Here is a 111,833-nt window from a genome sequence, read left to right on the forward strand (position 1 = left end):
AGGCGAGGAGGTCGCGTCGACCTTAATCAAGACGCTTCGGTGCGAGTGGATCCACGGCTTCATCGCCGACTTCTTCAACACTATCTAACCAAGCCTGACAAAGATGGCGGCTAGCAAAGACGTGGCCTGTCCAATCTCCAAGTTAATGTGTGCCATCGCGCTCGGCAGAAATTTCAAGAATTTCCAAACACCAGCGAGACATTGCCGCCAGCATGGCGCTCGAGCCGTCCGGCTAGGTCGAGCTCCAGCAGCACCATGAACACCTGGGCGGGATGCAGGCCGGTGTGGCGGATGATCTCGTCGACTGCTACCGGCGTCGGGCCGAGCGCCTCGACGACGCGGTCGCGGTCGTCCTCGCGCGGCGGCGGCGTTGCCGAAAAGTCGGGCGGCTCCTCAAGCGGCGATGTCCTTGGGGCCCAGGCGCCGACCAGCGGGACGATCGCACTGGTGATATCGGCGGCCTCGGTGACAAGGCTTGCGCCGTCCTTGAGCAGGCCATTGGCGCCGGCGGCGCGTGGATCGAGCGGCGAACCGGGAACGGCAAAGACCAGCCGGCCCATCTCGCCGGCAAGCCGGGCGCTGATCAGCGAGCCGGAGCGCTGTGCGGCCTCGACCACCACCAATCCCAATGCAGCACCGGCGACGAGCCGGTTGCGGCGCGGAAAATCCTGTGCGCGCGGCTGCCAGCCAAACGGCATTTCGGAAATGATGGCGCCGCCGCGCTCGGCGATCTCGTCGCACAGGCCGGCATTTTCGGGCGGGTAGGGCAAATCGAGGCCGCCGGCGAGCACGCCGATTGTGCCAGTCGCAAGGCTGCCATGGTGCGCGGCCGTATCGATGCCGCGCGCCAGGCCGGAGACGATGCCATAACCGTCGCGGCCGAGATCCGCCGCCAGCATCCGCGCCATCTTGATGCCGGCCAGCGATGCGTTGCGAGCGCCGACGATGGCGACCGCTGGCAAGCGGAACACCGCGCTATTGCCCCTGACCGCGAGCAGCGGCGGCGGATGATCCATGCTTTTCATCAGCGGCGGATAATCCGCTTCGCCGATGCCGACGAAGCGGGCGCCAGCCCGCCGGGCGGTCTCCAGCTCCGCCTCGGTCTCGGCAATGGACGGGATGCGGACGATTTTTTTGGCGCCACCCGAAATCATCAGCTCGGGCAGCATCGATAGCGCTGCTTCGGCCGAACCGAACCGGTTGATCAGGTCGCGAAAGGAAGCCGGGCCGACATTCGGCGTGCGGATCAGACGAAGCCAGCTCAGCCGCTGCCGGTCGCTGAGGCGCGGCCCGGCGTCGGGCTCGCTCACTCCTTGGCCCCGATCTTACCCTCGGTGCCGGCAAGCAGCCGCGCAATGTTGCCGCGGTGCTTTACGATGACGATTAGGCTCATCGCCGCGAAAAGCCCGGCAATCTGCGGCGTGCTCAGGAAATACAGTGCCATGGGCACCACAACTGCTGCCGTCAGCGCCGCGAGCGAGGAGTAGCGGAACAGGAAAGCCACCGCCAGCCAGACGACGGCGAAGATCAGCGCCGCCTGCCAGGCAAGGCCGATCAGCACGCCAAGGTAAGTGGCGACACCCTTGCCCCCCTTGAAGCCGAGCCAGACCGGAAAGAGATGACCTAAAAACGCGCCGAAGCCGGCCCAAAGTCCGAGCTCGGGCGCAAAGCGGCCTGCGATCAGCACCGCCGCGGTGCCTTTAAGGGCGTCGAGCAGAAGCGTGGCCGCGGCCAAGCTCTTGTTGCCGGTGCGTAGCACATTGGTGGCGCCGATGTTGCCGGAGCCGATGTTGCGCACGTCGCCGAGGCCGGCGGCACGGGTGATCAGCAGGCCAAACGGGATCGAGCCGAGAAGATAGCCGAACACCAATGCCAAGACGGGACTGTAAGCCATTGTTCCCCCGAACTTTCCTTGGCTGAGCGGATTTTAAGCCGTGACGCCTGTTTTCGTCCTAGGCCGAAAACACTGTGCGGCCCGCCACCATCGTTTGCAAGACCTTGCCTTGCAGTCGAGCGCCTTCGAAACAGGTGTTTTTCGAGCGTGAGCGGATGCCGCTCTCGCTGACGACCCATGGCTCGTCCAGATCGACGAGCGAAAGGTCGGCCAATGCCCCCGGTTTCAGCGTGCCGCCGGGCAGGCCGAACAATCTTGCCGGCGCGGTCGACAGTGTCTCGACCAGCCGGAGCAGCGTCACGTCGCCATTGTGATAGAGCCGCAGCGCTGCGCCTAGCAGCGTTTCCAGGCCGATGGCGCCGGCCGCGGCATCGGCAAAGGGAAGGCGCTTGGTGTCGACGTCCTGCGGGTCGTGCGAGGAGACGATGAGATCGATGGTGCCGTCCTTGATCGCTTCGATCATCGCCAGCCGGTCTTCCTCCGCGCGCAGCGGCGGCGTCAGCCGGAAGAAGGTGCGGTACTCGCCTACATCATTCTCGTTGAGCGACAGATTGTGGATCGACACGCCTGATGTGACATTGGCGCCATCGGCTTTCGCGCGTGCTACCGCGCTTGCCGCCATAGCCGTCGAAATCTTGGCAGCGTGATAGGCGCCGCCGGTCAGCCGAGCCAACGCGAGATCGCGCTCCAGGGGGATCGATTCGGCTTCGCGCGGAATGCCGGCAAGGCCAAGCCAGCTTGCGTAAAGGCCTTCGTTCATCACGCCGGCCGAAGCGAGGTCGGCGTCTTGGGTTTCATGCGCGATGACGCCACCGAAATCGCGCGCATAGGTCAGCGCGCGGCGCATCACCAGCGCGCTGGCAATCGAATGCCGGCCATCGGTGAAGGCGACCGCGCCGGCCTCGCGCAGCAGGCCGAATTCGGTCATCTCGCGGCCTTCCAGCCCCTTGGTGATCGCTGCTGCCGGCAAGATGTTGACGATTGCGGTGTCCTTGGCGGTGCGCAGCACGAACTCGACCAGTGCGACATTGTCGATCACCGGGTCGGTATCGGGCATCATGACGATTGAGGTGACGCCGCCGGCCGCCGCAGCGATGCTCGCCGAAGCAATGGTCTCCCGGTGTTCGCCGCCGGGTTCGCCGATGAAGACGCGCGCGTCGATCAATCCAGGGATGATAGTCTTGCCGGCGCAGTCGATGATGGTGGCGCCTTCGGGCGCGCCCTGGTTCAAAGCCGCCTTGCCGGCGGCAACGATTTTGCGGCCTTCGACGATGACGGTGCCGACCTCATCGATGCCGCGCGACGGGTCGACGATGTGGGCCCGGCTGAAGACCGTTATGCTCATCAGGCGCGGCCCTCGTGGTTTCGACGGGGGTCGAGCAGCGCTTCCATTACCGCCATGCGCACGGCGACGCCCATCTCAACCTGTTCCTGGATAACGCTTTGCGGGCCGTCGGCGATCTCGGAGGCGATCTCGACGCCGCGGTTCATCGGGCCGGGATGCATGACCAGCGCACCGTCCTTGGCCGCCTTCAGCTTCTCCGCGTCGAGGCCGAAATAGCGGAAATATTCGCGCACCGACGGTACGAAAGCGCCTTCCATGCGTTCGCGCTGCAGGCGCAGCATCATCACCACGTCGGCGTCCTTCAGACCCTCGGCCATGGAACGGGTGACGACGACGCCCATTTTCTCGATGCCGGCGGGCAAAAGCGTCGAAGGGGCGACGACCCTGACCTGGGCACCAAGCGCGTTGAGCAGGATGATGTTGGAGCGGGCCACGCGCGAATGCAGGATGTCGCCGCAGATCGCCACGATCAGCTTCGACAACGGACCCTTGACGCGGCGGATGGTCAGTGCGTCGAGCAGCGCCTGGGTAGGGTGCTCATGGGCGCCGTCGCCGGCATTGACCACCGAACAGCCGACTTTTTGGGCAAGAAGTGCTGCCGCGCCGGCCGATTGATGGCGGATGATCAATATGTCGGGACGCATGGCATTCAGCGTCATCGCCGTATCGATCAGCGTCTCGCCCTTTTTCACCGACGAACTCGCTACGGACATGTTCATGACGTCGGCGCCGAGCCGTTTGCCGGCCAGCTCGAATGACGATTGCGTACGGGTCGAGGCTTCGTAGAAGAGATTGATCTGGGTGCGGCCGCGCAGCGTCGATGTCTTCTTGTCCGACTGCCGCGAGATGGCAACGGCCCTGTCCGCCCGGTCGAGCAGAAGCTCGATGTCGGCAGGGGAAAGATCGCGGATGCCCAGAAGATGGCGGTGGGGATAAAGCGGCAGGGACGATACGTCGGTCATCTCAAGTCGCTGCTATAGGGGGGAGGCTCCGCGGCTGCAAGCACCGGCTTGGGATTGGATTGGTTCTCCCCGGTATTTTCGTCGCGCGCCGCTGGCCATAGGCTATAAACCGCCTTGGCTTTGGATTCGCAGCCTTCAGGTGATAAGGACGAAGCGTGACTGACGACGTGACCAACCAGCCGCCGCCGCTGGCCGGCGGTAACGCCTGGCGGGGCGATCCGTTGCTGATCCAGCTTGCCGAGCGCTTTTCCGATCCGGTGCGCAAGGACCTCGACGGGCTTGGCCGTTTCGTTCTGACCCATGAGGCGCAGGAACTGGCCCGTCTTGCCAATGTCGAGATGCCGAAGCTCAGGACCCATGACCGCCAGGGCCGGCGCATCGACCAGGTCGAGTTCCATCCCGCCTATCACGCGCTCATGCGCCGCTCTGTTGCCAACGGGCTGCATTCGTCGGTCTGGGAGAATGGCGACGCCGAGATCGGCCGCCGCCACCAGGTGCGCGCTGCACGCTTTTACCTCACGGCTGAGCTCGAGACCGGGCATCTCTGCCCGATCACCATGACCAGCGCTTCGCTGGCAGCGCTGATGGCCAGCCCGAAGCTGTTTCGCGAATGGGCGCCTCGGGTGACGACGCGCAAATACGATCAAAGCCAAAAGCCTCCGGTCGAAAAAGCCGGGCTGACGCTCGGCATGGGCATGACCGAGAAGCAAGGCGGCACTGATGTCCGTGCCAACGTCACCAGGGCCGAGCGCGCGGGCAGCGGGTTTTATCGCCTGACCGGCCACAAATGGTTCATGTCGGCGCCGATGTCGGATGCCTTCCTGGTGCTCGGACAGGTGCCGGAGGGACTGTCGTGCTTTCTCGTTCCCCGCCTGCTCGGCGACGGATCCGGCAACGGCTTCCGTTTTCAACGGCTGAAGGACAAGCTCGGCAACCGATCCAATGCCTCGTCGGAGGTGGAATTCGTCAATACCATCGGCGAGATGGTCGGCGAGCCCGGCGCGGGCGTGAAGACGATCATGGACATGGTGACCCTGACGCGGCTCGACTGTGCCGTCGCCTCATCGGCGATCATGCGGGCCGGACTGGCCGAGGCCGTCCACCACACGCGCCACCGCAAGGTGTTTGGAACCAATCTGATCGAGCAGCCGCTGATGCAGCGTGTGCTGGCCGATATGGCGCTCGACGTTGCCGCCGCTACCGCGCTGTCGTTCCGGCTGGCGCGCTCCTTCGACGAGGCGGCCGGCGACCGCGGCGAGGCGGCCTTCGCCCGCGCCATGACGCCGGTCGTCAAATACTGGGTCTGCAAGATTGCGCCGCCGCTGCTCTATGAAGCGATGGAGTGCCTCGGCGGCAATGGCTATGTCGAGGAGGGGCCGCTCGCCCGCTACTATCGCGAAGCTCCGGTCAACGCGATCTGGGAGGGATCCGGCAACGTCATGGCGCTCGACGTGCTACGTGTGCTGGGGCGTGCACCCGGCCTGTTCGATGACGTGCTGGCCGGCATCGACCGCGATCTCGGCGCCGGCGGACGCGGCACCGTCGGCGTGCTCAAGGCGGCAATGCAGGTCGCTGCAACCGACGAGGGCTCGGCGCGGCTCTTGACCGAGCAATTGGCATTGTCGGCAGCGGCAGCAGAGCTTCGCAGGCTGGGGGCAGGGCGGATCGCCGACGCCTTCGTCGAAACGCGCCTCGCCGGCCAGTGGCGCAATACCTATGGCATGATCGATTCCCGCCATGATGCGCGCATGATCATCGATACGCTCTACCCGCCGATCAACTAAGGGCCGTCGCCCAATTCGCTGCCGCTCTCGCGACCCTGTGGATGGCCGTTAACCTTAACGAATGGTTTCCATTGCGGCGGCCGGTGGCAAAGCCCAGTGTTATGGTTAAGGCAAGGATTGTTCAGCTTGAGCGGCTTTGCCCTGCGAAGCAGGAGCGTCATGCGGCATATTCTGAGCTCTTTTCTGGCATTGCATTGGGCGGCCGTTTTCGCCCTGCTGGCGTTCATTTGCATCGACGGGAATCGAGGCGTGGCGACGGCCCTTGGCGTACTGGGCGTTCCCGTCCAGAACACTCGATTTGCCGATCTCGAAAACGCCGTCGTCGTGGCGCCGCTCGCCGTGGCACTGCTTGTCGTCGCGGTGCTGTTCTGCTGGGCCTTTGTTGAAGCACTGACCAGCGACACGACCAACCCGGATCCCGCCGACAGCGTCATGCGAATCGCCTTCATTTCCGCCTTGGGCGTGCTGTCGCTGATCGTCATCGGCGGCGCCGCGCAAGGCATCAATGGGCTGTTCATGATTGTCGCGGTGCAATTGGCGGCACTTCTGGCGTCCTATGTCGCGATGCTCGCGGAGCGGCGGTCGACCGTTGCCGCGGCAGTTCCAGGGACCGGCGAAATCCGAGCGGCCGCGCATGTCATGGCCAAGGCAGCGGCGCATAATTCCTCGCTTGCCCGCATTTCCGGCCGGCTGGATTCGAGGGATGACCGCTGATGCGCACCTTGTTCGCGCTGTGGGCGGCTCCGCTCCTCTTGTTTTGGGGCTGGTTCTTTCTGTCGCTCAACGACATCAATTTCGGCTATGTCATCCTGAGCCGCCAATTACACGATCTCGTCTTCCAGCTCTATGGACAGATGCTCGGCGTTGATCCGGCGCTTATTCCGGGCATGGTGGCGAAAGCTTGCGTGTTCGATGGGCTGCTGCTGGTGGCGTTCTGGGCATTTCGCCGCCGCAAGGCGATTGGTGGCTGGATCACGGCGATGCGCAACCGCTATTTCGACCAGGCATCGACGCCGAGCGCCTGAAGCCGGTCGAGAACACCTTGGAGGATAAAAGCGGCCGCCGCAGAATCGATCTTGCCGGCGCGTTTCTTGCGGGAAAAATCCATCTCGATCAGCGTCCGCTCGGCCGCCACCGTCGACAGCCGTTCGTCCCAAAAGAGGAAGGGCAGATCGGTCAATCCAGCCATGTTGCGCACGAAAGCGCGGGATTTTTGGGCGCGCGGGCCTTCGGAGCCGTCCATGTTGATGGGGAGGCCGATCACCACGGCGCCGGCATTTTCCTTCTGTAGCAGAGCGAGCAGCACTGCGGCATCGAGCGAGAATTTCCTGCGCATGATGACAGGGCGCGGGTGGGCGAACGACAAGCCGCGGTCGGAAACCGCCATGCCGATTGTCTTGTCGCCGAGGTCGAGACCGGCCAGGGTCTTGCCGCCGCCGAGCCGGGCCGGCAACTCCTCGATGGTGATGATGCCCAACGGCTTTTCCTTTGACCGCGACGCCGCACGTCCTATACGCGCAAAGCGTGCGTGGCACTTTAATTTCGCCGTCGGCGTTCTATCCTCTACCGAAGCAAAAATCGAGGAAAGCATTGATGAAACTGACCTGGTACGGACATTCGGCATTCCGAATTGAAATCGAAGGCGCGAAAATCCTCATCGACCCCTATCTGGTCGGCAATCCATCATGGACGGGCGGCTGGGAAGGGCCGGCCGAAGGGATCACGCACGTGTTGCTCACCCATGGCCACAGCGACCACATCAGCGGCGCCATCGAAGTGCTCAAGAAGAGCGGCGCGATGCTGGTCGCCAATTTCGAGATTTGCATGTACCTGGTCGGCAAGGGCGTCGGTGACAAGCAGATCAATCCCGGCAATATCGGCGGCACCGTCGATTGCGGCGGCTTCACCACCACCTTCGTTCAGGCTCTGCATTCATCGTCCTTTCCGGGCGAGGGTGGCCAGAATACCTATCTCGGCAATCCGGGTGGGCTCGTCCTGCACTTTCCCGAGGACAAGACGCTTTATCATATGGGCGACACCGACATTTTTTCCGACATGGCGCTGATCAACGAGTTGCACGAACCGAAGATCGGCATCGTGCCGATCGGCGACCGCTTCACCATGGGTGGCGCGGTAGCAGCCCTTGCCTGCCAGCGTTTCTTCAAGTTCGAGACGGTCGTTCCCGCTCACTTCGGCACATTTCCGATGATCGATCAGACCGCCGACAAATTCGTGGCCGGGCTGGATGAATCGGGTGTGAAAGTTGCGTTGCCGAAGATCGGCGAGACGATTACGCTGTAAAGAAAGCCGGTCCGGAACGATACGATGCGCTTGAGAAATTCTCTTTGCATTTCCATGCTGGTTGCCGCGTCGCCGACGCTGGCCGCGGAAAATTTCATCGAGGGCGTCTATCTGCAATCGGAGGACCTCTGCGCGCAGGCCAAAAAGGATACGCTGCAGATGGTGATCGAGGGCGGCAATATCGTGCTGTCGGCAAATGGCCTGGAAAGCATCGAATATAATTGTGAATTCCTGCAGATCACCAAAGCGACACGCTCACCAAGCTGGGCGGTGACCGCCATATGCCAGGAGCCGGGCTACGTCTTTCCCGATGTTCTCTCACTGACACAGATGAGCCCGAAGCAGATCGACCTGGTATCGGTTCGGCCTGCCGCCGACGAAGGCGAGCAGAGCGGCAACGGCGGCAGTTATTTCCTCTGCGACGGCGTGGCGATGCCATAGGGCAGTTGAAGGCACGATGCATGTTGCGCGGCACGCGCCGCGCCGCTATAGCGCTGGTTTTCCCCGAGGCACAAACATGTCCGTTGATATAAAAACCGTGAAGCGCGTCGCGCATCTTGCCCGTATTGCGGTGAGCGAGGAGGATGCAGAGCGCATGACCGGCGAATTGAACGCCATTTTGGGCTTTGTCGAGCAGTTGAACGAGGTCGATGTTTCCGGCGTCGAGCCGATGACCTCAGTCACGCCGATGGCAATGAAAAAGCGCCAGGACGTCGTCACCGACGGCGGCAAGGCAGCCGACATCGTCGCCAATGCACCGGCGACCGAAGAGAATTTCTTCCTTGTGCCGAAGGTCGTGGAGTAGCAGGCCGATGGCAATCGACATCGCGGCTGAGACGCCGCTGCAGGACGATGTGCGTGGGCTGGTCGAGGAGCTCAACGCCACATTGCTGGAGCTGACGCCGCCGGAGCATTGCTACCATTTGACGGTCGAGCAGATGGCGGACCGCGACACGACCGTCTTCATCGCCCGCGACAACGGCCTTGCCATCGGTTGCGGCGCACTGAAGCGCCACGATGCTGTCGTCGGCGAGATCAAGCGCATGTATACGCGACCTTCGCATCGCGGCCACAAGATCGGCGCGAAGATTGTCGAGCGTATCGAGGCGCTGGCGCGCCAAGAAGGGCTTAAGCGTCTGGTGCTGGAGACGGGCGCCCGTCATCCCGCCGCCTGGACCGTCTACGAACGCGCCGGTTTTTCGCGTTGCGGGCCGGTGCTGAATTATCCCGATTCCGAGTGGTCGGTGTTTTACGAAAAGAGCCTTGCCTGATGAGCGACCTTACCCAGCTGACGATTTCGCAGGCCCGCGCCAAATTGCGCTCCAGGGAGATCACCGCCACCGAAATCACCGAGGCTTATCTATCGGCGGTCGAGCGAGCCAATCCGGCGCTCAATGCCTACGTGGTGGTCACCGACGACAAGGCGCGCGACATGGCCAAGACCTCCGACGCGAAACTGGCCAAGGGCGAGGGCGGGTCGCTCGAGGGTATCCCGCTCGGCATCAAGGATTTGTTCGGCACCGAAGGCGTCCACACCCAGGCCTGCAGCCATGTGCTGGACGGCTTCAAGCCGCGCTACGAATCGACGGTCACCGCCAATCTGTGGGCGGATGGTGCCGTCATGCTCGGCAAGCTCAACATGGACGAGTTCGCCATGGGCTCGTCCAACGAGACCTCGTATTATGGGCCGGTCATCAACCCGTGGCGGCGTTCGCGCCTCGACACGGTGGTGATGCCGACGACACATCAGGGCGAGGGCGGCTTCGTTTCGGCGGGCGGCACCAGGACCGCGCGCACGTTGGACAATGCCCAACTGGTGCCGGGCGGTTCGTCCGGAGGCTCGGCATCAGCGGTCTCGGCCTTCCTGTGCGCTGGCGCCACCGCCACCGACACCGGCGGCTCGATCCGCCAGCCCGCCGCCTTCACTGGCACAGTCGGCATCAAGCCGACCTATGGCCGCTGCTCGCGCTGGGGGATCGTAGCCTTCGCCTCGTCGCTCGACCAGGCCGGGCCGATCGCGCGCGACGTGCGCGATGCCGCGATCCTGTTGAAGTCGATGGCTTCGGTCGACCCGAAGGACACGACGTCCGTCGACCTGCCGGTGCCGGACTACGAGGCGGCGATCGGCCGCCCGATCAGGGGCATGAAGGTCGGCATTCCCAAGGAATATCGTGTCGACGACATGCCCGCGGAGATTGAGGCGCTGTGGCAGAAAGGCATTGCCTGGCTGCGGGATGCTGGTGCCGAGATCGTCGATATCTCGCTGCCGCACACCAAATATGCGCTGCCGGCCTATTACATCGTGGCGCCGGCCGAAGCCTCGTCCAACCTCGCCCGTTACGACGGCGTCCGCTATGGCTTGCGCGTGCCCGGCAAGGACATTGTCGATATGTATGAAAAGACCCGCGCCGCCGGCTTCGGGCGGGAGGTCAAGCGCCGTATCATGATCGGCACCTATGTGCTTTCCGCCGGCTACTACGATGCCTACTATCTACAGGCGCAGAAGGTTCGAACCCTGATCAAGCGTGACTTCGAAAATGTGTTTGCCGCAGGCGTCGACGTCATCCTGACGCCGGCAACGCCTTCCGCCGCCTTCGGCATCGCCGACGAGGAAATGGCCGCCGACCCGGTCAAGATGTATCTCAACGACATCTTTACGGTGACGGTGAACATGGCCGGCCTGCCCGGCATAGCGGTTCCGGCCGGGCTCGACGCCAAGGGGCTGCCGCTCGGCCTGCAGCTGATCGGCCGGCCCTTCGACGAGGAAACGCTGTTCCAGACCGCCCATGTCATCGAAAAGGCGGCCGGCACATTTCAGCCGGAAAAATGGTGGTAAGATCGTTTCTCATCTGAGGGGGGTGAGGGATGTTCTTCTATGTCTCCAAGGTTCTCGGGTTCTTCGTCGAGCCGTTGAATCTCGCGATCTTCCTGCTGCTGGCGGGGCTGGTCGCGGCGATGTTCGGGCGGCGACGGTTGGCGACCGCCGGCAGCGCTCTTGCCTTCCTCATTCTGGCGGTTTCGACATGGAGCCCGCTCGGCCCCATGATGCTCAATCGGCTGGAGGAACGCTTCCCCAGGCCGCCGCTGCCGGAAAAGGTTGACGGTATCATAGTGCTTGGCGGCAGTCTGGATGGCGCCGTCAATCTGGTGCGTGGCGGCTATGAAATGAACTCCAGCGGCGACCGGATGGTCGAGGCGGTCGTGCTGGCGCGGCGCTTTCCGACAGCGAAAGTCGTTATCTCCGGTGGCAGCATCGAAACGTTCCGCGGCGGCGAAGGCGATGCAGATACCGCGCCGCGTCTTTTTGCCGCTTTCGGCGTGGCGGCCGATCGGCTGATCCTCGAGAACAAATCCCGCAGCACCTACGAGAACGCTGTCTTTACCAGGGAACTGGTGACGCCGAAACCGGGCGAAACCTGGTTGCTGGTGACCTCGGCCTTCCATATGCCACGCGCCAAGGCGCTGTTCGACAAAGCCGGCTTTTCGACCGTTCCGTGGCCGGTCGACTATCGCACTTCCGGCAAGGAAAGCATCGGCACCTTGCCTTATCCCGGCGACTGGCTGGAGGTCACCACTGTTGCGATCCGCGAATGGATAGGGCTCACCGCCTATTGGCTGTCGGGCCGCATCGATCGGCCTTTCCCCGGACCGGGCGGCTGACCGAGCACCGCCTGCCGCGCCGCCGAGAAAAACTGGCGGCGCACCAGTACCGCCAGAAGCAGCAGCGTCGATAGCACGAAGACGGTGGGATCGACGAACCAACCGAGATAGCCGATCGAGAAGAACACGCCGCGCAGGCCCGAATTGAAATGCTTTCCGGCCAGCATGTTCATGCGCGCGGCACGCCACACCGCCGTTTCGGTGACCGGATTGCGCGACGCCTCGCCATGTGGAATCGGCACGGCGCCGATCAGGATCGAGCAATAGTTGAACAGCCGGTAAGCCCAGCCGAACTTGAAGAAGGAAAAGGCCAGGATCAGCACCAGCCCGAACACCTTCGTCTGGAAGGCCGCGCGTGAGGACGTGGCGCCAAACGGCAGGTCGCTGAGCACGGTCAGAACCTGATCGGAGGCGCCGAGCAGGGCAAAACAGCCGCCGATCGCAATCAGCGAACTGGAGGCAAAGAAGGCGGTCCCCTGTTGTAGCCCGCTCATGATAGCGGTGTCGACGATGCGGATCTCGCGTTCGGCCATGGTCCGCATCCAGGCCTCGCGCTGCGCGTTCATAGCCCTCGTCAGCGACATGCGGCTGACCAGCATTCCGTCGGCGGCGAGCGTATGCAGCACCCACGCGGCAAGGAAGAACCCCAGCGCCGCAAGGTCGGCCATCGATAGATGAAAGGAATCGCTCATGCGTTGCTTTTACCACAGGCGGAGGGGACGCTTCGATGGCCGAAGCTGGAATGTCGCTGCCGGAGCAAACGAGGTCGGCAGGCGCAGCGCGGCGGTCCTTAAAACAGCGGAAAACATCATGGGAATTCCTATATGTAGATCTCAACAGGGTCCCAGGAGAAAACGCCCACGTGTTCCTTTCGGTTTTCGACTTGTTCAAGATCGGCATCGGCCCATCGAGTTCGCACACGATGGGGCCGATGACGGCCGCGCGGCGGTTTCTCGACGAGATTGCGGGAGACGACTGGCCGCGCCCGGCCGGCGCCAAGGTCGACCGGATCGCGGCCAGCCTGCATGGCTCGCTCGCCTATACCGGCATCGGCCATGGCTCCGATCGTGCCGTGGTGCTCGGCCTCGCCGGCCAGACGCCGCAGACTGTGGATCCCGACCTAGCAGACGGCATCGTCGCTCGCATCGCCGCCGAGAAGCGGATTTCGCCGCCCGGCCATCCGTCCTACCGTTTCGACCCGGCAACGGATCTTGTGCTGGATCGCAGGACGCCGCTGCCGGGTCACGCCAACGGCATGGCCTTCTCTGCCCATGATGCCGGCGACCGGTTGCTGCTGAGGCGCGTCTATTATTCGATCGGCGGCGGCTTCGTAGTGTCCGAGGAAGAACTGCAGCGGATGAAAGCAAGGGGCTCGGCGACAACCGAACGCAAGAAGGTTCCGTATCCGTTCAAGAACGCCGTCGAAATGCTGTCCATGGCAGCGAAAAGCGGGCTTTCCATTGCCGAGATGAAGCGCGTCAACGAGGAGACACAGATGTCGCGCGGGGAGCTCGACGCCGGCCTCGACGGCATCTGGAGCGCCATGAAGGGCTGCATCGAGCGCGGCCTGTCGCAAGACGGCATCATGCCGGGCGGACTCAAGGTGCGCCGCCGTGCCCGGATGCTGCACGACAAGCTGCAGGAGCAATGGCAGCAGAACCGGCCTAACCCGCTGCTCGCCAACGACTGGCTGTCGATCTATGCGATGGCGGTCAATGAGGAGAACGCTGCCGGCGGCCGTGTCGTCACCGCGCCAACCAATGGGGCGGCCGGCACTCTGCCCGCAGTGCTGCGCTACTGGTTGCATTTCCATCCCGAAGCCGACCAGCCCAGCATCCGCGATTTCCTGCTGACGGCGGCGGCCGTCGGCGGCATCATCAAAACCAATGCTTCGATCTCGGGGGCGGAAGTCGGCTGCCAAGGCGAGGTCGGTTCGGCTTCGGCAATGGCTGCGGCGGGATTGTGCGCCGTCATGGGCGGCACGCCCGAGCAGGTCGAGAATGCTGCCGAGATCGCGCTGGAACATCATCTCGGCATGACCTGCGATCCGGTCGGCGGCCTGGTGCAGGTGCCGTGTATCGAGCGCAACGCGCTTGGTGCCGTCAAGGCGGTGACCGCCGCTTCGCTGGCCATCAAGGGCGACGGCGTTCATTTCGTGCCGCTCGATGCCGCGATCGAGACGATGCGCCAGACCGGCCTCGACATGAACGAAAAGTACAAGGAAACCAGCCTTGGCGGATTGGCCGTCAATGTCGTGGAGTGCTGAGCGCCAATCTGGCGGCATGGACCACCACTGTGGAGAAGTCGATCAGGCCGTTGACGCGTTCGCGTGCTGGACTAAAACCTTAAACGATGTCTCTCAATCTCATAAAGCTTTGCGTCGGCTGTGACAGCGTCGAGGATCTGGAAGAGTGGATTGCCTTCCGTCTCGACGAGCGGCGCCGCGCCGGCGAACCGGCCGAGCACTACCACACCACCCGCATGGTGCCGACGCGTGGCGCCGAGATTGCCGACGGCGGCTCGCTCTACTGGGTGATCAAGGGCAATGTCCAATGCCGCCAGTTGATCACCGAAATCCGGCCCTTCACCGATGACGAGGGCATCGGCCGTTGCCATCTGATCCTCGATCCCGAGGTCGTGCGCACTGACTGGCAACCGCGCCGTGCATTCCAGGGGTGGCGCTACCTGAAGCAGGCGGACGCGCCGGCCGATCTCGGCAAGGGCAAAGCCGGGCTGATCGAGATGCCGCCGAAGCTCAGGCGTGAGCTTGCCGATCTCGGCCTGCTCTGACGCCAAGAAACGCAACGCCAGGACCACCAGCCGAAGCGTCGTCCGCAGGTGCCATCATCACAGGTCCTCCAGGTCGCCTCATCTGGGCTTGCAAGCCGGGGAACAACGCCACATCTTGAATGTCATGAGCGACAAGAAGCAGCCCGTGTCTGCAAAGGCCAATCCTGCGCCGGTCGAGTCTCAATCGAGCACCGGCGAGATCGACGCGTTTCTCCGTCAGGCAAGGACGCTCGCTGCATCCGCTACCGGTTCAGGTAGGCTGATCCTGTCCCTCGACGCGACGATGAGCCGCCAGCCGACCTGGGATCTCGCCTGTGCGCTGCAGGCCGAGATGTTCGACGCCGTCGGCAAGGCCGGGGCGCTCAAGGTTCAACTTGTCTATTTTCGCGGCCTTGGCGAGTGCCGCTCGTCCGCATTCGTCACCGATACCGAAGCTCTGAAACAGCTGATGACGCGCATCGACTGCCGCAGCGGCCATACCCAAATCGGCAAGGTGCTCGCCCATGCGCTGAAACAGACGGCGGCGGCCAAGGTCAACGCGCTGGTCTATATCGGCGACGCGATGGAAGAAAACATTGATGATCTGGCCGAAAAGGCCGGCAGCCTCGGTCTGCACGGCGTTCCTGTCTTCGTCTTTCAGGAGGGCCATGATGCCGCCGCGGAAAAGGCGTTCAAGGAAATTGCGCGGCTGTCGAAAGGGGCCTGGTTCCGGTTCGATCGGCGGGCCGCCGCGACGTTGGCCGGCCTGCTTTCGTCCGTCGCCGTGTTTGCGACCGGCGGGCTGAAGGCACTGGAGGCCCGGGGCAGGCCGGAGGACCGGCTGATGATCGAGCATCTGCGGGGCGGCGGAAACTGATGGGCGCGATTATCGCTTTTGTAGCATTGCTTCTGGTGTTTCTCGGTATGCTCACCATCTTCCTGCGCGCCGATCCGGCGAAGCTTGCAGGCGGCATGAGGACGCTTGGACCTGTGCTGCTCGGGCTGGTCGGCGTCGCCGTGCTGCTGGTCGGGCGCGAGGGCATCGGGGGCTTGATTCTGTCGGCTGCGCTCGCCTGGTACGGCTCCATGCGCATGAATCGGCCGGCAGCCAAACTGGCGGCAGGCAAGCGTTCGACAGTTCGTACGGCGGCGCTTGAGATGGAACTCGATCACGATACCGGCGGCCTCGAAGGCCTTGTGCTGGCTGGGCGCCATGAAGGCAAGATGCTTGGCTCGATGGGGCTTGCCGAATTGCAGCAACTCTATCGCGAACTCTCCGGCGATCCGGAGAGCCGCCAATTGCTAGAGACGTATCTTGACGGCAGATTTCCCATCTGGCGCAAAGACGCTGATGCGAATGGTGGCGAAGGGCTGGGTGTTGCGCCAGGTTCTGGCGCCATGACTAAGGAGGAGGCCTACAAGATCCTTGGTCTTGAAGCGGGGGCTGCCGCGGCGGATGTCCGCAAGGCGCACCGCCGCCTGATGCAGCGCCTGCACCCCGATATCGGTGGCACGTCTTTCCTGGCGGCGCGGATCAATGAAGCCAAGGACGTCTTGCTCTCCAATCACAACTAGTCTCCTTCGACGCAGAACTTCGGGAAAGATATCGTTTCGCGCGCCGCTTACTGCTGGACGGCGTAGCACTCGATCTTCTTCTTTTTCAAAGCGTTGCAGGCTTTCCAGGCAGCCGTCTTCGAACCGAAACCACCGAACCGGGCGCGGTAGTAGGTGACACCGTCCTTGTCGAAGGCGACGGTGAAACCGGAGGCATCGGTCAGAACGGAGGGCGCCTGCTTCGTCGCCTTGTCGAGGAAAGCCTTCGCTTCGGCCTGTTTTGGCGAAGAGGCGACCTGTATTGCCCAGCCGGATGGCACCGACGCCGTGCTGACAGGATCGACCTCTGCCGCCGGTTCGGCATAGGCTGCGGCGACCCGGGCTGTCGCCACGTCGTCCACCGTCGACACAGCCGTCGTCTTGACCCTCTTGGCCTGAACGACCGGAGCGGTCTCTTCAACGACGGGCGCATTTTCCTCGACAAGAGAGGCAACGGCATCGTCGTCCGGCTTTCTGTCCGGTGTCGGCGCGTCATGCTTCGGCAGAAGCACCTTGGCCAAGGCTGAAATCGGATTGCCGCCGCCGGCCTTGGCAATCAGCACGCCGCCGCCGCGCGACGACGCCTGCGGCATGTAGGCATTGATCAACCCGGCCATCTGGCTGTCGCGGCTGCCGCCGGACCTGCCGCCCATGACCACCGCTACGATGCGCCGATCGCCATCCGAGACCGAGGAGACCAGATTGTAACCGGAGGCGCGGGTGTAACCGGTCTTGATGCCGTCGACGCCCTTGATGCGTCCGAGCAGACGATTGTGGCCGTTGATGCGCTGCCGCCCGTAAAGAAAGGAGCGCTGCGAGAAATAGCCGTAGTATTGCGGGAAATGCTCTCTCAGGGCGATGCCGAGCATCGCCATGTCGCGCGCGGTCGTGAACTGGCCGGGATCAGGCAAGCCGTTGGCGTTGCGGAAAACGGTTCCCCTCATGCCCAGCGCCCGCGCCTTGGCGGTCATCATGCGGGCGAAATTGGCTTCGTTGCCGCCGAGCATCTCGCCAAGCGCTGTTGCGGAATCGTTTGCCGATTTGGTCACCATCGACAGGATCGCGGTCTCGACCGTGACCGAGCCGCCCCGCTTGACGCCGAGCTTCGTCGGCGGTTCGGCAGCGGCATTGGCCGAGAACACGACCGGGGAATTCTTGCTGATCCTGCCCTTCGCCAACGCCTCGAACGTCAGATAGAGCGTCATCATCTTGGTAAGCGAAGCCGGATAGCGCCGGCCATCGGCATCCGACGAATAAAGCACCTTGCCGGTCTTGGCATCGATGACGATGGCCGCCGACTTGGCCGCCATGGATGAGGCCGCGTCCGCGACGACGAAGCTCATCGCCATAGCGAGGATCATGATCGTTTTGAGGGGGGACGCGGATTTGGAAACGAAGCCCGACAACGCCTTACGCACTGATAGTTCCTTTGAATTTCCGTTGCCTTGGAGGCGGCAAAGGGTCCTGCCTCACCTCCGGCCACGCTAACGCGGGCAGCGTTACCAATCCGTTTATGGTAACCGCCGCGTTCACCATTTTCTGTGGGATTGAGCTTCTCTTTATTCGAATCTTAGCGATTGCCGGCAGCTCACGATCCGCATTGCCGCGGGAATCTTGACTTTTGTGCACTGCACAATATATTTACACGCATTGCACAACGCGGCCCGGACAAGCCGCGTCTATCGTCCAAGGCAACCGTTCAAGGGAATGCGTGAAATGACCCAGACCTATGAAGATTTCAGCAAATACGGCAAGGAATTTGCGGACACCGGATTGAAGAGCTTCGCCTCGCTGTCCAAGGGTGCGCAGGCTATCGCCGCCGAGGCGGGCGAGTACACCAAGAAAAGCTTCGAAGCCGGGAGCGCCGCTGTCGAGAAGCTCTTTTCCGCCAAGTCGCTGGACAAGGCGATCGATATCCAGTCCGACTATGCCAAGCAGTCCTATGAGAGCTTCGTCACCGAAGCCACCAAGCTTGGCGATCTCTATGCCGAACTCGCCAAGGAAGCCTACAAGCCGTTCGAATCGATCGTCGCCAAGGCGAAGTAAATTCGACGAACATTCCGAGCCGGCCCCTGGGCTCGCAAAGACAGACCCGGTCGCGAACGCGCGGCCGGGTTTTTTCACGCCAGCTCGAAATCGGGGGCCTGCGGTCTTCACGATTTGAAAAATCGGTCAAGTTTGGCCACCTAGCCATATTGTCAGCTAAACAGAAGGGCTTAAAATCGTCCATCGAACACCTACATGTCGAGCATGCATGAGGATTCGAAAGAGGCAGGACTACGTGACTACAGGTTTGACTGCCACGAGCTACGTGGTGCGAATGCAGAACGGCAGCAACGGCAATGAGGCCGGTCGCGGCACGGCCGTCATCACGCGCACAAAAACCAAAACCAAGAAGCCCAGTCTGTATCGGGTCCTCATTCTTAACGACGACTACACACCCATGGAATTCGTGGTCCACGTGCTGGAGCGCTTTTTCCAGAAGGACCGCGAAGCCGCCACACGCATAATGCTTCATGTTCACAATCATGGGGTGGGCGAGTGCGGGGTCTATACATTCGAGGTGGCCGAGACCAAAGTGGCTCAGGTCATGGATTTCGCCCGACAGAATCAGCATCCGCTGCAATGCGTGATGGAGAAGAAGTGAGGTAACATGCCGGCTTTCTCCCAAGGCCTGGAAAAGGCGCTTCACCAAGCGCTGACGCTCGCCAATGAGCGGCACCATGAATATGCAACCCTTGAACATTTGCTGCTCGCCCTGATCGACGACACCGAGGCGGCGGCCGTCATGCGTGCCTGCAACGTCGATCTCGACGAGTTGAAGCATACGGTCCTCACCTATATCGACACCGAGCTCGACAACCTCGTCACCGGCTACGATGAAGATTCCAAGCCGACTGCCGGTTTCCAGCGCGTCATCCAGCGCGCGGTGATCCATGTGCAGTCGTCAGGCCGCGAGGAGGTGTCCGGCGCCAACGTGCTCGTTGCCATCTTCGCTGAGCGCGAGAGCCACGCCGCTTACTTCCTGCAGGAACAGCAGATGACCCGCTACGACGCGGTCAACTACATCTCGCATGGCATCGCCAAGCGCCCCGGCGCTTCCGAGACGCGGACGCCGCGCGGCGCCGACGACGAGCAAGGCAGCCAGAGCGGGGCCGAGCCGCAAGAGGAAGGCGGCAAGAAGAAGCAGCAGCAGGACGCGCTGACTGCCTATTGCGTCAACCTGAACAACAAGGCCAAGGCCGGCAAGATCGATCCATTGATCGGTCGCGAGAGCGAGATCAACCGGACCATCCAGGTGCTGTGCCGCCGCTCCAAGAACAACCCGCTCTATGTCGGTGATCCCGGCGTCGGCAAGACGGCGATCGCCGAAGGCCTCGCCAAGCGCATCGTCGAGGGCGACGTTCCCGAAGTGCTGCACAATGCCACCATCTTCGCGCTCGACATGGGCACGCTGCTGGCCGGCACCCGTTATCGCGGCGATTTCGAGGAGCGACTGAAGCAGGTCGTCAAGGAGCTCGAGGACTATCCCGGCGCCGTGCTGTTCATTGATGAGATCCACACCGTGATCGGGGCAGGGGCCACCTCCGGCGGCGCCATGGATGCGTCGAACCTGTTGAAGCCGGCGCTGTCTTCGGGCGCCATCCGCTGCATCGGCTCGACCACCTACAAGGAGTTCCGTCAGTTCTTCGAGAAGGACCGCGCGCTGGTGCGGCGCTTCCAGAAGATCGACGTCAACGAGCCGACCGTCGAGGACGCCATCGAGATCATGAAGGGCCTCAAGCCCTATTTCGAGGAGTTCCACAAGGTCCGCTACACGAGCGAGGCGATCAAGGCTTCGGTCGAACTCTCGGCGCGTTACATCAACGACCGCAAGCTGCCGGACAAGGCGATCGACGTGATCGACGAGACCGGCGCCTCGCAGATGCTGGTGCCGGAAGCCAAGCGCAAGAAGACCATCGGCATCAAGGAGATCGAAGCGACGATCGCCACGATGGCGCGCATCCCGCCGAAGACAGTTTCCGCCGACGACGAGAAGGTACTGCAAGGCCTCGACATCGAGTTGAAGCGCGTCGTTTACGGCCAGGACACCGCGATCACCGCGCTGACCTCGGCCATCAAGCTGGCGCGGGCCGGCCTGCGCGAACCGGAAAAGCCGATCGGCTCGTACCTGTTCTCGGGTCCGACCGGTGTCGGCAAGACGGAAGTGGCCAAGCAGCTCGCCGCCTCGCTCGGCGTGGAGCTGATCCGCTTCGACATGTCGGAATATATGGAACGCCACACCGTTTCACGGCTGATCGGTGCCCCTCCCGGCTATGTCGGCTTCGACCAGGGCGGCCTTCTGACCGACGGCGTCGACCAGCATCCGCATTGCGTGCTGTTGCTGGACGAAGTCGAGAAGGCGCATCCGGATCTGTTCAACATCCTGTTGCAGGTCATGGATCACGGCAAGCTGACCGACCACAACGGCAAGCAGATCGACTTCCGCAATGTCATCCTGATCATGACCACCAATGCGGGCGCGTCCGACGCGCAGCGCGCGGCCATCGGTTTCGGTTCGACCAAGCGCGAAGGCGACGATGTCGAGGCGATCAACCGGCTGTTCACGCCGGAGTTCCGCAACCGTCTCGATGCGATCATTCCGTTCGGCTCGCTGCCGGTGCCGGTCATCCATCAGGTGGTGCAGAAGTTCGTCATGCAGCTGGAAGCACAGCTTTCCGAGCGTGGCGTGACCTTCGACTTGTCGCAGGATGCAATCGCATGGCTTGCCGATAAGGGCTACGACGAGCGCATGGGCGCCCGGCCGCTTGGCCGTGTCATCCAGGAGCACATCAAGAAGCCGCTGGCCGACGAGGTGCTGTTCGGCAAGCTCAAGAAGGGCGGCACGGTGCGTGTCACCGTCGAGAAGAAGGAAACCGGCGAGACCGGCCTGAAGCTCGAATCGCTCGCCGACGAGGCGCCGGTGAAGCCGAAGAAGGAAGAGCCGGACGACGTGCCGAAGGCCAAGAAGGCGGTGGCGAAGAAGCCCGCCGCGAAAAAGGCGGTGGCGCAGAAGCCGGAGCCCAAAGGTAAGGACGGCGGCAAGCGCAGCCTTGTGCCGCAACTGCCGCGTAAGAACTGACGAACCAGCCAGTAAAAAAGCCCCGGAAACGGGGCTTTTTTTGTGACACCTTCCGGTTAAGCACCCGGCGCCCGCCGGAGCGGTTTGCACCGGTTCAGCTTGCCAGCGCCATCCGTATCTTGCCGGCGTTTTCGGCCAGGACTTCAGGCTTTTCCATCTGTCCGCTGTGCGGTTTCAGGGGAATGCCCTCGAAGCGCGGAATGACATGGACGTGAAGGTGAAAGATAGTCTGCCCCGAAGCTGGTTCGTTGAACTGCATAACCGTGACGCCATCGGCATCGAAGGCCTTCTTTACGGCCCGCGCAACTTTCTGGACGTGAGCGAAGAGCGGGCCAAGCACCGCCGGATCCGCGTCAAGCAGGTTGCGCGACGGCGCTTTCGGCACCACCAGCGTGTGACCCTGTCCTTGCGGCATCACATCCATGAAGACAATGACCGCGTCATCCTCGTAGACGCGGTGCGAAGGGATTTCTCCGCGCAGGATTTTGGCGAAGATGTTGCTGCTGTCATAGGTTGCTTCGGCCATGGCGCGCGCTCCGGTTCTTGGCTCGCTGTCTCGTGTAGCGAAGCTGTTCCGGGCGGGCAAGACGATCGGTCGACATCGGCCGTGCCGGCCCGCTCGGCTGAGCGATTGGGGCTCGCTACTCTACTCCGCCATGTCCTTGCGGAACGGGGTGTGCTCTTCCAGATATTCGCTCATCCGCTCGACTTCGCGCCGCTCGCGTTGGAGGTAGTCGGCCACTGCATTGCGCAGACCTGGATGGGCGATGTAGTGCGCCGAATGCATCGTCACGGGCCGGTAGCCGCGCGCCAGCTTGTGCTCGCCCTGCGCACCGGCTTCAACCACCTTCAGCTTGCGCGAGATGGCGAAATCGATCGCCTGATGGTAGCAGACCTCGAAATGCAGGAACGGGTGGTCCTCGATGCAGCCCCAATTGCGGCCGTAGAGCGCGTCTGAACCGATGAAGTTGATGGCACCTGCAATGTAGCGCCCGTTGCGTTTGGCCATGACCAGCAGGATGTCGTCGGCCATGCGTTCGCCGATCAGCGAGAAGAAATCGCGGTTGAGGTAGGGCCGGCCCCATTTCCTGCTGCCGGTATCCATGTAGAACGCGAAAAAGTCGTCCCAGGCCTTTTCGGTCAGATCCTTGCCGGTCAGCCAGTCGATCGAGATACCGTCGGCGAGGGCCTCGCGCCGCTCTTTCTTCATTGCCTTGCGCTTGCGCGAGGCTAACGTTGCGAGAAAATCGTCGTAGCTCGAAAAGCCTTCGTTGAAGAAGTGAAACTGCTGGTCGGTGCGATGAAGGAAGCCGGCCGCCGCCAATATCTGGACGTCATCCTCCGGCGCGAAAGTAACATGCGCGGAAGACACGCCGAGCTTATCCGTCACCGCCTTCAGGCCGGCCGCAAGACCGGCCTTGACGGTGGGGCTGTCCTCGCCCCTGCCGACCAGCAGGCGAGGGCCGGTGACGGGTGTGAACGGCACCGCGCATTGCAGCTTCGGATAGTAGCGCCCGCCGGCGCGTTCGAACGCGTCCGACCAGCCATGGTCGAAGACATATTCGCCCTGGCTGTGCGACTTCAGATAGCAGGGGACCGCCCCGAGCAGCTTGCCTCGCGCGGTTTCCAGCCTGAGGTGATGGCCCTGCCAGCCGGTGCGCCGAACAGCGCAGCCGGAATCTTCCAGCGCGCTCAAAAAAGCGAATGAAACAAGCGGGTTGTAGCCGTATTCTGCATCGCCGCGTGTAGTGCCGCCGAGGCTGTCCCATTCAGCGCTGGTAAAGGCGCCGATGCCCGCGGCGATGCGGATCGACAGCTCCGCATTCGCCGTTTGTCTTTCGCAGTCGTCCCCTTGATCCATGAGGCTTACTTAAGCTCGCTGCGGACCCATACAAGCCCGCTCAGGCGAGCCGTACCAGATCGGGCTCGAATCCTTCGAACGTCATCTGGTCGGCATATTTGAAGGTCAGGTCGACGGCAGGCTGGTCGTGCACGGTCCAGGTGATCACCGGCATGCCGAGTCTCTCTCGCACGAAGGAGACGAACCGGTTCGGCAGGTCGCCGGCAGCGTAGGAGGTGAAGGCGATGTCATGCGCCAGCATCGCGAAATGCGCCTCGATCAGGTGGTTGTCGTTGCCGTAGGCGGTCAACCCGCCGGGTATGCCGGGTGCATATTTCGGGAACTCGCGGATCAGCCAATGGTCGAACGACATGATCGCGGTCTTGCCCTTGTAATGCTTGAGCATCTTGCCGACGCTTTCGACCAGGCCTTCGTCGTGCCCGGCAGCACCTTTCAGCTCTACAACCATCGGCACACGGCCGTCGACCAGATCAAGCGCCTGCTGCAGCGTCGGCAAATGGTCGGCGGTGCCGCCGACCTTCAGCGCCGTGATCTCGGCAGCCGTACGCTGCCAGACGAAGCCGTCCTCGCCGGTCAGCCGCAGCAGATCGCCATCGTGGATGATGACGGGGACGCCGTCGGATGATAGGTGCACATCGCATTCGATCGCGTAGCCGCGCTCGGTCGCCGCAGCGAAGGCGGAAAGGGTGTTCTCCCAGCGCGTCTTGTTCATGTCGTGGAGGCCGCGATGGGCGACGGGCCGGGCGGTCAGCCAGGAAAGATCGGTCATGGTTGCAGTCCCGGTCATTCGACTTCGAAGATCGCTTCGATTTCCACTGCGGCATTAAGCGGCAGGGAGGCGGTGCCGACGGCGGAGCGAGCGTGCTTGCCACGATCGCCGAGCACGGCGGCGAGAAAATCCGAGGCGCCGTTGGCAACCAGATGCTGTTCGACAAAATCCGGTGCCGAGGCGACGAAGACGGTGATCTTCACCAAGCGACGGATTTTCTCGAGATCGCCAAGTGCCGCCTGAGCCTGGGCCAATATGTTGATCGCACAGTATTTTGCGGCTTCCTTGCCGGTCGCGGTGTCGACATCGCGGCCAAGCAGTCCGCTCGCCTGGAGCTTGCCCTCCTTGAGCGGCAACTGCCCGGCGGTGAACAGCAGATTGCCGGTCCGGCAATAGGGCACGTAATTGGCGGCGGGCGCGGCGGCGGCCGGCAGCGTCACGCCGAGATCGCTTAGCCGCTTTTCGATTGTTTCGCTCATGCTATTTCCCTATTGCTTGAAGGTGCCGCGCAGGCCGGGCCGAAATTGCTATTTTTGCCTCGCTTCCGCCACGACTTTTTTTAAGCTGGACCATCTTTCCATGCGGCTTGCCATTAGCCGCGATGATCGGAGCACCCCATGCGCGCAACGCGCCTCGCATTCAACGCCGTTCTCTTGACAGCGGCTTCCTGGGCGGCTCCCGCTTTTGCGGTGCCTGCGCTGCAGGCGCATCGTGCTGTTTACGACATTTCACTCGACAAGGCTTCAGACCGCTCCGGCATTACCGGCATCACCGGCCGCATGGTCTACGAGTTCAACGGCTCGCCTTGCGAGGGCTATACGGTAAAGTTCCGTTTGGTGACCCAGATCGTAACCAGCGACAACACCAGGCTGACCGACCAGCAGATGACCACCTTCGAGGATGCCGAGGGCAAGACCTTCTCCTTCGTGAACAAATCCTTTGTCGACCAGAGCCTCGACAAGGAGGTCAAGGGTACCGCAACGAAGGAAGCCAACGGTCTCAAGGTCGATATCGACAAGCCCGAGAAGAACAGCCTGGAACTCGCGCCAACGCAGTTCCCGACCCAGCAAATGGTCGAAATGATCGGCAAGGCGGAAAAGGGCGAGCGTTTCTACGAAACCAACCTGTTCGACGGCTCTGAGGATGCCAACAAGGTGGTGACCACCACCGTCGTCGTCGGCAAGCAAGCCGATGCCGACAATGCCGATCCGGAAGCGCCGGCGCTGGCCAAGCTCGCCACCGACAAATACTGGCCGGTCGACATCGCCTATTTCGATGATGCCGACAAAGGCGGCGAGGAGGTGCCGGAATACCGGATCAGCTTCAAGCTGCACAAGAACGGCATCACGCGCGATCTCGTCATGGACTATGGCGAGTTCTCGATGACCGGCAAACTGGTCAATCTGTCGCTGTTCGATCAGCCAAAGACCTGCCCGTCTAAATAAGCTCGAGTGAACGGCAAGCCGCCGGCGCTATCCGGGATAGTAGCGCTTAATCTTGCGTGGCAGGTCGCATCGACTTGAGCATGCCGCAATTGCCTATCAACGTCTTATGACGGTATGCGCCGCGGGGGAGCAGGTTGAGCAGGATCGACGTTTTTGTGGCGCCGCGGCCCAATGCAACGCTGATCAACGCTATGACATTCGTCAACCGGATTGTCATGCTGCACGGCATTCCAGGCTTTCGCGACCTGTTGCCATTCAACCGTCTGGCCGGTTTGCGCGGCGTCGCCAATGTCCGCCACATCGATTTTCCGGAGGATGACCGGCAAAGGCTGAAGGCTTGTTGCGGCGCGGGCAAGGCGACGTTCATCACGCCCAACCATCCCGAATTCTTTACCGACTGGATGATCGACAAGGAGGTCGTCTCGCGGGTAAGCCCGCTGGCGGCATCCTGGGCCACGCACGGCGTCGTCAACGGGCTTGGCAGGCTGATGCAGAAATTCTGGTTGGCCAACAATCTGATCGCGCAAATCCCGGGCAACAGCGCGGCCGCCAAGGAACATTCGGTGGCCTGGGCGCTGAAGGGGCATGGCGTGCTCCTGCATCCCGAAGGCGGTGTCGGCTGGCATGCCAACATCATTGCCCCGCTGCTGCCGGGCGCGGTCGAAATGGGGTTCGAGGCGCTGAAGCGCGGCCGCCTGACGGATCCGGATTTCAAGGTTTGGATCGCGCCCGTGATCTGGAAGCTTGCTTTCACGGGGAATGTCGAGGCAGCGCTGGCAAGGGAATGCGCCTATGTCGAGCACAGCCTGAAGATCGAACGCCGTGCCGCCGATTCGCTGCCGGAGCGCATCCATCATATCTATGCGACGTTGCTGTCGCGCGATGAGGCTGCATATGGCCTGCGGTCCGATGAGCGGGCTTTGTATGACGCACGTCAAAAGGACCTGCTGACCGAACTCGGCCGTCGCCTTGCCGAACTTGTCTCGGTCGACGCCGGCACGCTCGACAATGCGGACCTTTTGCGCCGTTCGCGGCGCTGGCTGCGGGAAGACACGGATGGCAGTGGAAGCCAGAAGCAGGTCCGAATGCTGGCGGATACAATCCAGCGCGTGCAGCGTGTCGGGCCGTGGGCTTCAGCCAACCCGGGCATCACGCAGGAGGAGATCGCCGAACATTTGAAGCGGATCCGCAACGATTATTGCAAGGGTACGCTGCGCGATACGATCAACCGTTTCGTGCCGCAGCCGGCAGGCCCACGCCGCGCCTATGTCCGGGTACCGGAGCCGCTAGGCTTGCACGCCTATCAAGGCTCCGTCGAGGAGGCACTCGCCGAACTGCACGGCCGGATGCAGGAGACCGTCACCAGGACGATGACGCAACTCGAGGCCGGCGGCGGCTTCATTTTCTATGCCAATCCCTTCTATCATCGTTAGCGATGTGTTGGTCGGCGCAAGATGAAGGAGTGCGGCAAGCCTCATGGCGGTCTATGTCGATGCGGCGATCTGGAAATGGGTCGGCCACCGCTGGTGTCATCTGCTGGCAGACGACACCGACGAGCTGCATCGCTTTGCCGGGCAGCTCGGCATCAAGCGCGCGTCCTACCAAGGACCGCCGAAGACATCGGCACCGCATTATGACATAACCGGGTTCGAGCGCGACCGCGCAGTGCGGTTAGGCGCCATCGAATGCACCCGCGAGGAGATCGTCGCTGTTTTCCGGCGTGTGCGGGTGCCGAAGGGGAAGATGCGGCGATGACACCGGTGCGCTGATCGCCGCACGCTGAAACACAGACGCCACAACGCTTGCGTTTGTCGCGCTTCCCCTCTATATGCGCGCTCATTCCACACACGGACTTTGGTGTCTGCCCGGGAGAAATCCGGCTGAAACCTCCGGTGGCGTTCGAGGACAAAGTCCAAAAATGCCTGTGTCCGTGGAGGCTAACCGGAAAGGAAATAAGAATGGCTCTGCCTGATTTCAGCATGCGCCAGCTATTGGAAGCTGGCATTCACTTCGGCCACCAGACCCACCGCTGGAACCCGAAAATGGCGCCCTATATCTACGGCGCCCGCAACAACATACACATCATCGACCTCTCGCAGACGGTGCCTTTGCTGCACCAGGCGCTGAAGCAGGTTTCCGACACTGTTGCCAAGGGCGGCCGCGTGCTGTTCGTCGGCACCAAGCGCCAGGCCTCCGACATCGTCGCCGATGCCGCGCAGCGCTCGGCCCAGTACTATGTCAACTCGCGCTGGCTCGGCGGCATGCTGACCAACTGGAAGACGATCTCGAATTCCATCCAGCGCCTGCGCAAGCTCGACGAAATGCTGGCCGGCGAGGCTCAGGGCCTGACCAAGAAGGAGCGCCTCAACCTCGACCGCGAGCGTGAGAAGCTCGACAAGGCGCTGGGCGGCATCAAGGATATGGGTTCGACGCCCGATTTGATGTTCGTGATCGACACCAACAAGGAAGCGATCGCCATTCTCGAAGCCAAGCGTCTCGGCATCCCGGTCGTTGCCATCATCGATTCCAACTGCGACCCGGACAAGATCGACTTCCCGATCCCCGGCAATGACGACGCGGCCCGCGCCATCCAGCTGTATTGCGATTTGATCGCCAAGGCAGCTATCGACGGCATCGCCCGTCAGCAGGGCGCGCTCGGTGTCGATATCGGCGCATCGGTCGAGGCTCCGGTCGAGCCGGCGCTCGATCAGACCCCGGCCGCCGAGAGCCCGGCAGCCCAGACCCCGGAAGCATAATAGCGAAGGGCGGCCGCGGCCTTCATCTTTCCAATATGTTGGCGCGGTAAGCGCTACCGGCACCAGGCGCATCATCGAAAATCGATGGTGCGTCAGTGCATTTAGACAAAGAGGCGACAATGAGCATTTCGGCTGCACAGGTCAAAGAACTCCGCGACTTGACCGGCGCGGGCATGATGGACTGCAAGGCGGCGTTGAACGAGACCAACGGCAATATGGAAGAAGCCATCGACTGGCTGCGCAAGAAGGGCATTTCCAAGGCCGACAAGAAGGCTGGCCGTACCGCTGCCGAAGGCCTGATCGGCGTAGATTCCGGCGTCCGCGAGGCAGCGATCGTCGAGGTCAATTCCGAGACGGACTTCGTTGCCCGCAATGCTGCGTTCCAGGAGATCGTCGCCAATGTCGCGAAGGTCGCGCTTGCCTATGGCGGCAAGACCGAGGCCGTTGCCGCCGCTCCCTATCCGGGCTCGGGCAAGTCGGTCGCCGAGACCATCAAGGACGCTGTCGGCACCATCGGCGAGAATCTGGGCTTCCGCCGCTCGGCCAAGCTCACCGTCGAGCACGGCGCTGTCGCAACCTACGTTCACAATGCGGTCGCCGACGGCCTTGGCAAGCTCGGCGTGCTGGTGGCCATCGAGACGACAGGCAACGCGCATGCCGCCAACGCCTTCGCCCGTCAGGTTGCCATGCATGTCGCTGCCACCAATCCGATGGCCCTGACCACCGAAGAGCTCGATCCGGCCGCAGTGGAACGCGAGAAGGCGATCTTCGCCGACCAGGCGCGCCAGTCCGGCAAGCCGGAAGCGATAATCGAGAAGATGGTCGAAGGCCGTTTGCGCAAGTTCTATGAAGAGGTCGTGCTGCTCAAGCAGGCTTTCGTGCTCAATCCCGACATTACCGTCGAGAAGGCGCTGAAGGATGCCGAAAGCGAAATCGGCGCGCCAGCCAAAATCGCTGCCTATCTGCGCTTCGCGCTCGGTGAGGGCATCGAGAAGGACGAGACCGATTTCGCGGCGGAAGTCGCGGCAGCGGTCAAGAAGTAACTATTCGTTTGAAAGGCTTTTTCGGCCGGGTATCCGCGAGGATGCCCGGCCGATTTCTTGCGCGGTGTCGATGAAGGCGCGGAGCTTCGGGGCCATCGAGGCGCGGCGCGGGAAATAGAGGAACAGTCCCGGTTCCTCGATCGATACCTCGCCAAGGACTTCGACCAACCGGCCTGCCTCGATGTCGGGCTTGACAAGCGGCTCGAACAGATAGGCGAGGCCGATACCGGCAAGCGCCATTTCCCTTGCCGACAGCGGATCGCTGACGACCACGCTGCCGCGTGTCTCGACGCTGATATCCTTGCCCTGATCGGACAGATCCCAGCGATAGAGCGCACGTGATCGCAGCAGCCGATAGCCGATGCAGTTGTGCGCGGCGAGATCGGCCAACGCCCATGGCCGCCCGCGCCGGGCGACATAGGCCGGCGAGGCAACGATGATGCTGCGGAAAGGCCCTGTCAGTCGCACCGTCACCATATCCTCGGCGATCATCTCGCCCAGCCGGATGCCGGCGTCAAAACCCTCGCCGACGATATCGCTCAGACGTTCGTCGGTGACGATCTCCACCGTCACGTCAGGGTAACGTTCCGCCATCGCCGTCAGGATGGGCATCAGCGCCAGAGGCAGCGCCAAACGCGGCGCGTTGATCCTGAGCAGTCCGCTTGCCCGGCCTTTGACAGAGCGGATACGTTCGATCCGGTCGGCAATGTCTTCCAGCGCCGGCTCCGCCGCAGCGACAAGCGCGGTGCCAGCCTCGGTCAGCGAGACGCTGCGCGTGGTGCGGGCAAACAACGGCTGGCCGATTCGCTCCTCTACCAGCCGAACCGCATGGCTGACCGCTGACGGGCTCATGCCGAGCTCGGCGGCTGCCGGCGCGAAGCCGCCACGCCGCGCGACGGCAACGATTATAGGTAGGTGGCTAAGCAGATCGCGGTCCATTCATGCATGATATCGCATAGTCCATTCGGATAATGCAAATCTTATCGGTGGGGAAAGGAGGGCGCATCTTTGGCTGCATCACACGGCAATCGCCGAGCAGCTAAGGAGACGTCTAATGACCGACCTCGATTCCGAACGAACCCGTAATCTCGAGACCGTGCGTAAATTCTTTGATCTGATGCACCGCAACGACATTGAGTCATGGGGCGACCTTTGGGCTGAAGATGGCCGTATACTTGTCTTCTACCCACCGGCAGGATTTGGAAACAGCATCGATGGTAAGGCCGCGATCCTGGCGGCCTTCCGAGGCCTCTTCGGTAATTTCGAATCCTTCGATTCGCAGCTGACAGCCATCTATCCGGCAGCGGATTCGGACGCGATCGTCGTTGAGTACAAGAACCGCGCGGTGCTGATCGGCGGCACTGAATACACCAACAGCAATATCGCGGTTTTCCACTTCAAGAGCGGTCTGATCAGGGCCTACCACGATTATTTCGATCCGCGCCGCTTCCAGGTGGTGGTCGATGCGCTGGCCAAGGCCTGACTGCGTATCCCAGGCAAGACCTCAATCCCGCTTTTCAAACTTCAGGAGAAATCCATGACCATGTCCTACTACACGCTCGGCAACAGCGGGCTGCGTGTCACCCGCCTGGCGCTCGGCACCATGACGTTCGGCACGGAATGGGGCTGGGGCGCGGAGAAGGAGACCGCGCGCGCCTTGGTTGATGCCTATGTCGAAGCCGGTGGCAATTTCTTCGATACCGCCGATCTCTATACCGGTGGCACGGCCGAAACCTGGCTCGGCGAATTCATCGCCGAGCGTGGGCTGCGCGACAAGGCGGTGATCAGTACCAAATTCACCTACAACGCCGAACCGGGCAACCCGAACGCCGGGGGCAACGGCCGCAAGAACATCCTGCGGGCGATAGACGGTTCGCTGAAGCGGCTCGGCACCGACTACATCGACCTCTACATCCTCCATACCTGGGACAGGCTGACGCCGCCGGAGGAGGTGATGCGGACGCTGGACGATCTGGTGCGCGCCGGAAAGATCCGGCATGTCGGTCTGTCCGACGTGCCGGCCTGGTACGCAAGCCGGGCGCAGGCCGTCGCCGAGCATCGCGGCTATGAACCGGTTTCGGCGCTTCAGCTCGAATATTCGCTGGCCGAGCGCAACATCGAGCACGAGTTCGTGCCGTTCGGCACGCGCTATGGCGCCGGAATCATGGTCTGGAGTCCATTGGCCAGCGGCCTGCTCAGCGGAAAATACCGTTTCGATACAATCGTCGAGGATGGTGGCCGGCTGGAGACAATGCGTGGTTCGACCAATCCCGGTTTCCAGAAATTCACCGATCGCAACTGGCAAATCGTCGCCGAACTGGAGAGGGTTGCCGGCCAGCTCGGCCGCAGCATGGCCCAGGTCGCCCTGAACTGGACGGCAAACAGGCCAGGCATTGCGTCCGTCATCGTCGGCGCCACCAGGCTTGACCAGCTCAAGGACAATCTCGGCGCGCTTGATTTCGACATTCCCGAAGATCTTCGGGCACGGCTCGATGCGGTGAGCCGGCCGGTCACGCCCTTTCCGTATTCGTTCTTCGGCCCTGAAATACAAGCCGGCCTGACCGGTGGGCAGGCGGTTGGCGGTAAGCCGGCAAGCTATCTGCCGGATCTGCTCATGCGAGGCACTTTTGCCGGCGTGAGCTGACGGCTATCCCGGTCCACGATCTCAACTTTCCGGCTCGAGCGCCGCGTGACATCGCGGCGCCCTTCGTGTATCGGAACGCCCAGTGTTTCGGGGCGCACCGAAACGCGTCACACGCACGATGACGAGGACCAGATGACGGTGAAGCCCCTCTACCGACGTGTCTTGCTGAAAGCGTCGGGCGAAGCGTTGATGGGCGAGCAGCATTTCGGCATCGACGTATCGGTGGTCGACCGCATCGCCGCCGACATCGCCGAGGCCCGCGCATTGGGCATCGAAGTCGGTGTCGTCATAGGCGGCGGCAACATCTTCCGTGGCGTCGCGGTTGCGTCAAAAGGCGGAGACCGCGTCACCGGCGACCATATGGGCATGCTTGCCACGGTTATCAATTCGCTGGCGCTGCGCACCTCGCTCAACAAGATCGGCGTCGACGCCGTGGTGCTGTCGGCGATCGCCATGCCCGAGCTTTGCGAAAGTTTTTCGCAGCGTCAGGCGACCGCCTACATGAACCAGGGCAAGGTCGTCATCTTCGCCGGCGGCACCGGCAATCCGTTCTTCACCACCGATTCGGCTGCAGCCCTTCGCGCCGCCGAGATCGGCGCCGATGCTCTGTTCAAGGGCACCCAGGTCGATGGTGTCTATTCGGCTGATCCCAAGAAGGACCCGCATGCGACACGTTTCGAGCGGATCAGCCATGACGAAGTCATCAAACGCGGGCTTTCGATCATGGATACGGCGGCGATTGCACTTGCGCGCGAAAACAACATTCCGATAATCGTCTATTCGATCCACGAGAAGGGTGGCTTCGGCGATATCCTGAGGGGCGGCGGCCGTTGCACGGTTGTCGCAGACGATTGACCGGACCATGAACCCGAAAGGGACCGGTTGCGGATGAGGCTCGAACAGGGCCTAAGCAGTGAACCCGGGTTAACGGGTCGAGGAGACGATGATGAGTGGCGAGTACGACGATCTCAAACGGCGCATGGACGGGGCGATCGCCGCGTTCAAGCATGATCTGGCTTCGCTGCGCACCGGCCGCGCGTCGAGCAACCTGCTCGATGCCGTCCAGGTGCAGGCCTATGGCACCACCATGCCGATCAACCAGGTGGCAACAGTGTCGGTGCCGGAACCGCGCATGATTTCGGTTTCGGTCTGGGACAAGTCGATGGTCAGCGCAGTCGACCGCGCCATCCGTGAAGCCAATCTCGGCTTCAATCCTATCGTCGACGGTACCAATCTCAGGATTCCGCTGCCCGAGCTCAACGAACAGCGCCGCAAGGAGCTGGTCAAGATCTCGCACGGTTATGCCGAGAATGCCCGCGTCGCCGCACGCCACGTTCGCCGGGACGGCATGGACTTTCTGAAAAAGGCGGAAAAGGACGGCGACATCAGTGAGGACGACCATCGCAAACGGGCCGACCAGGTTCAGAAACTGACCGACGAGACAATCAGCACCATCGACCACCTGCTTTCCGACAAGGAAGCGGAAATCATGCAGGTCTAGGGTCTGGCCACGCCTGGCCCGGAAGCGAGAATATGGCAACGCCCGCGCATGTCGCGATCATCATGGACGGAAACGGACGCTGGGCCAAGGCGCGCGGCTTGCCGCGGCTGGCCGGTCACCGCGCCGGCGTCGAGGCGCTGCGCAAGACAGTGCGCGCCGCCCCCGGCCTCGGCATCTCCTTCCTGACCGTCTACGCTTTTTCGTCGGAAAACTGGTCACGGCCGAAATCCGAAGTCAGCGACCTCATGGGCCTGCTGAAGCTTTTCATCCGACGTGACCTCGCCGAGCTGCACCAGAGTGGGGTGCGGATCAGGGTCATCGGTGACAGGGCAGGGCTGCAGCCCGACATAAGGGGGCTGCTCGAGGAAGCCGAAACGCTCACTCTCGGCAACGAGGCGCTGACACTGGTCATTGCCTTCAATTACGGCGGGCGCGACGAGATCGTGCGCACCGCGCGCAAGCTCGCAGCGGCGGTGGCGCGCGGTGAGATTGAGAGCGAGGCGATCACGGCCGATTCCTTTGCCAGCTCGCTCGATACAGAGGGCATTCCGGACCCGGAACTGGTCATCCGCACCAGCGGCGAGCTTCGGCTGTCCAACTTCCTGTTATGGCAGGCCGCCTATAGCGAACTCGTTTTCCTGCCTTGCTACTGGCCCGACTTCAGTCGCGAGCACCTGTCCGATGCACTGCGCGATTTCGCCGGCCGTGAGCGCCGCTTCGGCGGACTTGCCGCCCAAGATGTCGCCTCAGGCTGAGGAATGAGCAACCTCCAACTCCGGGTCATTTCGGCCGTCGTGCTTGCCATCGTCACGCTTGCCCTGACCTGGCTCGGCGGACTGTCCTTCCGGTTGCTTTGCGCCGCCATGGCGGCGGTGATCTTCTACGAGTGGACGCGGATGAGCCGCCCCGTTGCCCCGGCAGGTGCTGGTGCTACGGCAGGTCTCGGCTTTCTGCCCGAGGCGCTGATCGTGGTCTTTATTGGTGCCCTCGTCGCCGGCCTGCCTGCGTCTTTGCTGCTGCCGCTCGTCGCGGCTCTGGTTGCTGTCACTGCCGTCGCTTCTTCCATGCGCAGGGCAGGACCGTGGGAAGCATCCGGCCTTGCCTATGCGGCCGTGTCCGGCTTGTCGCTGGCCTTCTTGCGTGACGGCGACCATTCAGGGCTGCTGGCCATTCTGTTCCTATTCGCCGTGGTTTGGGCGACCGATATCTTTGCCTATTTCGTCGGCCGCTCCATCGGTGGTCCAAGGCTGGCGCCGTCGATCTCGCCGGGCAAGACGCGGAGCGGGGCGCTCGGTGGGTTGGTCGGCGGCGTAGTGGCCGGGCTGCTTCTGGCCGCCGTAGCCGGAACGGGCAACCTCGTCGTGCTTGGCGTGGTCGCACTGGTGCTTTCGATTGTCGCGCAGGCCGGCGACCTGTTCGAATCATGGGTCAAGCGACGCCACGGCCGTAAAGATTCCGGCACGCTGATACCCGGCCATGGCGGCATCATGGATCGGGTAGATGGGCTTGTCGCGGCGGCTTTCGCCCTATACGTCATCGGCTGGATTTCCGCAACCGCCGACCATCCGGCACAGGGGCTGTTTCCGGTTTGAACGGCATCGTCGGTGGGCCGACGCGGGGCTGCGTCATGGATTCGCCTGGATTGATGTCACAGTCGCGGCGTGATCTGTGCCGTGGATGAATTTGAGGGCATGAATTGAACGAGATTTTTCACGCGGTTTTCAGCACAGAGGGCTTTGTCCTCGGCACGCTGGTGCCTTTCCTGTTCGTGCTGACCGTGGTCGTTTTTGTCCACGAAATGGGCCATTACCTCGTCGGGCGTTGGTGCGGTATCGGCGCAAAAGCCTTTTCCATCGGTTTCGGCCCAGAGATCATCGGCTTCAACGATAGCCGCGGCACGCGCTGGAAGCTTTGCGCCATACCGCTCGGCGGCTACGTCAAGTTCGTCGGCGACATGAACGCGACGTCGAGCCAGCCCAGCTCGGAGGAGATCGAGGCACTGAGCGACGAAGAACGCAAGGTGGCCTTCCACACGCAGCCGATCTGGAAGCGCGCGGCGACCGTCGTGGCGGGGCCGCTGTTCAACTTCCTGCTGACGATCGCCGTCTTTGCCGTGCTGTTTTCCGTCCATGGCCGGCCCGTGCTGGAGCCGATGGTGGCTGAGGTCACCGTCGGCAGTCCGGCCGCCGCGGCCGGCATCATGCCCGGCGACCGATTCGTCAGCGTCGACGGCAGCAAGGTCGAGACCTTTGCCGACGTCCAGCGTCTGGTCTCTGGCCGCGCCGGCGACAGCATCACCTTCGTCATGCTACGCGGCGGCAAGGAAATCACCGTCACGGCGACGCCGCGCTTGATGGAACAACAAGACGCACTAGGCAACAAGGTCCAGGTGGCCGTGATCGGCGTCGTCAACAACAAGGAACTCGGCCAGCCGCGGCTGATCACCTATAGTCCGGCCGGGGCGGTCGGGGCAGCGGTCCAGGAAACCGGACACGTCATCCAGCGTACCGGCCAGTTCCTGCAACGTTTCGTTGTCGGTCGCGAGGACAAGTGCCAGCTGGGCGGGCCCATCAAGATCGCCAAGATGTCGGGTCAGGCGGCAAAGCTCGGCTTTGAATGGCTCGTGCAGCTTGTTGCATTCCTGTCAGTCGGGATAGGGATTCTCAACCTTTTGCCGATTCCCCCCCTCGACGGAGGGCATCTTCTGTTCTACGGCGTGGAGGCTGTCATCCGGCGGCCGGTGTCCGAACGCATGATGGAAATGGCTTACCGAAGCGGACTCATATTGGTGCTCGGGTTCATGGGCTTTGTTTTCTGGAACGATCTGTTTGGGTGCTGAAATCATGAAGGAATTTGGCTTCGGCACGAGCAATGTTGAGACGCCGTTTACCATGCGTGGGGATATGCGTGACGCGAAAGCCACGCCGCAGGGTTAAGTAAATACAAATTAACCAGAAGCCTTGCGTGTAGGGAAAATCCGGTTAATACGGTAGGGGAAATTACCGCACGTCCGGTTTTCTCGCCGTGGGGACTTCGAGAAAAGGTACAAAAGCCCGATGAAGGCAGCATCCAAGTTTCTGAGCGCCGCGTCCGCGGTGGCTATGTCCGCCGCTCTGGTTGTACCAGGCGCGCTCGCAGTGCAGTTCGTTGCCACATCGGCCGCCGAGGCGGCTGTCGTCTCCAGAGTCGAAGTCACCGGCAATCAGCGTGTCGACGCGGACACCATCCGCAATTACGTGACGATCAAGCCCGGCAAGGCGTTTTCCAGTTCGGATATCGACGATGCGGTCAAGGCGCTGTTTGGCACCGGGCTGTTTTCGGATGTGCAGATCAACCAGGTCGGATCGACGCTGGTCATCAAGGTGTCGGAATACCAAGTCGTCAACCAGGTGCTGTTCCAGGGCAACAAGAAGCTCAAGGACAACGCGCTTGAGGCCGCGGTGCAATTGAAGCCGCGCGGCACCTTCTCGCAACAGCAACTCGATGCCGATGTCGAGGCGGTCAAGGCCGCATACCGGCGTATCGGCCGCGACGATGCCGCCGTGACCACCCAGATCATGGATCTCGGCGACAACCGGGTAAACGTGGTCTTCAACATCAACGAAGGCGGCCGCACCCAGATTGCCGCGATCAATTTCGTCGGCAACAGCGCCTATTCGAGCCGCCGGCTGTCGGACATCATCTCCACCAAGCGCTCGTCCTTCCTGTCGTTCGTGCTGCGCGACGATGTTTATGACGAGGACAAGCTGCGCGCCGACCAGGAGCTGCTGCGCCGCTTCTATTATAATCACGGCTATGCCGACTTCCAGGTCGTCTCGGCTGTCGGCGAACTCGACGACACAACCAACAAATACACCGTCACCATCACGGTGCAGGAGGGCGAGCGTTATACGTTCGGGGATGTCAGCGTCGAAAGCACGATCCCCGAGGTCGACGCCAAGTCGCTTGAATCGGTGGTCGAGACCCACAAGGGCGATGTCTACAACGCCAAGAACGTCGAGGACACGATCATCGCCTTGACCGAAAAGGTCGCTGGATCCGGCTATGCCTTCGCCCAGGTGACGCCGCGCGGCGACCGCAACTTCGAGAACCACACGATCTCGGTCGTCTATACGGTCGACCAGGGTACCAAGGCCTATATCGAGCGCATCGAGATTCGCGGCAACGATCGGACGCGCGACTACGTCATTCGCCGCGAGTTCGATGTCAGCGAAGGCGACGCTTTCAATCAGGTCCTCATCCAGCGCGCGAAGAGGCGGCTGGAAGCACTCGATTATTTTGAAAAAGTCGAAATTTCCACCGTTCCGGGTTCTGAGCCGGACCAGGTTGTGCTGGTGGTGGATGTGGTCGAGAAATCGACCGGTGAGTTCACGGTCGGCGCCGGTTATTCGAGCGGCGGTGAAACGTCAGGTCCGTCCGTCGAAGGCTCCATCAGTGAGCGCAACTTCCTCGGTCGCGGCCAATTCATCAAGGTGGCGGCGGGCGGTGGCAAGAACTCGCGCGACTACAGCTTCTCTTTCACCGAACCCTATTTCCTCGGCCGCCGCATCGCGGCCGGCTTCGACATCTACAAGCAGAGCCGAAACTACGACCATTACGACAGCGACACGACAGGCGCGACCGTTCGCTTCGGCCTGCCGATCACAGACAATATCTCGACGCAACTCGCTTATAATATTGCGCAAGAGAAGTACGAGTTCGATGAGGGCTGCGACCCAGCGGCCGGTTGCGACGTGTCCCAGGCGATCCAAAACGGCGTTAACGAGAGCCCATGGCTCAAGTCTTCGGTCAGTCTCGGCCTGATCTACAATACCATCGACGACATGAAGAACCCGCATGACGGTATTTATGCCAATGTCGGCACGGAAGTGGCCGGCCTCGGCGGCGACGCCAAGTTCATCAAGGTCACGGCGCGCGGCAGCATTTATCAGACGCTGTCCGAACAATTGGACCTGGTGGGCCTCATTTCGGGCGGCGCCGGCCATGTCCAAGGCTATGGCAACGGCGATCTGCGCGTCTTCGACCATTTCCAGAGCAGCGACCGTATGATCCGCGGTTTCGAATATGGCGGCATCGGCCCGGTTGCTTCGGACAACAGCAATGACCATCTCGGCGGCACCACCTACTTCAATGCCTCGGCGGAAGCGCAGTTCCCGCTGCCGGTCATCCCCGAAAGCTTCGGTTTGCGTGGCGCTGTGTTCGCCGATGCGGCAACGCTCTACGGCAGCAAAATCGCAAGTGGCCTTGTCAATTCTTCGACAACCGGCATGGAATGGCGCGCTTCCGTCGGTGTCGGTTTGATGTGGGCATCGCCTTTCGGCCCGATCCGCATTGACTATGCGATCCCGGTCAAGAAGGAAAAGACCGACGACGTGCAGGAATTCAACTTCGGCATATCGACCCGCTTCTGATGTGCGGGCAATGATGCTTCCGGCTCGTTTGGGTCCGGATGGCAGTGATCCGACACTACAGCGCAGCGCGTCCTATCGGACGCGCAAAGGACGTTGTAGCACTTTGATTTGCGCATGATCCTTTCCGAGGGTCGATTTCCGATTTTCGGGGTCATGCGCTAGCTGGATATTGCTTCTGGAATGACCGATCCGGTGTTCTTCGCGCCCTCACGCCGGTATACGGCCGGCGAAGTCGCGAATCTGACCGGCTCGACGCTTGTTGATTCCGGTCTCTCCGACGTATCGATCGAGGCTCTGGCGCCCGCCAACGAAGGCGGCGAGAACGCCCTTGTCTTCGTCGATGGCAGGCGCAATTTCGCCCTGATGCAGTCACTGCGGGCGGCGGCGGTTCTCTGCCCTGCCGAATTTGCCGGCAAGGCGCCGGCGGGCATCGCGGTGCTGGTGCATCCGCGCCCGCAGCAGGCCTTCGCAATGGTCGGGCGTCTGCTTTTTCCGGCGGCTGCAACGCCTGGACCGATGACCGGCGAAACCGGTATCTCGCCGCACGCCCATATCGATGCGACCGCCCATGTCGAGGCTGGCGCGATCATCGAAGCGGGTGCGATCATCGGGCCTCGCGCTGCCATCGGCAGCGGGACCGTCATTGCCCCGCATGCGGTCATCGGTCCGTCTTCGCAGATTGGCCGCGACGGCTATGTCGGTCCAGGTGCCAGCGTGCAATATGCGTTGATTGGCAATCGCGTCATCATCCATGGCGGTGCCAGGATCGGCCAGGATGGCTTCGGTTTCGTGGCCGGCGCCAAGGGTCCGGAGCGGGTTCCGCAGATCGGCCGCGTCATCATCCAGGACGACGTCGAGATCGGGTCGAATACGACCGTCGATCGCGGCGCCATGTCCGACACGATCATCGGCCAGGGCACCAAGATCGACAATCTGGTGCAGATCGCGCACAACGTTCGCATCGGCCGCAATTGCATAATAGCCGGGCTTTCGGGTATTTCCGGTTCCGTGACGGTAGGCGACAACGTCACCATGGGTGGCGGTGTCGGCCTTGCGGATCATTTGACCATCGGGTCCGGGGCCAAGCTTGCGGCAAGAAGCGGGTTTATGAGCAATGTGCCTGCCGGTGAGATTTGGGGAGGATATCCGGCGCAGCCGATGGCGGAAGCCATGCGCGAGATAGCGGCCTTGCGCAGACTTGCACGGACGCGCAAACAGGGTGAGGGGGGAAATGGCTGACATCGCAGCGGCGACGCTCGAAGCGGTTGACATAATGCGGCTGATGAAGCTCCTGCCGCACCGCTATCCGTTCTTGATGATCGACCGTATTGTCGACATAGATGGCGACGAATCCGCCATCGGCATCAAGAACGTCACCATAAACGAGCCGCATTTCCAAGGTCATTTCCCCGACCAGCCGGTCATGCCCGGCGTGCTGATCATCGAGGCGATGGCGCAGACGGCCGGCGCCATCTGCATCCGCAGCCTTGGTACGGAAAAGCCGTCGCTGGTTTATTTCCTGACCATCGACAATGCCAAGTTCCGCAAGCCGGTCGTTCCAGGCGACCAGCTGAAAATTCATGTGAAGAAAATCAAGAAACGCGGCAATCTTCTCAAATTCGCTTGCGAGGCCCTCGTCGATGGCGCCAAGGCGGCGGAAGCCGAGATCTCGGCGATGATGGTCGCAAGCGGCTGACAAACGATTGCTAATGAAAATCCAGACAGTCATCCATCCATCGTCGGTCATCGAGGCAGGCGCCCAAATCGGCGAAGGCGCCCGCATCGGGCCCTTCTGTCACGTCGGCCCCGACGCCGTGATCGGCGACCGCGTCGAACTGGTCAGCCATGTCTCGGTGATTGGCGCGACCACCATCGGTGCATCGACCAAGGTCTATCCGATGGCGATACTGGGCGGGCCGCCGCAGAACACCAAGCACAAGGGCGGCCGTACCACGCTGGTGATCGGCGAGAACTGCACGATCCGCGAAGGTGTCACCATGCATGTCGGCACCGATTCCAGCCGCGGCGAGACGACGATCGGCGACAACGGCAATTTCCTTGCCTATGCCCATATTGCCCATGACTGCGTGGTCGGCAAGAACGCCACCTTCGCCAATCAAGCGACGTTAGGCGGGCATTGCGAAGTCGGTGACAATGTCTACATCGGCGGCCTTACCGCGGTTCATCAGTTTGTCCGCATCGGCGATAACGCCTTTCTCGGCGGTTGCTCGGCGATCGTCGGCGACGTCATTCCTTACGCCATCGCCGTTGGCAACCGTGCCAGCCTTCGCGGCCTCAACATCATTGGCCTGAAGCGCGCCGGCCTGCCGCGTTCGGAGATCCACTTGCTGCGCAAAGCCTACAAGACGATCTTCGATCGCTCCCGGACTGTCGGCGAAAACATCGAATTCGCCAAGGCGGAATTCGCCTCGTCACCGACTGCCATGAAGATCGTCGACTTCATCGCCGGTCGCGGCAAGCGGCACTACGCCGTGCCGTCGCTCAAGGGTAGCGACGGCGACGATACCGATGATGAAGACTGAGGGCAGATGACGAAAATTGAGGCTGCCGGAAAGGGCCTTGATCTCGCGCCAGATGCCAAGGTCGGCATCATCGCCGGCGGCGGCAGTCTCCCGGTCGAAATTGCCCGAGCGCTCGCCCGGCAAGGCAAATTGCCCTTCGTCGTGATGGCGGCCGGCGAGGTCGATCGCATAGCCGATTTCGAGCCCTATGAGCAGGCAACCTTGAGGCTGGAAGACGTCGGCTCGCTGCTGCCGATCCTTAAGCGGCATCACGTTACGCATCTCGTAACCGCGGGTCATATCACGCGACGCCCCAGGCTGAGCGCCATGCGCCTCAATTTGGGCCTGCTCGCGTGGCTACCCAGCCTCTTCGTCGGTGTAACGCGGGGGGACGATACGGTGCTGAAACTGTTCGTGCGCAGGATCGAGCGCAGCGGCATCAAGGTCGTCGGCGCTCACGAGATCGTGCCGGAGCTGGTCGCCGCCGAAGGCCTGCTGACCAAGGCGGCGCCACGCAAATCCGACTGGCGCGACATCGAGGCGGCGCACGCGGCGGCAAAAGCCATCGGCGCGCTGGATATCGGCCAAGCGGCTGTTGCGGTCGGCGGCCGCGCCATTGCGTTGGAAGGCGTCGAAGGCACCGACGGGCTGCTCGAGCGGACAAGGGAGTTGCGCGGGCACGGCAGGCTGGCCGGCGGGAGCCGCGGTGTTCTGGTCAAATGCGCCAAGCCCGGTCAGGAACTGCGTGCCGATCTGCCCTCCATCGGCCCGCTGACCGTCGAGGCGGCGCATGCCGCCGGACTGGCCGGCATTGCCGTCGAAGCCGGTCGCTCGCTAGTGCTCGAAGGTCCCGCCACCATCGGACGTGCCAATGCGCTCGGCCTGTTCGTAATCGGCCTGCCTGCTGCGGAGCCGGCGCATGGCGAATGAGCGGCCGTTGAAGATAGCCGTCGTCGCCGGCGAGGAGTCCGGCGACCTGCTTGGCGCCGACCTTGTGCAGGCGCTCAAGCGCATGACCGGGCGCGAAGTTCGGCTTGTCGGCATCGGCGGCCGCCATTTGCAGGCGCTCGGCCTGGCGCCATTGTTCGACGGCAGCGAGATCGCACTGATGGGGCTTAGCGCCATCCTGCACGACCTGCCGCGCCTGATGCGGCGGATCGGCCAGACGGCAAAAGCGATTGCCGGTGAAAAGCCAGATTGCCTTATCACCATCGACAGTCCGGATTTCTCGCTGCGCGTCGCCAAGAAGGTGCGTGCCGCCGATCCGACTATCCCGATCGTCCACTATGTCTGCCCGAGCGTGTGGGCTTGGCGGCCGGGCAGGGCGGCAGCGATGAAGCCATATGTCGATCACATTCTTTGCATCCTGCCGTTCGAGGTGAAGGAACTCGCTCGCCTGGGCGGGCCGCCCGGCACCTATGTGGGGCATCGCCTTGCACACGATCCGGGCATAATCAGTGCCGCCAGGGCGCAGGCGCAGCCGCGTGACCTGTCCGCAGATCACGTCAAAACGTTGCTTGTACTGCCTGGTTCGCGTCGTGGTGAGGTGCGACGCATGGTCGGGCCGTTCGGCGAGACGGTGTCGATCCTGCGGGCGCGCGGGCACCGCTTGCGCCTGCTGTTGCCGACGGTGCCGCACGTCGCCGATCTGGTCAGGACCTCGGTCGCGAGCTGGGACGAGAAGCCGGAGATCATACTCGATGCCGAACGCAAATGGCAGGCCTTCGGCAAGGCCGATGCGGCGCTGATCGCATCGGGGACAGTATCGCTGGAACTGGCACTGGCGAGTGTGCCGATGATCTCCTGCTACCGGCTCGATCCGGTCATGCGCATGGCGCAGCCGCTGATCAAAGTATGGAGCGCAGCCTTGCCCAATCTCATTGCCGACCGGCCCGTTGTGCCGGAACACTACAATCAATATGTGCGGCCGCATTATCTGGCGCGGCAGTTGGAAGCGCTGTTCTCCGATACCGCCTACCGCACCTGGCAGAAGCACGGTTTTGCCGACATTGCCGGGCGTATGGCAACCGCCAAGCCGTCAGGCGAGATTGCCGCGGGTGTGGTGATGGGGATGGGGAGGAAGTGAGTGAATTGTGAATAGTGAATTGTGAATAGTGGTTTCTATGGACAGGGAGCGACGCTTCGCTACTCCCATTCACCATTCACCATTCACCATTCACCATTCACCATTCACCACCTTCACCGCTTCGCGATTGGCACGTAGTCCCGTTCCGGCGCGCCGGTATAGAGCTGGCGCGGGCGACCGATCTTCTGGTGCGGGTCCTCGATCATCTCCTTCCACTGCGCGATCCAGCCGACGGTGCGGGCGACCGCGAACAGCACGGTGAACATGGTGGTGGGAAAGCCCAGCGCCTTCAGCGTGATGCCGGAATAGAAATCGACGTTCGGATAGAGCTTCTTCTCGATGAAATAGGAATCGGTCAGTGCGATCCTTTCCAGCTCCATGGCGATGTCGAGCAGTGGATCGTCCTTGATGCCGAGCTCGCCCAGGACCTCGTGCGCGGTCTTCTGCATGATCTTGGCGCGCGGATCGTAATTCTTGTAAACGCGGTGGCCAAATCCCATCAATCGGAACGGATCGTTCTTATCCTTGGCGCGCGCAATGAATTCCGGGATGTGATCGACATGACCGATCTCGCCCAGCATGTTCAGGGCTGCCTCGTTGGCGCCGCCATGTGCGGGACCCCACAGGCAGGCGATGCCGGCAGCGATACAGGCAAAAGGATTGGCGCCCGACGAGCCGGCCAGGCGGACGGTCGAAGTCGAGGCGTTCTGTTCGTGATCGGCGTGCAGGATGAAGATGCGCTCCATCGCGCGGGCCAGCACCGGATTGATCTTGTATTCCTCGCAAGGCACGGCGAAGCACATATGCAGGAAATTGGCTGCGAAATTCAGCTCGTTCTTCGGGTAAATGAATGGCTGGCCGATGTGGTATTTATAGGCCATCGCCGCGATCGTCGGCATCTTGGCGATCAGCCGCATTGACGCGACCATGCGTTGATAGGGGTCCGAGATATCGGTGGAATCGTGATAGAAGGCCGACAGCGCGCCGACCACGCCGCACATCACCGCCATCGGATGCGCATCACGGCGGAAGCCGGTGAAAAAGCGCGACATCTGCTCATGCACCATGGTGTGGCGCGTCACCCGGTAGTCGAAATCGTCCTTCTGCGCCTTGGTCGGGAGTTCACCATAGAGCAAGAGATAGCAGACTTCGAGGAAGTCGCCGTGCTCGGCCAATTGGTCGATCGGGTAGCCGCGGTGCAAAAGAATGCCGGCATCGCCATCGATGAAGGTGATTTCCGATTCGCAGCTCGCCGTCGACGTAAAACCGGGATCGTAGGTAAAGACGCCGGCGGTGTTGTAGAGCGAACCGATGTCGATGACGTCAGGTCCTACCGAACCACTTCGTATCTTGAATTCATGGGTTTTGCCGCCGAGTTCCAGCTTGGCCGTCGATGCCTGGGTTTTGCCGCCAAATTCCATTTTTGTCGCAGGTTCGGTCATAGCAAACTCCTTTTTGTTTCCTCAGGCCGGCAAAGGCAAAATATCTGAACCCAACACGTCAAAAGCATCGGAATACGCACATTTGCGCCCGCAATTGAATCTGCGCGGCAGATTAGGCCAAGACCCAATGTTGCACTGCGAAACACACCTTTCAATGCCAATCTTCTTGGGCCAGTTTGCTAATCGATTTGATCAGCGATCCGCGCCAGGCTTTCCTCGCGGCCAAGCACGGCAAGCACATCAAAGACACCTGGCGAGGTACTTTTGCCGGTGAGCGCGGCGCGCAAAGGTTGGGCCACGGCGCCGAGTTTATGGCTGGCGGCCTGCGCATAGTCGCGGATCGCGGCTTCGGCTGAGGCGGCAGACCACTCCGAAACCGTGGCTAGTGCCGCATGAGCGCCCCGCAGGATCGCGCGCGCCTCACCGCTGAGCAGCGCCGCCGCCTTCTCGTCGACCGGCAGCGGCCGCTCGACGAAAAGGAATGCAGCCCCTTCAACAAGTTCGACCAGCGTCTTGGCGCGCTCCTTCAGGCCCGGCAAAGCGGCAAGCAGTTGCGCCCTGCGTCTGTCGTCGAGGCGCGCGGCGATTGCCGGGCCGCCTTCAAGATAGGGCAGAGTGGCGATGAAGATGTCGAGCAGCGCCGCGTCGTTCATCCGGCGCATATGCACGCCGTTAAGCGCCTCGAGCTTGGCGAAGTCGAAACGGGCGGCGCCCTTGTTGACGTCGCCAATGTCGAACCATGCAATCATGTCGGCGATCGACATGATCTCATCGTCGCCGTGGCTCCAGCCAAGCCTCGCAAGATAGTTGAGCAGCGCCTCCGGCAGGTAGCCCATGGCGCGATAGGCTTCGACGCCAAGCGCACCGTGCCGCTTCGACAGCTTGGCGCCGTCGGCACCGTGGATCAGCGGGATATGCGACATCGACGGCACCTTCCAGCCCATGGCCTGATAGATTACGGTCTGGCGTGCGGCGTTGGTCAAATGATCGTCGCCGCGGATGATGTGGGTGATGCCCATGTCGTGATCGTCGACGACGACGGCATGCATGTAGGTGGGATTGCCGTCCGAGCGCAGAATAATGAAATCGTCGAGATCCTTGTTGGGAAAGCGCACGTCGCCCTGGACGCGGTCATGCACCACCGTCTCGCCGTCTGTCGGCGCCTTGATGCGGATCGCCCCCTTGGCGCCGGGCGGCGCCTCCGACGGGTCGCGGTCGCGCCAGCGTCCATCATAGCGGGGAGGCAGCCCCTTGGCCCGTGCGCTCTCGCGCATTGCCTCTAGCTCGGCAGGCGTCGCATAACAATAATAGGCCTTGCCCATACGAACGAGCTCCTCGGCCACCTCGCGATGGCGCGGCGCACGCTCGAACTGCGACACCGGCTCGCCGTCCCATGTCAGGCCAAGCCAGGAAAGCCCGTCGAGAATGGCCGCGCTTGCCGCATCGGTGGAGCGCTCGCGGTCGGTGTCCTCGATGCGCAGCAGCATCGTGCCGCCTGTGTGCTTGGCATACAGCCAGTTGAACAGCGCCGTCCGCGCGCCGCCGATGTGCAGGTAGCCGGTGGGCGAGGGGGCAAAACGGGTGACGACCTTATCGGGCATGGAACTCTCAGGCGGGCGAAGGAAGTGGGTTTGCGGACTTTCGCGCGTTGCGCGTTCATGTAGCATAGGAGGTCGAGGGCGCAAGGGGCAGACCCGATGGCTGTGCGAGGCCGTGGTACGGGCGAGGGCGAGGACGTTGGCAGCGGCGTCAGCGAACGCTTGCTGTTTGCCGCTCCCCCGCCTGTCCTGCCGGCACCGGCATTGCTACCTGCTCCGCGCTTCGATGCTCCGTCGCTGCCGGCCAGCGACCGAGCAGCGGTTCTCGTGCCCGCGGGCGAGCCCATCGTACGCCTGCCCAGGCGTTTCCGCCTCCCGTCACCGTCCCGTATCCGCAACAGCGTAACCACGGCAGCCGGCCTGGAACTTGACCGCGGCATTGCCTTCCTGCTGGTGCCGGTGTTCCTCGCATGCGGGGTGGTCGTATATTTCGGGCTCTCGGTGGAGCCGGCCTTTCCACAGCCGATCGCAATCGCGCTCCTCGCGGCCCTTTGTGCCGTCGTCTCGCGGTCATGGCCCAGGACGCGCCTGTGCTTCATGGTGGCGCTGCTCTGCGCGCTTGGCGTACTTGCCGCCAAGTTCGAGACATGGCGTGTCGGAATGCATATGCTCGGCTCCGAAATCTCGACGCGGCTGACGGGTCGCGTCGTATCGTACGAGCCCATGGCAAGCGGCCGCATCAGGCTGACAATCGATGTGATCTCAACGGCCAGGCCGACACTGCGCTACATGCCGGAACGGGTCCGCGTTTCGGCGATGAAGATACCGGCTGAGCTGACCGCCGGTTCCGAGATCACCGGCTATGTGCGGCTGCTGCCGCCGACCGGCCCGGTGCGGCCCGACAGCTATGATTTCTCCTTCGACAGCTATTTCGCCGGTATCGGCGGCAGCGGCTTTTTTCTCGGCAATCCGAAAGTCGTGTCGTCGGGCAGCATGCCGCTTGGCGCGCAGCTTTCTTCCGCGATCGAAGACGCGCGCGAATCCATCGCCGACCATATCCGCAGCCGCATCGGCGGTGCCGAGGGCGAGATTGCTGCTGCGCTGATCGTCGGCGTGCGCGCCGGCATTCCCGAGGAGATCAACGAAGCGATGCGGCGCACCGGCATCTACCACATCATCTCCATCTCGGGGCTACATATGGCGTTGGTCGCCGGCACCATCATGGCGCTGCTGCGGGGTGCCTTTGCGCTGTTTCCCGATTTCTCATCGCGACGGCCGGTCAAGAAATATGCCGCGGCCGCCGCGCTTTTTTCGATTGCGGCCTACCTCGTCTTTTCCGGCATTGTCGTGGCGGCCGAACGCAGCTTCATCATGCTGGCGGTGATGCTTATCGCCGTGCTGTTCGACCGGGCCGCGCTCACCATGCGCAACCTGGCGATCTCGGCCATCGCGGTCATCCTGGTGTCGCCGCACGAGGTGGTCGGTCCGAGTTTCCAGATGTCCTTCGCCGCGACGGCGGCCCTTGTCGGCGCCTATGCAGGCTGGTCCGATTACCGCGCCGGCAGGGCCACCATGCCGCCGCCGCGGCTGTCGCCGCTACGCTTTGCCACTCGAAAGGTCCTGCTGGGCATGTGCGGTCTGGCGATGACCTCGATCATTGCAGGGAGCGCCACGGCGCTTTTCGCCATATGGCATTTCCAGCGCGTGGCGCCGCTCAGCCTGTTCGCCAATCTGGCCATCATGCCCATCGTCTCACTGGTCGTCATGCCCTTCGCCGTTCTCAGCGCGCTGGCGATGCCGTTCGGTGCGGATGGCCCTTTCCTCTATGTCATGGGCAAGGGGCTGACGGCGATGATCGCCCTGTCCGGGTGGATCTCGGAGCGCTCGCCGATCGATGCGGTCGGGCTGATTTCGCTGAGATCCGTCCTTCTGGTGACGATCGCCCTCGTCATTGCCAGCATGGCGACGACCTGGTTGCGGCTGGCGGCACTTCCTTTTGCGCTCGCCGGCTTGCTGACGACAACGCAGACACGCATACCCGACGTATTGGTCTCGGAGGACGCACGGCTGGTCGCGCTGCCGATCGGCAGCGGTGAACTCGCGGTCAACCGGGCACGCCCGAATGAGTTCACCATCGACAACTGGAAACGCGCGCTCACATCAGAGGCTATCGTCGCGCCGGAAACACCTGCAAAGAACGACCCGCAATTCGACATTGCCGATCCGGCCGACCTACCGCCGGGCATGCCGTTCATTTGCACGGACGGCCTCTGCCTTGCCAGGCATCCATCCGGCGCGATCATCGCGCAAGCCAAGGACCGCGATACTGCGCGGCCAGCCTGCGCCTTTGCCAGCTTGATCGTCATCGACGACGCCACCGCGCATAACCCCTGCTACTACGACCGGCTGGTCCTCGTCGTCACCAAACGGCAACTGGCGCGCGCGGGAAGTGCCGCCGTCTACTTCGATCCACAAGCGGCAACGCGCGCCGAAATCCGTTTCGCGGTCGAAAAATCATACCGGCCCTGGCACGTGCAGCGGAAATTTTCACGCGCGGCACGGGGCCTGCCACCATACCGCAGGGCCGACAACCCCAAAGCCGGCGCCAAGGGCGGGGCTCAGTAGCGGCGGATCAGTCCGACGAGCTTGCCCTGCACCTTGACCCTGTCTGGTCCGAAGATGCGCGTCTCGTAGGCCGGATTGGCGGCTTCCAGGGCGATCGAGGCGCCCTTGCGGCGGAACCGCTTCAGCGTCGCTTCCTCCTCGTCGACCAGTGCCACCACGATCTCACCGGGGCTCGCCGTATCGGCATTGCGGATGATCACCGTGTCGCCGTCGAAAATGCCGGCCTCGATCATCGAATCGCCTTTGACCTCGAGCGCATAATGCTCGCCGCCCATGATCATATCCGGCGGCACCGAAATCGAATGCGTCTGGTGCTGGATGGCGTCGATCGGCACACCGGCGGCGATGCGGCCCATCACCGGGATCGAAACGGCGGCGACGACATCGTCGTCATTTCCGGCTGCGGGCACGCGCGACGATGTCGGCTTGCCTTGCCGAGGACCGCCTTGCCCAAGACTGCCCTGGATGACACTCGGCGAGAACTTGCGTGCCGCATTGAGGCCGGGGGCGATCGAGTCAGGCAGGCGCAGCACCTCCAGCGCACGGGCCCGGTTGGGCAAACGGCGAATGAAGCCGCGCTCCTCCAGCGCCGTAATCAGCCGGTGGATTCCGGATTTGGAAGCCAGGTCGAGCGCTTCCTTCATCTCGTCGAAGGAAGGCGGGATACCGCTTTCCTTCAACCTTTCGTGGATGAACATAAGCAGTTCGTGTTGTTTGCGTGTCAGCATAGCGACCCCCAACAGAATCAGAAAAACAAACCCAGAACAAACACTATCTGTTCCAGTTGTGTTCCGCAACTGTTTAAAGTTTAATGAATGCGTTAAGGCTCGGGAAACAAACGACGTCCCTACCGGGGTACCGTATTTTCACCGCCGCGAGCCTCATCGCCTTGATTCTGCTTTCGTTTGCGCCCTTCTGGCTTCCCGGAGGCCACATTGACATCGGCCGTCGGTCGGCAAAGGGCACGGAAGTGAACCCCTATCGACTGTGCGGTTTGGTCGATGCACCGTGAACGAAACGAACTCAAAACGCCAACCTCGGGTTAAGTCCCCGGTTTCCACCGCCTGGTCAGGCTGCTTCTCGCCGGTGGAGCCTTGCTGCGCGCAACCAGGGAATGGAAGAACAGTCGACGCGTGTCGGGCGTTGCGTTGGATCTTGGGGGAGCAGACAAATCATGACAGGAATTCCCGATCTCGTGGCCATAAAGGCGATGGATGCCGCGGATCCGCTGCGCGCGATGCGCGACCGCTTTGTATTGCCGCAAGGAGTGGTCTATCTCGACGGCAATTCGCTAGGAGCTGCTTCACGTGCCGCTTTCGATGAACTGCGCAAGGCCGCGACCGAAGAATGGTCGCATGATCTCATCCGCGCATGGAACACGGCCGGCTGGTTCAACATGCCGCTTGAACTTGGCGACCAGCTCGGGCGCCTGATCGGTGCCGCGGCCGGCCAGACGGTGGTCTGCGACACGACATCGGTCAACATCTACAAGCTGCTGCACGCCGCCATGGCCATGCGACCGGAGCGGCAGGTCATCGTCGCCGAGGGCGATAGTTTTCCGACGGACCTCTACATGGCTGAGGGTGTGGTTTCGACGCGAAAAGATACGCTGCTGCGCCTCTCGGGGGTCGACGCGCCGAGCATCGAAGAGCTGATCGACGAACGCACCGCCGTGGTGCTGGTCAACCACGTCAACTACAAGTCGGGCAACTGCGCGACATGCCGGCGCTGACGCGCAGGGCTCAGGAAGCCGGGGCGATGATCGTCTGGGATCTCTGCCACACCGCCGGCGCGATGCCAGTCGAGCTCGACAAGGCAAACGCCGATTTTGCCGTTGGCTGCACCTACAAATATCTGAATGGCGGCCCGGGCGCGCCTGCCTTCATCTATGCGGCTGAGCGGCATCTTTCCGACATCCAGCAGCCGCTCACCGGCTGGTGGGGCCATGCACGGCCCTTCGCCTTCGAGCCAGGCTATGCGGCCGGCACCGGCATCCGCCGGTTTCTGTGCGGCACCCAGCCGGTGCTGTCGATGCGCACGCTGAAGGGCGCGCTCGACATCTGGAACGATGTCGACATGACGGCGGTGCGCAAGAAGAGCATCGCGCTGGCGGATCTGTTCATCGAGCTTGTCGAGGCAAAGTGCGGCACTTACGGGCTCACGCTCGAAAGCACGCGCGATGGGGAAAAACGCGGCAGCCAGATTTCATTCATGCATGAGCATGGCTACCAGGTCATGCGCGCGCTGATCGAACGTGGCGTGATCGGCGATTTTCGCGCGCCATCGACCATGCGCTTCGGCTTCACCCCGCTCTATGTTGGCTATGCCGATGTCTGGCAGGCCGTCAAAGTGCTTGAGGACATCCTGCGCACCGGTGCGTGGAGGGATGCGCGCTTCGCCATCAAAGCAGCTGTCACTTGAGATTGATGCGAGAGCTGGAATCGTGAGGCTGGCGACGACGCGCCGCGCGATGCTCACGGCTACGTTGCAAGGCCATATTGCCAGGGAGGGCGCAGGGTGTTCGAACGTCACATTGCCGATTGGGACAACGCCTATGCCAACGGCGCCAACATAGCCGGCAGCGATCGCTGGCCGGCGGCCTGGATCGAGCCCGCGCGGGTTTTCCGCGACGTGCTTTCGACCGAGGGCAGGGCGCGGCTCGACATGGCCTATGGCGACAACCCATGCAACCGGCTCGATCTTTTCCTGCCGGCCATCAAGCCTAAGGGACTCGTGGTGTTCGTTCATGGCGGCTACTGGATGGAATTCGACAAGAATTTCTGGTCGCATCTTGCCGCTGGCCCTGTTGATCGCGGCTATGCGGTGGCGATGCCGTCCTACACGCTCTGTCCGCAGATACGCATCGGCGGCATCGTCAAGGAAGTCGGCGCGGCGATCGGCAAGGCGGCGGCGATCGTTGCAGGGCCGCTGATGCTGACCGGGCACTCGGCCGGCGGCCATCTTGTTAGCCGGATGGTTACGGCGACGACGCCGCTGGCGCCCGAAGTCGTCCGGCGCGTTCGTCATGTGGTGTCGATCTCGGGGGTGCACGATTTGCGCCCGATCATGCGCACCGGCATGAATGAGACGCTGGCGATCGATGAGGCCGAGGCGCAGGCCGAAAGTCCGGTGCTGCTGCGCCCGATGGACAAGGCCCGCCTGACCTGCTGGGCCGGCGGCGGCGAGCGCGCCGAATTCCTGCGTCAGAGCGCGTTGCTGGCCAACATCTGGATCGGCCTGGGTTCCGCGACCAGCTCGGTGGTCGAACCTGACCGGCATCATTTCAACATCATCGACGGTTTGGCCGATCCAGACCATCCGCTGACCCGGACCTTGATTTCGGAGTGAGGCAGGTTCAGCGTAGCATCAGCACGTCGCAGGGGGAGCCCGCCGCCGCGGCAGGAGCGAACGGCGTGCGAACGATCAGCCCGTCGGCATCGGCCAGCATTTTCAGCATCGAGGAGTCCTGGATGCCGAACGGCGTCGCCACGAGCGTACCGGCGTCATCTATGACAACAGCCCGCACATAATCTTGCCTGAGATCGTTGGCCGGCATGGCGGCACCGAGCCGTGCCCGACGTATATCCTGCTGAAAGGCGCGGCCGCCGAGCCGCGCCAGCAGCGGCTTCAGGAAGAGCTGAGTGCAGACCAGGCTTGCCACCGGATTGCCGGGCAGGCCGATGCAGCGAATGTCTCCCAGCCGCCCGAACATCAGCGGCTTGCCCGGCCGCATGGCGATCTTCCAGAAATCGAGCGTCATGCCTTGCCCGGTCAGTACGTCATGAACGAAGTCGTGGTCACCGACCGAGGCACCGCCCAGCGTGACGATGACGTTCGCGCCAGCCTTCACGGCCTTTTCAACCAGCGCAGCGATCGCCTCCCTGCGGTCCGGCGCGATGCCAAGGTCGAGCGCGCGCGCACCGACCGACTGTGCGGCAGCGGCGACACCATAGGCGTTAGAGGAGATGATCTGGTCGGGGCCAAGATCGCTGCCCGGCGGCAGCAATTCGTCGCCGGTGGCGATGATGGCGACCAGCGGCCGTTTGACCACGCGCACCTCGGGGTGATTGGCCGATGCCGCCAGCGACAAGGCCGCCGGGTCGAGCAGGCGGCCTTTGGGCAGCAGGACATCGCTCTTGGCGAAATCGAGCCCGAGGCGGCGGATGTTGCGCCCCTGCACCGTCGGTTCCGTCACTTCGACGCTGCCGCCACCGAGATCGCGGACGTTCTCCTGGATGACGATAGTGTCGGCGCCTTCGGGAAGCGGCGCGCCAGTAAAGATGCGCACGGCCTGCCGCTGCTGCACCGTTCCGGCAAAGCCGCGTCCGGCCGGCGCCATGCCGACCACCGAAAGCTTTGCCGGTACGGACGCGATATCGGCCGCCCGCACGGCATAGCCGTCCATGGCGGAGGCGTTGAACGGCGGCTGGGTGCGGAGCGCCACAACCGGCTCCGCCAGCACGCGGTCGGCGGCATCCAGCAGTGCGACGCGTTCGTCCGGCAGCGCTGCTGCGCCGTCCAGCAGGCGCTCGAGCGCCTCGGCAACTGGGACCAGCGCCATTATCGGCCTGCCTCGGTGGCCCCGTCTCCGGTGATCTTGTAGTCGCCGGATTTGCCGCCGGTCTTTTCAACCAGCCTGATGCCGGAGATGACCATGGCGCGGTCGACCGCCTTGGCCATGTCGTAGATGGTCAGGCAAGCGACCGAGACGGCACTCAGAGCCTCCATCTCAACGCCGGTCTTGCCGGTGACGCGGGTCAATGCTGTCACCTTCAGGCCGGGCAGCGCGGCGTCCGCCTCGATATCGACAGATATCCTGGTCAGCAGCAGCGGATGGCAAAGCGGGATCAGTTCATGCGTCTTCTTGGCCGCCATGATGCCGGCAATGCGCGCGGTGCCCAGCACGTCGCCCTTCTTGGCGTCGCCGGCGAGGATCATGTCCAGCGTCTCGGGCCGCATCGCGACAAAACCTTCTGCGACTGCCGTGCGCACCGTCTCAGCCTTGTCGCCGACATCGACCATGTTGGCTTCGCCCTGCGCGCCAAGATGGGTGAGGGCGGCCGCCATCCTCAAACGACCTCTGCCGGCGCCTTGCCCGTCAACAGCAGGCGCGTTGCCGCGGCCACGTCCTGCTGGCGCATCAGGCTCTCGCCGACCAGGAAAGTCGCAATGCCGCTCTGCTCCAGCCGACGGCAATCGTCGCGCGAAAAGATACCGCTCTCGCTGACCAGATGGCGGTCGGCCGGCACCATCGCTACCAGCCGCTCCGAGGTCTGTAGGCTGGCTTCGAAGGTCCGGAGATTGCGGTTGTTGATTCCGATCAGCCGCGACGACAGCTGCAGCGCGCGTTCCATTTCAGCCTCGTCATGCACTTCGACCAGCGCGTCCATGCCGAGCCCGAACGCTGTCGCTTCGAGTTCTCTTGCCAACGCGTCGTCGACGCTGGCCATGATGATCAGGATGGCATCGGCGCCCCATGCCCTGGCCTCGTAGACCTGATAGGGGTCAAACAGGAAATCCTTGCGCAATGCAGGCAGCTCGACGGCAGCGCGCGCAGTGGTGAGGAATTCGGGCGCGCCTTGGAAGGAGGGTGCGTCGGTCAGCACCGAAAGGCAGGCGGCACCGCCCTTCGCATAGGCCCTGGCCAGCGTCGGCGGATCGAAATCGGCGCGGATCAGGCCTTTGGATGGGCTAGCCTTCTTGATTTCGGCAATCAGCGCGAACCTGCCGGATTTGCGCTTTGCTTCAAGGGCGGAAAGAAAGCCGCGCGGCGCGTCGGCATCCGTCGCCCGTGCCTTGATCTCGGCGAGCGGCACGCGCGCCTTGGCCGCCGCGATCTCGTCGCGCTTGTAAGCCTCGATCTTGCGCAGGATGTCGGACATGGTTTTAACCGTTCGAAATCTCGATCAGCCTGTCGAGCACTTTCAGCGCGCGGCCGCTGTCGATGGCCTGCGCCGCCGTTACCATGCCGTCGGCAAGCGTCGTCGCTTTGCCGGCCACCACCAGCCCGGCGCCGGCATTCATCAGCACCGTATCGCGAAAGGCGCCGGCTGCGCCGCCCAGCATGTCGCGCAGTGCCTGGGCGTTGTGGGCGGCGTCGCCGCCGCGCAACTCGTCCTTGTTGTGCCGCTTCAGTCCGACGGCTTCCGGGGTCAGCGTAAAGCTGCGGATCTCGCCGCCGGCCAGTTCGGCGACAAGTGTCTCGCCGGTGGTGGTGATCTCGTCATAGCCGTCGCCATGGACGATCCAGGCATGGTCGGCACCAAGTTCCTTCAACGTTTCTGCCACCGGCATGATCCATTCGGGCAGGAACACGCCGACCATCTGCCGTCTGACACTCGCCGGATTGGAAAGCGGGCCCAGCAGGTTGAAGATGGTGCGGGTTCCGAGCTCGACCCGGGTCGGGCCGACATGCTTCATCGCCGGGTGATGCGCCGGCGCGAACATGAAGCCAATGCCGGCCTCGTGGATGCAGCGGCCGATCGTCTCCGGAGGGATGTCGATCTTGACGCCCAATGCGATCAGCACATCGGCGGCGCCGGTCAGCGAGGACAGTCCGCGATTGCCGTGCTTGGCGACGGGCACGCCGCTGCCGGCGATGACGAAAGCGGATGCGGTCGAAATGTTGACGCTGTGCGAATTGTCGCCGCCGGTGCCGACAATGTCGATGGCGCCCTCGGGGGCTTCGACACGCAGCATCTTGGCGCGCATGGTGGCGACGGCGCCGGCGATCTCGCTGACGGTCTCACCGCGCACGCGCAATGCCATCAAGAAGCCGCCGATCTGGCCGGGGGTAGCATCGCCCGACATGATGATGTCGAAGGCCTCGCGCGCCTCCTCGAAAGAAAGAGCGCTGCCGGCGGCGACCTTGGCGATGTGGATCTTCAGCGCGCTCATCTGGCCAGGGCTTGGGTTACGGCCGTCTGATCGATGCGGACGTCATATTGCGTCTGCAACTGCGCTACCAACTGGTCGAGCAGGTCGTCGGACATGCCGGATGTGAAGGACTTCTGTGCGTCCTCGGGTACTGAGCTGGCGTCGGCCCCGGCGGGCTCGAATACCTCGGCAACCTTGAACAGGATCTGTCCGTCGCCCGTGGGCGAGGGGATCAGCCCGGTGCCGCCTTCGCCGACGCCGAACATCGCGGCGGCGCCTTCCTTGCCGAAATCGACGTCGTCAGCATCGCGCTTGACGCCGCGCTTGGTCTGCTTTTCGAGCTTGAGCTCACCGGCGATCACCTCGAGCGTGGCGCCAGCCTTGAGACGCTTCTCGAGCTCCTGTGCTTTTGCGGTGAGCCGTTTGGTGGTCTCCGCCGCGGTCCAGTCGGCCACGACCTTCTGGCGGACTTCGTCCAATGTGCGGTCGCGGGCAGGCGTGATCGCGCTCACGTCGTAGAAGACGAAGCCATTATCGGCGGTGGTGAGGCCTTCATTGTCGGTTCCGGGTTCGGATTCGAACACCGCCTTGATGAGTGCCGGCGATTCCGGCAGGTCTTTGACGATGCTTCCATCCGGCCGTTGGCCGGTGCGGTCGATGGCATCGATGGTGACGACCTTCAGCTTCAATTTGGCGGCTGCCTCGGCGAGCGAACTGCCCGAGGCGCGCGTATCCTCGTAATTGTCGTGCACGTCCAGCAAGATGCGGCTTGCCTCGCCCAGTGCCAGGTCCTTGCGGATCTGCTCGGACACTTCGGCCAGCGGCTTCACCACTTCGGGCTTGATCTCGGTGACGCGCAGCAGAACGGGACCAAAGGCGCCCTGTACGACCGGGCTGACCTCATTGACGTTTAGTTTGAAGGCAGCATCGGCGACCGCCTTGTCGGCGATCTTGTCCTTGGCCAGCGTGCCGAGCAGCGTGTCGGCCGGCGTCTTGCCTTCGGCAGCGACGATCTTGTCGAAGGTCGCGCCGGTCCTGAGCGAATCGAGCGCCGCCTTTGCGGCATCAGGTGTCTTGAACACAAGCTGCTCGATGGTGCGCATCTCCGGTGTGGTGTAGCGCGCCTTGTTCTTATTGTAGTCGTCGCTGACCTGTTGGTCGGTCACCGCGCTCAAATCCATGATGTCTTCCGGTTCGAGCCTGACATAGGAGAACTTACGGTATTCGGGCGCGGCGTAGGTTTTCTTGTTTTCCTCGAAATAGGCCGAAAGCGCGCTGTCGGACGGCGCTTCTATCGGTTCGACCAGCGATTTCGGCAAGGTCAGGTAGTCGATGGTGCGATCTTCGCCGCGATAGAGCGCGACCGCCTTGAAGAAAGTATCCGGGGCCTTGAGGCCGTCCGAAACCGCCTCGACGATCTGCTGGCGGACCGCGACCTGGGCGCGGTTCTTCAAATAGTCTTCCGGCCGCATTCCGATCTGCCGAAGCAGGTACTCGAAGGTTCTCCTGTCGAAGCTTCCGGCAGGCCCTTTGAACGCCGGGTCTTCACGCGTCAGTTCGGCGAGCCGGTCCTTTGACAGGCCGAGTCCGAGCTTGCGGGCCTGCTCGTCGAGGACAGCGCCCGACACGAGTTGCGCCAGCACCTGGTTGTCGATGCCGAGCGCCGTCGCTTGCTCACGGCTGATGCGTTGGCCGAATTGCTGCGACATGACGCTGAGCTGGCGATCGTAGGCGAGGCGGTATTCGTTGATCGAGACCTTGGTGCCTCCGGCCGTGATCACGGCATCATGGCCGGCAAGACCGCCCATCAGGCGGCCCGAGATGCCCCAGACGGCGAAGCTCAACACCAACAATGACAGCAGCAGTTTAGCGACCCAGGTCCCCGCCGCGCTTCTCAACATACCAAGCATGAGTACTTCCGATTTTTGCGCATTTCGCATGCGCCGAGTCTGAAACAAGCGCAATAGCGCCCTTCCTGCCCACTGTCGATTGCTTTGTGGCCTGATTTTGATAGTGAGGGCCAGCTGGAAATTGCCTGGAGAAACAAATCCCATGACGCCTGGAATCCGCCCGCTCGTCGCCGGCAACTGGAAAATGAACGGCACTAGCGCCTCGCTCAACGAGCTCAGGATGATCGGCAACGGCTTCATGAGTGGGCTCGACGCCGAGACCGAAGCGGTGGTCTGCGTGCCGGCGACCTTGCTTGCGCACGCCGCCGAGATTCTGTCGCGCACGCCGGTGCGGGCCGGCGGAGAGGATTGCCACACCGAGGAAAGCGGCGCCTATACCGGCTGCATTTCGGCCGAGATGCTGAAGGATGCAGGTGCCAGCCATGTCATCGTCGGCCATTCCGAATGCCGCGCCGATCGCAAGGAGGACGATGCCTTGGTCCAGGCCAAGGCCTCCGCCGCATGGCGCGCCGGGCTGGTGGCCATCATCTGCATTGGTGAGACAAGAGCCGAACGAGAAGCAGGAGCCACGCTCGACGTGCTGTCGCGCCAGGTCGCTGGCTCGGTCCCGCCAAACGCCACGGGTTCCAACACCGTCATTGCCTATGAGCCAATATGGGCGATTGGGACCGGCTTGACCCCGACCGCCGCCGACGTCGCCGAGGCACATGCGCATATCCGCGAAGAACTGGCACGGAAGCTCGGCAATACGGCGGCCAAGATGCGCATTCTCTACGGCGGCTCGGTCAAGCCGTCCAACGCCGTCGAGTTGCTCGGCGTCAGGAATGTCGATGGCGCGCTGGTCGGCGGCGCCAGCCTAAAGGCGGCGGACTTCCTCGGCATCGCGGAAGCCTATCGAAACATCGCTTGATACAAGGGCTGCTTGCTGCATTTGAGCGGACGGCCGGCGCGGAAATCGTTGCAAAGGACGCATTGCTTCCCATATTCCGGCCACGGGCTTGGAAATGCCGTCAAAGCATTGTATTGAGCCGCCTCCAAATCAGCGGCCGCACAAGGCCTTGCCAGGGTAAATTATGGAAACCGTACTGATCGTCGTCCACCTCATGGTCGTGCTCGCGCTTGTCGGCGTGGTGCTGCTGCAGCGCTCCGAAGGCGGCGGCCTCGGCATCGGCGGCGGATCGGGCTTCATGACCGCGCGTGGCGCCGCCAATGCGCTGACGCGGGCGACGGCGATCCTGGCTGCCGCTTTCTTCGTCACTTCGCTGACACTGTCGATCGTTGCGCGCTATGGCGAGAAGCCGATCGACATTCTCGATCGCGTGCCGGCGACCTCGGACGGAGCAGGCAAGGGCGTACTCAACCAATTGCCTGGAACCACGACGCCGACGCCGCCTTCGGGCACCACGGCGCCGACCCCGCCGTCCGGCAATGGCGCGGCAACGACGCCGCCGGCAACCGCTCCGGCGACGCCGCCAGCGACAAACGGCGCCACCGCGCCGGCCACGCCGCAGGTCCCCAACCAGTAATAGGGCAACTTATGCCGCGATCTGTTGTCGTTTGAACACAGTCGCGGCAAATGCCGCATGATCACGAAGATTCGACTGCGCCTCACGCTTGAGGCGCTTCCGGCTAATCGATTATACGTTGCACGCGGCATTCTCGGCGTCCTTGGGGGGCGCCGGGCGACGCCGTGGGCAACAAGCATTGAACGATCGGATCTTCCCCATGCAGCTTCGCAGCTTCATTTTTGCCGGCCTTTGTGCCGTGCTCAGCCTAGGTGCGCCCGCTTACGCGGCCATGCCGACGGCAAACTCGGCCCACAAAGCCGCGACAACAACCGACGTCGTCAAGGTCGCTGCCAAAAGCGATGCAGCGCAATTGAAGCTTCTCAAGAAGAAGAAAGATCCGACGCCGGACGACCTTGCGCAGATCCGCAAGATCGAAGCCAAGATCGCAGCCGACAAGGAAGCCGCTCGCGCCAAGGCACTCGAAGCCAGGAAGCTGGCGATGCGTGAGGCGGCGAAAGCCAAAGCCGATGCGGAACGGCAGGCGTTCCTTGCCAAGAAGAGCCAGCCGCTCGCAACGGCCAAGGTGGCTGACGCCACGCCGGCCAAGAAGAAGACCGTCAACATCATCGAACCGATTACGCCCATTGCGCCGATCCAGTCGGCCGAGCCGATCCCGGCCGAGGCCATGAACGTTGCGCTGACCGGCAACAATGGCGAGTTGCGCAGCGAACCGGTCGGGCAGAAGCCGCAGAGCGTCGGGCTTTTCGCGGGACTGTTCGGCGGCACATCCTCTTCGTCGATGTCGCTGCTTCCGGAAACACGCGCGCTCGACGCCGCGCTCGAAAGGAAGCAGGCCAAGCGGCAGTTCAAGGTCAAGGCGGAATTCGTGCCGCAGGAGGTCGAATTCACCGGCTACAACCCCGGCACCATCGTCATCGACACCAGCGCCCGTCGTCTCTACCTCGTCGAATCATCGTCAACCGCCCGCCGTTATGCCATCGCGGTCGGCCGGGAAGGCCTGCAGTTCAAGGGTACGGTTGCCGTCGGCGACAAGCAGGAATGGCCGCGCTGGATTCCGACGCTGGATATGCAAAAGCGCGAACCCAAGCACTATGGCCAGTACAAGGACGGCATGCCCGGCGGCGGCGACAATCCGCTCGGTGCGCGCGCCATCTATCTTTACGACGGCAAGAAAGATACCCACCTGCGCATTCACGGCACCATCGCGCCGCAGTCGATCGGAACCAGCGCCTCCAATGGCTGCTTCCGCATGATCAACGAACACGTCATGGACCTTTACCGCCGGGTGAAAGTAGGCACCAAAGTCGTCATCATCTGACGCTTTGACAGATCGTGCCAAAAGGGCCGGCCTCGCCGGCCCTTTTGTTTTGATACGCCAACGACCAGAGCGCCTTCTTGGGAAAAAGCCTTCGCGGCGGTTTTTTCTCTGGCGGAATCAATTCGGCCGCGTTAAGCGATGACTCCCATGGCGCGATATGTATTCATCACAGGCGGCGTGGTTTCCTCACTTGGAAAAGGCATTGCTGCAGCGGCCCTTGGGGCTCTCTTGCAGGCGCGGGGCTATCGCGCACGCATCAAAAAGCTCGATCCCTATCTCAATGTCGATCCCGGCACGATGTCGCCCTATCAGCACGGCGAAGTCTTCGTGACCGATGACGGGGCCGAGACCGATCTCGATCTTGGCCATTATGAGCGCTTCACCGGCCGCTCGGCCAACCAGCAAGACAACATCACCACCGGCCGGATCTATAAGAACATCATCGAGCGCGAGCGGCGCGGCGACTATCTCGGCGCTACCGTGCAGGTCATTCCGCACGTCACCGACGAGATCAAGAATTTCGTCCTCAACGGCAATGACGACTACGATTTCGTGCTGTGCGAGATCGGCGGCACCGTCGGCGACATCGAAGCGATGCCGTTCCTGGAGGCGATCCGCCAGCTCGGCAACGACCTGCCGCGCAACAACGCCGTCTACGTCCACCTGACCTTGATGCCTTACATTCCGACGGCAGGCGAACTGAAGACCAAGCCGACGCAGCATTCGGTCAAGGAGTTGCGCGGCATCGGCATTGCACCCGACATACTGCTGGTCCGCGCCGACCGGCCGATCCCCAAGGAAGAGCGCAGAAAGCTGTCGCTGTTCTGCAATGTCCGCGAAAGCGCCGTCATCCAGGCGCTCGACGTCCCGCATATCTACGACGTGCCGATGGCCTATCACAATGAAGGGCTGGATTCGGAAGTGCTGGCGGCCTTCGGCATCGATCCGGCGCCGAAGCCGCGCATGGAACGGTGGCAAGCGGTGTCCAACCGCATCCACAATCCGGAAGGCGAAGTGACCATTGCCGTCGTCGGCAAATATACCGGCCTCAAGGACGCCTACAAATCGCTGATCGAGGCGCTGTCGCATGGCGGCCTCGCCAACCGGGTCAAGGTCAAGCTCGACTGGATCGAAAGCGAGATATTCGAGAAGGAAGACCCGGCGCCGTGGCTGGAGAAGGTCCATGGCATTCTCGTCCCCGGCGGTTTTGGCGAGCGCGGCTCGGAGGGCAAGATCCTGGCGGCGAAGTTCGCGCGCGAGCGCAAGGTGCCGTATTTCGGCATCTGCTTCGGCATGCAGATGGCCTGCATCGAGGCGGCGCGTTCGCTGGCCGGCGTCGAGCACGCATCATCGACCGAGTTTGGTCCAACCGAGGAGCCGGTTGTCGGCTTGATGACCGAATGGCTGAAGGGCAACATGCTGGAAAAGCGCAGGGAAACCGGCGACCTTGGTGGTACCATGCGGCTCGGTGCCTACCAGGCCGACCTCGCCAAGGGATCGAAGATCGCCGAGATCTATGGCGATACTCAGATTTCCGAACGCCATCGCCACCGCTACGAGGTCAATGTCGACTACAAGGAGCGGCTCGAGGATTGCGGCCTGGTGTTTGCCGGCATGTCGCCGGACGGCGTGCTACCGGAAACGGTCGAATATCCCGACCACCCCTGGTTCATCGGCGTGCAGTACCATCCCGAGTTGAAAAGCCGGCCGCTCGATCCGCACCCGCTGTTTGCCAGCTTCATCGAGGCGGCGGTAGAGCAGTCGCGGCTGGTCTAGACTAGCCGCCCATGCAAACTTACGTCGCGCTGCTCTACAGCATTGTCCTGGGCGAGGGGCGGCGGGTCGTCATGTCCGATCTGAAGGCGATGGCCGAAGGCCTGGGCCTGAATAACCCGCGCACGCTGGTAGCGACCGGCAATCTGGTCTTCGAGGCGCAAGAAACAGAACTTGCGGCGTTGGAGCAGCGGCTGGAGGCGGCGTTCGCAAAGACTTTCGGCCGCCACGTCGACATCATCGTGCGCCGCGACGACGGCTGGCTAAGGCTGGCGGCCGGCAATCCGTTCCCAGCTGAATCGGCTGAGACCGCGGACCAGGTGGCGGTGCGCGTGATGCGAGCGCCCGTTCCCGCCGAGACCGCCGCGGCGCTTGAGGCATATGCCGGCAAGGACGAGAAGCTGCGGATTGTCGGCGGCGACATCTGGATCGTCTTTTCCCGCGAGATGCCGAGTTCGCGGCTGCTTGCGGCGGTGAGCCACAAACGTCTCGGCATCGGCACCTCGCGCAACTGGAATACCGTGCGCCGCCTGGCCGAAATGATCGCAGAATGAACGGGGCGGCTCGCGCCGCCCCGACTCCGTTCAGGCCTTGGCTATCCTGGCTCTGGCACCGAGTGCCATCGTGCGCAGCACGTAATAGATGACGCCGGCAATTGCCACGCCGAAGAACCAGCCATAGACGCCCCACCAGGACGGCAGCAGGCTGGTGAAGTTGGGCAGGATCGAGGAGAAGACCGCGCCGATACCGGCGGCGATGAAGGCATTGACATGCCAGCCGCCCTGAAAGCGGAATTCGCCATTCTCCCTGTAGAGCGCCTCGACGTCGACCTCGCCCTTCCGGATCAGGTAATAGTCGACCATCATCACGCCGAAGATCGGCCCCATCGTCGCGCCAATGATGTTGACGAAGGAGGCGGCACTGCCTTCCCAGGGCGCGAATGGATAGAGCACCAGCGCGATCAGCGCCGCGATGTAGCCGCCCTTCTTGAAGTCGATCTGGCGTGGAAAGACATTGGAAAAGTCGAAGGCCGGCGACACGAAGTTCGCCACCACATTGATGCCGAGCGTCGCCACCGCAAAGGTCAGGGCTGCGAGCGCCGCCAGGAACCAGCTGTCGAATTTCGCCGAAATCTGGTCGGGATGCAGCAGCACCTCGCCATAGACGTCGAAGGCGGCGATCGTGGTAACGCCTGCGACCAGCGAGAACAGGATAAGATTGACCGGCAGGCCCCAGATGTTGCCCTTGCGCAGCGATGCCTTGTCCGGGGCGTAGCGCGCGAAATCGCAGAAGTTGAGATAGAGCGCGGAGAAATAGGTCACCCAGATTGCGGCCACCGCAAACAGCGAGGTCCAGGAGCCCGGCGTGCCCGGCACGCCCGCGTCCTTTGTCTTTTCCAGCAGCACATCCATCGGGATGTCGCTGGTGAAAGCGAAAGTGCCTGCCTTGATGCAAAGATAGATCGCCAGGATCAGCATCATCACCCACACCGCCGGTCCGGCCCAATCCTGGAAGCGGCGCACCGTTTCCATGCCTCTCTGGATGATCAGGAGCTGCAGCGCCCAGATGACGGCGAAGCAGATCACCTCGAGCCCGGAGTGGCCGAGGAAATGGGTGCTCTGGTTGAAGTCGGCGAACCATTGCGAGCGGATCAGCAGGGCTACGATCGCCCCGGAGGCCGCCGCCGTCTGCGCGCCGTACCAGAAGCAGGCGACGATGGCGCGCACCAGCGCCGGTATGTTGGCGCCCCAGATGCCGAAGGAGGCACGCGCCAGGACAGGGTAGGGCACCCCGGTCTTCACGCCGGCATAGCCGACCATGTTCATTAACGCATAGATGATCAGCGAGCCGATACCGATGGCGATGATGAAGTTGACGAAGCCGCCGCAGAACAGGAACAGGCTGGCAGCGAGATAGTAGCCCCACAGGCTGTGGACGTCCGACGTCCAGACGTTGAAGATCGAGAACGGTCCCCAGTTTCGAACCTTCGCCGGTGCGAGATCCTCATTGTACAGGTCCGGTGATGCGTCTTGTATGGTCATTGCTATGTCCTCCCCTTGTTACCGCACGCGCCTCCACGCATGGCACGCAGGTTAAGCCTGACGCAGGGGAACCGGCAAGCAGACGATTTGCCGGCGTTGGGCTTAAAGTCATTCAATGAGAAACGCGCTTATCGGCGTGGCGTCGTTGAGCTTCTAGCGCCGACGATTCGGGGGGTGACACCGATCGCTCGACCTAAGCTCCCGAGTCCACCTTGTACTTGATCAGGGCGGCAAGCTTTTTGGGCGCTTGTGCGCGATAACTCTCATCGAGCCATGACTTCAGTTGTCCGATCGGTGGCAGTTCGTCCGGTGCTGGTTCGAATGTCACCCATCCGCTCTTGCCAAGGCCGTACTCCGCCGGCGACGCATAGTGGAGCTTTCTCGCCTCGTCGCCGCTGTAGGGGAGTTTGAGGGAGATGCTGAACGGTTCGCCTTCCAGGCTCAAAATAAGCAAAGGTCTTGCCTTTCACCGCGAGATCGTCGTGACCAGGCCACGGACTCTTTGTCTCGGCGCCCGGATAGGTGAGGCCGAAGGCGCGCAGTTCCTTGAGAACGGCATCGGTCGAAGCGCGCGATTTCCTACTCATCAACTCTCCTCCATCGCTGTCAGCGGCTTACGGTCCGGCTTCGAGAAAAGCCCGGGCAAAACCGGGCTGCATGGCTTCTATCGTTCCATCGGGCAACTTCAAAAGCCGGTCGATTGCGATGCCGTAGAGCCGCAATCGGCCCTCGAGCAGCCGCGCTGCTTCGTCGATATTACCCTGTTCGGCCTGTAGCAGGGCGCGGTGCATCACGTCCCGAAAGGTCAGCCGGAGTTGCAGGAACATCTCGGCAAAAGCTTGCGGGTCGGGCACGTCGAGAATGCCTTCCTCGCTTCCCTTCCTGAGCAGATTTGTGATTATCGGCTCGGCCAGTTCCCTGGCCGCCTGGTCGACCCGATGGAAGAGGGCAAGGTTCTCGGGCCGGAACACGACGAAGAACGTTTTTCGCAATTGCGGGGCAAGCTCGATGTTCAGCCGTCGCGAGCCGGCAAAGAGCGCATTGAGCCGGCCAATCCCATCGAGTGACGGGTCGTCGAGGAGGGGTTGCAGCTCGGCAAGGCTGTCACGTGCGAGACGTCTGGCGAGCGCCTCCAGCAGGGCCTCCTTCGACGCGAAATAGTGATAGAACGCACCCTTCGACAAGCCGGCCTCGCGGATGATGTCGTTCACCGTCGTGTTGTCGTAGCCATGCTCGAAGAAAAGCCGCTGGGCACAGTCGAGGAGCTCGGCGGATCGTATCTCCGGCGGCTTTATTACTCGGGGCAAAATCAACCTCAAAAAGTACAGGGGGCAAGAGGAGCACGAACCGTTTCTTTATGCAACTTTTATAGACCGACGGTCGGTCTAATGCCATGTCTGCCACCGCTCCGACGTTCGCATTCGATGGTGGAGGGAGAGCTTCTTGCGACGGATACGTTGGACTGTCGGCATCGTTCTTGTCGCGGCGACTGCTGCTTTCGGCGCTTGGTATGTGTTGCAGCCGGCCAAGGTTTCGGTCGTGACGCCACAACGCGGCGACGCGGCGGAAATTGTCTATGCGAGCGGCTCCGTCGAGCCGCGAACCTGGGCCAAGGTGGCTCCCGTGGTTCGCGAGCGGATCGTCGAGCAATGCAATTGCGAGGGGTCGCGAGTTAGGCAGGGCGACGTACTCGCCAGGCTCGACGACAGTGAAGCGCGGGCGGCGCTTGGCGAACTCGAGGCGCGTCAAGCACTTGCCCAGGAAGAGCTCCGGAGGCTGACCGTGCTTGCCGAAAGGCGTGCGGCAAGCCAGCAGGCGCTCGATCGCGCGCAAAGCGAGCTTGGCCAGATCGAAGCGCTGGTTGCCGGACAGAAAGCGCGGCTCGACACCTACGTCTTACGAGCGCCGAGCGCCGGCGTCGTGCTCAGGCAGGACGGGGAGGTGGGTGAGGTCGCCGAACTCGGCACGGTGTTGTTCTGGGTCGGCGAGCCGAAGCCGCTCCTGGTGGTCGCCGAGGTCAACGAGGAGGACATTCCACGGGTCGAGATCGGCCAGCGCGCGCTGCTTAAATCCGACGCGTTCCCTCGGCAGAATCTGGAAGCGGTGGTCGACAGCATCACGCCCAAGGGCGATCCGGTGACGAAGACCTATCGCGTCCGCTTCCGCCTGCCGGACAATACGCTGCTTCGTATAGGCATGTCGACCGACGTGAACATCGTCATCCGCGTCTCGAAAAACGCGCTGCTGATCCCGTCCGTCGCGATCGAAGGGAACAATGTGTTCATGGTCGAAGGCGGCAAGGCCGGGCGCCGTGAAATCCGCACGGGCATTCGTGGCACCAATGGCGTCGAGGTACGGTCAGGCATCGACGAGAAGGCCAGCATCGTCTCGCCCTATCCCGCTGACCTCGGCGACGGTGCGCGCGTGAGCATCGCCGCCGCGCAGGAGAGATAGGCAACGATGGCGCTGATCGTCGACATTGCCGTAACGCATATCGCCGGCCGCGGCCGCCAGACGCTGGTCGCCATAGTCGGCGTCGCGGTGGGTGTCGGCTTCTCAATTGCGATGGCGGCGCTGATGCAGGGCGGGCAGGACGATTTCGTCAGGCAGCTCGTCGACACGATGCCGCATGTCGACATCACCGACGAGCAGCGCACCGCCCGCCGGCAGCCGGCCGAGGACTACTTCGAGACCGCCGCCATCTCGGGGCTCCGGCCACGCGACGATCGACGCGGCATTATCAACCCGACCGCCGCGACCTCTTGGCTGGAGAGCTGGATTCCCGGCCGGTTCGCAGCAAGCCTCAAGACGCAGGGCGTGATCCGCTATTCCAGCCGCGAAGTGGGCGCAGCTATCATCGGGGTCGATCCGCAGCGCGAGACCGGCGTTTCACCGATCGTCGGAGAGTTCGTCGAAGGCAGCTTTTCGGAACTTGCCGCGGGCGGCAACAACGTGCTGATCGGCAACACGATGGCGAGCCGGCTCGGTGCCGGGTTCGGCGATACGATAACGGCGGTCTCCTCGGAAGGGCTCACGCGCAATTTCAAGATCGCCGGCCTTTTCCACACCGGCACCACCGCGCGCGACGAAGGCGAAGCTTATGTGCTTTTGAAGAACGCGCAGATTCTCTCAGCGCGGCCAAACGCCATCAACGAGATCCGCATCAAGCTCGACGACCCCAACCGCGCTCCGGCGGTGGCGCATCGTGCAGAGGCCGAACTGGGCTACAAGGCCGTGGCGTGGCAGGAGGCCAATGAATCGATCCTCGAAGCACTCGTCGTGCGCAACGTCATCATGTACACCGTCGTCGGCGCGATCATGCTGGTTGCTGGCTTCGGCATCTACAACATCATCTCCACCATCACGCACGAGAAGGCGCGCGACATCGCCATCATGAAGTCGCTTGGCTTCCCGGAGTCCGACATGCGCCGGCTCTTTTTGCTGGAAGGCGTGGCGATCGGCGCTGCCGGCTCTGTGCTCGGCGGGGTGCTTGGCTTCTCCATGACCTATGCACTGTCGCTGGTGCGTTTCGAGATCGCCGCGACTGGCCAGGAGATGACCCGGCTGCCGATCGCTTGGAGCTTGATGCACTACGTCATCGCGTCGGCTTTCGCGCTGGGCTCGGCGGCAGTGGCCGGCTACCTGCCGGCGCGCCGTGCGGCGCGCCTGAACCCCGTCGAGATTATCCGAGGCGCGTCATGAGCGCACTCATCGAGACCGAGAGACTGACCCGCATCTTGCCCGAGACGGTCCCCGTTACGCTGGTCAAGGACATCACACTCACGATCAACGACAACGAATTCGTCGCCGTGACCGGTCCCTCCGGCTCCGGTAAGTCCTCGCTGCTCTATCTGCTTGGGTTGCTCGACCGGCCGACAGGCGGGACCTTGAGGATAGGCGGACGCGATAGCGAGCCTATGAATGAAAGGGAGCGCGCGCAGACACGGCTTTCGACGCTGGGCTTCGTCTTCCAGTTTCATTTCCTTCTGCCGGAATTCACGGCGCGCGAAAATGTCGAAATCCCGATGCGCAAGCTTGGTCGGCTGGCCCGACCCGTGATGCGCGAACGGGCGGGCGAGTTGCTGTCATCCCTTGGACTCGGCGAGCATCTCGACAAGCGGCCTGACCAGCTCTCCGGCGGCCAGCGTCAGCGCGTCGCGGTGGCACGTTCGCTCGCCAACGACCCGCCGCTTATCCTCGCCGATGAGCCGACGGGGAGCCTCGACAGCAAGAGCTCCGAGCAGGTCTTCACGATCCTGCAGAATCTGGTGCGCGAGCGCGGCAAGACCGTCGTGGCGGTTACGCACGATCTCGACATGGCGGCGCGCATGGATCGCCGCATTCACATCGTGGACGGCAAGATCGAATAAGGCGTGTTGATATTCAGATGATCAAGAGACCGGCAAGGCCTCGAAATTGGCCTCGAGCCAGGCTATTGCGCCGGTCACGTCGTCGAGGGCATAGTTTGCGGTCGTCGGTCCGTTCGGCTTCACGCGGATGGAGATGCCGCCAATTTTATTGATCGCCTCGAAACCGTGTTCGTCCGATGTATCGTCTCCGAGGAATATCGGCCGCCCGCCGACAAAGGGCGGAATGTCCATGAAACGCCGGATGGCAGCACCTTTGACGGCTTCCAAAGGCATGAGCTCGACGCCGGCGTTTCCCGGAAGCACCCGATAACCCTTCGGAAGCCGGGCCAATGCCTGTTCGACGAGCTGGATTGCGGGTGCAAGCAGTTGCGGTGCTGCTCTTGTATGAACGGCAAGGACCGGCCCCTTGCGCTCGACATAGACCTTGCCGCTGCCCAGTTCGGCCTCGATCTCGTCCGCAAGGGCGGCGATGTCGGCCGGCGCGTCGGCGGCATCGATCGGACCGCTCGGCGTCAGCCGGTGCTCCAGCCCATACAGTCCGGCGATCCGCAGCTTCAGCGGATGGAACAGTTTGTCCACGGCGGGAATCGATCGGCCGGTGATGAAGGCGACCGCACCATCCAGCCGCCGCTCGATGCGTTCGAGCAGATTGCGCAATTCCTCGCCGACGAACACCGCGTCGGGATGGGCAGCGTGTTCCAGCAGGGTTCCGTCGATATCGAGGAACAGCGCCCATTGCCCTTCCGACAGGTTCAACGCCGGCGGTTGTTCAAAGCTTTTCACGACGCTGCCTTCCGAGCCCGCTCGAACATCGAGATGACGTTGTTGGTGTTCGATGGCGGGCGCTCGCCGGTTCCGGTCACCCTGTCGAGATCGCCGCGTTTGCGCAGGCGCGCGGCGTCCAGCAGCATACTGCCGGCCCAGCGGTAGACATTGTTGTCGCGGACCATCTCGCGCATCGGCCGCAAACGTTCGCGCTGCTCTTCCGGCGTCATCGTCAGCGCCTGCAACAGCGCCTCGCTCATCATGGCCGCATCGTAGGGGTTGACGATCAGTGCTTCCAGCAGTTCGCGCGAGGCACCGGCGAAGGTGCTGAGCAAAAGCACGCCCTGTTCGTCGTCGCGCGCTGCGACGAATTCCTTGGCGACAAGGTTCATGCCGTCATGCAGACTGGTGACCATACAGATGTCGGCGGCGCGATAGACCTCGTAGACCTGCTCCTGCCGATGATGTTCGGCGACCATCAGGATAGGGCTGTATGTCTCGCTGCCATAGCGCCGGTTGAGCTCCTCGGCACAGCGGCGGCATTCGTCGTGGAGTTGCTGGTAGGCGGGCAATGTCCCCCGGCTCGGCGCGGCGATCTGCAGGAAAACCACCTTGCCTATCCATTCGGGATATCTCGTGAACAATTCGTCCAAGGCATGGAAGCGATCGAGAATGCCTTTCGTGTAGTCGAGGCGCTCGACGCCAACGCATAGTTTGGTATCCGCAGACAGGCCGAATCTGTCGCGCACGCTGGCGCGGCACTCCTCCACAGACGGCAGTTTTGCCAGCAATTGGGCCGGCCATTCTATGGAAATGGGATAGGCGTGGACCAATGTGGTCTGCCCACCATAGGAGATTGCCGCGTCTGCCCGTTCGATCCGGCTCTCCAGAAAGCGGTCGACACTTTCGGTGAAGTTGTTGGCATGGAATTGGGTATGAAAGCCGATGATCGAACTGCCGAGCAGTCCTTCCAGGATCCGCTCACGCCACGGACAGATGCTGAATACTTCCGAATTGGGCCAAGGGATATGCCAGAAGGTGATGACTATCGCGTCCGGCAGGCGCTGGCGGATCATGCGCGGCAGCAGCGCGAAATGGTAGTCCTGCACCAGCACGATCGGCCGTTCGTTGCGGGCTTCGGCAACCACCGTATCGGCGAATTTGCGGTTGACGGCCTCGTAGGCGTCCCAGTCCGAGGCGCGAAACACGGGGCGGGTGAAGGCGATATGGCAAAGCGGCCATAGGCCCTCATTAGCGAAGCCCAGATAATAGCCCTGATATTCCTCCTCCGTCAGCCAGACCCTGCGCAGCGTGTAGGACGGATTGCCTGGCGGCACCTGCACCCGGTCGTCCTTGTCGACGGTGAGGCGGTCTGCCGTGCCGCCGCCATAGGCGATCCAGGTGCCGGCACAGGCGCGGGTGATGGGCTCGAGTGCCGAAACCAGCCCGCTGGCCGGCACCAAAAGTTGGACCCCGTCGTCCTTGATGTTGTGGATGTAGGGTTCGCGGTTGGACACCACGATGACCTGTGCGTCCGGCAGGTCGTCGGCCAGGATCTTGCGCAACGTGTCGGGCGACCATGTGACCAGTGCCGCATCGGCCGACTGGCCGTTCTTTTCGAACTCGCGCAGCACCTTGCGTGCCGCTTCCGACGCGACATCCTCGCTCGGCGTGTATGCGGCCGCCGTTGCGCGGCCGCGACGCTGGCGGGATATCGACAGGAGAATGGCAAAAGCAGAAAAGCCAAAACTTGCAATCAGCAAAACCCAGAGCAGGTTTACAGTATAATCTGACATGGAATGTGATCTCGCCTCCGGCCGGCCGATAGCCGTTTTTTATTTGTTTTCTGGTTCGCCGCCATATGACAACAACACCATCCCCGCCCCGCCCATTTTTGCAACGCACAAAGAGGCTATCGGTTCCGGACGATTGCAATGCCGCACGTCATTTTCAATGCGCCGCAGCGCGGCGGCATCAAGTGCGCACGATGAGCGGCACCATCCCCTCATACCGATCGGCGAGAAAGGCAACGACCCGGTCGCCGACACGCTGGAATGTGAGGTCGACCACTGTCGAGCCGACACCTAGATGCCGCAATGTCAGCGTGTCGATGCCGATCGGCAGCCTTGGGCGGGTGACCCGGATTTCGCTGTTCCAGCCGTCGATTTCGAGCCCAAGGCAGGCCTGCATCAGCATGAAGGCCGATCCCGCCGACCAGGCCTGCGGCAGGCACGCGACGGGATAGGCGATGGGCGCTTCGCCCGGCGACCGGGTAAAGCCGCAGAACAGTTCCGGCAGCCGCATGTTGAAATGGACAGCCGATTCGAACGTGCCGCTCATCAGCCGGACCACGCTGTCGCGCACGCCATAACGTGCCAGGCCGGCACCGCACATGGCGGTGTCGTGCGGCCAGATCGAACCATTGTGGTAGGACATCGGATTGAAGAATATCGCATCGTCGGCCAGCGTCCTCACTCCCCAACCAGAGTGGAACGACGCAGAGAGCAGCTGATCGGCGACCATCTGCGCCCGTTCCGGCTCGGGCAGCCCGACAAAGAGAAGATGGCCGGCATTCGACGTCCGTACCTTGCAGAGCTCGCCTGCACCATCGATCGCCAGTGCATAGAAATTGAGATCGTCCATCCAGAAATGGCGTTCCACCGCGGCGCGCATGGTTTCGGCGCGTTCCTCCCAATGATCGGCCTTGTCGTCCTCGCCGCGGCGGCGGGCGAGCGCCGCCAGCCCACGGAACGCGGCAAAGACGTAGCCTTGCACCTCGACCAGGGCGATCGGCCCCTTGGGCATGCGGCCATCGGCATGGAAGACGGAATCGAAACTGTCCTTCCAGCCCTGGTTGGCAAGGCCGGTCTCGGCGCCGCGCTGGTAGGTAACGAAGCCGGTCGCGCGGCTTGTCTCCTCCGTCCATTCCGCCGCTGCACAGAGCGATGGCCACAGGCTGTCGACGAACGCCATGTCGCCGGTACGATCCGCATAGGCGCAAGCGAGATGAATGTAGAGCGGCGTGGTATCGACGCCGCCGTAATAGCGGCCGAACGGGAGCTCCCGCAGTGCCGCCATCTCGCCCTTGCGGGTCTCGTGCATGATCTTGCCCGGCTGCGAATCGCTGAACGGCGACGTTTCGGTCGCCTGATGCTGGGCGAGAAAGGCGAGTACGCCGCGCGCCAGCCCTGGATTCAACCACAGCATCTGCAATGCGGAAATCACCCCGTCGCGGCCAAATGCCGTCGAGAACCAGGGTATGCCGGCATAGGGGTAAGGTCCGGTTGAAAGCTCGGTGGTCAGCAACGCCACGTCCGCGCGCGCGCGTTCGATCCAGTCGTTGAAGACGCGGCCGGAGCTGTGCACCGTCGCGCCGTGGCGGCGTTTGGCGCGCATGCCGAAGCGAGCGCGGGCGGCGGCAGCCCGAAAACGGTCGCGGTCGGGTGTCTCCGCCACTTCCGGGCCGACCTCGATATAGAGGACCTCGCTGCTGCGCTTCGTCACCGCAACCAGGAAATCCGCGCGGCTGGCGGTCAAATTGTCCGGCGCCTGCGAGAACGAGATCGCCGACAGGCGCACGAGCTGGTCCAGCCCGTCATATCGAAGCACCACGGATGTCGGACTGGTCTCGGCGGCGTGGGCTATTCCGCGCTTGAGCCGGGTCGAACCGCGCACCTCGAACATGTCGCGGAAATCTGCTGCGAAATGCAACGAAACCCGAATGGCCGACGATTCCTGGCTGTAGTTGGAAAGGGTGATGCGCTCGAACAGCCGGTCCTGCCAAAGCAGCCTGACGCGTTCTATGTGGATCGCGCCCTGCGGAATGTCGCGGCCACCGACACTCTGGATCGGCAGATTGGTCAGGTTCGAGGTGAAAAGCACATTGTCCTGGCTGAGCGAGGCGCCGAGCAACGACATTTGCCGGCCACCGACCGTCAGCCGGAATTCCGAAAGCACACGCGTGTCGTCTCTGAAAAAGCCATCGCCGGCGCCGCGGATGTCGCCATAGGCGTCGGCCACCGCGAAGCAGTCGGCTTGCTTGAGGGCGAACAGCCGGTGCGGCTCCCGGGGCGCAACCTCGTCGAGGGAAGCAAGGGCTACGGCGGGATCAAGCTTACGCTCGTCGAGTTGATTCATACGTCACAAGCTCTGTCGTTTCGTTCCAACGTCCACAATGACGCCGATCAGGACGCTCTCGCTTCACCGGGAGTACCGATCAGGCGCGCATAGGCAGCCACATAGTCGTGGGCCATTCTCGTGGCAGAAAAACGGTTTTCGAACACGGCTCTCACCTGTCGCCTGTCGAGGCGCAGCAATTCCGGTATCGAGGTGACTGCGGCATCGACGGTATCGACAAGGAAACCGGTCACGCCGTGGTCGATGATCTCCGGCAGGGCACCGCATTTCCAGGCGATTACCGGCGTGCCACAGGCCATAGCCTCTATCGCGGCAAGACCGAACGGCTCCGGCCAATCGATCGGAAACAGCAGGCCGGCCGCCTTGCCGAGGAATTCCGCTTTTCTGTCCTCTTCGATCTCGCCGATATAGTCGACACGGTCGCCGTCGATCAGCGGCTCGACCGTGTCGTGGAAAAAAGGGCGGTCGTCGTCGCCGATCTTTGCCGCAAGCTTCAGTTTCAGCCCGGAGCGCAAGGCGATCTCAATGGCACGGTCCGGGCGCTTGTCGCGCGACAGCCGGCCCAGAAAGGCCAGATACGGCTCGTCCACCTCCGTCTCGAAAGTCGGCTCGTACATATTGATCGGTAGCCCGTGATGGATGGTCGCCAGCCAATTGGCCCTGGGTAGCCCGGTTCTCTGGCTGCGCGAAATCGAGATCATCGGAAAGCGCGGAAAATGTTCGTAGGCCGGGGCCAAGTCGACATAGTCGAGCCTGCCATGCGGTGTCGTCACCGTCCGGTCGGGCATGTGTTCGAAGAAAGGAAAATGCAGGAAGTGGCTGAGATGGAAATGGATGATGTCGAACTGTTGCGCCCGGTTCCTCACCTTGGCGAGCATCGAGAGATGCGCCGCGGTTTCGGATTTGTGCGGGCGCGGATCGAGACGGAGCGCGTGCTCGCGACACGCCACCAATTTCGCCGACGTCTTGGTATCGCCGCTGGCGAACAGGGTCACGTCATGGCCAAGCTCGACCAATCCTTCGGTCAGATAGGAGACGATGCGCTCCGTCCCTCCATAGAACCGGGGTGGCACGGATTCATGGAGCGGCGCCACATGGGCTATTCTCATGTTTTGGCATTCCCTCAAAAAGACTGCTCGTGGCATCGAAATGCATCAGCCGCGCTAACGTTCCCGTACAATGGCAAGATGTCACCCAATTGGGGCAAGATGTCACCCAATTGGAGCTGCCGGGCGCGTCCACCGCTGCTCGTCTCGTCCAGCCAACATTTTTCAGGCCAAGCCCTGTTTTGCCGGGAACCAAAGTCGGGTTCGCGAGTTTAGTGGGGTTCGATCGCACGCATCCGGTCGACGGGGAGGAAGTGATGGACCGTTTGCAATTCTTTTCGCCCGTGCGGATTTTGCGCGGACAGGGACATCCCGTGGAGGAGATCGACAGCGTTGCCGAAGCAATGGCATTCTTGCGAAAATGGCCGGCCGGGCGGCGCGGGCCGGTTTACCAGTGCGCCGTGAATTGCTGCGCTGCGGCCATGGCCGGCCGGATGTCGGCCGAGGAAGCGAGAAAGGCATTTGCCGGCTTCGCCCGGATCACCCGCCTGCTCGAGGGCGATCGGCCGTTGCCGATGAGCGGCGAGGATCGGCATCGCGATCACGCCTTGAGGCGATAGGCCAGCTGCCGCAGATGGTCCGAGCAAGGGTTGGCATTCAGCCGGAGCGCCCGATCGGCGGCCGACGCACTTTCGCAAACAGTCGTTTGAGCTGAGCTACGGCACCGTTCTCGGCGATGTAATCGCAATAGGCGACGTAATCGAGGTCGCGTGACAGATGGCGTTCCTCGGTGATGGCGCGGAGTGCGTAGACGGCATTGAGCGCGAGCAGTGGCGCCGCCACCGGAGCCGCTTGAGCAGCCGCTACACTCCGCCGCTGCCGTTGGATCCGCCGCTGCTTATCCCGTCGTTGCCGCCACTGGATCCGCTGCTGCCGCTCGAACTGCTGCCGCTTGAGCTGCTGGCGCCGCTCGAACTGCTGCCGCTTGAGCTGCTGGCGCCGCTCGATCCGCTGCTGCTTGAGCCGCCGATGCGCCCCTTGTTGACGTTGCGTGGAGAGGGACGGTTGTTAGCGCCCTCGCTTACATTTTCGCAGGTGCACTTGCGCTGATATTTGGTGCCGAAGGCACTGCCTTCATTGCTCGCCTTCTGGCAGACCGACCCATGGCAAATCAAAGTCGCTTCGGTTGTCACGGGGGTAAGGCCCGTGATGACTAGTGCGGTTGTCGTGGCCGCCATGGCCATGATTGTGAACCGGAGTAAATTCCGAAAATTTGCATAGATACCTCGCTTTCTGACGCCTCGCTTCTCGGGCTCACGCCCAAGCGTCCTCGTTGTCGAGTGGGTGTTTGCGACAAGCCCGCATACGGATCGCTTACGCCTCAGCGGTCGGGGCTCAGGGGCGGCATAAAAAGTTGGACGAAGCGCAGACAATGGTGCCGCATTGCGGTATTTCGACCGGAAAAGGCCAAAGATGCACTTTTGGGGGAATGGAAAATGTCGAAACGGCTTAGACTGGTGCTGGGAACGGCCGGCGCAATTGCCGTCGCCATTGTCTGGGGAATCATCGCCACGTCGATGGGTGTGCCATCGATTCTGATCACTCTAGGAGCGGTCGCGATCGGCGCGGGCATCTACAGCTATGTCGATCGAAGCCGAAGCTGATCCGGTTATCAGGTACGGGCATAGCGCAAAAATCCCACGGTCGCAGACTGTCTGTGCCAATGCTCAGTGTACGAAAATTACCAACGACAGCGTTCTGTGGAACGAGTGGCCTGCCGAAGCTATTGTGGTGGCGGTCCGAGACACCCCGCCTCGGGTTATTGGCTCACCCAGCCGAGTGGTCCGCTGCTACCCAATGGCAGCGGACCTTCATCCGGAGGACAGACCCGGAAGACGAACATTGTGCCGAATCGAGGGAGAACGATGGTCGTTGACGAGATTGCCGCGCGGCGCCTGAATATTCTGCTCGAGCAATACATGGAGACCAGGAAGAGGCGCCACGATGCGGTTTCCACCGCTGCGGCTGAGATCGCGATCAGGGCTGTCATGCCGAATTGCCCGGTCTCCGGAAAAGCCCTGGACGACATGATTGCGGCATGTGCGTTCGAACACGGGCTGGGGGTGCTGTTCGATCAACCTGACGCATGAAGGCCTAAACGCCATGAATCCGAACGCCAAAATCGCACGGTGCTGTCGTGCACAAATCCGACGCTGTTCCTGAGGCGCTCGCCACTAATGCGCATCGCGTCGATCGGCCTCATGCGACGCGCTTTAAGTGCTTGTTTTTGTGCATGTCGTTGCCGCTAAACCGCTGCACAGTTTTGCGCGACATGCATTAGAGAAACCGACCGACCGGAGCAGCCATGCCGAGATATTTTTTCCATTTCCGAAACAATGAGGGCCGCCTGACGGAAGATTTCGAAGGTCAGGAGTTGGACGGTTTGTCCGCGGCTCAGGATAACGCAATGGCTTCGGCCAAGGAAATCCTGGCCGAGGGTCTGCTCAGCGGCGGCCCAGTCCTGACAGGCCTTTCCTTCGAAATCTGCGACGAGAACCGGAAGCTGCTTTTCCGATTTCCATTCTCGGAAGCTGCCGAAAAGGCCGGCGCTCGACCTTGATTGGCCAAAAAGCCCGGCGATGCGGGCTTTGATCGAGCCTGGCTGAAAAACCGCATGTCGTGGCAAGACGGTCGTTGGTGCAAATCAGCACCATGAGGAATTAGTAGCATAGCTGCCGGCACAAAGCAAGAACAAATATGGCTTGCCTTGCCGACGGGCCATTACTTATGTCCCTGCGTGTGCCGGCCCGGGCTATCGTGCGTTTCAGGAACTCGAGGGCAGGCACGGGTAGGGGGCGCCAAGCGACGTTGCCATTTCCAACCAGTATGTCGATTTGTCGGGCCGGGTGTTCGTCAACTTACCGAAACGTCTTCGCAGGATGCTGTGATCAGGAGTTCCTTTCTCCCGCGGTTGCGTTTACAGGACGCTCACGACAGTGTCGTTTGCGCGCCAGAAACTGGACCGAGTTAGGCCGGGCGCACGGTCCCCCTCCGTCAAGGAAACCAGTTCGGCGCCGTTTTTGGAGAACAATGATTTGTGGTGGTCAAATAAGCAAAAGAGATTCAAGGGAACGTGGGACGACAGACTGGACGGCCTATTCTCAGCAGAGGTCGACTACGCCGGGAAATCCATTCTCGATGTTGGCTGCAACATGGGTGTTGTCGCCTATGAGATATCCAAGCTAGGACCGAGTGCGATCCATGGGATCGACATTCTCAAGCCGCATATCGAGACGGCCAGGATGATCTTCCTGGGTTGTCCGGTCCAAAGCCGGTTCGATTGTCTCGATCTTGGCAGCCGGAAGCTGCAAAATGTTCTCCAACCGCAGTACGACATCGTCATGCTGCTGGCGGTCTACCATCACATGCAGTGGAGCCTCGGCGCGGACAAGGCGCGACGCGTGCTGTGCGACATCGCCGGGCGTGCTCAAACGATCGTTGCCCGCGTCCCTCCTGGCAAGGATAAGGAGATGATCGCGGTGCTTTCGGATGTGGGCTTTTCAATCAAAAGCAATCACACATCGCCTCTTGGAAGCCATCTCATGGTCCTCGCGAAACACTGACCAGGCATAGCGCGGCCGACGACGAATGGCGCAAGAGCCGCGTGGCTGGGGTCCGCTATGCTCGCATGCGAGGAACCGACGGTCATAAGCCGATGACGTGCAAGGATCCGGTTCGGCATTGACTGCGGTCGGGAACGAAGCCACAGACAGGTGATCGAAACCGTCTCGCGCTTCAAGATAACGCGAAGACCGGACGGGATCGCAACGGGCGGCGACGAGATGATTACAAAGAAACGAGTGTCAACGGCCCCAGCATATCCGCTGATCAAGCGTCTGATTGGCGAAAATCTGCCGCCGCACAAGATGCTGTATGTGACAGGTTTGCTGTGCTCGATCGCCGCTGCTGCGGCGACCGGCGCGGCGGCCTGGATCATGAAAGTCATGATCAACACCATCTATGTCGAGCGAGACGCTGCCGCTGTATCGGGTATCAGTGCCGTCATCATCGGCATTTTCCTGGTCAAGGGCATAGCTGCCTACTGCCAGACCATCACCACGGGAAAGATTCGCCGGGCTATCGTTTCGGACCTGCAAAACCGGCAATTTTCCCGAATGGTGTATTTCGACATCAGCCGTTTCGCGAACCAGCATCCGGCAAAATTCATCTCCAAAATCATGTTCAACGCGCGCGCCGGGGCGACCGTTATTCTCACCCTCACGAGCAGCGCCGTCTCTGATCTGCTGACCCTGATTGCCTTGGCCAGCGTCATGGTCAAGCAGGACCCGGTGATGTCGCTGATATCCGTGGCGGTTCTGCCGATGCTGTTCCTGTCAGTCGGCGCGATAACCAGGAAGCTCAAGGCGCTGGCGAGGGGCGAGACGGAATTGGCCGCACAAGTCCAGTCGATCGGCACGGAAGCCGTCGAAGGCATCCGCACCATCAAGTCCTTCCAGCTCGAGGACAAGGCCGTCGCCAGCTTTGCAAAGGCCGTCCGCAAGATGGAAAGACGTGGCATCCAGATCAATCGGACGTCAGCATTGATGAGCCCATTGATGGAGACCGGCGGCGGCGTGATCATCGGGCTTTTCGTTATGTACGCCAGCTGGCAGACCCTCGGCAACGGCAAGACGCCCGGCGAATTCATGGCCTTCATTACCGCGTTCCTGCTTGCCTATGAGCCTGCCAAGCGGTTGGCCCGGGTCAATGTCGACATCCAGAAGCAAATGGTCGCCGTCGAGCAGATGTATGATTTGATCGACACGCCCGAGCAGCGGCGACTCGCGATCGCGGGCGAGCGTCTGACCGACGTCGATGGTGGTATCCGCTTTGAAGATGTGGCCTTTTCCTATGACGGCAACAGCCCCGCGCTCGAGGGTGTTTCCTTCGACGTGCGACCTCGTGAGAAGCTGGCGATCGTCGGCCGCTCCGGCGCCGGCAAGACCACCATCGTCAATCTGATCCTGCGCCTGATGGAGCCGGACAAGGGCAGGATCCTGATCGACGGAAAGGACATTTCGAAGATCAGCCTGGCCGACGTTCGCGATAACATCGCACTGGTATCCCAGGACGTCTTCCTGTTCGAAGGCTCGATCCGCGACAACATTCGCGACGGCCGCCCGAATGCCACGGATCAGGAAATCGAGTCCGCTGCGAACCTCGCCCGGGTCACCAGCTTTGCTTCGGCGCTCGAAAACGGGCTCGACACGCTTGTCGGGCCAAGCGGCACCAACCTGTCCGGCGGCCAGAAACAACGCGTTGCCATCGCGCGCGCCCTGCTCAAGAATGCTGCGGTAATCGTCTATGACGAAGCGACATCCGCGCTTGACGGTGAAAACGAACGGGCGGTTATGGAGGCAGCCTTCGACAACACATTTCAGCGCACGGTGATCTGCATTGCGCACAGGCTGTCTACAATCAAGGCGGCCGATCGTATTCTCGTGTTTGACGCCGGACAGCTTGTCGATGCTGGAACGCATGACCAGCTTGCCAAGCACAGCGAGATATATCGTTCGATATTCCACCTGGAGACGCCCGATCCGATGGTCGAAAGCGGCAAAAAGCTGCGGCAGAGCGTATTGCGCTGAAGGCCGATGACCAGCTTTTATCACGGTTCCTATGTCCGGTATGTGATTGGTGGACTGGGCCTTCAGGTGCGCCGGTACAAAAAGGCGGTGCGCAGGTTGTTTTTCAGTCCCAAGCAGCCTCGTTCCATTCTTGAGCTGCAGGCCAAGGTTGAGGCCCTGATCGTGCGCAGGGACTGGAAAGGCCTTGAAGCCGGTACCAACGAGATGGCTGTCACGGCCGATCATAATCGCGACCCGGAGCTGATGCAGAAGGCGGGCCAGGCCTTCGAACGCCTTGGCAACTTTGCGCGGGCAGCTGAGCTTCGGCTTTCCGCTCGCCGGCTGCGGAAAGGGAAAAGCGCCAACGAGTGGACCGGCGAGAATCTCGGATCGGATACACTGCTGATCGATCTTGTGGAGGATGACCCGCGCAGCCTTGGCCGGGTTATCCGCCACGCGCGACTGGCCGGCGCTGCCGCTGCCTATGCGCAAAGCGCAACAATTCGGGTCGAGCCGCGCCTGGTATCAATTCTGCAGCGAACGTTCCCGAAGGCGACCGTGGTCCCGGCGCAGCAGGATGTGGTCGGCAACAAACGTGCGACGTTCGAAGATCTCGCCTGGGTGTTCGGACGCGATGCCGAAAAACTTGCTGCCGACTTCGTGCCGCTGCGGGCAGATCCTGAACTCGTCGAGACATTCCGCAAGCGCTATCGCTCGATGACGGATCTGCCGCTGGCAGGTCTCTCCTGGGGCAGCAAATCCCACACCAAGGACGTGCCTGATTTTTCTGAATGGGCACGGTTCATCGCCCAGACACAAGCGACATTCGTTTCGCTCCAGTACGGACAGATCAAGCCGGCGTTGCGGCGCCTTCGCAACGGCAACGACGCGCGTCTGATCTTTGACGACAGCGTCGACCAGATGGTCGACATGGACCGTTTTGCCGCACAGCTCGCCGCACTCGATGCTGTCGTGACGATCAGCAATACGGCGGCCCATCTTGCCGGAGCCCTTGGCGTGCCGACTGTTTTCCTCATCGACGATAATTTTCAGACGGCATGGCCAGTGACCGGCGACCGGACACCTTGGTATCCGAAGGGCATTGTCATTCGCAAGGAGGGGCGCCCTTGGTCGCTGGTGCTCGACGAGGCCGGCCGGCGGCTCTCGTCGATCCTGACGACGCTTTCCGACGCTCCCCGGGGACGATAGAACATCGCCGTGCAGAACAGACGAACCATCCTTCAGAAGGCAAAAACCGCCGACCTGCGCCCGCAAGGCGCCGTCGGCAAGCGGCTGCAGAAGGTTCTCGAGCGGGCAAAGGAACTTCTTAGACGTCCTTCGCGCCACACCGACGAAAGTGCCGAAAGGCATATGAGGCTGATGGAGGAAAGCGTGCAGCGTGGTGACTGGCAAACTGCTCGCGACCATGCACTGGCGCTTGGCGCGCTTGGTGAGCAGCTTGGCGATCTCGGCCTGATCAAGAAAGCGGGGCGCGGACTGAGGCGTCTCGACGGAGGAAATCGCATCTGGCAGTTGATGGCGGCGAGCAAGCAGCGCGGCAGACCCGATTGGGATGGCAGTGATCTTGCGGGTCGCACGCTTCTCGTCGATCGTCGCGAAGGCGACCTGGCGATCTTTTTCCAGTTCGCGTCTTTGCTTGGTCCAGCAGCTGCGGCTGCCGGTCGATGCATCGTCTTCGTCGAGCCGCGACTGGCACCGCTTTATCGCAGAACATATCCTGCGCTCGATGTCAGGATTGAAGGGGAAGAGGACATGGCGGCGGTGGACGCCGATGTCGTTGCCGGTTTCGAGACACTCGCAAAGCATTTCTGGCCGGACGACCCGGCGGCACGCGCGCCCTTCGTTCCGCTGGAGCCGGACCGCCGACTGGTTGCCGAGCTGCGCGGTACCTATCTCGATGGCGGCCCAGGTCCCCTGATCGGATTTGCCTGGGGAAGCCTCAACAAGAGCAAGGATCTGCCGGCCCTGGACGATTGGCGGACGCTGTTCAGCAGCCTGCCGGGGCGCCTCGTCAGCTTGCAATATGGCGATGTCGGGCCGGCCCTCTCCGAGTTCGAGCGCCACGCGCCGGGGCGCATCATCCATGACGCTACCGTCGACCAGTTGACGGACATGGACCGCTTTGCCGCCCAAATTGCGGCGCTCGACGCGGTGGTGACGATCAGCAATACCGGCGCCAACCTGGCCGGAGCGCTCGGCGTGCCGACGATTGTCATGCTCGACGACGGGTTTCGACTGTCCTGGCCTGCCTTCGGTGAGACCGTCGCCGTATATCCGAGCGTTCGACTGGTCCGAAAAGGCGGCCGAGCCTGGGCGTCGGCAGTGCAGGAAGCAGGCGGACGGGTCATGCAAATCATCAGCGGAGTTGGCGATGGAAGGTAGCCTACTTCTCGGCCGGTTGCGCCGCGCTGTCGCGCTTGCAGGCTACAAATACAAGGTCTGGTTCCGACGTCACCGCCGGCAGCTCTTCCTTCGCTGGCGCGACGGCGACATTGCCGATCAGATGGCGGATTATCGGCGAAGCGTCGAGTCCCGCGATTGGCCGGCGGCACTGCCGAAAGCCCTGGCTCTTGGATCCATTGCGAAGTCGAAGGGCGAGGTCCACCTGATCGACGAGCTCAGCAAGGCGCTGATGCGGATGGGCGCTTATGGCGCAGCCGCCGAACTCAGGATCGCCCGACGCCACATCGTCAACGGCCGCGTCGATGGCGAGTGGCTGGGCCAGGATATTTCTGGCCAGACACTGCTGATCGATCTGATGGAAACCGAAAAGCAGGGTCTGGCCACCGCGATCCATCATGCGAGTTCCGTCGGCTGTGCCCTGGCGCGCGCCGCCCGCTCCATCGTGCTGGTCGAGCGCCGCCTGGTACCGCTCTTTCAGCGCACTTTTCCGACCGCCGACGTGCGGCCGGTCGGCGCTGGCGGCAAGGCCGCCTATGCCGAGGCGCAGGCCTTCGCCGGCGTCCAGCATCTGACTGCCGTTTTCGAAACCGACGAGGCGACGATCCGCGAGCATTTCGTGCCCCTTAAGCCGGATCCGGCCCGGGTCGCTGAACTTCGCGCCCGCTACCGGAAGGAAGGACGGCCGTTGGTCGGTATCGCATGGGGCAGCTCCAATCCCGGCAAAGACCTGCCGCCGCTTGCCGCCTGGCGAAACCTGATCGGCCGACCGGACCTCCGGTTCGTCTCGCTGCAGTACGGCCAGATCGAGACCGATCTGAAGATCCTGACCGACGGTGAGCCGGAGCGCATTCTTCATGACAGATCGGTCGATCAGCTCGTCGACATGGATCTTTTCGCCGCGCAGGTTGCCGCGATGGACGCCGTGGTGACCATCAGCAATACCGGAGCGCATCTGGCCGGCGCGCTCGGCATCCCCTCGGTTTTCATTCTGGGCGACGGCTTCAAACGCTCCTGGCCGGTCGAGGGCGACCGCACGCCCTACTATCCATCGGCCGTGCTGGTCTCGAAACGGGAACGCCCCTGGTCCGTGGTGATGGGCGAGGCCGAGGCCATCCTGGCGCCATGGATCACAAAAGTAAGTGGCTAATGCATGTCGTCCGAAAGCGCGTCACTGAATACGCTTCGACGCGATGCGCATTAAGGATTCGGCCGCCGGATCGCGGAACGGAGCGCCCGCGTCGAACAGTCGTCGCAACAGGCCAAAAAACATAAGGCATTCCGAACCGGGATATAGTAAAGGCCAATTCGCCCCGCAGAGGATCGCAATTCTTGCCGGCATTTCTGCCTTGTGTTCGAATCAGCCGTAGGCTTAGGCGCCCAGTAATGGGGTTGGTCTGGCCGGCAGCGGTTCGGGCGCCAGCTCTGATAATCTAAAGGAGGTCTCTCCATGTCCTTTCTAAACATGTCCTTTCTAAAATTTTTCCAGGCCAAAGCGCCGCCTCTTCCTCTTATCGTATCCTTTCCAAAATCGGGGCGCACGTGGCTACGTGTCATGCTGGACGATCTCGGAGTTGAAGTTCAATACATTCACGACGGAACCGACCACAAGTTACTTCGACCGATATCGGGCCTAAAGGAGAATAAATCTCGATACAAGAAGAGAAGAACAATAATGCTTGTTCGCGATCCAAGAGATACGGTGGTCTCAGGGTACTTTCAGGTTCAGAAGCGCCACATGCTTCCAGCGGGATCGTTCAGCGATTTTATCAGAAGCGACAATCATGGGATTGAAAAGATCATCAGATTTAATCTGCATTGGTTCGCGGCCATGCCCCGGATGCGCGAAATCCGGTATCTTCAATATGAAGATATGCATCGGGATACGGCTGGTGTCCTTCGCGCGATCCTTGGATTCCTGAACCAGCAGGCTGACGATCGGACGCTTGTCGAGGTGGCGAACAACCGAACGTTCGACAAGATGAAAGTGAGTGAATCGACCGGTGATCTGTCCGATCGATACGGCAAGATACTACAGCCGCGCGATGCGAATGATCCCGAAAGCTTCAAGGTGCGCAAGGGCAAGATAGGCGGTTACGGCGAATATCTTTCCGAGGACGACGTGGCCTTTTGTGACGAGCAGTTGGCTAAGTTCGAATATTGGGAGAAGCTGGACAAGGTTTTTAGCACGAACGGCTTGTGCTACGCTCGCGTCGATAACCGCGCCCGGGTCGCCTTGGGTTAGGGAGCATTGCCGACATGGTGATGCGGACCGGATTCATTTGCGGCTGCGGCCATAGCGGGACGACGTTGATTGCGACGATCCTTGCGTCGCATCCCGACGTCTACCTGCCGCTCCAGGAAACCAACATTTTCTTCAAGTGGACGCCACTGGCCATGTTCCGCTTCTGGAAACTGAAGCGGGCGGCGCTCGATGCTGGAAAGAACGTGCTGCTTGAAAAAACACCGCGGCATATCCGCCGTGTCGCCCGCATTCGCCGGCTCGTGCCCGGCGCGCGTTTCGTCATGCCGGTGCGAGATGGGCGCGACGTCGTAGCGTCCCTGATCAAACGACTTGGCGACCCAGCGGAGGCTCTCGACCGCTGGATCAACGACAATGCGCTGGTTCTTGCGGAACGGGGAAAGCCGGATGTGCTGATCTATCGCTATGAGGACCTGGTCGAGAATCCGGCCAAAGTCGTCGAGCAGATATGCGGCTTTCTCGATGTAACCTTCAGCCCGGATCTCCTCGACTATCACAAGAACCCGCAGCAGTGGTTCAAGCCGACCGACGCCAGCGGCGAGACGCCACATGCGGTGCTCCGGAACCAACAGGTCAATCAGCCGATCTATGACGGGAGCGGAAGATGGCGCTCCGAACTTGGAAACGCCGAGCTACAGGACCTGGTACAAGGACGAGGTGCCCAGCTTATGAAAGCATTCGGTTATGCATGATCGGCATCTCCTTGAAATGCCGTCTACCAATCAATTTTGTCGATCAAACCCGTTTTGAACAGGCTGTGAGCTCCTTCGTACAGCATTGACTGTTCGCTCATCGCGCTGAGAGCGGCTTTACCGCTCGATACCTCATGATACTGGCGATATTTGGAAGCGCCGTTCCAATACTGACCTTCCGCCACCGCGACCTGCGCCTTGTCGTTGAAATCGGCGAAGAACTTGAAATGAAGCAGGCCAGCCAATCCCTTTATATAGTTTCGCCAGTAGGGCAGCGGTGAGTGAATCGACGTAAAAATCGTCTGGCGATCAACATATATCAGAGGAAACTTGGTCAACTTGTGCTGCCTGGCGAAAAGCCGGGTTCTCGGGCCGCCTGTGATCTTGAGATGCCGGGGGCTCCTCGTCACCTCATAGCCGCTGCCGTCGAAATGGTCCGCAACTTGCCATGGCGGCACGATGGGATCGAAGGGTACGTCCCAGATGTTTCCGCTCGGATACATGTCGATCATCGGCGCCAGCAGGCGTGTCATTCCGCGCCGCTTGAGCCAGTCGGCCATCGCACCGAGCGGATGCTGATCCATACCGTCATAGACAAGATATTCGTCGGCATCCACGGTCAGATACCAGCGAGGCTGACCATAGATCTGCACAATCCGCTGACGCCAAAGGTTTCCCAAGTCCGACTGCGAATAGGTGATCGGCGAGCTGAATAGATCGACATCTGGCTGCTCGGCGAGAAGCTCAGCTGTTCCGTCTGTCGAGCGATCATCAAGGACGGCGAATCTGGTGACGCCGAGTTCGCGATAGTGCTTCAGGAACGGGCGTAGCCTGTCCGCCTCGTTGCGGATGACGAGGATCAAAGGCAGGTCATTCGCTTTAAGGGGCGTTATCGGCCGCAGCGATGACACTTCTGCCCGTCTTCCGAAGGTGTGTCTCAGCCGATATATGGCGGTGTCGGTAATCGTCCGGCGGACAATGGCGGGCCAGGTTGCTTTGCTCAAGCCATCGATTCCCCTCATGGCGGTCACCGCCCGGCTGGAGCTGGCGCTGATCCGCTGTTTGCAGTTAATTTCTACATGCAGCACCGTTAGGCAAATCGCAAGCAGTTGCGGACAATGGACACAGGCCTGTTCTGAGTTCCGGCGGGTGAGCTTTCCAAGTGTTGCCGATGCGAGCTGGCCTCTATAGACATCGTCAGATGGCAACAAGGCCGGAGCCCAGACCCCATGTACGCCGGCATTCGTGGCACCGAAATTCAATTCGACAGGCCCATCCTGTTCGTGCGCCAGCGTTATGCGCCTTTCGGTGGAGGCGAGATCATGTTGGAAAACATCATGGCCGCATTCGCCGCGCGTCAGCGGCGGGTGGCCGTGCTGTCCGGCGACTGGCCGCGTTATGAAGGCATCGAGTTCATCCATTGTGCCGGCCGCCGGTTTCCGCGTTCGCTGCGGGCGACGTCCTTTGCTCAAGCTGCCTGCCGCAAGATCGCCGAGATGCCGCCGGCGCTGGTGCAGAGCAACGATCGCCTCCCGTGCTGCGATGTCTTCCGGGCCGGGGAGGGCGTTCATGCCGCCTATCTTGCCGAGCGGCGGCGTTTCGAGACGCGGCTTGGCAGGGCGGCAATGGCGCTGAGCCCCTTTCACCGCCAGACGCTGCGCCTCGAGCGCGCAACCTATGCCAGCCCACGGCTCAAAGCTGTCATTGCCATTTCGAAGATGGTGGCAGGGGACATTGTCCGTCACTACGATTATCCGGCGGAAAATGTGCACCATATTCCCAACGGGGTGGATCTCGACCGCTTCAACCCGCAGCTTCGCCAGCAGCATCGGGCGACAATCCGCGCGCGGCTCGACGTCGACGAAAACAGGCCGGTCGTCCTGTTTGTCGGCTCGGGCTTTGCGCGAAAAGGACTTCTTGCACTGATGAAGGCGGTCGCCACGCTCGATGGCGAGCCTGAATTGTGGGTCATCGGCCATGATTCGCGCGCCAACGCCTTCAGGCAGGCCGGTGACAGGCTCGGTCTCGGCGCACGGCTCAAGATGCTGGGGCCGCAGAAAGACATGCTGCCGTGGTACGGCGCGGCCGATATTGCCGTGCTGCCTTCCATCTATGATCCTTTCGGCACAGTGGTCATCGAAGCGATGGCCAGCGGCTTGCCCGCCGTGGTAAGCACCGGCTGTGGAGCGCGCGAGCTTGTCGAGCGGTTCGAGCCGACGCTCGTTTGCGATGCGGCCAGCGAAAGCGACCTCGCTGCAGCGCTCGCGCACGCGCTGCGGTTGTCGTCACGACCTGACACCGCGGCCCGGGTGAGAGCGGCGGCCGAACACTATGATTTCAATGTCATGATCAAGCGAATGATGGCGCTGTATGAAAGCCTTGATCTGAAATGATTTTCGACTTTATTGAATTAGGTTAGCACCCTCATTGTGCTAACGGGCCGGGAGCCGATGCTGCAGATGCATTCGAATGACAGTGGCAGCTTTGATGCCGGAGCATTCTGACCGTGCCGGCGCTCTCGGTCATTATCATCACCCGCAACGAGGAGGCATCCATCGCGCAATGCCTTCGGTCGGTCCATTTTGCCGATGAGATCGTCGTTCTCGACAACAACAGCAGCGACAGAACCAGGGAGATTGCCGGTGCTCTGGGGGCAAAGGTTCTGATGACCGTTGATTGGCCCGGTTTCGGCGCGCAAAAAAACCGTGCGCTGGCCGCGGCAACGGGGGATTGGATCCTCTCGCTTGATGCCGATGAGTGGGTGGAGGCGCCGCTCGGCGCGGAAATAAGGGCCGCAATCGCCGACCCAAAAGCCAATGACGGCTTCGAAATACCGAGAAGATCGCGCTTTTGCGGGCACATTGTCCGCCATAGCGGCTGGTCGCCCGATCTGGTGCTCAGGCTCTTCCGTCGCCGCTCCGGGCGGTTCAGCGACGACACCGTGCACGAGAAGGTATTGGTGAACGGGAAGGTCAGCCGATTGTCCCAGCCGATCGACCACGATTCCATTACCGACTTGGCAGATGCCCACGACAAGATCGGCCGGTACGCAGAAGCGTCCGCCGCGCAACTGCTTGCCGAGGGCAAAAAAAGCTCGATAGGCAAGGCGGTTTTGCGCTCGGTCTGGGCCTATGTGCGCAGCTATATTTTCCGGCTGGGATTTCTGGACGGTTCCATTGGTGCGATGGTCGCCGCGTATTCGGCCAGCTACACCTATCAGAAATGGGCCCGTGTCGCATTGGGAATGCGAGGCCCGGTCCACCCAAAAAAGCAACGCTGAGGCCAGGACAAATCTGTGAGAAACCGGCTTGGTTGACCGCAATTGTTGCCGAGCCATCGCCAACTAGTTAGTGTACGACCGTAAAAATCGAAAGCTAGGGTAGTGAATATGACTGATGCGTTTAGGGTATTTATCGGATGGGACAGCCGTGAGCCGATCGCGTACGACGTCGCGCGACACTCGCTGCTCAAACATGCGTCGGCGCCTGTCTCCGTCATTCCGATCAAACAGGACGAGATGCGCGCCCGCGGGCTATATTGGCGGGAAAAAGATCCGCTCGCCTCAACGGAGTTCACCTACACGCGCTTCCTCACGCCCTTTCTCGCCGACTACACGGGTTGGGCCCTGTTTTGCGATTGCGATTTCCTGTGGCTTGGTGACGTCGCAGGCCTGCTGAAATATACGGACTCGGACAAGGCGGTCTATTGCGTCCAGCATGACTATACGCCGAAGGCCACAACCAAGATGGATGGTGTGGTCCAGACGTCCTATCCTCGGAAAAACTGGTCGTCGCTGATGCTGTTCAATTGCGCGCATCCTTCGGTCAGATCGCTCACGCCAGAGGTCGTGAATCATGAAAGTGGCGCCTATCTTCACCGAATGCAGTGGGTTGCCGACAAAGATTTGGGCTCATTGCCGGTAGAGTGGAATTGGCTCGAAGGTTGGAATGAAAAGCCTGCGGTCGGCACACCTAAGGCGGTCCACTATACCAGCGGCGGCCCGTGGTTTGCCGAATGGCAGAATGTCGACTACGCCGATTTGTGGATAGCAGAACGCGACGAGTTCCTGGCTTCCGATCAAGCGGAATCTTCTCAGAGCGCCGTTCGATAAGAACATCGTGTTTGGCAGGTGACCTGGGCGCTTCCGAAAGTGGCATTGATTTTCGTGTCGCCAAGGGCGCAGCAACCAGCCGTCAGGCGCGGGGCGTCGACAACAATGCGTGTTGCCGCCTGGGGGCGGGACCGGGGCAGATTGCGCCTACGAATCTGGCGGCTCCGGCCGGGTAAACATGCCGCGCTGAGATAAGGATCAGCTCGCGGCAATATGATCGGTTTGGGGTCCGTCAGCTCTTTCATCGGCCTAGCCGGCACGCGAAAGTCGACCATGCCGTCACTGCGAAGACGCCTCGATCGTTTCCTGGAGAACCGCGGGCCTAAAATACCGCGGCTGCAGCTGAACCATGTCGAGCGCCTGGCGCTGGTCCGTCGCCATGGTGATTTTTCCCTTGCCTATTCGACCGCCGTGCAGAAGGGGCTTCACTACTTCGGCGATGCCCAGGGCTACATCGCTTACGGCAGCAAAACGCGACATCATTTCGCGCTCGGTGATCCAGTGGCTGCCCCGGCCGATTGGCGCGACTATATCAGACGTTTCATCGAGGTTGCCGGCAGCCCGTGGTTCGTGCAGATCGGCGACCAGACGGCGCGCGTGCTTGCCGGGCTTGGCTATCAGGTCAACCGCCTCGGCGTCGACACCAGGCTTGTCCTGCCCAGACACGACTTTTCCGGAAAGCGCAATGAGACAGTGCGCTATTCCGAACGCTGGCTCTTGAAGAAGGGTTTTTCCTTCGCAGAGGACAACGGGGCTGTCTTCCTCGACGAGATTGCCAGGCTCTCCCAGAATTGGCGGGCCGACCGCATCGTCAAGCGCTGGGAGATGAGATTTCTCAACAGGCCCTTTGCCGATCACCTTGGCGTCGATATGCGCCGTTTCGTCCTGCACGGTCCGGATGGGGAGCTCGTGGCCTTGCTGGATTTCGATCCGCTGTTCAGCGACGGCAAGGTCATCGGCTACACCACCTCGTTCAAGCGCAAGCACATCGATGCCTCGGCGCATGCCGAGATCGGCCTGACCAAATTCGCGGTCGACCGCTTTCGCGATGAAGGTGTTTCCGTCGTCACCCTAGGCCTGTCGCCGCTTGTCGAAATCGGACCTAGCGGGTTTGCCGAAAGCGATTTCTGGCGGCACGCCTTCCAGCGTGCCTATGACTCCCCCTGGGTCAATCGCACCCGCTTCAATCTGCAGGGGCAGGCGGCCTTCAAGCGCCGGTTCCATGGTGTCGAAGAGCCGACCTATCTTGCCTTTCGCAAGGGGACCTTTTTCGAAGCGCTTTCTCTGCTCCGGCTGATCAGGGCCGTCTAGTGCCTAGTGGCTGGGCGCTCGTGGTCTCCTAGTATGGTCGACCTCACACCGGTCAGGCTTGGTTGTTTAGGTGGGAAAGGAATGCCGCGGCGGGAAGCAAAAGACCGGCTGCGAACCGCCGGCCCATTCTGCGGCGTCCACCAGTCCCGCCGGGGCACTTTGGCCTGAGAACGGCTCCGCGTCAGCGCCAAGGGGTCGGATTCACGGTTGCTGCAGCGTACCGCCAGGAATAACGAGGGTACCCTGGCCTGGCCTTGAGTATCTGAAGCCTATGAAGAACAAAGCAACGATGATCAAACAAATGACGATGACCGCGACGACGCTGCCAGGATGGTGTCCGGTATCTGGCGGTTGGACCATTGCCTTCCCGTATGGCTATCGCCGCGGACCTTCTTCATCTTCCAACCGAGCATGACGACTGTCAATGGGTACAGGAGTTGCGCCCGCCATCCAATCAGCTGCGAAGCGTTGAAGGGCGGCGATCCACCGCGGCTTAGTCAGGCCGGAAACAGGAATGCAGCAGCGGGATCGAAAAAGACCTGCCGGCTGCAGGGCCACACATCCTGCGATTGCATGGCGGCGGAGGTCGGCCTGATGTCAACCTCCTGTCCAGCGGCGATGCGCGCGACGATCCGCCGGCGCTCGCCGTAAAATGCGATGTCGACGATCTCGACATTCAGTTCCGCGCTCGCCGGGCTCCGCTCCATGCTAAAGGCTTCGGGCCGGATCATCAGCCTGGTCTTCTGGCCTTTGCCGAACGTGCCGTTGGCCCTGACTCCGGATATGACCGAACCGTCTGTCATGCGGATCGTTGTCGTGCCGTTGGTGGTGCCGAGATGTTCGGCGGCGAGGAAATTCGAATTGCCGATGAAGCCGGCGACGAAATCGGTCGCCGGCCTGAGATAGAGATCCTCGCCGGTGCCGGTCTGCTCGATGCGGCCATCCTTGAACAAGGCGATTCGGTCCGACAGATGCAGCGCCTCTTCCTGATCGTGGGTGACGTAGAGAATGGTGACGCCGGTCTGGCGATGGATGCGGCGGATTTCGCCCTGGATTTCCTCGCGCAGCTTCTTGTCGAGCGCCGACAATGGCTCGTCCATCAAAAGGATCGGAGGATCGTAGGCCAGCGCCCGGGCCAGCGCGACGCGCTGCTGCTGGCCGCCCGACAGCGCACCGGGTAAGCGTCCGGCAAAGCTTTCGAGCCGCACCAGGGCCAGCATGTCGGCGACCTTTTTCTTCACCTCGGCGTCCGGCCGGCGGCGAACCCGCAGCGGAAAAGCGACGTTTTCGGCCACCGTCAGATGCGGAAACAGCGTGTAGCGCTGGAAGACCATGCCGATGTTGCGCTTGTGCGAAGGCACTGCAAGCAGTGATTTTCCTTCCAGCAAGACATCGCCGGAAGTCGGGTCCTGAAAGCCGGCGATCGCGTAGAGCGTCGTCGATTTTCCCGATCCGGAGGGCCCGAGGAAGGTCAGGAACTCGCCCCTGGGAATGTCCAGCGTGACGTCGTGCACGGCGACGATCACCCCGAACGCCTTGCGCAGATTGCGGATGGAGAGGAAAGGGTGGGTCATGTCCGGAACTTTCGCTGCAGGAGCGCCGTCATCACCATCAGGGCAAGCGTCAGCCCGACCAGCAGGCTGGAGGCAGCGGCGATCACCGGACTGAGGTCCGACCGCAGACTGCCCCAGATCTTGACGGGCAAGGTTTGCAAGCTGGGGCTGGCCATGAAGATCGCCACCACGACTTCGTCCCACGAGGCGAGGAAGGAAAAGATCGCGGCGGAGAAGATGCCGATCCGGATCGACGGCAAGGTGATCCTGAGCCTGGCCTCGAGCGGGCTTGCCCCGCAGACGATTGCCGCGTCCTCGATCGACTTGTCGAACCCTTCGAGCGCGGTGGCGATCGGAATGATGGCGAAGGGCAGCGCCAGCACGGTGTGGGCGATGACGAAGCCGATGGTGGTGCCGCCGAGGCCAAGGCGAAGGAAGAAGGCGTAGATGGCGATGGCGAAGACAACGACGGGCAGCACCATCGGCGTCAGCAGCAGGCCGCGCAGGATCTCACGTCCGGCAAACCTTCCGCGAACCAGGGCAAAGGAGGCGAGCAGGCCGATCGCTACTGCCAGGATCGCCGTTATGGTGGCGATTCGGGCGCTGGTCAGCGCGGCGTTGAGCCAGGCCGGATCGGCAAAAAGCTCCTGGTACCATTTGAGCGTCCAGCCCGGCGGCGGAAAAGCCAGCCAGCGCGACGAGCCGAAGGAGAGCAGGACAATGAAGACCACCGGCAACAGAAGAAAGCCAGCGACCAGCGCGGTGAAGCCGAGCAGGGCAACCCGTAGCCAACCCATGCGGTCATAGTCGAGCAGCATCTCAGATGCCTCCGCTCGTGCGCCTGGCACCGACAAGGCGCAGCTGCAGTGCGTAGAGAACCATGGTGACGACAAGCAGGATGAAGGCAGCGGCGCTGCCGAGCCCCCAGTTGAGCAGCGACTGGACCATCTGCGCGATCATTTCGGCAAGCATCATGTTCGACGTGCCGCCGAGCAGTGCCGGCGTTACGAAGTAGCCGAGCGACATGACGAAGACCATCAGGCCGCCGGCGGCGACACCGGGCAGCGACAGCGGCACGAGGATGCGGCGGAACGCCTGGAAAGGGCTTGCGCCGCACAGCGACGCCGCACGCAGCGTCATCGGATCGATCGCCCGTAACGTGCCGACCAGCGGCAGGATCATGAAGGGCAGCATGATATAGACCATGCCGATAGTGACGCCGGTGAGATTGTTGATGAGCGGCAGCGGGTGGTCGATGACGCCGATGATCATCAGCGTCCGGTTGATCACGCCGGTACGCTGCAGGAGCACCATCCAGGCATAGGTGCGGGTGAGCAGGTTCGTCCACATCGACAGAATGATGATGCCGAAGATGATCGAGGCCAGTCCCGAAGGCATGATCGCCAGCATCCAGGCGACCGGAAAGGCGACAAGGACCGTGACGATGGTGACCAACGCCGCGACCAGGAATGTGTTGAAGAACACCCGCGCATAGGTGCCGTCACCAAGCAGGGCAGCATAGTTCTGCAAGCCTGGCTCGGGCTCCGTGACACTGCGCAAAAGCAGCGCCAGCACGGGGACGATGAAGAACAGCATAATCAGAATCAGGGCCGGCAGCAGGCCATTGAGACCTGCCGGCACCCGCACCGTTCCAAAGTTCCGGCGTGTTTCGACCGACATGACAGCGACCCGGCTAAGGGACGAGACGGCGCGAACCGTCTCGTCCATTGCGGTTCAAGGGCGGGCTTATTTCGCCTGCCAGGCATACCAACGCGCGGCGATGGTGTCGCGATTGGCGGCCCAGTAGTTCATGTCGAGATTGATCTGTCCGTCGACATGAGCGTCCGGCAGCGATTTCACGGCATCGGCCGGCATCTCTGCCTTGGCCTTGGTGTTGATCGGCGCATAGCCGCTGGCTTCGGCAAATTTGGCCTGGCCGGCGGGGCTGCTCGCCGCGGCGAGGAATTTCATCGCCGTATCCTTGTTCTTGGCACCCTTCGGTACCACCAGAACGTCGGCTGCGGTCAGGTTCTGGTTCCAGGAGACGCCGACATCGGCGCCATCCTTGTCCAGTGCGAAGACGCGGCCGTTCCACAGCTGGCCGAACGTTGCTTCGCCGGATGCGATCAATTGCTGCGACTCCGCCCCGCCGCCCCACCAGACGATGTCCGACTTGATGGTATCGAGTTTCTTGAAGGCGCGATCGAGATCCAGCGGATAGAGCTTGTCCGCCGGAACACCATCGGCCAGCAGCGCGATCTCGATGACACCGGGCGCCGACCATTTGTAGAAGGTCCGCTTGCCCGGGAACTTCGTCAGGTCGAACATGTCGGCCCAGCCGGCCGGTTCACCCGAAATCGCGCCCTTGTTCCAGGCGAGAACGAAGGAATAGTAGAAACTGCCGACGGCGTGATCGGTGGTGAAGCGCGGATCGAGGTCGGCCTTCGGCACGGTCTTGAAGTCGATCGGCTCGAGCAGACCGTCCTTGGCCGCCTTGATGGCGAAATCCATCTCGACGTCGACGACGTCCCAGTTGACACTGCCGCTGTCGACCATCGCCTTCAGCTTGCCGTAGTCCGTCGGGCCGTCCTGCATGACCTTGATGCCGGATGCAGCGGTGAACGGCTCGGCCCAGGATTTGGTCTGCGCTTCCTGGGTCGTCCCGCCCCAGCTGGTGAACACCATGTCCTCGGCCTTTGCGGCCGTCGTTGCCAGAACTGTCGTTGCAATAAAGCCGGCAAGGAAGCCGGTGATGATCAGTTTCATGTCGTTCTCCTCTGTTGTTTTCGTTGTTGTCTGTTCGCGATCGGTCGTTTTCGCCTTGATCGCGCATCTCCGGCCGGCGGCGGCTACCGCATGACAAAAGGATCGGGAATCGGGTCGTCGGAGGTGCGTATCCACACCGATTTCGAACGCGTGTAGTCGCGGATCGCATCGAGGCCGCCCTCGCGGCCGAGCCCGGATTGGCCGTAGCCGCCAAACGGAACCAGCGGCGAGACCGCCCGATAGGTGTTGATCCAGACCACGCCGGCATGGATGCCGCGCGCCATGCGGTGGGCTTTTGCCAGATTGGTGGTGAACACGCCGGACGCCAGGCCGAACTTCGTGTCGTTGGCGAGCGAAAGCGCTTCAGCTTCGCTGTCGAAGGCTAGCACACAGAGCACCGGGCCGAAGAGCTCTTCGCGCACGCAGGCAAGGGTCTGATCAGGCGCGTCGATAATCGTCGGCGCGTAATAGAAGCCGTCCGCCATGCCCGCGGGGCGGATGCCGCCGGTGACCAGTTGCCCGCCCGCGGCCAGGCTTTCAGCAATGATCCTCTCTATCCATTCGCGCTGGCGCGAGGTGGCGAGCGGTCCCATTTCGATCGCGGGATCCTGCGGATCGCCAATCCTGATCGCCTCGGCCTTGCGCTTGAGCCGGGCGAGGAATTCGTCCTTCACGGAGCGCTGGACCAGCAGCCGCGAGCCGGCGACGCAGCTCTGGCCGGTGGCAGCGAAGATGCCGGCAACGACCGCGTTGGCGGCGCTGTCCAGATCGGCATCGGCAAACACCACGACCGGGCTTTTGCCGCCGAGCTCGAGCGTCGTGAAGGCGAGGTTTTCCGCCGTATTCCTGACGATCTGCCGAGCGGTCGAGGGACCGCCGGTGAAGGCGACGCGGGCGACGAGCGGATGACTGGTCAGCCGGTGACCGCAATCGTGGCCGAAGCCGGTCAGGATGTTGACGGTCCCGGCGGGAAATCCCGCCTCATGGACGAGTTCGGCGAAGGCCAGCAACGGGGCAGGGCCGTCTTCCGATGCTTTCAGAACGATGGTGCAGCCGGCCGCCAGCGCCGGCCCGAGCTTGACGGCGGACAGGAAGAGCTGCGAATTCCACGGCACAATGGCGGCGACGACGCCAATTGGCTCCGGCCGGATGGTCACTTCCATGTCGGCCTTGTCGATGGGGACAAACGAACCCTCGTGCTTGTCGGCCAGCCCGCCATAATAGCGGTAATAGTCGCCGACATAGGCAATCTGGGCGCGGGTCTCGCGGATGATCTTGCCGGTATCGCGCGTCTCGAGTTCCGCCAGCCGGTCGGCATTGGCGACCACCAGATCGCCGAGCCGCACCAGAAGCTTGCCGCGTGCCGTTGCCGTCATTGCCGGCCACGTGCCGGAGCCAAGCGCCCGGTGAGCAGCTTCGACGGCGCGGTCGACGTCATCAGACGATGCAGCGGGCATCTTCGCCCATGGCGCGCCCGTCGAGGGATCGATGCTGTCGAAGGTCGCCGCCACTTCGACGAAGCTGCCGTCAATATAGTTCCTGAATTGAGTAGTGCTCATCGCAATCCAGCTTTCGGCTCGGAAAAGGCCGGCATCACCCTGTCGATGAAGAGCTGCAGCGATTTCTTCTTGCGCCGATGGGAAAGGCCGCTGTCGATCCAGATCGAATACTGATCGTAGCCGAGCGCTTCGTAGGCCTTCAGCCTGGCGATCACCTCGTCGGCTTCGCCAATGACCAGGTTCTGCTTGATCTTGTCAGGCGCATATTGCGGCATGGCCGCGATCTCGTCTTCGGTCAGCGCTTCCATTATGCCCTGGTGCACCGGCTTCTTGTTCTGGAACCAGGCGCCGAACTGGCAGTAGAACTGCGACAGATCCTGCGCGAGCCGGTCAGCCTCCGCGGCATCCTCGGCGACGAAAGTATGCATCAGCAGCATGATCGCCGGCCTTGGTACGTCGGGGTGGGCATTACACGCCGCATTGAAACGCTCCATCAGGCTGGCCACTTCGTCATCGCCCGAGGCGAGCGGCGTAACCTGGACGTTGCATTTGCTGGAAACCGCAAAGTCGTGCGAGTTCGGATCGCGTGCGGCCACCCAGATCGGTGGATAAGGCTTTTGCAGCGGCTTGGGCGACGAGGTGGTTGAAGGAAACGACCAGAACTCGCCGGCGAGTTCGAAATCACCATCCCATAGGCCGCGGATCGCCGGCACCATCTCGCGCATACGCTGGCCGGCACTCCAGGCCTCGAGGCCTGGGAAAAGTCGCTGGTATTCGTAAGCGTAGGCGCCGCGCGCAATGCCGATGTCGAGACGGCCGCCGGTGATGACGTCGGCCATCGCTGCTTCGCCGGCAAGCTTGATCGGGTGCCAGAACGGCGCGACGATGGTTCCGGTTCCGAGCCGGATGCGCCTGGTTTTGGCGGCGAGCCACGCGATGTTGATGAACGGGTTCGGCGAGATGGTGAATTCCATCCCGTGATGCTCGCCGATCCAGGCAGTCTCGAATCCTGCCTCTTCCGCCTGCAGCACCAACTCCTCCAGCTCGCCGACAAGCTCGGAATGCGGCTTTGCCAGATCCGATCGCTCCATGTGCACGAAAAGCGAAAACTTCATCGGTTTCACCCGCGGCCGGAAAGAGGAATTTGAGAAGGCGAGGGCTTGGCGAGCGGCCGGACTTCGCCTTCGACCTCGTTGCCGACATAGACGCCGAATGCATCTTCCGTACGTTCGCGCGCATAGCGGGCAAGCATCGAACGCACCGCGGGATCGGCGATCTTCAGATCGGCGATCTTCTCGATGTCGACAAGCCGCATCTGGCGATCGTCGGAATAGGATCCCTCGACCGTTCCGCGATAATAAACATGCGTGCGCCAGGGTTCGGCGGCATCGTCCCACACCGCGAACAGGAAGCCGAGCTGGGCGTCTATGGCCCTGGCGGCAAGGCGCCCATTGAGGCTGCGCGCATCGTTGGGCGTGCCCAGTCCGCGCCCCGCAGGCAATTCATAAATCCCGTCGGCCGTTTCGACGAACAGCACACGGCCCTCGTTCTCGAGAATGGCGCCGACCTCCGTATCGGGGGGCGCCGCCGCCAGCGCCTCCTGGCTAAGGCCAGGCGTGACGTAGGTGCCTCTGCAATAACCGAGGGGCTGGGCTCCGTTGTGGCTGAAGTCGCGGACGCGGCCGATGAGGATCGAGTGATCGCCAGCATCGACCAGCTGCTCCATGCCGCAATCGAACACCGCAACGGAGCCGTCGATCAGCGGATTGCCGGTCCGGCCCGGTTGCCAGCTCACGGCCGCGAACTTGTCCGCTGCTTTGGAAGCGAAGATGCCGGAATGGGCCTTCTGGTCCTCTGACAGGATGTTGATGGCGAAACCTCTCGACGTCGAAAAAGCACTGTGCCCCAGCGCCCTCTTGGCGATGCAGACAAGCACCAGCGGCGGCTCGAGTGAGACCGAGGTGAAGGAGTTGGCGGTGAAGCCGCGCGGTTCGCCTTCCACTCCGATCGTTGTGACGATGGTGACGCCGGTCAGGAAGGAGCCGAGCGCGCGCCGGAATTCGCCGCTGTCAAAGACTGCATCCGTCTCCGGCTTCACGCCAGCGTCTCCTGCCGTGTCGAGAAATTCCATGATGTGTTTGGTCACTTTTTCAGGTGAAGCCATTGCCATCATGTGCCTTTCTCCATTGAGCACGAGGCATTGGCCGTGCGGCGCAAGCCTCGCCATCGCCGCCGACATGGCCGGGGTCGAATTGCTGTCCTGCGACCCGGTCATGAACAGGGCCGGCGCGGCAAGACCGGGGAGAGCATCGGCGTGCTCAGCATCGGCATGGGCAAAGAGGCGATAGGTGCGCGCGTAGCCTTCGGGGTCGACCCTTTCAAGGGCGGTGCGCGCTGTGGTGGCCGCCCCGATAAGATTCGCCGGCAGCGGGTCGCCGAACCAGCGGGCGAGCGTAGCCGCAATGGCGGAAGGGTTGCCATGGGTGCCGAGCGCGGCCGCACGCTCGCGTACGGCCTGCGCCAAGGCCGCGGGGCGGCGGAATACCGCATTGAGACAGACGATGGAGCGAACGCGCGAAGGGGTGCGAAGGGCGGTCTCCAGAGCGACCAGCGCGCCCATCGAATGGCCAACGATCGACACCGACGCCACGCCAAGATGGTCGAGCAGGCGGACCGCCTGATCGGCGAAATCCGACAGGCTGGCTTCTTCCGGCGGCAGCGGTGAAACGCCGTGGCCGAGCATGTCGATGGCGATCAGGTCATGATGGTCTTTCATCGTCGCGATCTGATCGTGCCAGATCGCGGCGTTCATGCCGACACCGTGAATGAACAGAACCGGCGCGCCGGAGCCGGCGCGGATGAAGCCGGTGCCGTCCGGAGCCGTGTCCCGGACCCATGCGGTGGCAGCGACGTCAGCCATGCAGGTCTCCGACCTCCTTGAGGTCCTGATAGCGGTCGCCGATACGATGGTGCGGGCGGCCGCCAATCGAAGCGCCAAGCGCCACCACCAGCTCGTCGGGCGCGGGCGCGTCGCCGATTTGGAAATGTACGGTCAGATAGTGGGAGCGGCGGCCTTCGTCGTTCTTGTCCATCAGCGGGATCATGATCGGGGTGTTCGGCCCTCCGCGCAGATTGGTGAAGGCGAGATAGGTCTTGGCGCCGACCGCGCGACGGTAATGGTTGCCGAAATGCAGCGTATGGATCAGCGCCGATGCATGCTCGATCTCGCCCGCCGTGCCGCAGACCGCGGCTTTGCCATAACCATCTATTGCCTCGCCGGAACCGGCAACGGCGATAATCTCGCGGGTCAGCAGTTCGCCGAGGACGGGAGCAATGACGCGGATCTCCGGCGACAGGTCGTCGGTGAAACCGCGGCCCGCCCAAGGGTTTGTCAGCACGGCGGCGACGCCGATCAGGCGCAACGGTTTTGGGGCTTCCTTGCCGCCCTCGATTAGCGTGTTCTCGATGTAAGTGACGATCTTTCGAATGGCTGGTTTCATGAGGTCCTCGGTCGCCACGGCGTCGTGCAACGCCGAAATCTTTAGATCATCTTATGGTATACCATATTATGGAGCACCAGAAGCCTTGTCAATCAGCTATGGAATCTGTTTTGTGGCCGGATCGGGGTAGGGAGAGAAAATGTCAGTCGATACGCTGCGGATCGACCGCTCTGCCAAGACGCTGAGGACGCTGGCGCTGGAGCGCATGCGTGAAGCGATCATGGGCTTCCATTTCCAGCCTGGTGAAAGGCTGGTCGAGCGGCCGCTATGCGATCAGCTCGGGGTGAGCCGTTCCGTCGTGCGCGAGGTGCTGCGGCAGCTGGAGGCGGAAGGCCTGGTGCAGATGATACCGGGCCATGGACCCGCCGTGGCCAAGCCGGATCTCGGCCGCACCGACGAAATCTATGAATTGCGGGCGCTGCTCGAGGGCATCGCGGCGCGGGCTTGCGCCCTAACGGCCACGGACGCGCAGATCGCATCGCTCGATGCCGCCTTGACGAACCTGCTTGAGGCGTGGGCGTCCGGTGCGCCTGTCGAAGTGATGCGGGCAACGACCAAGTTCTACGAAACGCTGTTCGAGGCGGCGGACAAGCGCATTGCCTGGGAAATCGTGACGGGGTTGAATGTCCGCATCAACCAGCTCCGCTCAATGACGATCGCGTCGGAGAACCGCCGCGAGCCGGCGATCGCCGAAATGACCGAAATCATGGATGCAATCCGGTCGCGCAAGCCGGACGAGGCGGAGGAGGCGGCGCGGCGGCATGTCGAATCCGCGTGGCAGATCGCCCGCAACACGCTTCGCCTTGGCTGACTGGTATGCCGCCGGCGGTCCATCGTTCCACGGCAGGCATCTAACTGGTGCGTACAGTGACATGTGTAACATGCCAATTTGCTTTCAGTTGCGGCGGCAAAATCGTATATCGGGTTAGCTGGGTGTGCATCTCTTGCCAAATTGCTCTGTCATTCGAACGGAGTATCGGACGGACTGAGACAGAAAAAATAGTAAAATGAATATGTTACGCCACAAAGTTGCCGTGGCGCCGATGATGGATTGGACGGACCGGCACTGCCGGTTCTTCCATCGCCAGCTGACGCGCGAGGCGCTGCTCTACACCGAGATGGTGGTGGCCGATGCGGTCATCCACGGCGCACGCGAGCGGCTGCTCGGCTTCGACGACAGCGAACATCCGGTGGCGCTGCAACTCGGCGGCGCCGATCCGGGAAAGCTGGCCGAGGCGGCGCGCATCGGCGAAACCTTCGGCTATGATGAAATCAACCTCAATGTCGGCTGCCCGTCCGACCGCGTCCAGTCGGGCACCTTCGGCGCCTGCCTGATGAAGACGCCCGTGCTCGTCGCGGATTGCGTCGCGGCAATGAAGGCGGCGGTGAAAATACCGGTTACCGTCAAGTGCCGCATCGGCGTCGATGAGCAGGATCCGGAACCGGCACTCGATGCGTTGGCCGATGGTGTTTTCGCGGCCGGCGCCGACGCGCTGTGGGTGCACGCCCGCAAGGCCTGGCTGGAAGGACTGAGCCCAAAGGAAAATCGCGACATCCCGCCGCTCGACTATGGCCGCGTCTATCGGCTGAAAGCCAGAAAGAAAAACAAATTCATCGGCATCAATGGCGGCATTCAATCTCTCGCAGAGGCGCTGACGCATCTCGACCATGTCGATGGCGCCATGCTCGGCCGCGCCGCCTATCACACGCCAGGGATACTGACCGGCATCGATGCCGCGTTTTACGGCAGCACAGCTGAGTCGTTCGATTTTGCCGCACTGATCGATGCCATGGCGGATTACGCGTCACGCCATATCGAGCAGGGCGGGCGCCTCGGGCATGTCACCCGGCACATGGTCGGGCTGTTTCACGGCCTGCCCGGTGCACGCCGCTACCGGCAGATCCTCTCCACCGAGGCGACACGGCCGGGTGCCGGAGCGGAGGTGCTGAAGTCAGCCTTCGCAGAGGTCGATTTCGGCCGGACCGCAGAGGCGGCCTGAGGAAAAACTTAATCCCGTAAAATCATGCGATCGCCACGGATGTCGAAGCCCGATAGCGAGCCGATGAAATTCATGCCGAGAAGGCTCTGGCCGAGCGTGCCTGGTGCGGCGATCATGATGGGCATGTCCTTGCGCACGATGCCGCCGATCGACAGTTCGTTGGTTCGCACCGCCGCCGCGCGTGTCATGCCGTTGGCGGTAGAGATCGGTATGGTGAAGCGGAGAGCCGCCGAATTGAACCCGACCGCCAGAGCGTCCTCGGCGGTCAGCACGGTGCTGGTCGCGCCGGTATCGACAACCGTCAGGATCGGCGTGCCGTTGATCGTGACGCGCGCTTCGAAATGGCCGCTGCCGGCCTTGTCCAGGGTGACGGTAGCATGGCCTTCTTCCACGCCCAGTGCCAGCGGACTGCCGGGAACAAGGCCGGCGGTGACGCGGCTGGCGAAATCCTGCAACTCATAGCGGTACTGATAGCCGGCGATCAGCGCCAGCACGATGGCACCCCAGGCGCCGAGGCTGCGGGCCATGGTGCCTAACGGCCTGCCCGATCTGAGCAGTCCGGCGCCGACGAGCGCCGCTAAAGCGCCAAGCCAGATCAGCTGGCTGAAATCGTAATTCTCAATGCCGAATGTACTGCCGGCGGAATCGTTGAGCATGAGCAGGAATACACCCGCCCCTATCGCGACGATCAGAATCCACAGCAGTCGGTTCATCTCTGCGGCCGGTTCACGAGAGGGCGTCGCGTTCGCGTGCCATGCGGCTGCGACGGGTTTCCCGGCGGGGGCGTCGCTCGACCGTTTCCAGCCTTGCCGGCAGCTCGGCCATGACGCTGCGGCGGGTTTGCGGGGTCATGTCGATCCAGGCGGCGATTTCCTCGCGCGTGCGCCCGCAACCGAAACAGAAGCCGGTTTTCATATCGATCGAGCAGACCAGGACGCACGGGGATTCAATGGCCGTCATAAGGATTTCCTTGGCTAGCCTCCACATGGTGCAACGACAAAGTCAATGCAAGCCCTCCGGGAAGCGCCGCCAACGAATGCTTTCGCGTCAATACCGCCAAGTTGTACCAGGCCTGGAGGTTGTGCCGGCTTGAGGTTGTGCCGGCTGGCCAAGGCGGCTATGCCGCTCACCAATTCACACGGATGATCGCCATCGACATGACCAGCGCGCTGCCTTTCGACGATTTTCGCGACCTCCTGGTGAGCCTGCCGCCGGGAGATATGGCGGCCAAGGCCCGCGTGCGCCAGTTGTTTGCCAAGGCAGACAAGCCCAAAGGCTCGCTTGGCCGCATCGAGGACATCGCCGCCTGGCTCGCCGGCTGGAGCGGCCGCGCGCCGCCGGCGGTGACGCGGCCATTGGTGGCGATCTTTGCCGGCAATCATGGCGTCACCCGCCACGGCATTTCGCCGCGCCCCGCTGCCGCCACGGCAAATGCAGTCGAGCTCTGCGCCGCCGGCGGTGCAGCAATCAACCAGATCTGCATCGCCAACGATCTCGGCTTGAAGGTGTTCGATCTGGCCCTGCACATTCCGACAGCCGACATTACCGAGGATGCGGCACTGGACGAGCGCGGTTGTGCCGCTACCATGGCCTTCGGCATGGAAGCGATTGCCGGCGGCACCGACCTGCTTTGCCTTGGCGACCTCGGCGTCGGCAATTCGACTGTCGCCGCGGCCCTTTGCACGGCACTGTTCGGCGGCACCGGCGCCGACTGGGTCGGTCCTGGATCAGGGGCGGGCGCGGCGATGCAGAGGCGCAAGGCGGAGGTGGTCGATGCCGCGGTCGCGTTGCACGGCGCGAGCCTCAAGGACCCGCTGGAAGCGCTGCGCCGGGTCGGCGGGCGGGAATTCGCCGCGATCTGCGGCGCCATTCTGGCGGCGCGGATGCAGAAGATCCCGGTGCTGCTCGATGGGTTTGCGGTGACTGCCGCCGCTGGTGTCCTACATACCGCCAACCCCGCGGCGCTCGATCATTGTCTCCTCGCAAGCCTGTCGCCGGAGTCTGGCCATGCCAAGGCCGCCGAGCGCCTCGGCCTTCGCCCGCTGCTCGATCTGGGCGTCAGTCAAGGCGAGGGGGTAGGGGCGGCGCTTGCCGCTGGGCTGGTCAAGGCCGCCGCGCTGACCAGCTCCGGCATGGCAGCCGCGGTCCGCGGTTAAGCATTCAGCGCCGGCGCGAGGCAACCGCCTTGGTCGGCAGCGCCGGCAGTTCCTCCATCACCCGGCTCAGCGGGAAGATGGCGATCGCCTCGGTGCCTTCGCGTAGCCTGGAATGGAGCTGGAATTCGCCACCATGCATGGCCAGCAAGCCTTGCACGATCGGCAGGCCAAGCCCGGTGCCCTGTTCGGCGCTCTTGATGGCGATCGAGCCCTGGCCGAAGGCCGAAAGCACGATCGGAATCTCGTCTTCCGGTATGCCCGGCCCATTGTCCTTGACGGAGAGATATTGCCCGCCGCCCGCCGTCCAGCCGACGCGCACGCGGATTTCGCCGCCGGTGGCGGTGAACTTGATGGCATTGGACAACAGATTGAGCGCAATCTGCCGCACCGCGCGTTCGTCGGCGAACAAGCGCGGCAAGGCGTTTTCGAAATGCTGGACGATGCGGATGTCCTTGTTGCGCGCCTTCAGCTCCATCATGTGGCAGCAATCCTCGACGACGGAGAGCAGCATCATCGGCTCCTCGTTGAGCTGGTAGCGGCCCGCTTCGATGCGCGACAAATCGAGAATTTCGTTGATCAGGTCGAGCAGATGCTGTCCGGAGTCGTGCACGTCACGGGCATAGTCGCGATAGGTCGGGTTGCTCATCGGGCCGAGCACCTCGTTGGCCATCACTTCGGAAAAGCCGAGAATGGCGTTGAGCGGTGTGCGCAGCTCGTGGCTCATCGAGGCCAGGAAACGCGATTTCGCCAGATTGGCGTCTTCCGCCCGCCGCCGTGCCTCGTCCGACATCGATTTCGCCGTCTCCAGTTCGGCAATCAGCGCATCCTTTTCGGAGCGGAACGACAGCAGCATCAGCGAGGAACGGTTGAGCTGGCGCGCTACATAGGCGAAGAAAGGCAACGAGGCGATCAGCAAGCCTGCCATGATCACTTCGACCGGCATCCATAATTTCGCACTGGCATAAGCATAGATGGCGACCGGGAGGGCGAAGGTCGCCAACAGCGCACCGCGCAGGGACGAGGCCAGGATCGCGGTTGCCGACATGGCGAGCAGCAGCACCACCGCCTTGGCGACCTGGAACTGATCCATTTGGCAAGTTTCGCAGCCGAGCCATGCGAACCAAGCCCAGCCAAGCCCGCACAGAAAATGGCCGATCAGGAAATCCCTGTGCGTCTCCAGCGGGTTGAGCTCGGACGCTTGAGTGACGCGTCTGGCCATGAATGCAACGATGGTATAGCAGATGAATGTGAACAGCGCCCAGACGCCGATCTCCTTGCCGATGCCCGCGAACAAGCCTGCCGCGGCCGTTGCCAGAACGAGCAGCGGAATGACGATCACGCCGCCGGTCATCGACAGCGCGTGGAGCTTCAACAGCTCGCGGTCGAAGTCGGGATTTCCGGCTTGCTGCGAAAGACGGTCGCGCGTCTTGCGCACCGCGCGCGCGACATCGCTGTTGCGATGGCGTTTCCTGCGGTCCACAATAAACTTGTCTGCCATGGTCGAGCGTTGCAGGGGCATGAAGTCTTCAATTTACGCGGGCAGCAATTTCAAATCGTTAAGCTACGTTCGAATGATTAACCAACGGTTTGCCATATGAGCCGTTCGTGGTCGCGATGGCCGCGCCAGCGATACTATGCGCCGCGTCCGCGAAGCCTGTGGCGCCGACTGATGGACTATGGGCTGACACTCATCGTGCTCGGCCTGCTGATCCTCCTGGCGGCGCGCCTCGACCGGGTGGAGACGCGCAAGACGGAGGGCGCGGCCACTGTCAATGACGGCGATAGCATCACGCTCGGCGGCGAGCGCATCCGCATGCGTGGCATCGTCGCGCCGGAATATTCGCAGATCTGTCGCAAGGACGGTGCCGACTATCCTTGCGGCAAGCTCGCACGGCAGTCCCTGGTGCGGTTGATCGCCGGCAAAGCCGTCTCCTGCAGCGGCTGGCAGCGGGACCGCTACGGCAGGCTGCTCGGCGACTGCAAGGCCGGCGGCAAGGATCTCAACCGCGCACAGGTCGAGGCCGGCTGGGCGGTCGCCTTTGGCGATTTCGAGACCGAGGAAGCTGCTGCGCGCGCGGGCAAAGCCGGCATCTGGGGCGGAACTTTCGACGAGCCGAAGAACTGGCGCGAGAGCCACGGCCATGAGCTGGTCGAAAGAAAGCACGGTACCTTGGCGTCCATCGGCGACGCCTTGCGCGAAATTTTTCGCTTCTGGTGAGCTGTGCCTATAGTTCGTCGGGACGGACGAGGAAGGATAGAGATGAAGCTGTTCGACGGCGGGCGCGCGCCCAATCCACGCCGGGTTCGGATTTTTCTGGCCGAAAAGGGACTTCAGGTTCCGCTGGTGCCCGTCGACATGGGCGCGCTGGAGCACAAAGAGCAGCCGGTCAGCTCGCGCAATCCGCTGAAGCGTCTGCCGGTGCTCGAGCTCGACGACGGCACAGTCATCACCGAATCCGTCGCAATCTGTCGTTACTTCGAGGAACTGCACCCCGAGCCGGCTTTGTTCGGGCGTGGCGCGCTCGGCAAGGCGATCGTCGAGATGTGGCAAAGACGTGTGGAGTTCAATCTGTTCGGCTGCGTCGCTGCGGCGTTCCGGCACATCCACCCCGCAATGAGGGAATGGGAGATCCCGCAAATCCCCGAATGGGGCGAGGTCAACAAGCCGAAGGCGATCGAATTCCTGAGATTTCTGGACACTGAGCTCGCCAGCAGGGAATTCGTCGCCGGCGATGCCTATTCGATCGCCGACATCACCGGGCTGGTCGCCATCGACTTCATGAAGCCGGCTCGCATCAAGGTACCCGAAGAGTGCACCAACGTGCTGCGCTGGTATCGAGAAATCTCCAGCCGGCCGAGTGCCGCCGCCTGACAATGAGTTCCGAATGACCGAAGAGTTGGAAGCCCTGGCGGCGAGGGTACGCGCCTGCCGCATCTGCGTCGATAAGCCGGCCGCCAGGCCGCTGCCGCACCAACCGCGGCCCGTGCTCAGGCCATCTTCGAGTGCGCGTATCCTGATCGCCAGCCAGGCGCCGGGTACCAAGGTTCACATCACAGGCATGCCGTTCACCGACGCCTCCGGCGACCGGCTGCGAAGCTGGCTGGGCGTCGGCAGCGAGGAATTCTATGACACGGACAAGTTTGCCATCGTGCCGATGGGCTTTTGCTTTCCCGGTCAGGACGCCAAGGGCGCCGACCTGCCGCCGCGCCGCGAATGTGCGCCGGCCTGGCGCACATCGCTGATGGCGCTGATGCCGCAAGTCGATATGGTGCTGACGATCGGCATCTACGCGCAAAGCTGGCATATGGGCGCGGCGCGCCGTCCCTCGCTGACGGAAACGGTCATGGATTGGCGTGCCATCTGGGCGGCGGCGACCGACCCGAAAGTCCTGCCGCTGCCGCACCCGTCCTGGCGCAACACCGGCTGGCTGAAGCGCAATCCATGGTTTGAAATGGATTTGCTGCCCTTTCTGAGATCGGAAATCCGCTATCGCCTCGGCTAGGCATTCAGCAAGAAATCACTCGCTTTCGCGCTATCCAACAGAATTTCTTTCTTGTAAAAGGCCATGATAAGAGGGATTATGGTAATCCATTCCTCGAAGCGCGCCGCGCATGAGGGGACGCGCGTTAAATTCTTGTTTTTATGCATGTCGTTGTGCCAAGGCCGCTGCGCACTTGGACGACTTGCATCAGGGGAGCACCCAATGGACCGCCTTGATAGAAAAATTCTCCGCCTGCTGCAGGAGGATGCGACGCTTGCAGTCGCCGACGTCGCCAAGAAGGTGGGCCTGTCGACGACGCCGTGCTGGCGGCGCATCCAGAAGCTCGAGGAAGAGGGCGTCATCAAGCGGCGCGTCGCCATCCTCGATCATGAAAAGGTCAATGTGCGGGTCACGGTGTTCGTCTCGATCCGCACCAATTCGCACAGCCATGAATGGCTGCGGCGCTTTTCGGAGGTCATCCAGGAATTCCCAGAAGTGGTCGAATTCTATCGCATGAGCGGCGACGTCGACTATCTCTTGCGCGTCGTGGTGCCCGATATCGCCGCCTACGACGCCTTCTACAAGCGGCTGATCGCCAAGATCGAGATCCGCGACGTGTCGTCTTCCTTCGCCATGGAGCAGATCAAATATACGACCGAGATGCCGCTGGATTACATGATGCTCGACAAGGAGTCCGGCGCCAACGCCGCCTGAGGTTCTTCTGTTTAGTTCTTCTTTTTGTTAAGGAAAGTCCAGGGCGAGTTGACCGGCAGCGTGATCGTGTCCGGCACGGTGTCGACGTTAATCACCTCGGCCTTGCGCACGGTGTAGCCCGACTGGATGACACTGACGCCGTCGAGGATGAAAAGCTGGCTCTTCTCCATGCCCGGCTGCAATGCGCCGGTCACCGAAACCGGCTGGTAGGCCTCGGACATCCTGTAAGGGTGTGCAGGCGTGACGAGGACGATCTGGTTGGGCGGCGGCGTCGGCATGTGGCTGCAGGCTCCCGTCCACGGCACCAGCAGGAACTGGTAGACGAGATCGCCGTCGCGATCGACTGGCAGCGCATAGCCCGCGAGTTGCACGGTCTTGTCCTGCAAGTCGAGTGAGAGCGTCTCGCCACGATCCGGCATTTTGGCCGCGATCATCGGCAGTCCGACGCTTTCGGCGGCTGCCTGGGTAGCCGGGCGCAGATCCTTCCAGAAAATGTGCATGGTTCCGGCGGAAGCGCTTGCCGCGATCGCGGACGCCAACAAGGCAGTTGCCATGATCGTGCCTGATTTAAAACGGTTGCTCATCGCTGCTCCGCCGTTGAGCCTTGATCTGCGAACATCAAGTAAAGCTGCCGCTGCCTCACAGGTCAACGCTCAAGCCGCATCACATGCCGGCGCGAGCCGGTCATGCCGATCTCGCGAAAGCCGCGGGCGACGAACATGTCGCGAAAACCCATGAAGCTGTAGCTCGGCGAAGCCTGGTCGACGGGATAGGCTTCGATCGTCCTGGCGCCTTTGGCAAAGGCGTGATCGATGGCCGCGTCGAGCAATGCGCTTGCCAGCCCGCCGCCGCGCAACGCTCTCGGCACAAAGAAGCAGACGATCGACCAGATGCCCATCTCGCTATCGTCCTGCTGCCGTGACAGCTTGCGGTAGGTCTCCCGTGGCGCGATCGAGCACCAGCCGACGGTCCGGCCATCGATCTGGGCGACAATGCCGACTGGCGTGCCGGCGTCGATCAGCGTCATCATCGCGCGTTTCTTCTCGTCGTTCTCGACGTGCTCGCGGCGGTCGAGATTGCGCCAAGCCATACACCAGCAGTATTTCGGCCCGCCGGGTTGCTCGAACAGGTTTTCGAAATCGGCGCGCGTCGATTGCGTCACCTCCGTGAAGCGCACTTCGCTCAGGTCAAGCTTTTCTGGCGGCGAGCCGCTCGAGCGTCTTGGCATCGGAAAGTTCCTTCACGGCGTCCTTGCCGATCCAGCGTGCGGTCCTGTCTGTCGAGGCCGCCAGTTTTAGCGCCACGGCAAGGGCAGGGCCGTGCAAATTCATCGATCGCTTGCCGATCGAACGAAGCGCCCAGTTCACGGCCTTCTTCACAAAATTGCGGCCGTCGGTCGCATGCGCTTCGATGATCGGCAGGAATTCGAGGAAGGTCGTCTCGGGTTCCTTCTTCCGGTGGACCACCGACCAGGCCATCATCGCAAAAGCCGTGCGTCGAACGAATTCCCGTTCGTCGACCGCGAATTCGGCGATCAATTCCTTCCAGCAATCCGTATCGACAAAGAGATCGGAGACCCCGTCGACGATATCCCACGAGTCGAAAGTCGCCGCCCATCGTCTTGCATCCGCGGCGGAGAACCGCTCCGGATCGGCTGTCACGGAAGCGATGAACTGCGCCTCCATGATGCCTGTCTGCCAAAGCTCGAAGGCACGCTCATGGTTGCGCTTGATTTTCTTGGCAATCTGCCGCTGCACGCCATGCGAGATACCGAGCGCACGTTCGATCTTGATGCCGTAGCGCAGCATGCCAAGTCGATTTTCCTCTGAGGCGATCGAGCGCAGATGAGCGACGATTTCATCGGCGCTGGATTGAGGCGAAAGCTCGGCCACGGTGAAATCCTATTTCTCCAGCCGCGCCAGCAGCGAGGACGTGTCCCAGCGCTTGCCGCCCATCGCCTGCACGTCCTTGTAGAACTGGTCGACAAGTGCCGTCACCGGCAGTTTGGCGCCGTTGCGGTCGGCCTCGGCGAGGCAGATGCCAAGATCCTTGCGCATCCGGTCGACGGCGAAGCCGAAATCATATTTGCCGGCATTCATCGTCTTGTGGCGGTTCTCCATCTGCCAGGAACCGGCGGCGCCCTTGGAGATAACCTCGATTACCTTTTCGATGTCGAGCCCGGCCTGCTTGCCGAAGTGGATACCTTCGGCCAGTCCCTGAACGAGGCCGGCGATGCAGATCTGGTTGATCATCTTGGTGAGCTGGCCAGCCCCTGCCGGTCCCATCAACCCGACCATGCGGGCATAAGCATCTATGACTGGCTTGGCCCTGTCGAAGGCGTCAGGCTCGCCGCCGACCATCACGGTCAGCATGCCGTTCTCGGCGCCTGCCTGACCGCCGGAGACCGGGGCGTCGAGGAACGAAAACCCGAGCGCTTGCGCGTGCTGTGCCAGTTCGCGCGCGACCTCGGCCGATGCCGTTGTGTTGTCGATGAAGATGGCGCCTTTCTTCATGGAATTGAAGGCGCCTTCGGCACCGGTCGTCACCGAGCGCAGATCGTCGTCATTGCCGACGCAGGAAAAGACGAAGTCCTTGCCCGCGGCCGCCTCTGCTGGTGTCGCGGCGAAGCTGCCGCCATGCTGGGCGACCCACTGCTCGGCCTTGGCCCTGGTGCGGTTGTAGACGGTGACGTCGTGACCGCCCTTGTTCTTGAGATGTCCGGCCATCGAATAGCCCATGACGCCAAGACCAAGAAATGCCACCGAAGCCATGTTTTCGAATCCCTTAGAAGCCTGCTTTGCGGTCTTCTTACCGGATCAGGCAAGGCGATGGGAGTCAGCGGTGTAGATGGATGGTGATGCGCCGTTCGATCCACTCGACGCCGTGGCGCAATGTTTCC

Annotated in this window: 111 protein-coding genes and 2 pseudogenes (1 of these 113 running past the window's edge); 68 read left to right on the forward strand and 45 right to left on the reverse strand. The window is 62.2% G+C overall.

Features of this window, described 5'->3' with window-relative positions; genetic code table 11:
* Positions 1 to 173: 173 nt before the first annotated feature.
* The 4 genes from dprA to NKI97_RS05595 are packed head-to-tail and all read right to left on the reverse strand — an operon-like array spanning position 174 to position 4,201.
* A complete protein-coding gene (gene dprA, locus NKI97_RS05580; RefSeq protein WP_352833028.1) occupies positions 174 to 1,310 on the reverse strand; it encodes a DNA-processing protein DprA in 1,137 nt (378 codons plus the stop codon).
* Entirely contained in the window at positions 1,307 to 1,894 is a 588-nt protein-coding gene (gene plsY / locus NKI97_RS05585; protein WP_352448789.1) for a glycerol-3-phosphate 1-O-acyltransferase PlsY, read from the reverse strand. The genes dprA and plsY overlap by 4 nt, the downstream gene beginning before the upstream one ends.
* A gap of 58 nt (positions 1,895 to 1,952) precedes the next feature.
* Positions 1,953 to 3,239, reverse strand: a complete 1,287-nt coding sequence (locus tag NKI97_RS05590; RefSeq protein WP_352742664.1) for a dihydroorotase — start codon at positions 3,237 to 3,239, stop codon at positions 1,953 to 1,955.
* Positions 3,239 to 4,201 (reverse strand): aspartate carbamoyltransferase catalytic subunit, encoded by a 963-nt coding sequence (locus tag NKI97_RS05595; RefSeq protein ID WP_352742666.1) that lies wholly within the window; start codon positions 4,199 to 4,201, stop codon positions 3,239 to 3,241. The genes NKI97_RS05590 and NKI97_RS05595 overlap by 1 nt, the downstream gene beginning before the upstream one ends.
* A gap of 155 nt (positions 4,202 to 4,356) precedes the next feature.
* Here NKI97_RS05595 and NKI97_RS05600 point away from each other — a divergent pair, with 155 nt between their 5' ends.
* From NKI97_RS05600 to NKI97_RS05610, 3 genes are all read left to right on the forward strand, one after another.
* Positions 4,357 to 5,985: a DNA alkylation response protein gene (locus NKI97_RS05600; RefSeq protein ID WP_352448792.1), complete on the forward strand. Its 1,629-nt coding sequence runs from the start codon at positions 4,357 to 4,359 to the stop codon at positions 5,983 to 5,985.
* A gap of 159 nt (positions 5,986 to 6,144) precedes the next feature.
* Positions 6,145 to 6,699 (forward strand): hypothetical protein, encoded by a 555-nt coding sequence (locus tag NKI97_RS05605; RefSeq protein WP_352646491.1) that lies wholly within the window; start codon positions 6,145 to 6,147, stop codon positions 6,697 to 6,699.
* Positions 6,699 to 7,010: a DUF6105 family protein gene (locus NKI97_RS05610; RefSeq protein WP_352448794.1), complete on the forward strand. Its 312-nt coding sequence runs from the start codon at positions 6,699 to 6,701 to the stop codon at positions 7,008 to 7,010. The genes NKI97_RS05605 and NKI97_RS05610 overlap by 1 nt, the downstream gene beginning before the upstream one ends.
* On the opposite strand, the gene ruvX is transcribed toward NKI97_RS05610, so the two are convergent.
* A complete protein-coding gene (ruvX, locus tag NKI97_RS05615) occupies positions 6,977 to 7,462 on the reverse strand; it encodes a Holliday junction resolvase RuvX (RefSeq protein ID WP_352448795.1) in 486 nt (161 codons plus the stop codon). The genes NKI97_RS05610 and ruvX overlap by 34 nt on opposite strands.
* Before the next feature lie 116 nt (positions 7,463 to 7,578).
* Between ruvX and NKI97_RS05620 the strand changes: the two genes are divergently transcribed.
* The 6 genes from NKI97_RS05620 to NKI97_RS05645 all read left to right on the forward strand — a co-directional run bounded on the left by NKI97_RS05620 (position 7,579) and on the right by NKI97_RS05645 (position 11,946).
* Positions 7,579 to 8,286 (forward strand): metal-dependent hydrolase, encoded by a 708-nt coding sequence (locus NKI97_RS05620; protein ID WP_352744105.1) that lies wholly within the window; start codon positions 7,579 to 7,581, stop codon positions 8,284 to 8,286.
* 24 nt (positions 8,287 to 8,310) lie between these two features.
* Entirely contained in the window at positions 8,311 to 8,727 is a 417-nt protein-coding gene (locus NKI97_RS05625; RefSeq protein WP_352744106.1) for a hypothetical protein, read from the forward strand.
* A 76-nt stretch (positions 8,728 to 8,803) separates the two neighbouring features.
* Positions 8,804 to 9,091: an Asp-tRNA(Asn)/Glu-tRNA(Gln) amidotransferase subunit GatC gene (gene gatC / locus NKI97_RS05630; RefSeq protein WP_023674910.1), complete on the forward strand. Its 288-nt coding sequence runs from the start codon at positions 8,804 to 8,806 to the stop codon at positions 9,089 to 9,091.
* A 7-nt stretch (positions 9,092 to 9,098) separates the two neighbouring features.
* Positions 9,099 to 9,557 (forward strand): GNAT family N-acetyltransferase, encoded by a 459-nt coding sequence (locus tag NKI97_RS05635; protein WP_352833032.1) that lies wholly within the window; start codon positions 9,099 to 9,101, stop codon positions 9,555 to 9,557.
* The gene (locus NKI97_RS05640; protein ID WP_352744110.1) at positions 9,557 to 11,122 is read left to right on the forward strand and encodes an amidase; all 1,566 of its coding nucleotides are present in this window, start codon (positions 9,557 to 9,559) and stop codon (positions 11,120 to 11,122) included. The genes NKI97_RS05635 and NKI97_RS05640 overlap by 1 nt, the downstream gene beginning before the upstream one ends.
* Positions 11,123 to 11,151: 29 nt before the next feature.
* Positions 11,152 to 11,946 (forward strand): YdcF family protein, encoded by a 795-nt coding sequence (locus NKI97_RS05645; RefSeq protein WP_352705699.1) that lies wholly within the window; start codon positions 11,152 to 11,154, stop codon positions 11,944 to 11,946.
* Here the strand turns inward: NKI97_RS05645 and NKI97_RS05650 are convergent.
* Positions 11,895 to 12,638, reverse strand: a complete 744-nt coding sequence (locus NKI97_RS05650; protein WP_352744112.1) for a DUF599 domain-containing protein — start codon at positions 12,636 to 12,638, stop codon at positions 11,895 to 11,897. The genes NKI97_RS05645 and NKI97_RS05650 overlap by 52 nt on opposite strands.
* A gap of 170 nt (positions 12,639 to 12,808) precedes the next feature.
* Here NKI97_RS05650 and NKI97_RS05655 point away from each other — a divergent pair, with 170 nt between their 5' ends.
* The 4 genes from NKI97_RS05655 (at position 12,809) to NKI97_RS05670 (ending at position 16,290) form a co-directional block, all read left to right on the forward strand.
* Complete coding sequence (locus tag NKI97_RS05655; protein ID WP_352742679.1) at positions 12,809 to 14,212, forward strand: L-serine ammonia-lyase; 1,404 nt, start codon at positions 12,809 to 12,811, stop codon at positions 14,210 to 14,212.
* Positions 14,213 to 14,298: 86 nt separating this feature from the next.
* A complete protein-coding gene (locus tag NKI97_RS05660) occupies positions 14,299 to 14,736 on the forward strand; it encodes a DUF1489 family protein (RefSeq protein ID WP_352448803.1) in 438 nt (145 codons plus the stop codon).
* A 124-nt stretch (positions 14,737 to 14,860) separates the two neighbouring features.
* Positions 14,861 to 15,592, forward strand: coding sequence for a vWA domain-containing protein (locus tag NKI97_RS05665; RefSeq protein WP_352833037.1), 732 nt, complete (start codon positions 14,861 to 14,863; stop codon positions 15,590 to 15,592).
* Positions 15,592 to 16,290, forward strand: a complete 699-nt coding sequence (locus NKI97_RS05670; protein ID WP_352448805.1) for a DnaJ domain-containing protein — start codon at positions 15,592 to 15,594, stop codon at positions 16,288 to 16,290. Before NKI97_RS05665 ends, NKI97_RS05670 begins: the two co-directional genes overlap by 1 nt.
* Positions 16,291 to 16,337: 47 nt before the next feature.
* On the opposite strand, the gene NKI97_RS05675 is transcribed toward NKI97_RS05670, so the two are convergent.
* The gene (locus tag NKI97_RS05675; protein WP_352705694.1) at positions 16,338 to 17,726 is read right to left on the reverse strand and encodes an SPOR domain-containing protein; all 1,389 of its coding nucleotides are present in this window, start codon (positions 17,724 to 17,726) and stop codon (positions 16,338 to 16,340) included.
* A 298-nt stretch (positions 17,727 to 18,024) separates the two neighbouring features.
* Between NKI97_RS05675 and NKI97_RS05680 the strand changes: the two genes are divergently transcribed.
* From NKI97_RS05680 to clpA, 3 genes are all read left to right on the forward strand, one after another.
* Positions 18,025 to 18,354, forward strand: coding sequence for a phasin family protein (locus tag NKI97_RS05680; protein WP_352471661.1), 330 nt, complete (start codon positions 18,025 to 18,027; stop codon positions 18,352 to 18,354).
* Between the two features lie 274 nt (positions 18,355 to 18,628).
* Positions 18,629 to 18,955, forward strand: coding sequence for an ATP-dependent Clp protease adapter ClpS (gene clpS / locus NKI97_RS05685; RefSeq protein WP_023674921.1), 327 nt, complete (start codon positions 18,629 to 18,631; stop codon positions 18,953 to 18,955).
* Between the two features lie 6 nt (positions 18,956 to 18,961).
* Entirely contained in the window at positions 18,962 to 21,430 is a 2,469-nt protein-coding gene (gene clpA / locus NKI97_RS05690) for an ATP-dependent Clp protease ATP-binding subunit ClpA (RefSeq protein ID WP_023674922.1), read from the forward strand.
* Between the two features lie 94 nt (positions 21,431 to 21,524).
* On the opposite strand, the gene NKI97_RS05695 is transcribed toward clpA, so the two are convergent.
* The 4 genes from NKI97_RS05695 to NKI97_RS05710 all read right to left on the reverse strand — a co-directional run bounded on the left by NKI97_RS05695 (position 21,525) and on the right by NKI97_RS05710 (position 24,539).
* Positions 21,525 to 21,956 (reverse strand): HIT family protein, encoded by a 432-nt coding sequence (locus NKI97_RS05695; protein WP_352502384.1) that lies wholly within the window; start codon positions 21,954 to 21,956, stop codon positions 21,525 to 21,527.
* Positions 21,957 to 22,076: 120 nt separating this feature from the next.
* On the reverse strand, positions 22,077 to 23,291 hold the full coding sequence (locus tag NKI97_RS05700; RefSeq protein ID WP_352705692.1) for a GNAT family N-acetyltransferase: 1,215 nt from the start codon (positions 23,289 to 23,291) through the stop codon (positions 22,077 to 22,079).
* A 40-nt stretch (positions 23,292 to 23,331) separates the two neighbouring features.
* Positions 23,332 to 24,060 carry a glycerophosphodiester phosphodiesterase gene (locus NKI97_RS05705; RefSeq protein ID WP_352705690.1) on the reverse strand — a complete coding sequence of 243 codons (729 nt, stop codon included), beginning with the start codon at positions 24,058 to 24,060 and terminating at the stop codon, positions 23,332 to 23,334.
* Between the two features lie 14 nt (positions 24,061 to 24,074).
* The gene (locus tag NKI97_RS05710) at positions 24,075 to 24,539 is read right to left on the reverse strand and encodes a RidA family protein (RefSeq protein WP_352448812.1); all 465 of its coding nucleotides are present in this window, start codon (positions 24,537 to 24,539) and stop codon (positions 24,075 to 24,077) included.
* Between the two features lie 138 nt (positions 24,540 to 24,677).
* Between NKI97_RS05710 and NKI97_RS05715 the strand changes: the two genes are divergently transcribed.
* From NKI97_RS05715 to tsf, 5 genes are all read left to right on the forward strand, one after another.
* Complete coding sequence (locus NKI97_RS05715; RefSeq protein ID WP_352833041.1) at positions 24,678 to 25,505, forward strand: cell envelope integrity EipB family protein; 828 nt, start codon at positions 24,678 to 24,680, stop codon at positions 25,503 to 25,505.
* A 134-nt stretch (positions 25,506 to 25,639) separates the two neighbouring features.
* The gene (locus tag NKI97_RS05720) at positions 25,640 to 26,938 is read left to right on the forward strand and encodes a lysophospholipid acyltransferase family protein (RefSeq protein ID WP_352744122.1); all 1,299 of its coding nucleotides are present in this window, start codon (positions 25,640 to 25,642) and stop codon (positions 26,936 to 26,938) included.
* A gap of 43 nt (positions 26,939 to 26,981) precedes the next feature.
* On the forward strand, positions 26,982 to 27,260 hold the full coding sequence (locus NKI97_RS05725) for a DUF4031 domain-containing protein (protein ID WP_352448814.1): 279 nt from the start codon (positions 26,982 to 26,984) through the stop codon (positions 27,258 to 27,260).
* 203 nt (positions 27,261 to 27,463) lie between these two features.
* Positions 27,464 to 28,261 (forward strand): 30S ribosomal protein S2, encoded by a 798-nt coding sequence (rpsB, locus tag NKI97_RS05730; protein WP_031211288.1) that lies wholly within the window; start codon positions 27,464 to 27,466, stop codon positions 28,259 to 28,261.
* 119 nt (positions 28,262 to 28,380) lie between these two features.
* Positions 28,381 to 29,304 carry a translation elongation factor Ts gene (gene tsf / locus NKI97_RS05735; protein WP_352448815.1) on the forward strand — a complete coding sequence of 308 codons (924 nt, stop codon included), beginning with the start codon at positions 28,381 to 28,383 and terminating at the stop codon, positions 29,302 to 29,304.
* On the opposite strand, the gene NKI97_RS05740 is transcribed toward tsf, so the two are convergent.
* The gene (locus NKI97_RS05740; protein WP_352448816.1) at positions 29,305 to 30,243 is read right to left on the reverse strand and encodes a LysR family transcriptional regulator; all 939 of its coding nucleotides are present in this window, start codon (positions 30,241 to 30,243) and stop codon (positions 29,305 to 29,307) included. It lies immediately after the preceding gene.
* Positions 30,244 to 30,358: 115 nt separating this feature from the next.
* Here NKI97_RS05740 and NKI97_RS05745 point away from each other — a divergent pair, with 115 nt between their 5' ends.
* The 13 genes from NKI97_RS05745 to lpxB all read left to right on the forward strand — a co-directional run bounded on the left by NKI97_RS05745 (position 30,359) and on the right by lpxB (position 43,468).
* Positions 30,359 to 30,787: a nuclear transport factor 2 family protein gene (locus NKI97_RS05745; RefSeq protein ID WP_352833046.1), complete on the forward strand. Its 429-nt coding sequence runs from the start codon at positions 30,359 to 30,361 to the stop codon at positions 30,785 to 30,787.
* Positions 30,788 to 30,841: 54 nt separating this feature from the next.
* Positions 30,842 to 31,948, forward strand: coding sequence for an aldo/keto reductase (locus tag NKI97_RS05750; protein WP_352448818.1), 1,107 nt, complete (start codon positions 30,842 to 30,844; stop codon positions 31,946 to 31,948).
* 132 nt (positions 31,949 to 32,080) lie between these two features.
* Positions 32,081 to 32,803: a UMP kinase gene (pyrH, locus tag NKI97_RS05755; RefSeq protein WP_023674934.1), complete on the forward strand. Its 723-nt coding sequence runs from the start codon at positions 32,081 to 32,083 to the stop codon at positions 32,801 to 32,803.
* A gap of 91 nt (positions 32,804 to 32,894) precedes the next feature.
* Entirely contained in the window at positions 32,895 to 33,449 is a 555-nt protein-coding gene (gene frr, locus NKI97_RS05760; protein ID WP_084640965.1) for a ribosome recycling factor, read from the forward strand.
* A gap of 32 nt (positions 33,450 to 33,481) precedes the next feature.
* The gene (locus tag NKI97_RS05765) at positions 33,482 to 34,204 is read left to right on the forward strand and encodes an isoprenyl transferase (protein ID WP_352448819.1); all 723 of its coding nucleotides are present in this window, start codon (positions 33,482 to 33,484) and stop codon (positions 34,202 to 34,204) included.
* Between the two features lie 3 nt (positions 34,205 to 34,207).
* Positions 34,208 to 35,041, forward strand: coding sequence for a phosphatidate cytidylyltransferase (locus NKI97_RS05770; RefSeq protein WP_352448820.1), 834 nt, complete (start codon positions 34,208 to 34,210; stop codon positions 35,039 to 35,041).
* Positions 35,042 to 35,145: 104 nt separating this feature from the next.
* Positions 35,146 to 36,288, forward strand: a complete 1,143-nt coding sequence (gene rseP / locus NKI97_RS05775; RefSeq protein ID WP_352448821.1) for an RIP metalloprotease RseP — start codon at positions 35,146 to 35,148, stop codon at positions 36,286 to 36,288.
* 217 nt (positions 36,289 to 36,505) lie between these two features.
* The gene (bamA, locus tag NKI97_RS05780) at positions 36,506 to 38,860 is read left to right on the forward strand and encodes an outer membrane protein assembly factor BamA (protein WP_352448822.1); all 2,355 of its coding nucleotides are present in this window, start codon (positions 36,506 to 36,508) and stop codon (positions 38,858 to 38,860) included.
* Positions 38,861 to 39,040: 180 nt separating this feature from the next.
* A complete protein-coding gene (gene lpxD / locus NKI97_RS05785; protein WP_352448823.1) occupies positions 39,041 to 40,099 on the forward strand; it encodes a UDP-3-O-(3-hydroxymyristoyl)glucosamine N-acyltransferase in 1,059 nt (352 codons plus the stop codon).
* Complete coding sequence (fabZ, locus tag NKI97_RS05790) at positions 40,092 to 40,556, forward strand: 3-hydroxyacyl-ACP dehydratase FabZ (RefSeq protein WP_023674942.1); 465 nt, start codon at positions 40,092 to 40,094, stop codon at positions 40,554 to 40,556. The genes lpxD and fabZ overlap by 8 nt, the downstream gene beginning before the upstream one ends.
* A gap of 13 nt (positions 40,557 to 40,569) precedes the next feature.
* Entirely contained in the window at positions 40,570 to 41,403 is an 834-nt protein-coding gene (gene lpxA / locus NKI97_RS05795) for an acyl-ACP--UDP-N-acetylglucosamine O-acyltransferase (RefSeq protein WP_352474276.1), read from the forward strand.
* Positions 41,404 to 41,409: 6 nt separating this feature from the next.
* Positions 41,410 to 42,312: an LpxI family protein gene (locus NKI97_RS05800; RefSeq protein ID WP_352448825.1), complete on the forward strand. Its 903-nt coding sequence runs from the start codon at positions 41,410 to 41,412 to the stop codon at positions 42,310 to 42,312.
* Positions 42,302 to 43,468, forward strand: a complete 1,167-nt coding sequence (gene lpxB / locus NKI97_RS05805; RefSeq protein ID WP_352833049.1) for a lipid-A-disaccharide synthase — start codon at positions 42,302 to 42,304, stop codon at positions 43,466 to 43,468. Before NKI97_RS05800 ends, lpxB begins: the two co-directional genes overlap by 11 nt.
* Before the next feature lie 113 nt (positions 43,469 to 43,581).
* Here the strand turns inward: lpxB and gltA are convergent, their stop codons facing one another.
* A complete protein-coding gene (gene gltA, locus NKI97_RS05810) occupies positions 43,582 to 44,910 on the reverse strand; it encodes a citrate synthase (protein WP_023674946.1) in 1,329 nt (442 codons plus the stop codon).
* Between the two features lie 179 nt (positions 44,911 to 45,089).
* A complete protein-coding gene (gene gltX / locus NKI97_RS05815; protein ID WP_352448827.1) occupies positions 45,090 to 46,511 on the reverse strand; it encodes a glutamate--tRNA ligase in 1,422 nt (473 codons plus the stop codon).
* Between the two features lie 96 nt (positions 46,512 to 46,607).
* Between gltX and NKI97_RS05820 the strand changes: the two genes are divergently transcribed.
* Positions 46,608 to 49,073, forward strand: coding sequence for a ComEC/Rec2 family competence protein (locus NKI97_RS05820; protein ID WP_352833052.1), 2,466 nt, complete (start codon positions 46,608 to 46,610; stop codon positions 49,071 to 49,073).
* Here NKI97_RS05820 and lexA read toward each other — a convergent pair.
* Positions 49,067 to 49,801 carry a transcriptional repressor LexA gene (gene lexA, locus NKI97_RS05825; protein ID WP_352448829.1) on the reverse strand — a complete coding sequence of 245 codons (735 nt, stop codon included), beginning with the start codon at positions 49,799 to 49,801 and terminating at the stop codon, positions 49,067 to 49,069. The genes NKI97_RS05820 and lexA overlap by 7 nt on opposite strands.
* Positions 49,802 to 50,247: 446 nt before the next feature.
* Here lexA and kynU point away from each other — a divergent pair.
* Positions 50,248 to 51,494: pseudogene (gene kynU, locus NKI97_RS05830) on the forward strand (kynureninase).
* Positions 51,495 to 51,590: 96 nt separating this feature from the next.
* Positions 51,591 to 52,421 (forward strand): hormone-sensitive lipase, encoded by an 831-nt coding sequence (locus NKI97_RS05835; protein WP_352448831.1) that lies wholly within the window; start codon positions 51,591 to 51,593, stop codon positions 52,419 to 52,421.
* A 7-nt stretch (positions 52,422 to 52,428) separates the two neighbouring features.
* On the opposite strand, the gene NKI97_RS05840 is transcribed toward NKI97_RS05835, so the two are convergent.
* Genes NKI97_RS05840 through NKI97_RS05860 form a run of 5 tightly spaced genes read right to left on the reverse strand, consistent with a single transcriptional unit; the run spans position 52,429 to position 57,859 of the window.
* Positions 52,429 to 53,634, reverse strand: coding sequence for a molybdopterin molybdotransferase MoeA (locus NKI97_RS05840; RefSeq protein WP_352448832.1), 1,206 nt, complete (start codon positions 53,632 to 53,634; stop codon positions 52,429 to 52,431).
* Entirely contained in the window at positions 53,634 to 54,140 is a 507-nt protein-coding gene (gene moaC / locus NKI97_RS05845) for a cyclic pyranopterin monophosphate synthase MoaC (RefSeq protein ID WP_352448833.1), read from the reverse strand. The genes NKI97_RS05840 and moaC overlap by 1 nt, the downstream gene beginning before the upstream one ends.
* Positions 54,141 to 54,142: 2 nt before the next feature.
* Positions 54,143 to 54,955 carry an indole-3-glycerol phosphate synthase TrpC gene (trpC, locus tag NKI97_RS05850; RefSeq protein WP_352448834.1) on the reverse strand — a complete coding sequence of 271 codons (813 nt, stop codon included), beginning with the start codon at positions 54,953 to 54,955 and terminating at the stop codon, positions 54,143 to 54,145.
* 4 nt (positions 54,956 to 54,959) lie between these two features.
* The gene (gene trpD, locus NKI97_RS05855; RefSeq protein ID WP_352448835.1) at positions 54,960 to 55,970 is read right to left on the reverse strand and encodes an anthranilate phosphoribosyltransferase; all 1,011 of its coding nucleotides are present in this window, start codon (positions 55,968 to 55,970) and stop codon (positions 54,960 to 54,962) included.
* Complete coding sequence (locus tag NKI97_RS05860) at positions 55,967 to 57,859, reverse strand: SurA N-terminal domain-containing protein (protein WP_352448836.1); 1,893 nt, start codon at positions 57,857 to 57,859, stop codon at positions 55,967 to 55,969. Before NKI97_RS05860 ends, trpD begins: the two co-directional genes overlap by 4 nt.
* A gap of 142 nt (positions 57,860 to 58,001) precedes the next feature.
* On the opposite strand from NKI97_RS05860, the gene tpiA reads away from it, so the two are divergent.
* The 5 genes from tpiA (at position 58,002) to NKI97_RS05885 (ending at position 63,033) form a co-directional block, all read left to right on the forward strand.
* Positions 58,002 to 58,769, forward strand: a complete 768-nt coding sequence (gene tpiA / locus NKI97_RS05865; protein ID WP_352448837.1) for a triose-phosphate isomerase — start codon at positions 58,002 to 58,004, stop codon at positions 58,767 to 58,769.
* A gap of 163 nt (positions 58,770 to 58,932) precedes the next feature.
* The gene (gene secG / locus NKI97_RS05870; RefSeq protein WP_254817294.1) at positions 58,933 to 59,385 is read left to right on the forward strand and encodes a preprotein translocase subunit SecG; all 453 of its coding nucleotides are present in this window, start codon (positions 58,933 to 58,935) and stop codon (positions 59,383 to 59,385) included.
* 199 nt (positions 59,386 to 59,584) lie between these two features.
* Positions 59,585 to 60,706 (forward strand): L,D-transpeptidase, encoded by a 1,122-nt coding sequence (locus tag NKI97_RS05875; protein ID WP_352448838.1) that lies wholly within the window; start codon positions 59,585 to 59,587, stop codon positions 60,704 to 60,706.
* A gap of 147 nt (positions 60,707 to 60,853) precedes the next feature.
* On the forward strand, positions 60,854 to 62,482 hold the full coding sequence (pyrG, locus tag NKI97_RS05880) for a CTP synthase (RefSeq protein WP_352448839.1): 1,629 nt from the start codon (positions 60,854 to 60,856) through the stop codon (positions 62,480 to 62,482).
* Positions 62,483 to 62,493: 11 nt separating this feature from the next.
* Positions 62,494 to 63,033, forward strand: a complete 540-nt coding sequence (locus NKI97_RS05885; RefSeq protein ID WP_352448840.1) for a DUF1697 domain-containing protein — start codon at positions 62,494 to 62,496, stop codon at positions 63,031 to 63,033.
* Between the two features lie 30 nt (positions 63,034 to 63,063).
* Here NKI97_RS05885 and NKI97_RS05890 read toward each other — a convergent pair whose 3' ends face one another.
* The 3 genes from NKI97_RS05890 to NKI97_RS05900 all read right to left on the reverse strand — a co-directional run bounded on the left by NKI97_RS05890 (position 63,064) and on the right by NKI97_RS05900 (position 65,828).
* Positions 63,064 to 64,521 carry an NCS1 family nucleobase:cation symporter-1 gene (locus tag NKI97_RS05890; RefSeq protein ID WP_352448841.1) on the reverse strand — a complete coding sequence of 486 codons (1,458 nt, stop codon included), beginning with the start codon at positions 64,519 to 64,521 and terminating at the stop codon, positions 63,064 to 63,066.
* A 193-nt stretch (positions 64,522 to 64,714) separates the two neighbouring features.
* Positions 64,715 to 64,975, reverse strand: a complete 261-nt coding sequence (locus NKI97_RS05895; RefSeq protein ID WP_352833056.1) for an MmcQ/YjbR family DNA-binding protein — start codon at positions 64,973 to 64,975, stop codon at positions 64,715 to 64,717.
* 160 nt (positions 64,976 to 65,135) lie between these two features.
* Positions 65,136 to 65,828: a TetR/AcrR family transcriptional regulator gene (locus tag NKI97_RS05900; protein ID WP_352833058.1), complete on the reverse strand. Its 693-nt coding sequence runs from the start codon at positions 65,826 to 65,828 to the stop codon at positions 65,136 to 65,138.
* Positions 65,829 to 65,964: 136 nt separating this feature from the next.
* On the opposite strand from NKI97_RS05900, the gene NKI97_RS05905 reads away from it, so the two are divergent.
* From NKI97_RS05905 to NKI97_RS05915, 3 genes are read left to right on the forward strand one after another with little or no spacing between them, the layout of a single operon-like run.
* Positions 65,965 to 66,975 (forward strand): efflux RND transporter periplasmic adaptor subunit, encoded by a 1,011-nt coding sequence (locus NKI97_RS05905; protein WP_502894916.1) that lies wholly within the window; start codon positions 65,965 to 65,967, stop codon positions 66,973 to 66,975.
* Between the two features lie 6 nt (positions 66,976 to 66,981).
* Positions 66,982 to 68,223, forward strand: coding sequence for an ABC transporter permease (locus NKI97_RS05910; protein WP_352448844.1), 1,242 nt, complete (start codon positions 66,982 to 66,984; stop codon positions 68,221 to 68,223).
* Positions 68,220 to 68,891, forward strand: a complete 672-nt coding sequence (locus NKI97_RS05915) for an ABC transporter ATP-binding protein (protein ID WP_352448845.1) — start codon at positions 68,220 to 68,222, stop codon at positions 68,889 to 68,891. The genes NKI97_RS05910 and NKI97_RS05915 overlap by 4 nt, the downstream gene beginning before the upstream one ends.
* 21 nt (positions 68,892 to 68,912) lie before the next feature.
* Here NKI97_RS05915 and otsB read toward each other — a convergent pair whose 3' ends face one another.
* From otsB to NKI97_RS05935, 4 genes are all read right to left on the reverse strand, one after another.
* On the reverse strand, positions 68,913 to 69,674 hold the full coding sequence (gene otsB, locus NKI97_RS05920) for a trehalose-phosphatase (RefSeq protein WP_352448846.1): 762 nt from the start codon (positions 69,672 to 69,674) through the stop codon (positions 68,913 to 68,915).
* On the reverse strand, positions 69,671 to 71,452 hold the full coding sequence (locus NKI97_RS05925) for an alpha,alpha-trehalose-phosphate synthase (UDP-forming) (RefSeq protein ID WP_023674969.1): 1,782 nt from the start codon (positions 71,450 to 71,452) through the stop codon (positions 69,671 to 69,673). The genes otsB and NKI97_RS05925 overlap by 4 nt, the downstream gene beginning before the upstream one ends.
* A 178-nt stretch (positions 71,453 to 71,630) precedes the next feature.
* A complete protein-coding gene (locus NKI97_RS05930; protein ID WP_023674970.1) occupies positions 71,631 to 73,793 on the reverse strand; it encodes an amylo-alpha-1,6-glucosidase in 2,163 nt (720 codons plus the stop codon).
* Between the two features lie 47 nt (positions 73,794 to 73,840).
* Positions 73,841 to 74,902: a glycosyltransferase family 4 protein gene (locus NKI97_RS05935; RefSeq protein ID WP_352448848.1), complete on the reverse strand. Its 1,062-nt coding sequence runs from the start codon at positions 74,900 to 74,902 to the stop codon at positions 73,841 to 73,843.
* An 89-nt stretch (positions 74,903 to 74,991) separates the two neighbouring features.
* On the opposite strand from NKI97_RS05935, the gene NKI97_RS35445 reads away from it, so the two are divergent.
* Complete coding sequence (locus tag NKI97_RS35445) at positions 74,992 to 75,459, forward strand: DUF982 domain-containing protein (RefSeq protein ID WP_502907073.1); 468 nt, start codon at positions 74,992 to 74,994, stop codon at positions 75,457 to 75,459.
* 37 nt (positions 75,460 to 75,496) lie between these two features.
* On the opposite strand, the gene NKI97_RS05945 is transcribed toward NKI97_RS35445, so the two are convergent.
* Positions 75,497 to 75,682 (reverse strand): hypothetical protein, encoded by a 186-nt coding sequence (locus NKI97_RS05945; protein WP_352448849.1) that lies wholly within the window; start codon positions 75,680 to 75,682, stop codon positions 75,497 to 75,499.
* Positions 75,683 to 75,691: 9 nt separating this feature from the next.
* Between NKI97_RS05945 and NKI97_RS05950 the strand changes: the two genes are divergently transcribed.
* From NKI97_RS05950 to NKI97_RS06000, 11 genes are all read left to right on the forward strand, one after another.
* On the forward strand, positions 75,692 to 75,949 hold the full coding sequence (locus NKI97_RS05950; RefSeq protein ID WP_352448850.1) for a hypothetical protein: 258 nt from the start codon (positions 75,692 to 75,694) through the stop codon (positions 75,947 to 75,949).
* A gap of 386 nt (positions 75,950 to 76,335) precedes the next feature.
* Complete coding sequence (locus NKI97_RS05955) at positions 76,336 to 76,503, forward strand: hypothetical protein (RefSeq protein WP_352448851.1); 168 nt, start codon at positions 76,336 to 76,338, stop codon at positions 76,501 to 76,503.
* 261 nt (positions 76,504 to 76,764) lie between these two features.
* Positions 76,765 to 76,989 carry a hypothetical protein gene (locus tag NKI97_RS05960; RefSeq protein ID WP_352448852.1) on the forward strand — a complete coding sequence of 75 codons (225 nt, stop codon included), beginning with the start codon at positions 76,765 to 76,767 and terminating at the stop codon, positions 76,987 to 76,989.
* 215 nt (positions 76,990 to 77,204) lie between these two features.
* A complete protein-coding gene (locus NKI97_RS35450) occupies positions 77,205 to 77,459 on the forward strand; it encodes a DUF6894 family protein (RefSeq protein ID WP_502893791.1) in 255 nt (84 codons plus the stop codon).
* Positions 77,460 to 77,919: 460 nt separating this feature from the next.
* Positions 77,920 to 78,462, forward strand: a complete 543-nt coding sequence (locus NKI97_RS05970; protein ID WP_352448853.1) for a class I SAM-dependent methyltransferase — start codon at positions 77,920 to 77,922, stop codon at positions 78,460 to 78,462.
* Positions 78,463 to 78,699: 237 nt separating this feature from the next.
* Positions 78,700 to 80,487: an ABC transporter ATP-binding protein gene (locus NKI97_RS05975; RefSeq protein WP_198023529.1), complete on the forward strand. Its 1,788-nt coding sequence runs from the start codon at positions 78,700 to 78,702 to the stop codon at positions 80,485 to 80,487.
* 6 nt (positions 80,488 to 80,493) lie between these two features.
* The gene (locus NKI97_RS05980) at positions 80,494 to 81,675 is read left to right on the forward strand and encodes a glycosyltransferase family 9 protein (protein ID WP_352833063.1); all 1,182 of its coding nucleotides are present in this window, start codon (positions 80,494 to 80,496) and stop codon (positions 81,673 to 81,675) included.
* A 9-nt stretch (positions 81,676 to 81,684) separates the two neighbouring features.
* Positions 81,685 to 82,869 (forward strand): glycosyltransferase family 9 protein, encoded by a 1,185-nt coding sequence (locus NKI97_RS05985; RefSeq protein WP_352833066.1) that lies wholly within the window; start codon positions 81,685 to 81,687, stop codon positions 82,867 to 82,869.
* Positions 82,859 to 84,037, forward strand: a complete 1,179-nt coding sequence (locus NKI97_RS05990; RefSeq protein ID WP_352742743.1) for a glycosyltransferase family 9 protein — start codon at positions 82,859 to 82,861, stop codon at positions 84,035 to 84,037. The genes NKI97_RS05985 and NKI97_RS05990 overlap by 11 nt, the downstream gene beginning before the upstream one ends.
* 300 nt (positions 84,038 to 84,337) lie before the next feature.
* Positions 84,338 to 85,132, forward strand: coding sequence for a sulfotransferase domain-containing protein (locus NKI97_RS05995; protein ID WP_352742744.1), 795 nt, complete (start codon positions 84,338 to 84,340; stop codon positions 85,130 to 85,132).
* Positions 85,133 to 85,146: 14 nt separating this feature from the next.
* The gene (locus NKI97_RS06000) at positions 85,147 to 85,842 is read left to right on the forward strand and encodes a sulfotransferase family protein (protein ID WP_352448858.1); all 696 of its coding nucleotides are present in this window, start codon (positions 85,147 to 85,149) and stop codon (positions 85,840 to 85,842) included.
* Positions 85,843 to 85,865: 23 nt separating this feature from the next.
* On the opposite strand, the gene NKI97_RS06005 is transcribed toward NKI97_RS06000, so the two are convergent.
* Entirely contained in the window at positions 85,866 to 87,263 is a 1,398-nt protein-coding gene (locus NKI97_RS06005) for a glycosyltransferase family 2 protein (RefSeq protein WP_352833068.1), read from the reverse strand.
* Here NKI97_RS06005 and NKI97_RS06010 point away from each other — a divergent pair.
* The 4 genes from NKI97_RS06010 (at position 87,180) to NKI97_RS06025 (ending at position 91,264) form a co-directional block, all read left to right on the forward strand.
* The gene (locus NKI97_RS06010) at positions 87,180 to 88,235 is read left to right on the forward strand and encodes a glycosyltransferase family 4 protein (protein WP_352833071.1); all 1,056 of its coding nucleotides are present in this window, start codon (positions 87,180 to 87,182) and stop codon (positions 88,233 to 88,235) included. The genes NKI97_RS06005 and NKI97_RS06010 overlap by 84 nt on opposite strands.
* Before the next feature lie 113 nt (positions 88,236 to 88,348).
* Positions 88,349 to 89,122: a glycosyltransferase family 2 protein gene (locus tag NKI97_RS06015; RefSeq protein ID WP_352833074.1), complete on the forward strand. Its 774-nt coding sequence runs from the start codon at positions 88,349 to 88,351 to the stop codon at positions 89,120 to 89,122.
* Between the two features lie 108 nt (positions 89,123 to 89,230).
* Positions 89,231 to 89,953, forward strand: coding sequence for a glycosyltransferase (locus NKI97_RS06020; protein WP_352833077.1), 723 nt, complete (start codon positions 89,231 to 89,233; stop codon positions 89,951 to 89,953).
* A gap of 273 nt (positions 89,954 to 90,226) precedes the next feature.
* The gene (locus NKI97_RS06025; protein WP_352616081.1) at positions 90,227 to 91,264 is read left to right on the forward strand and encodes a phosphatidylglycerol lysyltransferase domain-containing protein; all 1,038 of its coding nucleotides are present in this window, start codon (positions 90,227 to 90,229) and stop codon (positions 91,262 to 91,264) included.
* A 497-nt stretch (positions 91,265 to 91,761) separates the two neighbouring features.
* Here the strand turns inward: NKI97_RS06025 and NKI97_RS06030 are convergent, their stop codons facing one another.
* From NKI97_RS06030 to NKI97_RS06065, 8 genes are all read right to left on the reverse strand, one after another.
* A complete protein-coding gene (locus NKI97_RS06030) occupies positions 91,762 to 92,838 on the reverse strand; it encodes an ABC transporter ATP-binding protein (protein ID WP_352833080.1) in 1,077 nt (358 codons plus the stop codon).
* The gene (locus NKI97_RS06035; protein ID WP_352833083.1) at positions 92,835 to 93,635 is read right to left on the reverse strand and encodes an ABC transporter permease; all 801 of its coding nucleotides are present in this window, start codon (positions 93,633 to 93,635) and stop codon (positions 92,835 to 92,837) included. Before NKI97_RS06035 ends, NKI97_RS06030 begins: the two co-directional genes overlap by 4 nt.
* A 1-nt stretch (position 93,636) precedes the next feature.
* Positions 93,637 to 94,497: an ABC transporter permease gene (locus tag NKI97_RS06040; RefSeq protein ID WP_352744259.1), complete on the reverse strand. Its 861-nt coding sequence runs from the start codon at positions 94,495 to 94,497 to the stop codon at positions 93,637 to 93,639.
* A 66-nt stretch (positions 94,498 to 94,563) separates the two neighbouring features.
* Positions 94,564 to 95,583, reverse strand: a complete 1,020-nt coding sequence (locus NKI97_RS06045; RefSeq protein ID WP_352448866.1) for an ABC transporter substrate-binding protein — start codon at positions 95,581 to 95,583, stop codon at positions 94,564 to 94,566.
* An 83-nt stretch (positions 95,584 to 95,666) separates the two neighbouring features.
* The gene (locus NKI97_RS06050; RefSeq protein WP_352448867.1) at positions 95,667 to 97,142 is read right to left on the reverse strand and encodes an aldehyde dehydrogenase; all 1,476 of its coding nucleotides are present in this window, start codon (positions 97,140 to 97,142) and stop codon (positions 95,667 to 95,669) included.
* Positions 97,139 to 98,197 carry an LLM class flavin-dependent oxidoreductase gene (locus NKI97_RS06055; protein WP_352448868.1) on the reverse strand — a complete coding sequence of 353 codons (1,059 nt, stop codon included), beginning with the start codon at positions 98,195 to 98,197 and terminating at the stop codon, positions 97,139 to 97,141. Before NKI97_RS06055 ends, NKI97_RS06050 begins: the two co-directional genes overlap by 4 nt.
* Before the next feature lie 5 nt (positions 98,198 to 98,202).
* Entirely contained in the window at positions 98,203 to 100,002 is a 1,800-nt protein-coding gene (locus NKI97_RS06060; protein WP_352744164.1) for an alpha/beta fold hydrolase, read from the reverse strand.
* Complete coding sequence (locus NKI97_RS06065; protein WP_352744166.1) at positions 99,995 to 100,582, reverse strand: amino acid synthesis family protein; 588 nt, start codon at positions 100,580 to 100,582, stop codon at positions 99,995 to 99,997. Before NKI97_RS06065 ends, NKI97_RS06060 begins: the two co-directional genes overlap by 8 nt.
* 139 nt (positions 100,583 to 100,721) lie before the next feature.
* On the opposite strand from NKI97_RS06065, the gene NKI97_RS06070 reads away from it, so the two are divergent.
* The gene (locus NKI97_RS06070; protein ID WP_352744168.1) at positions 100,722 to 101,393 is read left to right on the forward strand and encodes a GntR family transcriptional regulator; all 672 of its coding nucleotides are present in this window, start codon (positions 100,722 to 100,724) and stop codon (positions 101,391 to 101,393) included.
* Positions 101,394 to 101,589: 196 nt separating this feature from the next.
* Entirely contained in the window at positions 101,590 to 102,582 is a 993-nt protein-coding gene (dusA, locus tag NKI97_RS06075; protein WP_352833088.1) for a tRNA dihydrouridine(20/20a) synthase DusA, read from the forward strand.
* A gap of 8 nt (positions 102,583 to 102,590) precedes the next feature.
* Here dusA and NKI97_RS06080 read toward each other — a convergent pair whose 3' ends face one another.
* Both NKI97_RS06080 and NKI97_RS06085 read right to left on the reverse strand, forming a co-directional pair.
* The gene (locus NKI97_RS06080; protein ID WP_352833091.1) at positions 102,591 to 103,295 is read right to left on the reverse strand and encodes a TIGR02281 family clan AA aspartic protease; all 705 of its coding nucleotides are present in this window, start codon (positions 103,293 to 103,295) and stop codon (positions 102,591 to 102,593) included.
* A 13-nt stretch (positions 103,296 to 103,308) separates the two neighbouring features.
* Complete coding sequence (locus NKI97_RS06085) at positions 103,309 to 103,542, reverse strand: DUF1289 domain-containing protein (protein WP_352744174.1); 234 nt, start codon at positions 103,540 to 103,542, stop codon at positions 103,309 to 103,311.
* 197 nt (positions 103,543 to 103,739) lie between these two features.
* Here NKI97_RS06085 and NKI97_RS06090 point away from each other — a divergent pair, with 197 nt between their 5' ends.
* The gene (locus NKI97_RS06090; protein WP_352744261.1) at positions 103,740 to 104,738 is read left to right on the forward strand and encodes a nicotinate-nucleotide--dimethylbenzimidazole phosphoribosyltransferase; all 999 of its coding nucleotides are present in this window, start codon (positions 103,740 to 103,742) and stop codon (positions 104,736 to 104,738) included.
* Positions 104,739 to 104,742: 4 nt separating this feature from the next.
* Here NKI97_RS06090 and NKI97_RS06095 read toward each other — a convergent pair whose 3' ends face one another.
* A complete protein-coding gene (locus NKI97_RS06095) occupies positions 104,743 to 106,257 on the reverse strand; it encodes a sensor histidine kinase (RefSeq protein WP_352744176.1) in 1,515 nt (504 codons plus the stop codon).
* A gap of 75 nt (positions 106,258 to 106,332) precedes the next feature.
* On the opposite strand from NKI97_RS06095, the gene NKI97_RS06100 reads away from it, so the two are divergent.
* The 4 genes from NKI97_RS06100 (at position 106,333) to NKI97_RS06115 (ending at position 108,934) form a co-directional block, all read left to right on the forward strand.
* Entirely contained in the window at positions 106,333 to 106,956 is a 624-nt protein-coding gene (locus tag NKI97_RS06100) for a thermonuclease family protein (RefSeq protein ID WP_352833094.1), read from the forward strand.
* A 42-nt stretch (positions 106,957 to 106,998) separates the two neighbouring features.
* On the forward strand, positions 106,999 to 107,610 hold the full coding sequence (locus NKI97_RS06105; protein ID WP_352833097.1) for a glutathione S-transferase: 612 nt from the start codon (positions 106,999 to 107,001) through the stop codon (positions 107,608 to 107,610).
* A gap of 13 nt (positions 107,611 to 107,623) precedes the next feature.
* Positions 107,624 to 108,241, forward strand: coding sequence for a uracil-DNA glycosylase family protein (locus tag NKI97_RS06110; RefSeq protein ID WP_502894919.1), 618 nt, complete (start codon positions 107,624 to 107,626; stop codon positions 108,239 to 108,241).
* A 201-nt stretch (positions 108,242 to 108,442) separates the two neighbouring features.
* Positions 108,443 to 108,934 carry an Lrp/AsnC family transcriptional regulator gene (locus tag NKI97_RS06115; RefSeq protein WP_023675006.1) on the forward strand — a complete coding sequence of 164 codons (492 nt, stop codon included), beginning with the start codon at positions 108,443 to 108,445 and terminating at the stop codon, positions 108,932 to 108,934.
* An 11-nt stretch (positions 108,935 to 108,945) separates the two neighbouring features.
* Here the strand turns inward: NKI97_RS06115 and NKI97_RS06120 are convergent, their stop codons facing one another.
* The 5 genes and pseudogenes from NKI97_RS06120 to NKI97_RS06140 form a co-directional block, all read right to left on the reverse strand.
* Positions 108,946 to 109,518, reverse strand: a complete 573-nt coding sequence (locus tag NKI97_RS06120; RefSeq protein WP_352833100.1) for a DUF3299 domain-containing protein — start codon at positions 109,516 to 109,518, stop codon at positions 108,946 to 108,948.
* Positions 109,519 to 109,580: 62 nt separating this feature from the next.
* Positions 109,581 to 110,162: a GNAT family N-acetyltransferase gene (locus NKI97_RS06125; RefSeq protein WP_352742766.1), complete on the reverse strand. Its 582-nt coding sequence runs from the start codon at positions 110,160 to 110,162 to the stop codon at positions 109,581 to 109,583.
* On the reverse strand, positions 110,122 to 110,826 hold the full coding sequence (locus NKI97_RS06130) for a DNA alkylation repair protein (protein ID WP_254817259.1): 705 nt from the start codon (positions 110,824 to 110,826) through the stop codon (positions 110,122 to 110,124). The genes NKI97_RS06125 and NKI97_RS06130 overlap by 41 nt, the downstream gene beginning before the upstream one ends.
* Positions 110,827 to 110,835: 9 nt before the next feature.
* Positions 110,836 to 111,711: pseudogene (locus tag NKI97_RS06135) on the reverse strand (NAD(P)-dependent oxidoreductase); the annotation flags it as partial.
* A gap of 58 nt (positions 111,712 to 111,769) precedes the next feature.
* Positions 111,770 to 111,833, reverse strand: partial view of an ABC transporter permease gene (locus tag NKI97_RS06140; protein ID WP_023675012.1) — the end only. 764 nt of this gene lie beyond the right edge of the window; 64 of the gene's 828 nt are visible here — the last part of the coding sequence; its start codon lies off the right edge, out of view — the gene reads right to left on this strand; it ends in the stop codon at positions 111,770 to 111,772.

This window comes from Mesorhizobium sp. M0296 (assembly GCF_040321675.1).
In the GTDB taxonomy this organism is placed as follows: Bacteria; Pseudomonadota; Alphaproteobacteria; order Rhizobiales; family Rhizobiaceae; genus Mesorhizobium.

Bases quoted from the DNA above. Each gene is read 5' to 3' on its own strand.
- plsY (WP_352448789.1), bottom strand. From the start codon at position 1,894: ATGGCTTACAGTCCCGTCTTGGCATTGGTGTTCGGCTATCTTCTCGGC.
- NKI97_RS05590 (WP_352742664.1), bottom strand. From the start codon at position 3,239: ATGAGCATAACGGTCTTCAGCCGGGCCCACATCGTCGACCCGTCGCGC.
- NKI97_RS05595 (WP_352742666.1), bottom strand. From the start codon at position 4,201: ATGACCGACGTATCGTCCCTGCCGCTTTATCCCCACCGCCATCTTCTG.
- NKI97_RS05605 (WP_352646491.1), top strand. From the start codon at position 6,145: ATGCGGCATATTCTGAGCTCTTTTCTGGCATTGCATTGGGCGGCCGTT.
- NKI97_RS05610 (WP_352448794.1), top strand. From the start codon at position 6,699: ATGCGCACCTTGTTCGCGCTGTGGGCGGCTCCGCTCCTCTTGTTTTGG.
- NKI97_RS05620 (WP_352744105.1), top strand. From the start codon at position 7,579: ATGAAACTGACCTGGTACGGACATTCGGCATTCCGAATTGAAATCGAA.
- NKI97_RS05625 (WP_352744106.1), top strand. From the start codon at position 8,311: ATGCGCTTGAGAAATTCTCTTTGCATTTCCATGCTGGTTGCCGCGTCG.
- gatC (WP_023674910.1), top strand. From the start codon at position 8,804: ATGTCCGTTGATATAAAAACCGTGAAGCGCGTCGCGCATCTTGCCCGT.
- NKI97_RS05635 (WP_352833032.1), top strand. From the start codon at position 9,099: ATGGCAATCGACATCGCGGCTGAGACGCCGCTGCAGGACGATGTGCGT.
- NKI97_RS05640 (WP_352744110.1), top strand. From the start codon at position 9,557: ATGAGCGACCTTACCCAGCTGACGATTTCGCAGGCCCGCGCCAAATTG.
- NKI97_RS05645 (WP_352705699.1), top strand. From the start codon at position 11,152: ATGTTCTTCTATGTCTCCAAGGTTCTCGGGTTCTTCGTCGAGCCGTTG.
- NKI97_RS05650 (WP_352744112.1), bottom strand. From the start codon at position 12,638: ATGAGCGATTCCTTTCATCTATCGATGGCCGACCTTGCGGCGCTGGGG.
- NKI97_RS05660 (WP_352448803.1), top strand. From the start codon at position 14,299: ATGTCTCTCAATCTCATAAAGCTTTGCGTCGGCTGTGACAGCGTCGAG.
- NKI97_RS05665 (WP_352833037.1), top strand. From the start codon at position 14,861: ATGAGCGACAAGAAGCAGCCCGTGTCTGCAAAGGCCAATCCTGCGCCG.
- NKI97_RS05670 (WP_352448805.1), top strand. From the start codon at position 15,592: ATGGGCGCGATTATCGCTTTTGTAGCATTGCTTCTGGTGTTTCTCGGT.
- NKI97_RS05680 (WP_352471661.1), top strand. From the start codon at position 18,025: ATGACCCAGACCTATGAAGATTTCAGCAAATACGGCAAGGAATTTGCG.
- clpS (WP_023674921.1), top strand. From the start codon at position 18,629: ATGCAGAACGGCAGCAACGGCAATGAGGCCGGTCGCGGCACGGCCGTC.
- clpA (WP_023674922.1), top strand. From the start codon at position 18,962: ATGCCGGCTTTCTCCCAAGGCCTGGAAAAGGCGCTTCACCAAGCGCTG.
- NKI97_RS05695 (WP_352502384.1), bottom strand. From the start codon at position 21,956: ATGGCCGAAGCAACCTATGACAGCAGCAACATCTTCGCCAAAATCCTG.
- NKI97_RS05700 (WP_352705692.1), bottom strand. From the start codon at position 23,291: ATGGATCAAGGGGACGACTGCGAAAGACAAACGGCGAATGCGGAGCTG.
- NKI97_RS05705 (WP_352705690.1), bottom strand. From the start codon at position 24,060: ATGACCGATCTTTCCTGGCTGACCGCCCGGCCCGTCGCCCATCGCGGC.
- NKI97_RS05710 (WP_352448812.1), bottom strand. From the start codon at position 24,539: ATGAGCGAAACAATCGAAAAGCGGCTAAGCGATCTCGGCGTGACGCTG.
- NKI97_RS05715 (WP_352833041.1), top strand. From the start codon at position 24,678: ATGCGCGCAACGCGCCTCGCATTCAACGCCGTTCTCTTGACAGCGGCT.
- NKI97_RS05725 (WP_352448814.1), top strand. From the start codon at position 26,982: ATGGCGGTCTATGTCGATGCGGCGATCTGGAAATGGGTCGGCCACCGC.
- rpsB (WP_031211288.1), top strand. From the start codon at position 27,464: ATGGCTCTGCCTGATTTCAGCATGCGCCAGCTATTGGAAGCTGGCATT.
- tsf (WP_352448815.1), top strand. From the start codon at position 28,381: ATGAGCATTTCGGCTGCACAGGTCAAAGAACTCCGCGACTTGACCGGC.
- NKI97_RS05740 (WP_352448816.1), bottom strand. From the start codon at position 30,243: ATGGACCGCGATCTGCTTAGCCACCTACCTATAATCGTTGCCGTCGCG.
- NKI97_RS05745 (WP_352833046.1), top strand. From the start codon at position 30,359: ATGACCGACCTCGATTCCGAACGAACCCGTAATCTCGAGACCGTGCGT.
- NKI97_RS05750 (WP_352448818.1), top strand. From the start codon at position 30,842: ATGACCATGTCCTACTACACGCTCGGCAACAGCGGGCTGCGTGTCACC.
- pyrH (WP_023674934.1), top strand. From the start codon at position 32,081: ATGACGGTGAAGCCCCTCTACCGACGTGTCTTGCTGAAAGCGTCGGGC.
- frr (WP_084640965.1), top strand. From the start codon at position 32,895: ATGAGTGGCGAGTACGACGATCTCAAACGGCGCATGGACGGGGCGATC.
- NKI97_RS05765 (WP_352448819.1), top strand. From the start codon at position 33,482: ATGGCAACGCCCGCGCATGTCGCGATCATCATGGACGGAAACGGACGC.
- NKI97_RS05770 (WP_352448820.1), top strand. From the start codon at position 34,208: ATGAGCAACCTCCAACTCCGGGTCATTTCGGCCGTCGTGCTTGCCATC.
- bamA (WP_352448822.1), top strand. From the start codon at position 36,506: ATGAAGGCAGCATCCAAGTTTCTGAGCGCCGCGTCCGCGGTGGCTATG.
- lpxD (WP_352448823.1), top strand. From the start codon at position 39,041: ATGACCGATCCGGTGTTCTTCGCGCCCTCACGCCGGTATACGGCCGGC.
- fabZ (WP_023674942.1), top strand. From the start codon at position 40,092: ATGGCTGACATCGCAGCGGCGACGCTCGAAGCGGTTGACATAATGCGG.
- lpxA (WP_352474276.1), top strand. From the start codon at position 40,570: ATGAAAATCCAGACAGTCATCCATCCATCGTCGGTCATCGAGGCAGGC.
- NKI97_RS05800 (WP_352448825.1), top strand. From the start codon at position 41,410: ATGACGAAAATTGAGGCTGCCGGAAAGGGCCTTGATCTCGCGCCAGAT.
- lpxB (WP_352833049.1), top strand. From the start codon at position 42,302: ATGGCGAATGAGCGGCCGTTGAAGATAGCCGTCGTCGCCGGCGAGGAG.
- gltA (WP_023674946.1), bottom strand. From the start codon at position 44,910: ATGACCGAACCTGCGACAAAAATGGAATTTGGCGGCAAAACCCAGGCA.
- gltX (WP_352448827.1), bottom strand. From the start codon at position 46,511: ATGCCCGATAAGGTCGTCACCCGTTTTGCCCCCTCGCCCACCGGCTAC.
- NKI97_RS05820 (WP_352833052.1), top strand. From the start codon at position 46,608: ATGGCTGTGCGAGGCCGTGGTACGGGCGAGGGCGAGGACGTTGGCAGC.
- lexA (WP_352448829.1), bottom strand. From the start codon at position 49,801: ATGCTGACACGCAAACAACACGAACTGCTTATGTTCATCCACGAAAGG.
- NKI97_RS05840 (WP_352448832.1), bottom strand. From the start codon at position 53,634: ATGGCGCTGGTCCCAGTTGCCGAGGCGCTCGAGCGCCTGCTGGACGGC.
- moaC (WP_352448833.1), bottom strand. From the start codon at position 54,140: ATGGCGGCCGCCCTCACCCATCTTGGCGCGCAGGGCGAAGCCAACATG.
- trpC (WP_352448834.1), bottom strand. From the start codon at position 54,955: ATGTCCGACATCCTGCGCAAGATCGAGGCTTACAAGCGCGACGAGATC.
- trpD (WP_352448835.1), bottom strand. From the start codon at position 55,970: ATGAGCGCGCTGAAGATCCACATCGCCAAGGTCGCCGCCGGCAGCGCT.
- NKI97_RS05860 (WP_352448836.1), bottom strand. From the start codon at position 57,859: ATGCTTGGTATGTTGAGAAGCGCGGCGGGGACCTGGGTCGCTAAACTG.
- tpiA (WP_352448837.1), top strand. From the start codon at position 58,002: ATGACGCCTGGAATCCGCCCGCTCGTCGCCGGCAACTGGAAAATGAAC.
- secG (WP_254817294.1), top strand. From the start codon at position 58,933: ATGGAAACCGTACTGATCGTCGTCCACCTCATGGTCGTGCTCGCGCTT.
- NKI97_RS05875 (WP_352448838.1), top strand. From the start codon at position 59,585: ATGCAGCTTCGCAGCTTCATTTTTGCCGGCCTTTGTGCCGTGCTCAGC.
- pyrG (WP_352448839.1), top strand. From the start codon at position 60,854: ATGGCGCGATATGTATTCATCACAGGCGGCGTGGTTTCCTCACTTGGA.
- NKI97_RS05885 (WP_352448840.1), top strand. From the start codon at position 62,494: ATGCAAACTTACGTCGCGCTGCTCTACAGCATTGTCCTGGGCGAGGGG.
- NKI97_RS05890 (WP_352448841.1), bottom strand. From the start codon at position 64,521: ATGACCATACAAGACGCATCACCGGACCTGTACAATGAGGATCTCGCA.
- NKI97_RS05910 (WP_352448844.1), top strand. From the start codon at position 66,982: ATGGCGCTGATCGTCGACATTGCCGTAACGCATATCGCCGGCCGCGGC.
- NKI97_RS05915 (WP_352448845.1), top strand. From the start codon at position 68,220: ATGAGCGCACTCATCGAGACCGAGAGACTGACCCGCATCTTGCCCGAG.
- NKI97_RS05925 (WP_023674969.1), bottom strand. From the start codon at position 71,452: ATGTCAGATTATACTGTAAACCTGCTCTGGGTTTTGCTGATTGCAAGT.
- NKI97_RS05930 (WP_023674970.1), bottom strand. From the start codon at position 73,793: ATGAATCAACTCGACGAGCGTAAGCTTGATCCCGCCGTAGCCCTTGCT.
- NKI97_RS05935 (WP_352448848.1), bottom strand. From the start codon at position 74,902: ATGAGAATAGCCCATGTGGCGCCGCTCCATGAATCCGTGCCACCCCGG.
- NKI97_RS05955 (WP_352448851.1), top strand. From the start codon at position 76,336: ATGTCGAAACGGCTTAGACTGGTGCTGGGAACGGCCGGCGCAATTGCC.
- NKI97_RS05960 (WP_352448852.1), top strand. From the start codon at position 76,765: ATGGTCGTTGACGAGATTGCCGCGCGGCGCCTGAATATTCTGCTCGAG.
- NKI97_RS35450 (WP_502893791.1), top strand. From the start codon at position 77,205: ATGCCGAGATATTTTTTCCATTTCCGAAACAATGAGGGCCGCCTGACG.
- NKI97_RS05980 (WP_352833063.1), top strand. From the start codon at position 80,494: ATGACCAGCTTTTATCACGGTTCCTATGTCCGGTATGTGATTGGTGGA.
- NKI97_RS05990 (WP_352742743.1), top strand. From the start codon at position 82,859: ATGGAAGGTAGCCTACTTCTCGGCCGGTTGCGCCGCGCTGTCGCGCTT.
- NKI97_RS05995 (WP_352742744.1), top strand. From the start codon at position 84,338: ATGTCCTTTCTAAACATGTCCTTTCTAAAATTTTTCCAGGCCAAAGCG.
- NKI97_RS06000 (WP_352448858.1), top strand. From the start codon at position 85,147: ATGGTGATGCGGACCGGATTCATTTGCGGCTGCGGCCATAGCGGGACG.
- NKI97_RS06010 (WP_352833071.1), top strand. From the start codon at position 87,180: ATGGCCGCATTCGCCGCGCGTCAGCGGCGGGTGGCCGTGCTGTCCGGC.
- NKI97_RS06005 (WP_352833068.1), bottom strand. From the start codon at position 87,263: ATGGATGAACTCGATGCCTTCATAACGCGGCCAGTCGCCGGACAGCAC.
- NKI97_RS06020 (WP_352833077.1), top strand. From the start codon at position 89,231: ATGACTGATGCGTTTAGGGTATTTATCGGATGGGACAGCCGTGAGCCG.
- NKI97_RS06025 (WP_352616081.1), top strand. From the start codon at position 90,227: ATGCCGTCACTGCGAAGACGCCTCGATCGTTTCCTGGAGAACCGCGGG.
- NKI97_RS06030 (WP_352833080.1), bottom strand. From the start codon at position 92,838: ATGACCCACCCTTTCCTCTCCATCCGCAATCTGCGCAAGGCGTTCGGG.
- NKI97_RS06035 (WP_352833083.1), bottom strand. From the start codon at position 93,635: ATGCTGCTCGACTATGACCGCATGGGTTGGCTACGGGTTGCCCTGCTC.
- NKI97_RS06040 (WP_352744259.1), bottom strand. From the start codon at position 94,497: ATGTCGGTCGAAACACGCCGGAACTTTGGAACGGTGCGGGTGCCGGCA.
- NKI97_RS06045 (WP_352448866.1), bottom strand. From the start codon at position 95,583: ATGAAACTGATCATCACCGGCTTCCTTGCCGGCTTTATTGCAACGACA.
- NKI97_RS06050 (WP_352448867.1), bottom strand. From the start codon at position 97,142: ATGAGCACTACTCAATTCAGGAACTATATTGACGGCAGCTTCGTCGAA.
- NKI97_RS06055 (WP_352448868.1), bottom strand. From the start codon at position 98,197: ATGAAGTTTTCGCTTTTCGTGCACATGGAGCGATCGGATCTGGCAAAG.
- NKI97_RS06060 (WP_352744164.1), bottom strand. From the start codon at position 100,002: ATGGCTGACGTCGCTGCCACCGCATGGGTCCGGGACACGGCTCCGGAC.
- NKI97_RS06065 (WP_352744166.1), bottom strand. From the start codon at position 100,582: ATGAAACCAGCCATTCGAAAGATCGTCACTTACATCGAGAACACGCTA.
- NKI97_RS06070 (WP_352744168.1), top strand. From the start codon at position 100,722: ATGTCAGTCGATACGCTGCGGATCGACCGCTCTGCCAAGACGCTGAGG.
- dusA (WP_352833088.1), top strand. From the start codon at position 101,590: ATGAATATGTTACGCCACAAAGTTGCCGTGGCGCCGATGATGGATTGG.
- NKI97_RS06080 (WP_352833091.1), bottom strand. From the start codon at position 103,295: ATGAACCGACTGCTGTGGATTCTGATCGTCGCGATAGGGGCGGGTGTA.
- NKI97_RS06085 (WP_352744174.1), bottom strand. From the start codon at position 103,542: ATGACGGCCATTGAATCCCCGTGCGTCCTGGTCTGCTCGATCGATATG.
- NKI97_RS06090 (WP_352744261.1), top strand. From the start codon at position 103,740: ATGACCAGCGCGCTGCCTTTCGACGATTTTCGCGACCTCCTGGTGAGC.
- NKI97_RS06095 (WP_352744176.1), bottom strand. From the start codon at position 106,257: ATGCCCCTGCAACGCTCGACCATGGCAGACAAGTTTATTGTGGACCGC.
- NKI97_RS06100 (WP_352833094.1), top strand. From the start codon at position 106,333: ATGAGCCGTTCGTGGTCGCGATGGCCGCGCCAGCGATACTATGCGCCG.
- NKI97_RS06105 (WP_352833097.1), top strand. From the start codon at position 106,999: ATGAAGCTGTTCGACGGCGGGCGCGCGCCCAATCCACGCCGGGTTCGG.
- NKI97_RS06110 (WP_502894919.1), top strand. From the start codon at position 107,624: ATGACCGAAGAGTTGGAAGCCCTGGCGGCGAGGGTACGCGCCTGCCGC.
- NKI97_RS06115 (WP_023675006.1), top strand. From the start codon at position 108,443: ATGGACCGCCTTGATAGAAAAATTCTCCGCCTGCTGCAGGAGGATGCG.
- NKI97_RS06120 (WP_352833100.1), bottom strand. From the start codon at position 109,518: ATGAGCAACCGTTTTAAATCAGGCACGATCATGGCAACTGCCTTGTTG.
- NKI97_RS06125 (WP_352742766.1), bottom strand. From the start codon at position 110,162: ATGCCAAGACGCTCGAGCGGCTCGCCGCCAGAAAAGCTTGACCTGAGC.